Source organism: Pseudomonas sp. GW821-FHT01A09, assembly GCF_058986725.1.
Genome location: NZ_JBYSWB010000004.1, coordinates 1 through 113,522, shown reverse-complemented (window position 1 = coordinate 113,522; position 113,522 = coordinate 1). Strand labels below are relative to the sequence as shown.

General features: G+C 60.0%; 100 protein-coding genes, 7 pseudogenes and 1 riboswitch. Of the genes and pseudogenes, 41 read left to right on the top strand and 66 right to left on the bottom strand.

The window, feature by feature from the left end; genetic code table 11:
• Positions 1-42: 42 nt before the first annotated feature.
• From AC3WJP_RS06680 to cbiE, 16 genes are all read right to left on the bottom strand, one after another.
• Complete coding sequence (locus tag AC3WJP_RS06680) at positions 43-348, bottom strand: urease subunit beta (RefSeq protein WP_493720551.1); 306 nt, start codon at positions 346-348, stop codon at positions 43-45.
• A gap of 10 nt (positions 349-358) precedes the next feature.
• Positions 359-880: a GNAT family N-acetyltransferase gene (locus AC3WJP_RS06675; protein WP_493720552.1), complete on the bottom strand. Its 522-nt coding sequence runs from the start codon at positions 878-880 to the stop codon at positions 359-361.
• A gap of 4 nt (positions 881-884) precedes the next feature.
• A complete protein-coding gene (locus AC3WJP_RS06670) occupies positions 885-1,418 on the bottom strand; it encodes a GNAT family N-acetyltransferase (protein ID WP_493720553.1) in 534 nt (177 codons plus the stop codon).
• Between the two features lie 9 nt (positions 1,419-1,427).
• Positions 1,428-1,730 (bottom strand): urease subunit gamma, encoded by a 303-nt coding sequence (locus AC3WJP_RS06665; RefSeq protein ID WP_226505589.1) that lies wholly within the window; start codon positions 1,728-1,730, stop codon positions 1,428-1,430.
• Between the two features lie 169 nt (positions 1,731-1,899).
• Positions 1,900-2,739 (bottom strand): urease accessory protein UreD, encoded by an 840-nt coding sequence (locus tag AC3WJP_RS06660; RefSeq protein ID WP_493720554.1) that lies wholly within the window; start codon positions 2,737-2,739, stop codon positions 1,900-1,902.
• 60 nt (positions 2,740-2,799) lie between these two features.
• Positions 2,800-3,498, bottom strand: coding sequence for an urea ABC transporter ATP-binding subunit UrtE (gene urtE / locus AC3WJP_RS06655; protein ID WP_493720555.1), 699 nt, complete (start codon positions 3,496-3,498; stop codon positions 2,800-2,802).
• A gap of 151 nt (positions 3,499-3,649) precedes the next feature.
• Positions 3,650-4,510 (bottom strand): urea ABC transporter ATP-binding protein UrtD, encoded by an 861-nt coding sequence (urtD, locus tag AC3WJP_RS06650; RefSeq protein WP_493720556.1) that lies wholly within the window; start codon positions 4,508-4,510, stop codon positions 3,650-3,652.
• Positions 4,507-5,586 (bottom strand): urea ABC transporter permease subunit UrtC, encoded by a 1,080-nt coding sequence (gene urtC, locus AC3WJP_RS06645; RefSeq protein ID WP_493720557.1) that lies wholly within the window; start codon positions 5,584-5,586, stop codon positions 4,507-4,509. The genes urtD and urtC overlap by 4 nt, the downstream gene beginning before the upstream one ends.
• Positions 5,586-7,157: an urea ABC transporter permease subunit UrtB gene (gene urtB / locus AC3WJP_RS06640; RefSeq protein WP_493720558.1), complete on the bottom strand. Its 1,572-nt coding sequence runs from the start codon at positions 7,155-7,157 to the stop codon at positions 5,586-5,588. The genes urtC and urtB overlap by 1 nt, the downstream gene beginning before the upstream one ends.
• 142 nt (positions 7,158-7,299) lie before the next feature.
• The gene (gene urtA, locus AC3WJP_RS06635) at positions 7,300-8,565 is read right to left on the bottom strand and encodes an urea ABC transporter substrate-binding protein (protein ID WP_493720559.1); all 1,266 of its coding nucleotides are present in this window, start codon (positions 8,563-8,565) and stop codon (positions 7,300-7,302) included.
• Positions 8,566-8,823: 258 nt separating this feature from the next.
• Entirely contained in the window at positions 8,824-10,893 is a 2,070-nt protein-coding gene (locus AC3WJP_RS06630; protein ID WP_493720560.1) for a TonB-dependent copper receptor, read from the bottom strand.
• A gap of 88 nt (positions 10,894-10,981) precedes the next feature.
• The gene (locus AC3WJP_RS06625; protein WP_493720561.1) at positions 10,982-11,419 is read right to left on the bottom strand and encodes a DUF2946 domain-containing protein; all 438 of its coding nucleotides are present in this window, start codon (positions 11,417-11,419) and stop codon (positions 10,982-10,984) included.
• A gap of 3 nt (positions 11,420-11,422) precedes the next feature.
• Complete coding sequence (locus AC3WJP_RS06620; RefSeq protein WP_493720562.1) at positions 11,423-11,893, bottom strand: copper chaperone PCu(A)C; 471 nt, start codon at positions 11,891-11,893, stop codon at positions 11,423-11,425.
• 106 nt (positions 11,894-11,999) lie between these two features.
• Entirely contained in the window at positions 12,000-12,725 is a 726-nt protein-coding gene (locus AC3WJP_RS06615; protein WP_493720563.1) for a cobalt-precorrin-6A reductase, read from the bottom strand.
• Complete coding sequence (locus tag AC3WJP_RS06610; RefSeq protein WP_493720627.1) at positions 12,722-13,819, bottom strand: cobalt-precorrin-5B (C(1))-methyltransferase; 1,098 nt, start codon at positions 13,817-13,819, stop codon at positions 12,722-12,724. The genes AC3WJP_RS06615 and AC3WJP_RS06610 overlap by 4 nt, the downstream gene beginning before the upstream one ends.
• Complete coding sequence (cbiE, locus tag AC3WJP_RS06605) at positions 13,812-15,032, bottom strand: precorrin-6y C5,15-methyltransferase (decarboxylating) subunit CbiE (RefSeq protein ID WP_493720564.1); 1,221 nt, start codon at positions 15,030-15,032, stop codon at positions 13,812-13,814. The genes AC3WJP_RS06610 and cbiE overlap by 8 nt, the downstream gene beginning before the upstream one ends.
• Positions 15,033-15,148: 116 nt before the next feature.
• Between cbiE and cobG the strand changes: the two genes are divergently transcribed.
• From cobG to AC3WJP_RS06560, 9 genes are all read left to right on the top strand, one after another.
• Complete coding sequence (gene cobG, locus AC3WJP_RS06600) at positions 15,149-16,480, top strand: precorrin-3B synthase (RefSeq protein ID WP_493720565.1); 1,332 nt, start codon at positions 15,149-15,151, stop codon at positions 16,478-16,480.
• On the top strand, positions 16,473-17,099 hold the full coding sequence (locus AC3WJP_RS06595; protein WP_493720566.1) for a precorrin-8X methylmutase: 627 nt from the start codon (positions 16,473-16,475) through the stop codon (positions 17,097-17,099). The genes cobG and AC3WJP_RS06595 overlap by 8 nt, the downstream gene beginning before the upstream one ends.
• Positions 17,096-17,842 (top strand): precorrin-2 C(20)-methyltransferase, encoded by a 747-nt coding sequence (locus AC3WJP_RS06590; protein ID WP_493720567.1) that lies wholly within the window; start codon positions 17,096-17,098, stop codon positions 17,840-17,842. The genes AC3WJP_RS06595 and AC3WJP_RS06590 overlap by 4 nt, the downstream gene beginning before the upstream one ends.
• Positions 17,842-19,527, top strand: coding sequence for a precorrin-3B C(17)-methyltransferase (cobJ, locus tag AC3WJP_RS06585; RefSeq protein WP_493720568.1), 1,686 nt, complete (start codon positions 17,842-17,844; stop codon positions 19,525-19,527). Before AC3WJP_RS06590 ends, cobJ begins: the two co-directional genes overlap by 1 nt.
• A 118-nt stretch (positions 19,528-19,645) precedes the next feature.
• Entirely contained in the window at positions 19,646-20,422 is a 777-nt protein-coding gene (locus AC3WJP_RS06580; protein WP_493720569.1) for a hypothetical protein, read from the top strand.
• 64 nt (positions 20,423-20,486) lie between these two features.
• Complete coding sequence (locus tag AC3WJP_RS06575) at positions 20,487-21,140, top strand: hypothetical protein (RefSeq protein WP_493720570.1); 654 nt, start codon at positions 20,487-20,489, stop codon at positions 21,138-21,140.
• Between the two features lie 200 nt (positions 21,141-21,340).
• Complete coding sequence (locus tag AC3WJP_RS06570) at positions 21,341-22,030, top strand: hypothetical protein (protein ID WP_493720571.1); 690 nt, start codon at positions 21,341-21,343, stop codon at positions 22,028-22,030.
• Positions 22,031-22,095: 65 nt separating this feature from the next.
• Entirely contained in the window at positions 22,096-22,890 is a 795-nt protein-coding gene (locus AC3WJP_RS06565; protein ID WP_493720572.1) for a hypothetical protein, read from the top strand.
• Positions 22,887-23,657, top strand: coding sequence for a hypothetical protein (locus AC3WJP_RS06560; protein WP_493720573.1), 771 nt, complete (start codon positions 22,887-22,889; stop codon positions 23,655-23,657). The genes AC3WJP_RS06565 and AC3WJP_RS06560 overlap by 4 nt, the downstream gene beginning before the upstream one ends.
• 3 nt (positions 23,658-23,660) lie before the next feature.
• Here the strand turns inward: AC3WJP_RS06560 and AC3WJP_RS06555 are convergent, their stop codons facing one another.
• From AC3WJP_RS06555 to prmA (AC3WJP_RS06525), 7 genes are all read right to left on the bottom strand, one after another.
• On the bottom strand, positions 23,661-26,435 hold the full coding sequence (locus AC3WJP_RS06555; RefSeq protein WP_493720574.1) for a hybrid sensor histidine kinase/response regulator: 2,775 nt from the start codon (positions 26,433-26,435) through the stop codon (positions 23,661-23,663).
• A 141-nt stretch (positions 26,436-26,576) separates the two neighbouring features.
• Positions 26,577-27,872, bottom strand: a complete 1,296-nt coding sequence (gene purD, locus AC3WJP_RS06550; RefSeq protein WP_493720575.1) for a phosphoribosylamine--glycine ligase — start codon at positions 27,870-27,872, stop codon at positions 26,577-26,579.
• Between the two features lie 102 nt (positions 27,873-27,974).
• Complete coding sequence (purH, locus tag AC3WJP_RS06545) at positions 27,975-29,582, bottom strand: bifunctional phosphoribosylaminoimidazolecarboxamide formyltransferase/IMP cyclohydrolase (protein ID WP_493720576.1); 1,608 nt, start codon at positions 29,580-29,582, stop codon at positions 27,975-27,977.
• 81 nt (positions 29,583-29,663) lie between these two features.
• Positions 29,664-29,984 carry a DNA-binding transcriptional regulator Fis gene (fis, locus tag AC3WJP_RS06540; RefSeq protein WP_008368706.1) on the bottom strand — a complete coding sequence of 107 codons (321 nt, stop codon included), beginning with the start codon at positions 29,982-29,984 and terminating at the stop codon, positions 29,664-29,666.
• Positions 29,981-30,994 (bottom strand): tRNA dihydrouridine synthase DusB, encoded by a 1,014-nt coding sequence (gene dusB, locus AC3WJP_RS06535; RefSeq protein ID WP_493720577.1) that lies wholly within the window; start codon positions 30,992-30,994, stop codon positions 29,981-29,983. Before dusB ends, fis begins: the two co-directional genes overlap by 4 nt.
• Before the next feature lie 144 nt (positions 30,995-31,138).
• Positions 31,139-32,551 (bottom strand): DUF3426 domain-containing protein, encoded by a 1,413-nt coding sequence (locus AC3WJP_RS06530; protein WP_493720578.1) that lies wholly within the window; start codon positions 32,549-32,551, stop codon positions 31,139-31,141.
• Between the two features lie 58 nt (positions 32,552-32,609).
• On the bottom strand, positions 32,610-33,488 hold the full coding sequence (gene prmA / locus AC3WJP_RS06525; RefSeq protein WP_493720579.1) for a 50S ribosomal protein L11 methyltransferase: 879 nt from the start codon (positions 33,486-33,488) through the stop codon (positions 32,610-32,612).
• On the opposite strand from prmA (AC3WJP_RS06525), the gene AC3WJP_RS06520 reads away from it, so the two are divergent.
• A complete protein-coding gene (locus AC3WJP_RS06520; protein WP_493735667.1) occupies positions 33,460-34,128 on the top strand; it encodes an RHS repeat-associated core domain-containing protein in 669 nt (222 codons plus the stop codon). The genes prmA (AC3WJP_RS06525) and AC3WJP_RS06520 overlap by 29 nt on opposite strands.
• A gap of 429 nt (positions 34,129-34,557) precedes the next feature.
• Here the strand turns inward: AC3WJP_RS06520 and prmA (AC3WJP_RS06515) are convergent.
• Positions 34,558-35,319, bottom strand: a pseudogene (gene prmA, locus AC3WJP_RS06515) (50S ribosomal protein L11 methyltransferase); the annotation flags it as partial.
• A 170-nt stretch (positions 35,320-35,489) separates the two neighbouring features.
• On the opposite strand from prmA (AC3WJP_RS06515), the gene AC3WJP_RS06510 reads away from it, so the two are divergent.
• Positions 35,490-36,257, top strand: coding sequence for an RHS repeat-associated core domain-containing protein (locus AC3WJP_RS06510; protein ID WP_493720580.1), 768 nt, complete (start codon positions 35,490-35,492; stop codon positions 36,255-36,257).
• A gap of 172 nt (positions 36,258-36,429) precedes the next feature.
• Here the strand turns inward: AC3WJP_RS06510 and accC are convergent, their stop codons facing one another.
• From accC to AC3WJP_RS06490, 4 genes are all read right to left on the bottom strand, one after another.
• Positions 36,430-37,776: an acetyl-CoA carboxylase biotin carboxylase subunit gene (gene accC, locus AC3WJP_RS06505; RefSeq protein WP_493720581.1), complete on the bottom strand. Its 1,347-nt coding sequence runs from the start codon at positions 37,774-37,776 to the stop codon at positions 36,430-36,432.
• Positions 37,777-37,825: 49 nt separating this feature from the next.
• Positions 37,826-38,281, bottom strand: a complete 456-nt coding sequence (gene accB / locus AC3WJP_RS06500; RefSeq protein WP_493720582.1) for an acetyl-CoA carboxylase biotin carboxyl carrier protein — start codon at positions 38,279-38,281, stop codon at positions 37,826-37,828.
• Positions 38,282-38,767: 486 nt separating this feature from the next.
• Positions 38,768-40,555, bottom strand: a complete 1,788-nt coding sequence (locus AC3WJP_RS06495; RefSeq protein WP_493720629.1) for a protein-disulfide reductase DsbD — start codon at positions 40,553-40,555, stop codon at positions 38,768-38,770.
• 101 nt (positions 40,556-40,656) lie between these two features.
• Positions 40,657-42,270, bottom strand: coding sequence for a diguanylate cyclase (locus AC3WJP_RS06490; RefSeq protein ID WP_493720583.1), 1,614 nt, complete (start codon positions 42,268-42,270; stop codon positions 40,657-40,659).
• Between the two features lie 304 nt (positions 42,271-42,574).
• On the opposite strand from AC3WJP_RS06490, the gene AC3WJP_RS06485 reads away from it, so the two are divergent.
• From AC3WJP_RS06485 to AC3WJP_RS06465, 5 genes are all read left to right on the top strand, one after another.
• Positions 42,575-43,651, top strand: coding sequence for a DUF2333 family protein (locus AC3WJP_RS06485; RefSeq protein ID WP_493720584.1), 1,077 nt, complete (start codon positions 42,575-42,577; stop codon positions 43,649-43,651).
• Positions 43,652-43,654: 3 nt separating this feature from the next.
• Positions 43,655-44,194, top strand: coding sequence for an NUDIX hydrolase (locus tag AC3WJP_RS06480; protein WP_493720585.1), 540 nt, complete (start codon positions 43,655-43,657; stop codon positions 44,192-44,194).
• A 197-nt stretch (positions 44,195-44,391) separates the two neighbouring features.
• Entirely contained in the window at positions 44,392-44,763 is a 372-nt protein-coding gene (locus tag AC3WJP_RS06475) for a translation initiation factor Sui1 (RefSeq protein ID WP_493720586.1), read from the top strand.
• A gap of 132 nt (positions 44,764-44,895) precedes the next feature.
• Complete coding sequence (speA, locus tag AC3WJP_RS06470) at positions 44,896-46,809, top strand: arginine decarboxylase (RefSeq protein ID WP_493720587.1); 1,914 nt, start codon at positions 44,896-44,898, stop codon at positions 46,807-46,809.
• A gap of 43 nt (positions 46,810-46,852) precedes the next feature.
• A complete protein-coding gene (locus tag AC3WJP_RS06465) occupies positions 46,853-47,668 on the top strand; it encodes an alpha/beta hydrolase (protein WP_493720588.1) in 816 nt (271 codons plus the stop codon).
• A gap of 95 nt (positions 47,669-47,763) precedes the next feature.
• On the opposite strand, the gene AC3WJP_RS06460 is transcribed toward AC3WJP_RS06465, so the two are convergent.
• The 10 genes from AC3WJP_RS06460 to AC3WJP_RS06415 all read right to left on the bottom strand — a co-directional run bounded on the left by AC3WJP_RS06460 (position 47,764) and on the right by AC3WJP_RS06415 (position 55,277).
• Positions 47,764-49,101: an MATE family efflux transporter gene (locus AC3WJP_RS06460; protein ID WP_493720589.1), complete on the bottom strand. Its 1,338-nt coding sequence runs from the start codon at positions 49,099-49,101 to the stop codon at positions 47,764-47,766.
• A 140-nt stretch (positions 49,102-49,241) separates the two neighbouring features.
• A complete protein-coding gene (locus tag AC3WJP_RS06455) occupies positions 49,242-49,535 on the bottom strand; it encodes a hypothetical protein (RefSeq protein WP_493720590.1) in 294 nt (97 codons plus the stop codon).
• 128 nt (positions 49,536-49,663) lie between these two features.
• A complete protein-coding gene (locus AC3WJP_RS06450; protein ID WP_493720591.1) occupies positions 49,664-50,134 on the bottom strand; it encodes an A24 family peptidase in 471 nt (156 codons plus the stop codon).
• Between the two features lie 162 nt (positions 50,135-50,296).
• Entirely contained in the window at positions 50,297-50,857 is a 561-nt protein-coding gene (locus AC3WJP_RS06445) for a DUF4136 domain-containing protein (protein ID WP_493720592.1), read from the bottom strand.
• A 17-nt stretch (positions 50,858-50,874) separates the two neighbouring features.
• Positions 50,875-51,489, bottom strand: a complete 615-nt coding sequence (locus AC3WJP_RS06440) for a DUF4136 domain-containing protein (protein WP_493720593.1) — start codon at positions 51,487-51,489, stop codon at positions 50,875-50,877.
• Between the two features lie 13 nt (positions 51,490-51,502).
• Positions 51,503-52,258: a methyltransferase domain-containing protein gene (locus AC3WJP_RS06435; protein WP_493720594.1), complete on the bottom strand. Its 756-nt coding sequence runs from the start codon at positions 52,256-52,258 to the stop codon at positions 51,503-51,505.
• Positions 52,255-52,560 carry a MazG-like family protein gene (locus tag AC3WJP_RS06430; RefSeq protein WP_493720595.1) on the bottom strand — a complete coding sequence of 102 codons (306 nt, stop codon included), beginning with the start codon at positions 52,558-52,560 and terminating at the stop codon, positions 52,255-52,257. Before AC3WJP_RS06430 ends, AC3WJP_RS06435 begins: the two co-directional genes overlap by 4 nt.
• An 80-nt stretch (positions 52,561-52,640) precedes the next feature.
• On the bottom strand, positions 52,641-53,240 hold the full coding sequence (locus tag AC3WJP_RS06425) for a LysE family translocator (protein WP_493720596.1): 600 nt from the start codon (positions 53,238-53,240) through the stop codon (positions 52,641-52,643).
• 54 nt (positions 53,241-53,294) lie between these two features.
• Complete coding sequence (locus tag AC3WJP_RS06420) at positions 53,295-54,131, bottom strand: AraC family ligand binding domain-containing protein (RefSeq protein WP_493720597.1); 837 nt, start codon at positions 54,129-54,131, stop codon at positions 53,295-53,297.
• A gap of 117 nt (positions 54,132-54,248) precedes the next feature.
• Complete coding sequence (locus AC3WJP_RS06415) at positions 54,249-55,277, bottom strand: bile acid:sodium symporter family protein (protein WP_493720598.1); 1,029 nt, start codon at positions 55,275-55,277, stop codon at positions 54,249-54,251.
• Positions 55,278-55,363: 86 nt separating this feature from the next.
• Here AC3WJP_RS06415 and AC3WJP_RS06410 point away from each other — a divergent pair, with 86 nt between their 5' ends.
• Both AC3WJP_RS06410 and AC3WJP_RS06405 read left to right on the top strand, forming a co-directional pair.
• Positions 55,364-56,155 (top strand): AraC family transcriptional regulator, encoded by a 792-nt coding sequence (locus tag AC3WJP_RS06410; RefSeq protein WP_493720599.1) that lies wholly within the window; start codon positions 55,364-55,366, stop codon positions 56,153-56,155.
• 144 nt (positions 56,156-56,299) lie between these two features.
• Complete coding sequence (locus AC3WJP_RS06405) at positions 56,300-57,193, top strand: PA4780 family RIO1-like protein kinase (protein WP_493720600.1); 894 nt, start codon at positions 56,300-56,302, stop codon at positions 57,191-57,193.
• Positions 57,194-57,199: 6 nt separating this feature from the next.
• Here the strand turns inward: AC3WJP_RS06405 and cueR are convergent, their stop codons facing one another.
• The 3 genes from cueR to AC3WJP_RS06390 form a co-directional block, all read right to left on the bottom strand.
• Positions 57,200-57,613, bottom strand: a complete 414-nt coding sequence (gene cueR / locus AC3WJP_RS06400; protein ID WP_493720601.1) for a Cu(I)-responsive transcriptional regulator — start codon at positions 57,611-57,613, stop codon at positions 57,200-57,202.
• Positions 57,610-59,844, bottom strand: a complete 2,235-nt coding sequence (locus tag AC3WJP_RS06395) for a heavy metal translocating P-type ATPase (protein ID WP_493720602.1) — start codon at positions 59,842-59,844, stop codon at positions 57,610-57,612. Before AC3WJP_RS06395 ends, cueR begins: the two co-directional genes overlap by 4 nt.
• Before the next feature lie 70 nt (positions 59,845-59,914).
• Positions 59,915-60,304, bottom strand: a complete 390-nt coding sequence (locus tag AC3WJP_RS06390; RefSeq protein WP_493720603.1) for a hypothetical protein — start codon at positions 60,302-60,304, stop codon at positions 59,915-59,917.
• Positions 60,305-60,475: 171 nt separating this feature from the next.
• On the opposite strand from AC3WJP_RS06390, the gene AC3WJP_RS06385 reads away from it, so the two are divergent.
• From AC3WJP_RS06385 to AC3WJP_RS06375, 3 genes are all read left to right on the top strand, one after another.
• Positions 60,476-60,673 carry a heavy-metal-associated domain-containing protein gene (locus tag AC3WJP_RS06385; protein ID WP_493720604.1) on the top strand — a complete coding sequence of 66 codons (198 nt, stop codon included), beginning with the start codon at positions 60,476-60,478 and terminating at the stop codon, positions 60,671-60,673.
• A 118-nt stretch (positions 60,674-60,791) separates the two neighbouring features.
• Entirely contained in the window at positions 60,792-61,982 is a 1,191-nt protein-coding gene (locus AC3WJP_RS06380; RefSeq protein ID WP_493720605.1) for a multidrug effflux MFS transporter, read from the top strand.
• 337 nt (positions 61,983-62,319) lie between these two features.
• Positions 62,320-63,000 (top strand): ArsR/SmtB family transcription factor, encoded by a 681-nt coding sequence (locus AC3WJP_RS06375; RefSeq protein WP_493720606.1) that lies wholly within the window; start codon positions 62,320-62,322, stop codon positions 62,998-63,000.
• Between the two features lie 7 nt (positions 63,001-63,007).
• Here AC3WJP_RS06375 and AC3WJP_RS06370 read toward each other — a convergent pair whose 3' ends face one another.
• The 3 genes from AC3WJP_RS06370 to AC3WJP_RS06360 form a co-directional block, all read right to left on the bottom strand.
• Complete coding sequence (locus tag AC3WJP_RS06370) at positions 63,008-63,961, bottom strand: adenosine deaminase (RefSeq protein ID WP_493720607.1); 954 nt, start codon at positions 63,959-63,961, stop codon at positions 63,008-63,010.
• Positions 63,962-64,075: 114 nt separating this feature from the next.
• On the bottom strand, positions 64,076-65,035 hold the full coding sequence (locus tag AC3WJP_RS06365) for an isopenicillin N synthase family dioxygenase (RefSeq protein ID WP_493720608.1): 960 nt from the start codon (positions 65,033-65,035) through the stop codon (positions 64,076-64,078).
• Between the two features lie 119 nt (positions 65,036-65,154).
• Positions 65,155-66,252 (bottom strand): BMP family ABC transporter substrate-binding protein, encoded by a 1,098-nt coding sequence (locus AC3WJP_RS06360; RefSeq protein WP_493720609.1) that lies wholly within the window; start codon positions 66,250-66,252, stop codon positions 65,155-65,157.
• Between the two features lie 307 nt (positions 66,253-66,559).
• Here AC3WJP_RS06360 and AC3WJP_RS06355 point away from each other — a divergent pair.
• Positions 66,560-66,892: pseudogene (locus tag AC3WJP_RS06355) on the top strand (calcium:proton antiporter); the annotation flags it as partial.
• 292 nt (positions 66,893-67,184) lie between these two features.
• Here the strand turns inward: AC3WJP_RS06355 and AC3WJP_RS06350 are convergent.
• Complete coding sequence (locus AC3WJP_RS06350; protein ID WP_080480011.1) at positions 67,185-70,553, bottom strand: P-loop NTPase fold protein; 3,369 nt, start codon at positions 70,551-70,553, stop codon at positions 67,185-67,187.
• 301 nt (positions 70,554-70,854) lie between these two features.
• Between AC3WJP_RS06350 and AC3WJP_RS06345 the strand changes: the two genes are divergently transcribed.
• Entirely contained in the window at positions 70,855-71,775 is a 921-nt protein-coding gene (locus tag AC3WJP_RS06345) for a DUF808 domain-containing protein (protein ID WP_080480012.1), read from the top strand.
• A gap of 44 nt (positions 71,776-71,819) precedes the next feature.
• On the opposite strand, the gene AC3WJP_RS06340 is transcribed toward AC3WJP_RS06345, so the two are convergent.
• The 5 genes from AC3WJP_RS06340 to AC3WJP_RS06320 all read right to left on the bottom strand — a co-directional run bounded on the left by AC3WJP_RS06340 (position 71,820) and on the right by AC3WJP_RS06320 (position 77,171).
• Entirely contained in the window at positions 71,820-72,995 is a 1,176-nt protein-coding gene (locus tag AC3WJP_RS06340; protein ID WP_080480013.1) for a restriction endonuclease, read from the bottom strand.
• A 155-nt stretch (positions 72,996-73,150) separates the two neighbouring features.
• Positions 73,151-73,573 carry a hypothetical protein gene (locus AC3WJP_RS06335; RefSeq protein WP_080480014.1) on the bottom strand — a complete coding sequence of 141 codons (423 nt, stop codon included), beginning with the start codon at positions 73,571-73,573 and terminating at the stop codon, positions 73,151-73,153.
• Positions 73,574-74,151: 578 nt separating this feature from the next.
• A complete protein-coding gene (locus AC3WJP_RS06330) occupies positions 74,152-74,418 on the bottom strand; it encodes a hypothetical protein (protein WP_003366500.1) in 267 nt (88 codons plus the stop codon).
• A gap of 175 nt (positions 74,419-74,593) precedes the next feature.
• Positions 74,594-76,549: a DUF7380 domain-containing protein gene (locus AC3WJP_RS06325; protein ID WP_080480015.1), complete on the bottom strand. Its 1,956-nt coding sequence runs from the start codon at positions 76,547-76,549 to the stop codon at positions 74,594-74,596.
• Positions 76,550-76,694: 145 nt separating this feature from the next.
• Positions 76,695-77,171 carry a helix-turn-helix domain-containing protein gene (locus tag AC3WJP_RS06320; protein WP_493720610.1) on the bottom strand — a complete coding sequence of 159 codons (477 nt, stop codon included), beginning with the start codon at positions 77,169-77,171 and terminating at the stop codon, positions 76,695-76,697.
• 284 nt (positions 77,172-77,455) lie between these two features.
• On the opposite strand from AC3WJP_RS06320, the gene AC3WJP_RS06315 reads away from it, so the two are divergent.
• The 5 genes from AC3WJP_RS06315 to AC3WJP_RS06295 all read left to right on the top strand — a co-directional run bounded on the left by AC3WJP_RS06315 (position 77,456) and on the right by AC3WJP_RS06295 (position 80,165).
• A complete protein-coding gene (locus AC3WJP_RS06315; protein WP_168082727.1) occupies positions 77,456-78,190 on the top strand; it encodes a metallophosphoesterase in 735 nt (244 codons plus the stop codon).
• Complete coding sequence (locus AC3WJP_RS06310; RefSeq protein ID WP_003366508.1) at positions 78,187-78,477, top strand: hypothetical protein; 291 nt, start codon at positions 78,187-78,189, stop codon at positions 78,475-78,477. Before AC3WJP_RS06315 ends, AC3WJP_RS06310 begins: the two co-directional genes overlap by 4 nt.
• 301 nt (positions 78,478-78,778) lie before the next feature.
• Positions 78,779-79,195, top strand: coding sequence for a DUF6957 family protein (locus tag AC3WJP_RS06305; protein WP_229631848.1), 417 nt, complete (start codon positions 78,779-78,781; stop codon positions 79,193-79,195).
• A gap of 52 nt (positions 79,196-79,247) precedes the next feature.
• Complete coding sequence (locus tag AC3WJP_RS06300) at positions 79,248-79,877, top strand: HAD family hydrolase (protein WP_042930435.1); 630 nt, start codon at positions 79,248-79,250, stop codon at positions 79,875-79,877.
• A 114-nt stretch (positions 79,878-79,991) separates the two neighbouring features.
• Entirely contained in the window at positions 79,992-80,165 is a 174-nt protein-coding gene (locus AC3WJP_RS06295) for a hypothetical protein (protein ID WP_229631847.1), read from the top strand.
• A gap of 35 nt (positions 80,166-80,200) precedes the next feature.
• Here AC3WJP_RS06295 and AC3WJP_RS06290 read toward each other — a convergent pair.
• Positions 80,201-80,557, bottom strand: a pseudogene (locus tag AC3WJP_RS06290) (lipoyl synthase); the annotation flags it as partial.
• Between the two features lie 545 nt (positions 80,558-81,102).
• On the opposite strand from AC3WJP_RS06290, the pseudogene AC3WJP_RS06285 reads away from it, so the two are divergent.
• From AC3WJP_RS06285 to AC3WJP_RS06260, 6 genes and pseudogenes are all read left to right on the top strand, one after another.
• Positions 81,103-81,258: pseudogene (locus AC3WJP_RS06285) on the top strand (CrcB family protein); the annotation flags it as partial.
• 10 nt (positions 81,259-81,268) lie between these two features.
• Entirely contained in the window at positions 81,269-81,592 is a 324-nt protein-coding gene (locus AC3WJP_RS06280; RefSeq protein WP_003366518.1) for a DUF190 domain-containing protein, read from the top strand.
• 81 nt (positions 81,593-81,673) lie between these two features.
• Positions 81,674-81,746: riboswitch (Fluoride riboswitch) on the top strand.
• Between the two features lie 79 nt (positions 81,747-81,825).
• Positions 81,826-83,172: a voltage-gated chloride channel family protein gene (locus tag AC3WJP_RS06275; protein WP_042930421.1), complete on the top strand. Its 1,347-nt coding sequence runs from the start codon at positions 81,826-81,828 to the stop codon at positions 83,170-83,172.
• Complete coding sequence (locus tag AC3WJP_RS06270; RefSeq protein ID WP_003366524.1) at positions 83,169-83,393, top strand: hypothetical protein; 225 nt, start codon at positions 83,169-83,171, stop codon at positions 83,391-83,393. The genes AC3WJP_RS06275 and AC3WJP_RS06270 overlap by 4 nt, the downstream gene beginning before the upstream one ends.
• 83 nt (positions 83,394-83,476) lie before the next feature.
• Positions 83,477-83,628, top strand: a pseudogene (locus AC3WJP_RS06265) (inorganic diphosphatase); the annotation flags it as partial.
• Positions 83,628-84,230: a uracil-DNA glycosylase gene (locus AC3WJP_RS06260; protein WP_003366527.1), complete on the top strand. Its 603-nt coding sequence runs from the start codon at positions 83,628-83,630 to the stop codon at positions 84,228-84,230. The pseudogene AC3WJP_RS06265 and the gene AC3WJP_RS06260, both read left to right, overlap by 1 nt.
• An 8-nt stretch (positions 84,231-84,238) precedes the next feature.
• Here the strand turns inward: AC3WJP_RS06260 and AC3WJP_RS06255 are convergent, their stop codons facing one another.
• Positions 84,239-85,408, bottom strand: a complete 1,170-nt coding sequence (locus AC3WJP_RS06255) for a TDT family transporter (RefSeq protein WP_080480016.1) — start codon at positions 85,406-85,408, stop codon at positions 84,239-84,241.
• 117 nt (positions 85,409-85,525) lie between these two features.
• Between AC3WJP_RS06255 and AC3WJP_RS06250 the strand changes: the two genes are divergently transcribed.
• From AC3WJP_RS06250 to AC3WJP_RS06240, 3 genes are all read left to right on the top strand, one after another.
• Complete coding sequence (locus tag AC3WJP_RS06250) at positions 85,526-86,422, top strand: LysR family transcriptional regulator (RefSeq protein ID WP_003366532.1); 897 nt, start codon at positions 85,526-85,528, stop codon at positions 86,420-86,422.
• Positions 86,423-86,580: 158 nt separating this feature from the next.
• Complete coding sequence (locus AC3WJP_RS06245; RefSeq protein ID WP_080480017.1) at positions 86,581-87,573, top strand: beta-propeller fold lactonase family protein; 993 nt, start codon at positions 86,581-86,583, stop codon at positions 87,571-87,573.
• 327 nt (positions 87,574-87,900) lie between these two features.
• Entirely contained in the window at positions 87,901-88,281 is a 381-nt protein-coding gene (locus AC3WJP_RS06240; protein ID WP_284358074.1) for a COG4315 family predicted lipoprotein, read from the top strand.
• 468 nt (positions 88,282-88,749) lie between these two features.
• Here the strand turns inward: AC3WJP_RS06240 and AC3WJP_RS06235 are convergent.
• Together AC3WJP_RS06235 and AC3WJP_RS06230 are read right to left on the bottom strand one after the other, a co-directional pair.
• Positions 88,750-88,890: pseudogene (locus AC3WJP_RS06235) on the bottom strand (ATP-binding protein); the annotation flags it as partial.
• Between the two features lie 61 nt (positions 88,891-88,951).
• Positions 88,952-89,302 carry a metalloregulator ArsR/SmtB family transcription factor gene (locus AC3WJP_RS06230; protein ID WP_003366540.1) on the bottom strand — a complete coding sequence of 117 codons (351 nt, stop codon included), beginning with the start codon at positions 89,300-89,302 and terminating at the stop codon, positions 88,952-88,954.
• A gap of 727 nt (positions 89,303-90,029) precedes the next feature.
• On the opposite strand from AC3WJP_RS06230, the gene AC3WJP_RS06225 reads away from it, so the two are divergent.
• Positions 90,030-92,966 carry a DEAD/DEAH box helicase gene (locus AC3WJP_RS06225; RefSeq protein WP_080480018.1) on the top strand — a complete coding sequence of 979 codons (2,937 nt, stop codon included), beginning with the start codon at positions 90,030-90,032 and terminating at the stop codon, positions 92,964-92,966.
• Between the two features lie 512 nt (positions 92,967-93,478).
• Here AC3WJP_RS06225 and AC3WJP_RS06220 read toward each other — a convergent pair.
• The 4 genes from AC3WJP_RS06220 to AC3WJP_RS06205 form a co-directional block, all read right to left on the bottom strand.
• Positions 93,479-94,603 carry a site-specific integrase gene (locus tag AC3WJP_RS06220; RefSeq protein ID WP_141249913.1) on the bottom strand — a complete coding sequence of 375 codons (1,125 nt, stop codon included), beginning with the start codon at positions 94,601-94,603 and terminating at the stop codon, positions 93,479-93,481.
• A gap of 333 nt (positions 94,604-94,936) precedes the next feature.
• The gene (locus tag AC3WJP_RS06215) at positions 94,937-95,473 is read right to left on the bottom strand and encodes a hypothetical protein (RefSeq protein WP_003366544.1); all 537 of its coding nucleotides are present in this window, start codon (positions 95,471-95,473) and stop codon (positions 94,937-94,939) included.
• The gene (locus AC3WJP_RS06210) at positions 95,454-97,622 is read right to left on the bottom strand and encodes a hypothetical protein (protein WP_080480019.1); all 2,169 of its coding nucleotides are present in this window, start codon (positions 97,620-97,622) and stop codon (positions 95,454-95,456) included. Before AC3WJP_RS06210 ends, AC3WJP_RS06215 begins: the two co-directional genes overlap by 20 nt.
• A 12-nt stretch (positions 97,623-97,634) precedes the next feature.
• Entirely contained in the window at positions 97,635-99,752 is a 2,118-nt protein-coding gene (locus tag AC3WJP_RS06205) for a hypothetical protein (protein WP_080480020.1), read from the bottom strand.
• Positions 99,753-99,893: 141 nt separating this feature from the next.
• On the opposite strand from AC3WJP_RS06205, the pseudogene AC3WJP_RS06200 reads away from it, so the two are divergent.
• Positions 99,894-100,673 (top strand): annotated as a pseudogene (locus AC3WJP_RS06200) (calcium:cation antiporter); the annotation flags it as partial.
• An 89-nt stretch (positions 100,674-100,762) separates the two neighbouring features.
• Here the strand turns inward: AC3WJP_RS06200 and AC3WJP_RS06195 are convergent.
• The 8 genes from AC3WJP_RS06195 to AC3WJP_RS06160 all read right to left on the bottom strand — a co-directional run bounded on the left by AC3WJP_RS06195 (position 100,763) and on the right by AC3WJP_RS06160 (position 110,376).
• Positions 100,763-102,115: an 8-oxoguanine deaminase gene (locus tag AC3WJP_RS06195; RefSeq protein ID WP_493720611.1), complete on the bottom strand. Its 1,353-nt coding sequence runs from the start codon at positions 102,113-102,115 to the stop codon at positions 100,763-100,765.
• A gap of 309 nt (positions 102,116-102,424) precedes the next feature.
• Positions 102,425-103,351 carry an ABC transporter permease gene (locus AC3WJP_RS06190; protein ID WP_493720612.1) on the bottom strand — a complete coding sequence of 309 codons (927 nt, stop codon included), beginning with the start codon at positions 103,349-103,351 and terminating at the stop codon, positions 102,425-102,427.
• Positions 103,352-103,361: 10 nt separating this feature from the next.
• Positions 103,362-104,465, bottom strand: a complete 1,104-nt coding sequence (locus AC3WJP_RS06185) for an ABC transporter permease (RefSeq protein ID WP_493720613.1) — start codon at positions 104,463-104,465, stop codon at positions 103,362-103,364.
• 12 nt (positions 104,466-104,477) lie between these two features.
• On the bottom strand, positions 104,478-106,016 hold the full coding sequence (locus AC3WJP_RS06180; protein WP_493720614.1) for an ABC transporter ATP-binding protein: 1,539 nt from the start codon (positions 106,014-106,016) through the stop codon (positions 104,478-104,480).
• A gap of 531 nt (positions 106,017-106,547) precedes the next feature.
• Complete coding sequence (locus AC3WJP_RS06175) at positions 106,548-107,132, bottom strand: IMPACT family protein (protein WP_493720615.1); 585 nt, start codon at positions 107,130-107,132, stop codon at positions 106,548-106,550.
• 17 nt (positions 107,133-107,149) lie between these two features.
• Positions 107,150-107,815 (bottom strand): TetR/AcrR family transcriptional regulator, encoded by a 666-nt coding sequence (locus AC3WJP_RS06170; RefSeq protein WP_493720616.1) that lies wholly within the window; start codon positions 107,813-107,815, stop codon positions 107,150-107,152.
• Positions 107,816-107,903: 88 nt separating this feature from the next.
• Positions 107,904-109,307 (bottom strand): uracil-xanthine permease family protein, encoded by a 1,404-nt coding sequence (locus AC3WJP_RS06165; protein WP_493720617.1) that lies wholly within the window; start codon positions 109,305-109,307, stop codon positions 107,904-107,906.
• Positions 109,308-109,452: 145 nt separating this feature from the next.
• Positions 109,453-110,376 carry a LysR family transcriptional regulator gene (locus AC3WJP_RS06160; RefSeq protein WP_493720618.1) on the bottom strand — a complete coding sequence of 308 codons (924 nt, stop codon included), beginning with the start codon at positions 110,374-110,376 and terminating at the stop codon, positions 109,453-109,455.
• 132 nt (positions 110,377-110,508) lie between these two features.
• Between AC3WJP_RS06160 and aptA the strand changes: the two genes are divergently transcribed.
• Together aptA and AC3WJP_RS06150 are read left to right on the top strand one after the other, a co-directional pair.
• On the top strand, positions 110,509-111,855 hold the full coding sequence (gene aptA / locus AC3WJP_RS06155) for an omega-aminotransferase AptA (RefSeq protein WP_493720619.1): 1,347 nt from the start codon (positions 110,509-110,511) through the stop codon (positions 111,853-111,855).
• A gap of 18 nt (positions 111,856-111,873) precedes the next feature.
• Positions 111,874-113,367 (top strand): CoA-acylating methylmalonate-semialdehyde dehydrogenase, encoded by a 1,494-nt coding sequence (locus tag AC3WJP_RS06150; protein WP_493720620.1) that lies wholly within the window; start codon positions 111,874-111,876, stop codon positions 113,365-113,367.
• Positions 113,368-113,522 lie beyond the last annotated feature (155 nt).

Here is a 113,522-nt window from a genome sequence, read left to right as displayed (position 1 = left end):
AGATTTTTCGGGGGCAAGCCCCCTCGCTACAGGCATGCAGTGTTACAAATCACCCATGATCCGCCCGGCAAAGCCGTAGACCTTGCGCAGCCCGGCCAGGTCGACCAGCTCCACTTCGCGGCTCTGGCCCGGCTCGAAGCGTACGGCGGTGCCGGCCGAGATGTTCAGGCGCATGCCGCGGGTCGCGGCGCGGTCGAACGTCAGGGCGTCGTTGGTTTCGAAAAAGTGGTAGTGCGACCCCACCTGAATCGGCCGGTCGCCACTGTTGGCCACACTCAGGCTGAGGGTACGGCGGCCGACGTTGAGTTCGATCTCGCCGGGCTGGATCTGGTATTCGCCAGGAATCATCAGGCAATCCTTAAAGAAGTTTGAAGTAGAGAGCGGTATTGATCAGGGTGCCGTCCGGACGCCCGGCATAGTCGGGGATCTCGCCGACCCGGGTATAACCCGCTGCCTTGTAGAAGGCCTCGGCGGGGGAACGTGCTTCGGTGTCCAGAAACAGCAGGCTCAGGCCCTTGCGGCGCGCTTCGAGTTCGGCGCCATTCATCAATTGGGTGGCCAGGCCGTGGCGCTGGAAGTCCATGTGCACCAGCAGCTTCTGCACTTCGGCGCGGTGGCGGCCGTTGGCCTTTTGGCAGGGCGCCAGTTGTACGCTCGCCAGCACCTGCTCGTTGCGCACCACCACCCAGAGCAGGCGCTCGCCGCTTTCCAGCTGGCCCTTGAGTTCGCTCAGGTAGGCCACGCCCTGGGCGCGGTCGAAGTCATCCAGAAAGCCGATGGACGCGCCTTGTCGCACCGCGTCTTCGAGCAGTTCGTACAGGCCTTGCTGGTAATGAGCAAAGCCTTCAACGGTAACGCGACGCAGCTGGGCAGCATTCATGGACTTACTCCGAGGGACTCGCAGAAGGTTGAGCGCCGGGGTCGAGGATCAACTGCATGAAGGTCAGGTCCAGCCAGCGGCCGAACTTGGTACCGACCTGGGGCATCTGCCCGTTGATCGTGAAACCCAGACGTTGGTGCAAACGAATGGACGCCGTATTGCCGCTTTCGATGGCGGCGACCATCACGTGTTTGTCGCAGGCCTTGGCGCGCTCGATCAGCGCGGCCATCAATTGCGGACCCAGACCCTGGCCGCGTTGGTCGTCGCGGATGTACACCGAGTGTTCGACGGTCTGGCGAAAACCCTCGAAAGGCCGCCAATCGCCGAATGAAGCGTAGCCGACCACGCTGTTGTGGGCGTCGATGGCCACCAGGATCGGGTAGCCCTGGGCCTGGCGTGCGCTGAACCAGGCCTGGCGGTTGCCGAGGTCGACCGGTTGCTCGTTCCAGATCGCCGTGGTGTTGAGCACGGCGTCGTTGTAGATGTCGCGAATGGCCGGCAAGTCGGCGTGCACGGCGTCGCGTATCAGCACTGTCATGCGCGGGCCTCAGGCAATGGGTTGATGCACGGTGACGAGCTTGGTGCCATCCGGGAAGGTGGCTTCGACCTGGATCTCGGGGATCATCTCCGGGATGCCTTCCATCACTTGTTCACGGCTCAGCAGGGTGGTGCCGTAGTGCATGAGTTCGGCGACCGTCTGGCCATCGCGGGCGCCTTCGAGCAGCGCCGCGGAGATGAACGCCATGGCCTCCGGATAGTTGAGCTTGAGGCCGCGCGCCAGCCGCCGCTCGGCGACGAGGCCGGCGGTGAAGATGAGCATCTTGTCTTTTTCGCGGGGGGTCAGGTCCATGGGGTATCCGTTGTTGAAGTCACTTGAATATGGGGCGGCCGTGCTGGCCGCAATCCTGTAGCGAGGGGGCTTGCCCCCGAAAAGGGTCCAGCCAACGAGTATTGCACTGGCGCACGGATTTTTCGGGGGCAAGCCCCCTCGCTACAGAGGACGGGTGTAATGTCTGGCATCAGGTGCTCCAGATCCGCGGCGCCAGCGCTTCGCGGCCGAGCATGGCCGGGCGCAGCAGCGTCCATAGCGCGATCAGCCAGTCGCGGGCGTGCAGGGCCTCGCTGGCCAGGCAGCGCGCTACCAGCAGGTCAGGCAGTTGGGTCAGGTCGCCGCGCACTTTGCCGGGTAGCTCACGGCAGTGTTGCAGCAGGTCAGGGTCCAGGGTGCCGGTGATCAACAGTGTGGCAAACACCGGCTGGCCGTCGAGGCCGATGGGCGAATCGAGCAAGCCGTCATCGCCGTTCACGTGCTGGCGTTCGTGCCACAGCGCGCGGCCGTCGCGACGGATGTCCAGATGGGACTGAAAGTGGCCGCGCTCGAAACGCTCGCCCGCCGCCGGCCGACCCAGCGCGACCACGTCCCAGTACAACAGGCGGGCATCGCCCTCGAGTTCGATCACAGTTTGCAGTTCGGCCTGGGCGGCGCTGTAGACGATGGTTTCCTGAGGCATCCACTCCAGGGTCGCCCCAGCGGCCACGTTCAGGTTCAGCTGCTGATAAGCCGGGCCGGCGGCGCGATACCACTTGGCCGCGCCGGGGCTGGTCAACTGCGCCCAGGCGCCAGCACCGACGCTGGCCGTGATGTCGAGGCGATCACCGCCGGCGATGCCACCCGGCGGGTGCACGATGATGTGCTGGCACACCTCAGGGCCTTCGGCATACAGGTGCTTCTGCACTCGCAGCGGGCCCTTGTGGCGGCGCAAGACCGGCCGGGTGCCGGCGCCGAAACGGGCGTAGCCCAGCTCGAGTTCAGCGTGCCAGCTGGGGGTATAGAGGGCAGGGGCAACGGGTAAATTCATGGCGTGTCGTATAAGGGCTCTTGTTGAACGGCTTTGAGTAACAGGCTCAGGTCCCGCAGGTTAAATGGTTACCAGGCCGCGTACACCTTCGGTTTCCATGTTTTCACCACGGCCCTGCTGGACGATTTCGCCACGGGACATCACCAGGTACTGATCGGCCAGTTCGGCGGCGAAGTCGTAGAACTGCTCGACCAGCAGAATAGCCATGTCACCCTTGGCCGCAAGCTTCTTGATCACCGCGCCGATTTCCTTGATCACCGAGGGCTGGATGCCTTCGGTGGGTTCGTCGAGGATCAACAGGCGCGGGCGGCTGGCCAGGGCGCGGCCGATCGCCAACTGCTGTTGCTGGCCGCCGGACAGGTCGCCACCGCGGCGGTGCTTCATCTGCAGCAGCACGGGGAAGAGTTCGTAGATGAAGGCCGGCACTTCCTTGGCTTCGCTGCCGGGGAAGCGTGACAGGCCCATGAGCAGGTTTTCCTCGACGGTCAGGCGGCCGAAGATCTCTCGGCCTTGGGGCACGTAGGCGATGCCGGCGTGCACCCGTTGGTGCGGTTTGAAGGCGGTGATGGCCTTGCCTTCCCAGTTGACGCTGCCTTCCTTGGCCGGAATCAGGCCCATCAGGCACTTGAGCAGGGTGGTCTTGCCCACGCCGTTGCGGCCCAGCAGGCAGGTGACCTCGCCGACCTTCACCTCGAAGCTGAGGCCGCGCAGGATGTGGCTACCGCCGTAGTATTGGTGCAGGGTGTCGACTTGCAGCATGGTGGTGACTCTCCTGAATTTTTGTCCGGCTGGTCCGGCCTCTTCGCGAGCAAGCTTCGCTCCCACAGGGTTCGCCGCACCTGAGACGTAGACCTGTGGGAGCGAGGCTTGCCCGCGAAGGGGCCCTTTGCCATGCCCCATAGCATGGGGATCACCGCCCCAGATAAACCTCGATGACACGCTCGTCCGCTTGCACTTGTTCCAGCGAACCCTCGGCCAGCACGCTGCCCTGATGCAGCACGGTGACGTGGTCGGCGATCGAGCCGACGAAGCCCATGTCGTGCTCCACCACCATCAACGAGTGATGCCCGGCAAGCGTCTTGAACAGTTCGGCGGTGAATTCGGTTTCGGCATCGGTCATGCCCGCCACCGGTTCGTCGAGCAGCAACAATTGCGGGTCCTGGACCAGCAGCATGCCGATCTCCAGGAACTGCTTCTGGCCATGGGACAGCAAGCCCGCCGGGCGCTCCACCGACGCGCTGAGGCGGATGGTCTGCAGGACCTGATCGATGCGATCACGCTGCTCGCCAGTCAGCCGCGCGCGCAGGCTGGCCCACACCGATTTGTTGGTCTTCTGCGCCAGTTCGAGGTTCTCGAACACGGTGAGCGCTTCGAACACCGTCGGCTTCTGGAACTTGCGCCCGATGCCGGCCTGGGCGATCTGCACTTCGCTCATGCTGGTCAGGTCCATGGTTTCACCGAACCAGGCCTTGCCATGGGAGGGCCGGGTCTTGCCGGTGATCACGTCCATCAAGGTGGTCTTGCCGGCGCCGTTGGGGCCGATGATGCAGCGCAACTCGCCGACGCCGATGTACAGGTTGAGGTTGTTCAGCGCCTTGAAGCCATCGAAGCTGACGCTGATGTCCTCAAGGGTGAGGATGGTCCCGTGGCGGGTGTCCAGGCCCTTGCCGGCGCTGGCACCCAGGCCCAGGGAATCACGGCTGGTGCCCTCGTCGGTGTTCGGGTCGTAGGCCGGCTCGAGCATGAATTGCGTGGTCGGAGGCGTTCTCATTGCTCGCTCCTTTTCTTCAGCAGGCCGATAACGCCTTTGGGCAGGTACAGGGTGACGATGATGAACAGCGCGCCCAGAAAGAACAGCCAGTACTCGGGAAACGCCACGGTGAACCAGCTCTTCATGCCGTTGACCACGCCTGCGCCCAGCAACGGCCCGATCAGCGTGCCGCGCCCGCCCAGCGCCACCCACACGGCGGCCTCGATGGAGTTGGTCGGCGACATTTCGCTGGGGTTGATGATGCCCACCTGGGGTACATACAGCGCCCCGGCCAGGCCACACAACACCGCGCTCAGCACCCACACGAACAGTTTGAAGCCGCGCGGGTCGTAGCCGCAGAACATCAGGCGGTTCTCGGCATCGCGCAGTGCGGTCAACACCCGGCCGAACTTGCTGCGCGCCAGGCGAAAGCCCAGCCACAGGCTCACCACCAGCAGCGCCACGGTGAGCAAAAACAGCACCGCACGAGTGCCTTGTGAGGTGATATCGAAACCGAGGATGGTGTGGAAGTTGGTGAAGCCGTTGTTGCCGCCAAAGCCCGTCTCGTTGCGGAAAAACAGGAGCATGCCGGCAAAGGTCAGGGCCTGGGTCATGATCGAGAAGTACACGCCCTTGATCCGCGAGCGGAAGGCGAAAAAGCCGAACACCAGCGCCAGCACCCCCGGCGCCAGCACCACCAGGCACATGGCCCAGAGGAAGTGCTCGGTGCCGACCCAGTACCACGGCAGTTCGCTCCACGACAAAAACGTCATGAACGCCGGCAGGCCGTCGCCGGCGGCTTCGCGCATCAGGTACATGCCCATGGCGTAGCCGCCGAGGGCGAAGAACAGCCCGTGGCCCAGGGACAGCAGGCCGGCGTAGCCCCACACCAGATCCAGGGCCAGGGCGACGATGGCGTAACAGAGAATCTTGCCGATCAGGGTCAGGGTGTATGCCGACACCTGCAGGCCGTTGCTGGCCGGCAATAGCGACAACAGCGGCAAGGCCAGCAACACCAGGAGGATCACCGCGCCGATGGCGAGGGTGACCTTGGGGCCGGCTTTTTGCGCGGCGGTGAGCATCAGTGGCTGGTTCATCAGTCGATCACCCGTCCTTTGAGCGCGAAGAGGCCTTGCGGACGCTTCTGGATAAACAGAATGATCAGCGCCAGGATGAGAATCTTGCCCAGCACGGCGCCGATCTGCGGTTCGAGGATCTTGTTGGCGATGCCCAGCCCGAAGGCCGCCGAGACGCTACCGGCCAGTTGCCCGACGCCGCCCAGTACCACCACCAGGAAGGAGTCGATGATGTAGCTCTGGCCCAGGTCCGGGCCGACGTTGCCGATCTGGCTCAAGGCCACGCCGCCTAGCCCCGCGATGCCCGAGCCGAGGCCGAAGGCGAGCATGTCGACGCGGCCGGTGGGCACGCCGCAGCAGGCGGCCATGTTGCGGTTCTGGGTGACGGCGCGCACGTTGAGGCCCAGGCGGGTCTTGTTCAGCAGCAGCCAGGTCAGCACCACCACCGCCAGGGCGAAGACGATGATGACGATACGGTTGTACGGCAGCACCAGATTGGGCAACACCTGAACACCGCCGGACAGCCACTCTGGGTTGGCGACTTCGACGTTCTGCGCGCCGAATGCCAGGCGCACGGCCTGGATCAGCATCAGGCTGATGCCCCAGGTGGCGAGCAGGGTTTCCAGCGGTCGCCCGTAGAGGTGGCGGATCACCGTGCGCTCCAGCGCCATGCCGATGGCCGCGGTGACGAAGAACGCCACCGGCAGGGCGATCAACGGATAGAACTCGATGGCGCCCGGGGCAAAGCGCTGGAACAGGATCTGCACCACATAGGTGGAGTAGGCGCCAAGCATCAGCATCTCGCCGTGGGCCATGTTGATCACGCCCAGCAGGCCGAAGGTGATCGCCAGGCCCAGGGCGGCCAGCAGCAGGATCGAGCCCAGCGAGATGCCACTGAATGCCTGACCGAGCAGGTCGCCGATCATCAGTTGGCGTTTGACCTGGGTCAGGCTGGTCTCGGCGGCGGTGCGCACGCCGGCATCGGCCTCGACGCCGGGGGCGAGGATGTCTTCGAGGCGGGTCCTGGCCAGTGGGTCGCCGGTATCCCCCAGCAAGCGTACTGCCGCGAGGCGTACCGCGGGGTTGGGGTCGACCAGTTGCAGGTTGGCCAGGGCCAGGCCCAGGGCGGTCTTGACCTTGCTGTCTTTTTCACCGGCGAACTGGTGGTCGAGGATGGGTAGCTGCGCGGGTTGGGCGCTCTTCTGCAACTGCTGGGCGGCGGCCAGGCGCAGGTTGGCGTCGGTGGCGAACAGCTGGTGCGCGGCCACGGCGTTTTCCACCAGGCCGCGCAGGCGGTTGTTCAGGCGCAGTTTGCGCACGGGCTCGACGGCGGCGGCGCTGCCGTCGAGGGGCGAATAGGTGTCGTTACTGGCAACGAAAGGGTGCTTGTCGGCATCGGCGGCCACGCTGCCTGCCTGCAAGGCCAGGAGCAATTCGGTGCGCTCGGGGACCGGCTGCGCGGCCCAGGTTTCCAGTAGCCTGGCCTGGTCTGACGAGTCGGCGGCAACGAAGTCACTGGCGTCGTTGGCGTACGCGGCAAACGGCGACAACAGGGCCAGGGCGACGATGAGACGAAGGAGGGTGGTGGGCATATCGGTGTCCTGTGCAGCGATGCGCGGTTCCGGCCTGTAGCGAGGGGGCTTGCCCCCGATCCGGTGTGTCAGTCACTCAGGGGGCGCTGGCACTATTGTCGGGGGCAAGCCCCCTCGCTACACGGGTCCGAACAGGTGAGGCTTAGTTGCTCTTCACCGGATGGTCCGGCTTCTTGTCGTTGCCAGGGATGTACGGGCTCCACGGCTGGGCGCGGATCGGGTCCTTGGTCTGCCAGACCACGTTGAACTGACCGTCATCCTGGATCTCGCCGATCATCACCGGCTTGTGCAGGTGATGATTGGTCTTGTCCATGGTCAGGGTGTAGCCCGACGGCGCGGCGAACGTCTGCCCGGCCATGGCGTCACGGACCTTGTCGACGTCGAACGACTTGGCCTTCTCGGCGGCCTGGGCCCACATGTGGATGCCCACGTAGGTGGCTTCCATCGGGTCGTTGGTGACCGCCTTGTCGGCGCCCGGCAGGTTGTGCGCCTTGGCGTAGGCTTTCCAGTCGGCGACGAACTTCTTGTTGACCGGGTTCTCGACCGACTGGAAGTAGTTCCAGGCCGCCAGGTTGCCCACCAGTGGCTTGGTGTCGATGCCGCGCAGTTCTTCTTCGCCCACCGAGAAGGCCACGACCGGTACGTCGGTGGCTTTCAGGCCCTGGTTGGCCAGTTCCTTGTAGAACGGCACGTTGGAGTCGCCGTTGACGGTGGAGATCACAGCGGTCTTGCCGCCCGCGGAGAACTTCTTGATGTTGGCCACGATGGTTTGATAGTCGCTGTGGCCAAAGGGGGTGTAGACCTCTTCGATGTCGCTGTCCTTCACGCCTTTGGAGTGCAGGAAGGAGCGCAGAATCTTGTTGGTGGTGCGGGGGTAGACGTAGTCGGTGCCCAGCAGGAAGAAGCGCTTGGCCGCGCCACCGTCTTCGCTCATCAGGTATTCCACGGCGGGAATCGCCTGCTGGTTAGGCGCGGCGCCGGTGTAGAACACGTTCGGCGACATCTCTTCGCCTTCGTACTGCACAGGGTAGAACAGCAGACCGTTGAGTTCTTCGAACACCGGCAGCACCGACTTGCGCGATACCGACGTCCAGCAGCCGAACACCACGGCGACCTTGTCCTGGGTCAGCAGCTGGCGGGCTTTTTCAGCGAACAGCGGCCAGTTGGAGGCGGGGTCGACGATCACAGGTTCCAGCATCTTGCCGTTCACGCCGCCTTTGGCGTTGATCTCGGCGATGGTCATCAGCGCCATGTCCTTGAGGGACGTCTCGGAAATAGCCATGGTGCCCGACAGCGAATGCAGAATGCCGACCTTGATGGTCTCGGCGGCCTGGGCAGTCCAGGTCAACCCCATGGCGGCGATGGATGCCGTCAACGTAAAAGCCTTGATCAAGCTGCGACGCTTCATTGTGCAATCTCCATGTACGTGCGTTTTTTTAGTGGGGCAGATGGCGATTCGGTGAAACCTGTGCAGAGTGCTAGCAAAGGCTGTGCCTAACCGGTGGGAGGGCTCTGGCGTCTGGTTTTCAGGGGCGGCACCATCAGTGCGTTGCACGCTGATGGTGCCTGTTTTAACCCGTGGTGCGGCCGTGCGAACCAATAAGGTGCGTTATTTCTGATCGATCGGTCAGGAGTTGTCGCCGGCTGGGTTACAGGTCAGAAGATCTCAGAAGCTCATGTCCACCTTGGTCCACAGCGTGCGACCGGGTTCGTTGACCGCGCGGGGATCGCTGGAAGGGTAGCCAAAGTCACTGTTGCCAGCACGGTTGAGGTGCTCGGCGTAGGTCTTGCCGAGCAGGTTGTCGATGCCGGCGCTGAGCTTGAGATGGCGGTTGAGCCGATACGCGCCATTGAGCGAAAACACGGCGAAACCGGGGCTGGACGCGAAATCCTGCCCCACCACGTTGCCGGCGTTGCGGTCGATGCGCCCTTGCGCCGACACCAGCCGCCACAGCGCCCCTGCGCTCCAGTCAGCCCGGCTGTAGGTCAGGCCCAGGCGCGCCTCCAGCGGTGGCATCTGCGCCAATGGGCGATGATCGCTGCGGTTCTCGCCCCAGGCGTAGGCCAGGGTGCCGTCGACCTTCCAGCGCTCGGTCAAGCGATAGGCTGCGCCCATTTCTCCGCCCAGCATAGTGGCATCGACGTTGCGGGTCGACGAGGCCGTGCCCCGGTAGTTGAACAGAATGTAGTCATCCACCCGGCCGACATAGCCCGATGCCCAAGCGTCGAGGGTGTCGGTCTGGTACTGGATGCCGACATCCAGCTGCGTGGTTTTTTCCGGCTTGACCGAATCGAAGGCGTTGAGGGTGCCAGTCGGGGTCAGGCTGGACGAAAACAGCTCCCAATAGTCTGGGAAGCGTTCGGCATGGCCCAGGCCGACGTAGGCGGTGGCGGGCAGCCCGACCAACTCGTGCTCGTAGCGCACGAAGCCGCTGGGCAGGGTGCTGGCGCGGGTGTCACCGGCGGTGGGATTGGCACTCGCCGCCATCCCGGAGCCGGTGAGCGCGCGGTAGTCCTTGGCGCTGGCGCGGTCCAGGCGGGCGCCGCTGATCAGGCGGTCATCGGCGCTGGCGTGCCAGGTCAGTTCGGCGAACGCGCCGTACTGATCGAATTGGGCGTCCTTGTCCCGGGGCAGGGCCTGGTAGGCATCCTCGCCCATGGCCGAGCGGCGGCGATGGCTGTTGGTCTGCGCATCCAGGCCGGCGATCAATTGGCTATCGGTCCACTGCCAGGTGGCCTTGACGCGGCTGCCCAAGGTGCGGCGCTCGACATTGCTGGCCATGGCCCCGGCCATCATGCCGGTGCCCGAGGGTGTCCGCAGGCTGTAGTTGTCCATCACATGGTCGGCGTAGTTGTAGTAGACCTGCGCTTCGAGCTTGTCGAGGCTGCCGCCCAGATCGCTCTGTTCGAAACGCAGGCCCAGGCTCTGGCGCTTGAACTGGGCGCCGTCCATGCCGCGGCCGGCATAACGCGCCTCGCCATCGCCCTGGCCGGCGGTCAACTCCAGCAGGGTGTCGGCGCCGGGTGTCCAGCCGAGGGCGACGTCGCCGTTCCATTTGTCCCATTTGGAGGCCACGCGGTCGCCGTGGCCATCTTCATAGTCGCCGGCGCGGGATTGATTGCCGATGACCCGGGCATAACCTTGCGGACCGCCGGCAGCGGCGTCGACGAGCTTGTCGACGCGGCCGTTGGAGCCGATCAGGGTGCTGGCGTCCAGGCGTGTGCCAAGGTGCTCGAAGTGCTCCGGATCGCGCTCGAACAGCACCGTTCCCGCCGAACCGCCCGGGCCCCAGAGTACGCTTTGCGGGCCTTTGATCACGGTCAGGCGGTCGTAGGTCTGCGGCGCGATGTAGGAAGTGGGGGCGTCCATGCGCGAGGGGCAGGCGCCGAGCATCACGCCGCCGTTGGTGAGGATGTTCAAGCGCGAACCGAACATGCCACGCAGCACTGGGTCGCCGTTGGTACCGCCGGAGCGGATCAGGCTGAAGCCGGGGATGGTCTTCAGGTAGTCGCCGCCGTCGCTGGCCGGGACTGGCTGGCGCGGGTCCTTGGGATCGGTCACCACGGTCAGCGGCGAGCTGGGCGCGATGGCAGTAATGACGGTCGGGGCCAGGGAAGCGGGCTGGTGGTCGTGGGCCTGCTCGATCGCCGTCGCGAGGGGGCTGCACAGCAAGCCGCAAAGGGCGACCAGGGTGTGGCGAGGGGCGAGAGGGGATACAGCGTTGAATCTGGACATGGGTGTTCCACTGCATGAAGGGCACAAAGGCGCGCGCCGTTACGCGCAGGGCCTTGAGGCACTGCGTCGAACGCGCGAACGAGGACTGTCAGGCAAGCAGTGGCGGCGGTGGGGCGCGGGTCAGGGCGCCGGGGAAGATGGCCTGGCGGGCATGGCCTGCGCGGGTGAAATAGTGCTGCGCGCGGGGCTCGGGGCTGGAGGGGGCGCTCAGCAGGGTGAGGGTCTGGGGCAGCGCGGGGCAGTGCAGCATGAGGTTGCAGTAGCCGCATTTTTCCCAGATCGGGTGCAGGTCTGCGCTGGGCCGAGCCTGCGGCAGCTGGGCGACAGCGTGGGCACCGGCGTGCATGCCGCCATGGTGCATCGGCATCGGCATGTCCATGTCCATGCCCATGCGGTGATCGTTGCCCATGGGCATCGACTGGCTGATCAGCGGCCCGGCGAACACCATCAGCATCGCGAACAGGCTGATCCACAGGGCGTGACCCCGGCGCCGGGGCGGGGCGCACTGCGCCGGGCGGCGACTCATGATTTAGGGCTTGGGCGCCGTGCGGCTGACCTCGACGTCGACGGTCACGTCGCCGGCCTTTTCGAAGTGCAGGGTCAAGGGGAAATGCTCGCCCTCGGCGCGGGGGGCATCATCATGCAGATCCAGCAGCATGACGTGATAGCTCATGGGCGCGAACACCGCGTCTTCTTCGGGGTTGATCTGCAGTGAATCGAGCTGCTGCATCTTCATCATGCCGTCCTGATGCAAGTGCTGATGCAGCTCGGCGGAACCGGCGATCGGCGTATCGACGCTGACCAGACGATCTGGGAAGGTGCCGTGATTGCTGATGACGAAGTACGCCGCCACGGTGGGCGAGCTGGGCGGCAGTGCCTGGGACCAGGGGGCCTGCACGGTGATGTCGCCGACCTGATAATCCTTGGCGCTGGCCAAACCATAGGTGAACAGTAGGGCCAGGCCGATGAGCCGGGCCATCAGGCGCCAAGTGGAGGTCATTGCAAGCGTCCTTGTTCGGGGAATGGGCGCCATTTAGCCAGATGGCGCGGGGGAAGTAAAAACACCGATGCGTCTGGCTGTGTGGCGAGACTTGTCGTTGTCGATATCAACCGCTGGGCCCGCTCAGCGCCGCGATCAACTCAGCGACGCTGGCAAACTCCCGACCCACCGCTGGCAGCGGCGGCCGAGCGAGCACCAGCACGGGAATATGACGCTCCCGGGCGACCTGCAATTTAGGCTCGGTGGCGCTGCTGCCGCTGTTCTTGCTGATCAGCACATCGAAGTCATTGGCCGCGAACAGCGCGCGTTCTTCATCCAGACGAAACGGCCCGCGGGCGCCGATGATGTGGCAGCGGCTGTTGCCCGGATGATCGTCCAGCGTGCGCAGGGTCCAGAATTGCGCCTCGGGAATCTCGTGCAGGTACTGCAAAGGCTCGCGACCGAGGGTGAAGAACGGTCGCTTGAACGGCCGCAGCGCTGCGACCAATTCGCGCCAATCGGCGAAGGGCCGCCAGTCATCGCCCGCCTGTGGTTGCCAGCCGGGGCGCCGCAGTGCCCAGCACTCGATGCCCGTCATGCTCGCCGCGAGGGCCGCGTTGCTGCTCATCTGCGCCGCGTACGGGTGGGTGGCATCGATCAGCAGGGTGATGCCTTCGCTGCGGATATAGGCCGCCAACCCTTGCGCGCCACCGTAGCCGCCGACGCGCACCTGGCAGGTCAGATCGCTGGGTACGCGGCCGATGCCGGCCAGGCTGTAGACATGCAGGGGACCGAGGGTGCGGGCAATGGCGAGGGCTTCGGTGACGCCGCCGAGCAGCAGGATGCGCGTCATGCCGCGACCCCCGCAGTGCCGACGATGCCACCCTGACGATCGATGGCGAAGACCTCGACCTGCACGCTGGCGGGCACCACGCTGCAGGCGAAAGCACGGGCATGACGGCACACTTCATCACCCAGGGCGATGCCCGCGGCGCTGGCCATCGCCAGGGCCTGCTGGCTGGTGTTGGCGTCGCGAATGGCCCGTTGCAGCGCCTCGTCGGCGCCGATCGCGGCGGCCCACTGCGCCAGTTGCGGCAGGTCGATGCTCGAATGGCGGCTGTGCAGGTCCATGTGCCCGGCGGCGAGCTTGCTGATCTTGCCGAAGCCGCCGCACAGGCTCAGCCTGGCCACCGGCACCTTGCGCAGGTGCTTGAGCACGGCACCGACGAAGTCGCCCATCTCGATCAGGGCGATGTCGGGCAACTGGTAGACCCGGCGCATGGTGTCCTCGCTGGCGTTGCCGGTGCAGGCGGCGATATGCACGTAGCCGTTGGTGCTGGCGACATCGATGCCCTGATGGATCGAAGCGATGTAGGCCGCGCAGGAAAACGGTCGGACGATGCCGCTGGTGCCGAGGATCGACAGGCCGCCGAGAATGCCCAGGCGCGGGTTCATGGTTTTCAGGGCGAGGGCGGCGCCGTCCTGGACGTGGATGGTGATCTCGAAGCCGCCGCGGTAGCCGCATTCGGCGGCCAGTTGAGTCAGGTGCTGGGTCATCATTTGCCGCGGCACCGGGTTGATGGCTGGTTCGCCGACGCCCAGCACCAGGCCCGGGCGGGTCACGGTACCGACCCCGTCACCGGCGACGAAGACCACCCCAGGCGCGGCGAGCAGGCGCACGCGGCTGAACAGCAGGGCGCCGTGGGTGACGTCCGGGTCGTCGCCGGCATCCTTGATCGTGCCGGCTTCGGCGCCGGCATCGAGCAAGCGGCAGAATTCCAGACGCAGGGTCACCTGTTTGCCCTTGGGCAGGACGATATCGACGGCGTCCAATGGCTCGCCCAGCAGCAGCAAGCGTGCCGCCGCCAGACTGGTCGCGGTGGCGCAGCTGCCGGTGGTCAGGCCGCTGCGCAGCGGTGCCGGTTGCTCGGCGGTTTCGTCACGCATCATGGGCCATCATCGGCTTGCTCAGGTCGAGAACGGTAATAGGCAATGCCTGGCGCCAGGTGTCGAACTCGCCCAGCGGTTGCGCCTGAGCGATGTGCAGGCGGGTCAGGTCGCCACCGTATTGGCCGCGCCAGTGCATCAATGCCGCTTCGCTCTGCAGAGTGACGGCGTTGGCCACCAGGCGCCCGCCGGGCTTGAGTGCGGCCCAGCAGGCTTCGAACACGCCCGGGCGGGTGACGCCGCCGCCGATGAAGATCGCATCCGGCGCTTCCAGGCCGTGCAGCGCGTCGGGGGCGCGGCCGCGTATCAGTTGCAGGCCGGGCACGCCGAGGGCATCGCGGTTGTGTTCGATAAAACCCTGCCGGCCGTCGTCGGCCTCGATCGCCAAAGCGCGGCAGCTGGGATGGGCGCGCATCCATTCGATGCCGATGGAGCCACAGCCGGCACCGACGTCCCAGAGCAGCTCGCCTGGCTGCGGGGCCAGGCGCGCGAGGGTCACGGCGCGGATGTCGCGCTTGGTCAACTGGCCGTCATGGCGGAAGGCATCGTCGGGCAGCCCGGCCAGGCGCGAGCGTCGTGGCGCGGTGACGGCGGCACGGCAATCGATGGCGACGACATTGAGGTCGGCCGCCAGGTCATCGCCCCAGTCCGTCGCCAGCCCGCCGTAGCGTTTTTCCAGGTGGCCGCCGAGGTGCTCGAGCACGGTCATCCGGCTGGGGCCGAAATGGTTGTCGCGCAGCAACTGGGCAATAGCCCGCGGGCTGCTGCCATCGTTGCTCAGCACCAGCAGGCGCACGCCATTGGCCAGTTGCGCGGTGAGCGCGCTGAGCGGGCGGGCGACGATGGAGAGGACGTGCACATCCTGCAGCGGCCAGCCCAGGCGGGCGGCGGCAAGTGCGCAGGAGGAGGGCGCCGGCAGTGTCAGCATCTGCTCGGCCGGCACTTGGCGTGCAAGGCTGGCGCCGACGCCGAACAGCATCGGGTCGCCGCTGGCCAGGACGCAGACCGGCTCGCCTTTGCGGGCCAGTACCGGTTCGAGGCTGAAGGGCGACGGCCAGTCCAGGCGCTCGGCGCGCAGACAGTGGGGCAGCAGTTGCAGCTGTCGCGGTGCGCCGACGATGCGCGTGGCGCCCAGCAAAGCGCGCCGTGCCTGCTTGCCCAGGCCGGCGAAGCCGTCTTCACCGATTCCCACCACGGTCAGCCAGGGCAACATGAATATTCCTCATAGCGTTCAATTCCGACGGGCAGACTTTTCATGCTGTCGGCCAAAGCAGGCATAATACCGCGCCTTCACCCGCGAAGCGCTTTTTGACGATATTGGGTACTCCTTTGCACGCGCCATCCCCGGCCCGCCCGCCGCTGCCTGCTGTACGCCCCTCGGCTTGTCCGGGGTTGCTGCGTATCGTCCAGGCGCTGGACGGCGGCATCTGCCGTATCAAGCTGCCCGGCGGCGTGCTGACGGCGGATCAGGCCGATGCCGTGGCGCACGCCGCGCAGGTGCATGCCGGCGGTGTGATCGAAGCCACCAACCGCGCCAATCTGCAGATTCGCGGCATCGTCGGGTCGCACGAGGCGCTGGTCGAGGCGCTGTTGGCGGCCGAGCTGGGGCCACGCCAGGCGGCGGGCGATGACGTGCGCAATCTGCTGCTGAGCCCGGCTGCCGGGGTCGATCGCCAGCAGTGTCTGGATGTCCGGCCGCTGGCCGCGCAGATCCTCTCAAGCCTCGAGCAGGAGCCGCGCCTGCATGCCCTGTCGGCCAAGTTCGCGATCCAGCTCGATGGCGGCGAAGCGCTGGCGATGCTCGAGCATCATCACGATCTGTGGCTGTCGCCGTTGATCATCGACGGTGCGTGCTGGATGGCCTTCGGGCTCGCCGGTTGCCCAGCCCATGATCCGGCGGCGGGCGCAGTGCCGCTGGCCCGCGCGCATGCCTTGGTGCTGGCGGTGCTGGAGGCGTTCCTGGCGCAGGCGACGCCCGAGCAGCATCGGCTGCGTGATCTGCTCGCCGGCATCAGCGCCGCCGGGTTTGTCGCCGATCTGGCGGCTCGGCATCGCGGCCTCGGCATCCGTGCGGTGGAGTTCCACCGTGCCTCCAGCGTCGCCGCGCCGATCGGCGTGCACGCTCAGCGTCAGGCCGGACGCAGTCTGGTGGTGGCCGGCGCGCCCCTTGGCCGGCTCGACGCCGAGCAACTTCGCGGCGCCGCGACGCTGGCCCGGCGTCTGGGCGACGGCAGCCTGCGAATCACCCCGTGGCAAGGTCTGCTGCTGCCCGGGATCGCCCACGCCGATGCCGCGACGGTGCAGCAAGCGCTGGCGGCACTGGGCTGGCTGGTGGATGCGGCGCAACCGCTGGCCTCGTTGATCGCCTGCACCGGCGCCAGTGGTTGCGCCAAGGGCCTGGCCGATACCAAGGCCGATGCCCGGCGTCTGGCGGCTACCTTGCAATATCCTGCCGCCGTGCACCTGAGCGGATGTGCCCGCTCCTGTGCCGCCGCCCACGTGGCGCCGGCCACCCTGTTGGCCGTGGGCAACGGCTACTACGATCTCTATTTGCGCGATGCGACGCTGCCCGGTTTCGGCACGCTGCACGCCACCCATATCACTGTGCAGGAAGCTGGCGCCTTGCTGGATGCCCGCTCACGGAGCAATACCCATGATTGATTACATCCGCGACGGTCAGGAGATCTATCGCAATTCCTTCGCCATCATCCGCGCCGAAGCCGATCTGAGCGGCATTCCCGCCGATCTCGAAAAGCTCGCCGTGCGGGTCATCCACGCCTGCGGCATGGTCGAGGTGGTGGCGGACTTGCGCTTCTCCCCAGGTGCCGGCAAGGCCGGGCGCGACGCCATCGCCGCCGGTGCACCGATCCTGTGCGATGCGCGGATGGTCGCCGAGGGTATCACCCGGGCGCGTCTGCCAGCCAACAACGAGGTGATCTGTACCCTCAAGGACGACAGCGTGCCCGAGCTTGCCCGCGAACTGGGCAATACCCGCTCGGCGGCGGCGCTGGAGCTGTGGCGCCCGCATCTGGCCGGCAGCGTGGTGGTGATCGGCAACGCGCCGACCGCACTCTTTTACCTGCTGGAAATGATCGACGCCGGCGCCCCGAAACCGGCGCTGATTCTGGGCTTCCCGGTGGGCTTCGTCGGCGCCGCCGAATCCAAGGCGATGCTCGCCGCCGACAGCCGCGGTGTGCCGTTCGTGGTGGTCAACGGCCGCCGCGGTGGCAGCGCCATGGCGGCTGCCGCGGTCAACGCCCTGGCCACGGAGGTCGAATGATGTCGGGGGATGTCGTCAAGCGCGGTCGATTGCTGGGGCTGGGCGTCGGCCCGGGCGATCCGGAGCTGATCACGGTCAAGGCCCTGCGCCTGCTGCGTGAATCGCCGGTGATCGGCTATTTCGTCGCCAAGGGCAAAAAGGGCAACGCCTTCGGCATCATCGAAGCTCACCTGCAGGCGGCCCAGACTCTGCTGCCGCTGGTCTATCCGGTGACTACCGAGGCACTGCCGGCGCCGCTGTCCTATGAACAGGTCATCAGCGATTTCTACGACGAGGCCAGCGTTCAGGTGGCCGAGCATCTGGATGCCGGTCGCGATGTGGCGGTGATCTGCGAGGGCGATCCATTCTTCTATGGCTCCTACATGTATTTGCACGACCGCCTGGCCGAACGCTACGACGCCGAGGTGATCCCTGGAGTCTGTTCAATGCTCGGTGGCGCCTCTGTGCTGGGTGCGCCGCTGGTGTATCGCAATCAGAGCCTGTCGGTGCTCTCCGGGGTGCTGCCCCACGAGGACCTCAAGCGCCGCCTGGCCGATGCCGACGCGGCGGTGATCATGAAGCTGGGGCGCAACTTTCCCAAGGTGCGCGCGGTGCTCGCCGAGTTGGGTATGGCCGGGCGGGCGCTGTATGTCGAGCGCGCGACCATGGCCAACCAGAAGATCGTCGCGCTGGATGAGGTCGATCCGATGTTGTCGCCGTATTTCTCGCTGATCATCGTGCCCGGTGAGCGGTGGCAGGGGTGATGCGGCCGGCGATCGTCATTCTCGGCAACGGCGCGCTGGCCACGGCGCGACGTCTGCAAGGGCTTTATCCGCAGGCGCAGATCCATGGGCTGGCAGGCCGGGTCGAGGGCGCGGATGTCGTCTACAGCGATTTCGGCGCCACCTTGCGCGCGCTGTATCAAAGCGACACGCCGATCATCGCCCTGTGCGCGGCCGGGATCGTCATCCGCAGCCTGGCCAGCGTGTTGCTGGAAAAGGGCGCCGAGCCGCCGGTGCTGGCCGTCGCCGAAGACGCCAGCGCGGTGGTGCCGTTGCTGGGCGGGCTGGCCGGGGTCAACGTCATGGCGCGGAAGATGGGCGAGCACTTGCGGGTGAATGCCGCCATCACCACCAGCGGCGAATTGCGCTTCGGCACCTGCCTGCTCAATCCCCCCGAGGGCTATGCGCTGGATGATCTGGGCCAGGGCAAGCGCTTCGTCTCCGATCTGCTGGCGGGCGAGTCGGTCCGGGTCGAGGGCGCGGCGCCTTGGCTGGCCGACGCGCGGCTGCCGCTGGATGACCAGGCGCGCCTGACCATCCGCGTGGCCAGCCAATCGCGTGCAGCGGCTGCGGATGAGTTGTTGATCTACCCGCGCAACGTGCTGGTGGCGGTGAGCGCCGAGGCCGAGGATATCGTCGCGACGGTCACTCAGGCGTTGCAGATGGCCGGGTTGGCGTTGCCGGCCCTGGCCTGCCTGCTGGCCACTGACACGCAGATGGCCGCTGCGGCGTTGCATGCCGCCGCGCAGACGCTGGGCGTGCCGTTGCGTTTTGCCGCTGCGACGCGGCCGCAGCGGCTGGTCGAACGGGCCCTGGGCCTCGAGCCTGTGCAGGTCGACGAGCACTGTGCGGTGGGTGTCGCGGCGCTGCCGATCGAGGTCGACAGCCTCGGCCGGGCACGCGGGCGTCTGGCGGTCATCGGCCTGGGGCCCGGCGCCGCCGAGTTGATGGTGCCAGCGGTCAAGGCCGAGCTGGCGCGGGCCAATGACGTCCTCGGCTACGAGACGTATGTGCGCATGGCCGGCCCCTTCCGCGCCGATCAGGTGCTGCACTGCACCGATAACCGCGAAGAAATGCAGCGCGCTCGGCATGCCTTCGAACTGGCCGCGCAAGGTCGCTCGGTGGTGGTGGTGTCGTCCGGTGACCCGGGTGTGTTCGCCATGGCCGCAGCGGTGCTGGAGGCCCTGCATGAAACCGACTGCCCGCAATGGCATCAGGTCGACTTGCAGATGCTGCCCGGCGTATCGGCCTCGCTGGCGACTGCGGCGCTGGCCGGTGCGCCACTGGGGCATGACTTCTGCGTACTGTCGCTGTCGGACAACCTCAAGCCGTGGTCGATCATCGAGACACGTCTGGAGCTGGCCTGTCAGGCCGATCTGGCGCTGGCCTTCTACAACCCGATTTCCAAGGCGCGCCCGCTGCAACTGGGCAAGGCGCTGGAGATCGTCCGTCGTCATCGCGCGCCCCAGACACCGGTGACCCTGGGTCGCGATGTCGGCCGGCCGGGGCAGCGGCTGAGCATCACCACGCTGGGCGAGCTGACGGCGGATCAGGTCGACTCGCGGACCATGGTGCTGGTCGGCTCGTCGACCACCTGCACCTTCGCCAAGGCCGATGGCGGGCAGTGGGTCTACACACCGCGCTGGTATCCGCACAAGCCGGGATAGGTTGCCCGCAGGGGAAACGCTTACCGATTCATCGGTGAGGCCGCTCCCTATACCTTGAGGTTGTCGCGCTGCGAGGTGCGACGCAAGCGCCTGATCAACCTCAAGGATGTGAGTCATTATGGATATTCAAGAACGCGTACAACTGCTCTCCAACCTGGATGTCGTGGTACCGCCTGCCCCGGCAAGGGTCATGAGCCGTAGTGCTGCGGTATCGCAACCGATCACAGGGACCGGTGAGAGCGGGCTGATCGTCGGCTCGGCCATGCACGGTTGCATCGATGGCCTGACCGTCGCCAACAAATACGCCGTGGTCAACTCGCAGCTGCTGGCGGAGCGCGCCGCCAGCGCCAAGTTCGATAACGAGACCCAACCCGTCGAGTGGTTCAAGCGTTATCTGGAAGTGCTGCGCATCTGCGGCTGGACCACCCAGGGCAGTGAATTCACCTCCTACAGCAGCGCTGAACGCAGCCAGACGGTAGAGCATGCGACGCTGTCGATTCTGCGTTCGTTTGGCGGTGTCCATACCAACGCGTACCTGCGGGTCATCACCAACACCTTCGCGGCGCTGCGTGCCAATGTCCGTGTCAGCAGCCGCTTCGACAGCGAAAGCACCAGGGCCGGTTCGGCCAAGTTCCGCATTCTGCCGTGCCTGCAGACCGCAGACGAGCATGTGGTGATGGTCCTGACCTCGATGCAGGCCGCCAACAAGAGCACCCACGTCGAGAAGAATCAGCCAGGTCGCTTCTGGGAACGCACTATGGAGCAGACCGACATTCGCTACGCCGCCGCCGAGTGCATGCTCAACATGCGGGTCTACAACGGCGCCAAAGCGCAGATCGAGAAGAAGCTGGCGGGTAATACCGCAGACCTGATCGACGCGCTCGATCTGGGTTAATGAAGCGGCGCCAACTCGGTAACCCACCGGGTCCGCGCTCTTGCCAAGCCGTTTGGGGATTGCAATGTCCGAAAAATCATTTCGGGTCGAGGCCATCGCGTCGACCCTTCTGCTCACGGCGCAGGATCAGTCCTACGCTTCCCTGATCGATGTGCGTCCCGCGTTGTTGGCCGCCCAGTTAAGTGCTCACAAGCTATGCAGCGCGAATGGCAAGCCCCATCAATGGCAAAACGAATTCAGCCGTGTCATGGCTTCGTTGGGATGGCGTCAAACGCTCTGTGGGATAAACGGTGCCGAAAAGCCAAACCCTTCGGGCTGGGTCGTTCACAAGGTGCTGGCCTGGGGGCTTGCGCGCAAATGCCCTGGTGAATGGGCGGTCCCCCTGCGTCAGGCCTTGGCCCAGGTGGCCGCTGCCCCGGAGGACTCAAAGGCGGTGCAGACATTGCGCGCCTATGGCTGGTTCGGGACCGCACTTAATCTACAGGTCGCGTTCCTCGACACCGATGGCAGCCTGATCATCTACTCGATCTACTTCGATGCGCATGAGCCTGTCCCAGCCCAATGGCTGAGTCACCCGTTCCGGCCGTCGCACCGCAAGGCCATGCTTCACACCCGTGTTGTCGCGTCCAGCTTTTCATGCGAGCTCTACGCTCCGGTCGCTGACAGTTTGAAAACCCGCCTGGGGGACAGGCTCCAGACCGCCATCGCGACAGTCTAGGCGAGCTGGTGCCCGAGCCCGGGTGGCTTCAATGCGCGAGATCATGACGATCCGCGTCTTTCTACAAGGAGTTCTTTATGAAATTCCCAGCTGTTTCCGTTGCTCAGATGAAAAATCAATTGGCCCAGCTTGAAACTTATGAGCTGCCCGAATCGCCCATGACGGCTGCCGCGTCTCAGGCGCCGAGACGCAGGCGGAGCTTGAGCCCTGAGGCCCCCACCCCGGATGCGGCGGTCGTCGCCAATGGCGTGGTTTCGTTCGTCAGCGGCATGAGTGAACAGAACAAGGCGGACGTGCGCAACAGTTACCTGTACGCCAGCCTGGTCGCCACCAAGCGATTCCCGAAAGAAGCCGACGGCGAGCAGTGGTACGAGCTGTTCGCCAAGGTGATGAATGATATGGGCTGGACCTTCATCGACAAGCGTTACTCGCGCTATACCTCCCAGGACAACTCGCTGAGCATGGATCGGATAGGCCTGCAGGCCATCGGCTCGCTCGTGGCCAGCGCCGCGTTGCCCGGTGCCATCGGGCCGGCGTTGTTGAAGGCGGCAGGTGCGGCCCTGGAGGGGCTGAAAAAAGCCGACAACGACAAACCGGTCAGCCTGTTCAATCGCAATGCCAGCAAGCCAGGTGGCGGCCAGTTCACTCTGAGCGCGTGCGCCGAAGACGACGATGGTGAAGTGATCATGGCGTTCGGGGCGTTTCACTGTCAGTCCCAGGAAAGCAAGGGCAGCGTGCTGTTCGTCAATTGGAACAACGCGTCTGCGCAAATCTATACCGGTGACGCCCGCATGACGCTCAACCCTCTGGTCTACACGATGGCGCGCGACCTTGTGCTCCAGCGCCTGGGCCAGAACGTCGAGTCGGCGATCGCCAGTTACGAGATCTGACCGATTCAGCCCGGTATGCAACGGCGTGCCGGGCTGCTTCACGCATGGATGCCCGAGGAGAACCTATGCCTGATTCCAACTACCAGGCGGTCATCAACGCCGGTTGCCTGTTATGGATGCCGAAGATCGCCGAGCAGGAATATCGTGACGTCATGACGTCACTGCTATACGTGCAGTTGGCAGCCAACAAGAAACATCCGTCTTTTACCGCACCGGATCTGTGGCAGGAAGTCTTTGTCGGCGCGCTCAAGCAGTTTGGCTGGGCGCCGCTGCAGACGGGACATCGATCGCGTAGCGCGGCTGCGAACTTTCGCCTCGCCCAATGGATAAACACCGAGGACCTGCCCCTTACCCGCAGCCAACAGCAGTCGGGCGAGAGCCTTTGTGCGTATTTGGCCTCCCTGCCCGGCACTGACGAGGCCTTGCAGGTGTTGCAACGCAATATTGCGGGGTATGTGTGCATGGATGCGGCCGACGCTGGCAAGGCTGTCGAGCTGCCGGGTTTCGCGCCGTCGGGGCCGAGCGCTACAGATCGCCCGGCGTGTCCATCGCTACCGAACGAAACGCCACGCCCGAGCCCTCACACCGTGGTGGCGGCGCATTTCGGGGTGATCCTGCCAGGCCGGCGGATCGAATTGCTGACCGTGCAGTTCGCAACCCGAGAGCGCCTGGCCGAGAACCTCTTCGAGCAGCGATTCGACGTCGGCAAGCTGATGGGCGAGATCCACATCAGAACCTTTGTCGGCGAGCTTTCCGAACTGCGCTACTCATCATTTCGCGAACGCCTGGATGGCCTCGTGGGCGACCATCGGGCCAGGGAAATCGTTGAGCGGCTACCGTTTCAGGAGACCAGAACATGACACGAGCATTTCCCCCACCGCCCAGCCATGACGACACACGCGCCATGATCGCCTCGCTGGCCCCCACTCAACGCCTGACTGGCCGCTCGGCACGCCGCACGGATGACTGGGAGGCCTCGCTGCAGCGGGCGGTCGATGCACCCGATGGGGCGGTGCTGCCCAGCAGCCTGGTGTCTTTCGGCGCGCAGATCTCACGACAGGACAAGCTCGACATGCTTCTCTGTCATCAGTTGGTGCAGATACTCATGCGCGCCGCTCGCGAGCGCCAAGCTACGGACGATTGGTTCGCCTATTACAAAAGAAGGCTGGAGTTTCTGGGCTGGTACGAGCTGTACTTGCCCGATTCCGGACCGTCCTCCAGTTATCTGCCGGCCGACGACATCAGCCCGGCGACACTGCAGGCGGTCAAGGACATCGGCCTGCCCGGCACCGGGCTGCAAGCGCCTGCCCTGCAGCGGTTGGCGCAAGACCCGGCGGCGCAATGCCTCATGGAACGCAATACGGTGGTGGGGCAAAGCGCGGTCTACCGGTTTGTGCCGAGCGTGACCGGGGCCAATGGCATGGTCGAGGCGTTGTTGTATCAGCGTCAGGTCAAGGACAGTCGCACCGTATCCAAAGGCCGGCTGTTTTCCAGAATCGCGGTTGCGCAACAGGTGGAGGAGCGCTTGGCGGTGATCGCTTTTCGACCGGGTCATTTCGAGCGGCATCGTCAGCAGGTGCTCGACACCTTGCGACAACAGATCGAAACCGACATCTATCCGTTGTGAGCCTCAGCCCTGCTGGATTTCGTCCTGGCGGGTGTCGCGCTGCGCCACCCAGTGCTCGATCACTTCGCGCAGCTGGGACAGTTCCACCGGCTTGGCCATGTGACCGTCCATGCCGGCCAGGCGCGCGCGCTCCTTGTGTTCGCTGAGGATGTGCGCGGTCAGGGCCACCACGGGTGTGCGTACCCGCTGGTGGCCCATCTCCCAGGCGCGTAACTGCGCGGTCGCACTGAAGCCGTCGAGGATGGGCATCTCGCAATCCATCAGCACCAGATCGTAGCGCCGGGACTTCATCGCCTGCAGGGCTTCCTCGCCATTGCTGGCGGTATCGGGTTGCAGATTGAGCTTGCCGAGCATGCCGCGGATGACCTTGGTGGAGATGGTGTTGTCTTCGGCCACCAAGATGCGGAAGTCGTTCGGTACATCAGGCGTCGGCGCCGCTGGCAGGTAGGTCGCCAGTTCGGGTGGCGGCGCGCTGTGGCGCTGGGCCAGTTCGTCGGCCAGGGTGGTGCGCAGCGTATAGCCGGCCACCGGCTTGGCGAGAATGCGCTTGATCCCGGCGTTGCGGGCGATGATCTTGCTCGGGGCGTTGCTGATGCCGGTGAGCATGATCACCAGGATGTCGTGGTTCAGGCTTGGGTCTTCCTTGATCTTGGCGGCCAGTTGCATGCCGGTCATGCCGGGCATGTTCTGGTCCAGCAGCACCACGTCGAAGTAATCGCGCAGGTGCGCCTTGGTGCGCAGCAGGGCCAGGGCTTCCTTGCCCGAAGGCACGGCGCTGACGTTCAGGCCCCAGGCCGAGCATTGCTGCACCAGCACCTTGCGGCAGGTGTCGTTGTCGTCGACCACCAGCACCCGCGCGTCGCGCAGAGAGGCATCGAGATCGGACGGTGCCTGTTCCAGGCGCAGTGGGTCCAGCGGCAGGGTCAGCCAGAAGGTGCTGCCTTGCTGGCTGCCGGTCTTGATGCCGAACTCGCCTTGCATGAGCATGATCAACTGCCGCGCAATCACCAGCCCCAGGTGCCCGCCCAGCGGATTGCTGGCCAGCAGGTCCTGGCTGCGCAGTTCGGTGTGCAGCAGGGCCTCGCGCTCGGCATCCGGCAGCGGCTCGCCGCTGTCCTGCACGGCGATCCGCAGGCGCGGCTGGCCAGCGCGCTGATCCAGCGCCACCACCAGCAGCACTTCGCCCTGTTCGGTCTTGCGCAGCGCATTGTCGAGCAGGCTGAGCAGGGCCTGGCGCAAGCGCGTCGGGTCGCCGCTGATGACCCGCGGCACCTGCGGCTGGGTGAAGCTGATGAGCTCGACGTTCTGCTGCTCGGCCTTGGCGCGGAAGATACTCAGGCAGTCTTCGATCAGGGCGTTGAGGTCGAACTGCACGTCGTCGAGCTCGATCTGTCCGGATTCGATCTTGGAGATGTCGAGGATCTCGTTGATCAGGGTCAGCAGCTCGTTACCGGCGCTGTGAATGGTCTGCACGTAGTCGCGCTGGTTGACCGACAGCGGCGTGCCCAGGAGCAATTCGGTCATGCCCAGCACGCCATTCATCGGGGTGCGGATCTCGTGGCTGAGCGAGGCGAGGAATTCCGCCTTGGCGTTGATTTCGGCGGTGCTGGCGGCCAGTTCACGGCTGGCGCTCACGCGGTCCTCGTTGATGCTGCGCAGGCGCTCGCTCAAGGCCACGTTGAGAATGGTGCCGGCGATCACGGCGAAACCCACCAGGGTGAAGATCAGCCATTGCGTCGGGGTGCGGGTCAGGCCCAGCAGGGCGGGCACCACCACCAGGGTGGCCAGATTGACCAGCAGCATACCCAGGGTAAACAGCCGCGCCGGCCGGTAGCCGGCCTGCCAGTGCCACGCCGCGATCAGCAGCATGGTCACCGAGCCCATGCCGACGAAGCCGTAGGTCATGAGGTTCATGGGCAAGGCGTCGATGAACAGCAGCAGCAGGCTGCCGACGCCGATCAGTAGTATTTCGGCATACAGCAGCCGGGTCAGCGGCAGGTGGTTGCGCGGGCTGAAAAAGCGCTGGGTGAACATCAGCCCGGCAATCACCGCCAGCAACATGGTGACGTAGGCCGCCGGCGTTTGTGCCGGGCTCCACTTGAGCAGCACCGGCGAGATCAGATTCATCAGCAGCATGCCGGTCAGCAGCAACATCAGCTGGCTGCCGGCCAACCAGAACGAGGAACTGGAACGACCGTAACCGTAGCGAATCAGGTTGTGCAGGGCGAGCATGAACAGCGCGCCGAACAGCAGGCCGAACAACATCGGCTGGCGCTGGTCGCTGGCGGCAACCACGGCTGACTCGAGGATGATGTGGGGCCTGAGCTGATGCTCCGACACCATGCGCACGTAAACGTCGAGCGGCTTCTGGCTGATCGGCAGCGGCAAAAGGCGGTCGGTGCTGGTGGGGAAGGGGTCGCCGGCAGCATGGGTGCTGCCTGCCTGGGTCTGGCGGACTACCAGGTCGCCGTCGAGCACATAGAGATCGAGCTTGTCGAGGTCCGGTGCATAGATGCGCAGCAATTGCTGGTCGTTGCCCGGCGCCAGATGGTAGTGCAACCACAACGCCTCATCGGGCCGCGCTGCGTTCAGGTCGCGCAATTCGATAGGGCTGAATTCGTTTTGATAGCGTTGCGAACGGACATCGCCGAGCTGCAGGTTGGCCTCCCCATCGAGCAATACCGACCAGCCGCTGCTTTGTTCGGCCTGTGCCGAGCAGAGGCAGAGCAGGGCCAGCAAGCTGACGATTAGGGTGATGGCGTTCCTGGGCCTGCGCACGGCGAAATCCCTTCGTGAGTGAATGCCTTTTGTAACTATGCGCGGCGCTTCAAGCGCATGGCAAGTGCACTATAGCGCCTGTCCGGTGCCGTGGCGCAGGGCGCGAGCGGTTGAGCGCGCGCCCCGAGCCGCGTCAGGCGTCTACAGCGAATCTTCACCACGCTCGCGAGCGATTGCCCGGTAGCCGATGTCGTTGCGGTAGAAGCACCCAGTCCAATCGATTTTCCCTGCCAATTCATAGGCTTGTGCTTGAGCATCGGCGACGCTGCGGCCCAGTGCCGTGGCGCAGAGCACGCGGCCACCGGCGGTGACTACCTGGCCATCGACCAATGCGGTGCCCGCGTGGAAGACTTTGCCTTCCAGACTGGCGGCAGCGTCAAGGCCGCTGATCGCGGCGCCCTTGGCGTAATCGCCCGGGTAACCGCCGGCGGCCAGGACCACGCCCAGGCTCGGCCGCGGGTCCCACTGCGCTTCGACCTTGTCCAGCGCTTGCGCCAGCGCAGCCTCGACCAGCAACACCAGGCTCGACTGCAAGCGCAGCATCACCGGCTGGGTTTCCGGGTCGCCGAAGCGGCAGTTGAACTCGATGACCTTCGGGTTGCCAGCCTTGTCGATCATCAGGCCCGCGTACAGGAAACCGGTGTAGACATTGCCTTCATCGGCCATGCCGCGCACGGTCGGCCAGATCACCAGGTCCATCACACGCTGATGGACGTCGGCGGTGACCACGGGCGCCGGGGAGTATGCACCCATGCCGCCGGTGTTCGGGCCGCTGTCGCCATTGCCGACGCGCTTGTGGTCCTGGCTGGTGGCCATGGGCAGGACGTTCTTGCCGTCGACCATGACGATGAAGCTTGCTTCTTCGCCATCGAGGAACTCTTCGATGACCACGCGCGAACCGGCATCACCGAAGGCGTTGCCGGCGAGCATGTCGCGCACGGCGTCTTCGGCTTCGCCAAGGGTCATGGCGACGATCACGCCTTTGCCAGCGGCCAGGCCATCGGCCTTGATGACGATCGGCGCGCCCTTTTCCCGCAGATAGGCCAGTGCCGGCTCGATCTCGGTGAAGTTCTGGTAGTCGGCAGTCGGGATCTTGTGGCGCGCCAGAAAGTCCTTGGTGAAGGCTTTCGAGCCCTCCAGCTGGGCCGCGCCGGCGGTGGGGCCGAAGCAGTCCAGTCCACGGCTGCGGAACAGGTCGACGACGCCGGCCACCAAGGGCACTTCCGGACCGACGATGGTCAGTGCGACGTTCTTCTCGGCGAAGTCGGCCAGTTGTTCCAGCGCGAGCACGTCGATGGCGACGTTTTCGCATTTCGCCTCAATGGCGGTACCGGCGTTGCCGGGGGCGACGAAGACTTTCTCGACCCGTGGATCCTGAGCGACTTTCCAGGCCAGGGCGTGTTCACGTCCGCCGCTGCCGATGATCAATACGTTCATTGCAAAACCTCGATGACGCTGAATTCTATGAAAGGCCATCGGGGGCAAGCCCCCTCACTACAGGTAGCGAGGGGGCTTGCCCCCGATGACTGCACTGCCGTATCAGTGGCGGAAGTGGCGCATGCCGGTGAACACCATGGCGATGCCGGCTTCATCAGCCGCTGCAATCACCTCGGCATCACGCATCGAACCGCCAGGCTGGATCACCGCAGTGATACCCACTTTAGCCGCATTATCGATACCGTCGCGGAACGGGAAGAAGGCATCCGACGCCATGACCGCGCCCTGTACCTGCAAGCCGGCGTGTTCGGCCTTGATGGCGGCGATGCGCGCGGAGTTGACGCGGCTCATCTGGCCGGCACCGACACCGATGGTCTGACGGTTCTTGGCGTAGACGATGGCGTTGGACTTGACGTACTTGGCCACTTTCCAGGCGAAGATCAGGTCGTGGATCTCTTTCTCGGACGGCGCACGTCGAGTGACGATCTTCAGGTCATCGGCGCTGATCATGCCGATATCACGGCTCTGTACCAGCAAACCACCATTGACGCGCTTGTAGTCCCAGGCCGCGGCGCGATCCTGCGACCACTCACCGCACACCAGCAGGCGCACGTTGGCTTTGGCGGCGACCACGGCGCGGGCCGCTTCGCTGACGCTCGGGGCGATGATCACTTCGACGAACTGACGCTCGACGATGGCCTTGGCGGTCTCGGCGTCCAACTCACGGTTGAAGGCGATGATGCCGCCGAACGCAGACTCGGTGTCGGTGGCGTAGGCCAGCTCGTACGCCTGGCGGATGCCGCCCTCGGCATCCGGGCAGACTGCCACGCCGCACGGGTTGGCGTGCTTGACGATCACGCAGGCCGGCTTGACGAAGCTCTTCACGCATTCCAGCGCCGCGTCGGTATCGGCGACGTTGTTGTAGGACAATTCCTTGCCCTGCAGCTGGGTGGCGGTGGCGATGCCGACTTCGGCCGGCTTCGCTTCAACATAGAACGCCGCGCTTTGGTGCGGGTTCTCGCCGTAGCGCATTTCCTGGGCCTTGACGAACTGGCTGTTGAAGGTGCGCGGGAACTCGCTGCGGCCTTCAGTGCTCAGGGTCTCGGCGGTCTGGTTCACGGTGCCCATGTAGTTGGCGATCATGCCGTCATAGGCTGCGGTGTGTTCGAAGGCCTTGAGCATCAGGTCGAAACGCTGTGCGTAAGTCAGACCACCGGCTTTCAGGCTGCTCAGGACGTCGGCGTAGTCACTGGCGTTGACCACGATGGCCACGTCTTTGTGGTTCTTGGCCGCCGAGCGGACCATGGTCGGGCCACCGATGTCGATGTTCTCGATGGCGGTCGGCAGATCGCAGCCCGGCTTGGAGATGGTGGCTTCGAACGGGTACAGGTTGACCGCGACCAGATCGATCGGCTTGATGCCGTGCTCGCTCATGATGGCGTCGTCGGTGCCGCGGCGGCCGAGGATACCGCCGTGGATTTTCGGGTGCAGGGTCTTGACCCGGCCGTCCATCATTTCCGCGAAGCCGGTGTAGTCCGCCACTTCCACTGCGGCGACGCCGTTGTCGCGCAGCAGTTTGAAGGTGCCGCCGGTGGACAGGATCTCGACGCCGAGGCTTTCCAGTTCGCGGGCGAACTCGAGAATCCCGGTCTTGTCGGAAACGCTGATCAAGGCGCGGCGGATCGGCAGGCGGGTGGTCTGGTCGGTCATTTCAGTTTCCATTTAAAGCAGGGAAAGTCAGCAAAAAAGGCGAGCTCATCACGAGTCGCCTTTTCTGGTTTGAATGCATGCTTAAAGCAGATCGTACTGTTTGAGCTTCTTGCGCAAGGTGCCGCGATTGAGGCCGAGCATTTCGCTGGCCTTGGTCTGGTTGCCCTTGACGTAGTTCATCACGCTTTCGAGCAACGGGGCTTCGACTTCGGAGAGCACGAGGTTGTACACGTCCGTGACGGCTGCGCCTTCTAGGTGCGCGAAATAATTGTGCAGCGCCTTCTCGACACTGCCGCGAAGGGTCTGACCCTCTTCGCTAGGCGTGTTGAGGTGCTGTTTCAAATTGACGTTGTCGCTCACGGGTGTTGTTCCACTCACTAATGTCTCGGTCATCATGGTCATGCGGCCACCCCATTTCCGTCCCTTGTCGCCAGGCTCTGGTGATGCTCGCTGAAAAACGCGCGAACATTGGCCCTTTGTGCCGCCGTATCGTCCAACGTGTTGAAGTGACTACGGAACTCCCGGGCGCCTGGCAGGGTAGCCAGGTACCAGCCGACGTGCTTGCGGGCGATACGCACGCCCATCACGTCACCGTAGAACTCATGCAGCGCGGCCAGGTGCTCTAGCAGGATGCATTCCACTTCACTCAGTTGCGGCGCCGGCAGCTTTTCGCCAGTACGCAGATAGTGCTCTATTTCTCGAAAAATCCAGGGTCGCCCCTGAGCGGCCCGGCCGATCAGCACACCGTCGGCACCGGTCGCGTGCAGCACGTGGCGGGCCTTTTCAGGTGAATCGATATCGCCGTTGGCAAAGACCGGGATCGACACCGCCTGCTTGATGGCGGCGATGGTGTCGTACTCGGCTTCGCCGGTGTACAGGTCGGCACGTGTGCGGCCATGCACGGCCAGCGCGGTGATACCCGCCTGCTCGGCGATTCTGGCCACGGTGAGGCCGTTCTTGTTGTCCCGGTCCCAGCCTGTGCGAATCTTCAAGGTCACCGGTACATCCACGGCGGCAACCACGGCCTGGAGAATTTCCTCCACCAGGGCTTCGTCCTTGAGCAGCGCAGAACCTGCCGCCTTGTTGCACACCTTCTTGGCCGGGCAACCCATGTTGATATCGATGATCTGCGCACCCAGTTCGACATTGGCCCGGGCCGCCGCCGCCAGCATCTGCGCGTCGCCACCGGCGATCTGAACCGAGCGGGGCTCGGGATCGCCATCGTGGATCATGCGCAGACGCGACTTGCGGGTGTTCCACAGGCTCATGTCACTGCTGACCATTTCCGAAACCACCAGGCCCGCGCCCAGTCGTCGGCAAAGCTGACGAAAGGGCTGGTCCGTGACCCCGGCCATGGGGGCCAGGATCAAACCATTGCTGACTGTGTATGGGCCGATGCGTACCGCCGACATTGGGTCTTCCCTGTTGTGGGGCAGGATCAGGAGAGTTCGAAAAAGGGTTGGCATAATACCCGCTCTCGATGACTGGATAAAGATCGATTTGGATAAAATCTGAACAGTTATTTGCTTATGCCGAGCCGTTCGAGGGTGCGCGGGCTATTCCGGCGACTGGAAGCTCAGGCTGTAATTCACTGCCTTGCTGCCTGGATCGAGGATGTCGAGGGCAATGTGGATCGGCGTTTGCGGCGGCATGTCGGTCTGCCCGGCCAGGTCGCCGCTCAGGTATTCGCTGGGCTTGAAGCGACGACTGGCGATCAGCTTGCCGTCGAGGTCGGCAAAGCGCAGTTCCAGCAGCGGGAAGGGCTGCGAGAAAGGCGCGCGGTTGTAGATGATCGCGTCGACGATCAGCGCGCCGCTGAACTGCGGATGGCTGCGCACCACCAGATTGCTGCTCTTGATCAGGGCAATATCGACCTTGGAGGGCACCGTGCAGCCCACTACCGGGCACAATTGCTGGAACCACGGGCGATAGGCGTCCTGGCGGGCCAGCTCATCGAAGTGGTAGGCGACGTACTGGCCCGCCAGCGTCAGTGCCGCGAGCAGTGCCAGGAAGCTCCAGAGCAGGCGCTTGCCCCATGAGCTATGGGATTTCTGCCATTGCAGTTCGAGCGGGTCTTCGGACAGGTCGGGCAGGTTGGCGTCGCGCATCCGCGGTTCGGCGCGGCGGGCCTTGGCGGCGGGCTTGAGCGGGGCGGCATCGACCCGGCGCAGGCTTTCGTCGGCGGCTTCGATGGCCGAGCGGCGTTGGCGCCTGTCATGGAGCGGGGCGCGGCGGTCGATATCGTCGAATTCGTCTTCAAGACGACTGAGGGACGGTTCGGCGCGGTCCTCCTCGTCGTCTACCTGCTCGTGGATGAGCGGCGCCAGGGGCCCATCGACTAGCGGCGCCGGGGTGTGGGCCTCGCCTGGCAGGTAATGGTAGGCCGCCGGCTCCCCATCCCGCTCCGCGCGCAGCCCCTCATGTGCAAGCGGGCTTTGCTCGCGAAGCGCTTGCGCGTCGTCTTGCTGCTCGCCAAGCCGCGGCTCGGTCAGCGGATGGTCGTCATCATCGAAGTTGTTGTGGGCCGCTGACGGCTCGTCGCGGCTGGCGCTGAGCTGGTCATCGCGCCCCGATTGCTCAGGGTGGCCGGGGCGTGGTGTGAAGCGTTGCTCCAGGCGGGCCAGTTCGTTGTCGAGGTCGAGGTGTTCGAGGTCGATTTCCGCTGCAGCGGCCCAGCGGCGTTGGCTGATGGGCTCGACCCGGCGATAAGCGGGGGCTTCTGTGGCTGCGGCGGTTGTGTCGGGTGCGGTTTCAGGAGCGGGCTCTACGCTGGGCACGCTAGGCGGCACCTCGCCGAACAAGGCGGCCGCCGACTGCCCCGTGCTCTTCTCCAGCAACTGCCGCGCCGCGTTGAACACCTGCAGGCACGAACCGCAGCGCACCGCACCGCGCGCCGCGCTCAGCTGGTGATAGCTGACGCGAAAGCTGGTCTGGCAATGTGGGCACTGGGTGACGAAACTCTCGGTCATGCGCGGGTCCGGGCGGTGAGCGGTGCTCTGGCGGTGGAGAGCGGTATCTTAAGAGGTCTCAGCGGCGGCGACCACTGATGCGTACCCAGCCATCGCGGTTGGCGATCGGATCGAGGTCGAAATCCGCGGCGTAGGCGGCGGCGACTTCTTCGCCTTGTTCGGCCAGGATGCCCGACAACGCGAGGCGGCCACCGGGTTTGACCAGCGTCGACAACTGCGGCGCCAGGCTGACCAGCGGTCCGGCGAGGATGTTGGCGACCAGTACATCGGCTTGCTGCGCCGGCAGGTCTTCAGGCAGGTACAGAGGGAACGACGCCTCGGCAATGCCGTTGCGTCCGGCGTTGTCGCGGGAGGCTTCCAGCGCCTGCACGTCGATGTCGGTGCCGACCGCCTGCTTGGCGCCCAGCAGCAGCGCGGCGATGGCCAGGATGCCCGAGCCGCAGCCGAAATCCAGCACTTCGCAGTTTTGCAGCGGCTGGCCGTCGAGCCATTCAAGGCATAAGGCGGTGGTCGGATGGGTGCCGGTGCCGAACGCCAGACCCGGGTCGAGCAGCAGGTTCACCGCGTCGGGCTCGGGTGCCTCCAGCCAGCTCGGCACGATCCACAGGCGCTGGCCAAAACGTATCGGGTGGAAGTTGTCCATCCAGGTGCGTTCCCAGTCCTGATCCTCGATGACTTCAGCGTGATGCTCGGGCAACTCGGCGTCGGTCAGCAGTCGCAGGTGGGCGAACACTGCGGCGGCGTCGGTATCGGCTTCGAACAAGGCGAGCAGATGGGTGTGGGTCCACAGCGGTGTGGTGTTGAGTTCGGGCTCGAAGATCGGCTGGTCTTGCGCGTCCATGAAAGTGACCGACACCGCGCCGACTTCCAGCAGGGCATCTTCATAGGTTTCGGCTTGTTCTGGGCTGATGGCCAGACGGACTTGCAGCCAGGGCATGGCGGGTACCTTTGATCTTGAGCGAAACGGCGCAGTTTACGCGAGCGCGGGGAGTGTAGCGAGGGGGCTTGCCCCCGACAGGCATTGTCAAGCTGTCAGATCTGTGAGTATCCGGCAGTCGGGTGGCTATGCAGGATGGTTGACCTCCCGATGCCAGAGCAACATGAACATGAAATCCAGGATAGATCGGCGATATTTGCTGCAGTGTGATGGTCAGGGTTCGGTGCTTTTGTCTCGTTCGCGATCCTGGCGCTCTTATGGAGCGTTCGGTGATGCGGCGTTCATGCCTGGAGGGCTGGGATATAACGGGATTTGGCGGGAGGGCATGGCCAATGGTTATCTTCTGGGTGATGGCCATCGACTCTATATTCCGGCGCTTCGGCGATTCAGCGGTGCTGACTCGATGAGTCCATTCGGGCCAGGCGGATTGAATGGGTATATGTACTGCGCCGCCGATCCGATCAATTTCGTTGATCCAAGCGGGAAAATCAGATTGTTGTCTGTGTACTCTCTGGCAGCTGACGTTGCGGGGCTGGCGCCTACGCCAACAATTGGGAAAGGCGCCGTACGGCGGTTGTCATTTTCAAACACGCTGGGGAAGCTGCCATTTAGGCCAGGCCAGGCCAGGAGAAGGCAATAGACACTTTCAAGGTCAGGGCTCGGCAAGTGGGAAGGGGTAAATGGAAAGAACTCCGGGCAGCCTTCGAGGATGTCCAGTTGGTCATGGGCGACGGGCAGTTGACCCAGAATCAGCGACGGCTATCGTTGAGTCATCTAGATCAGAATGCCGGGCCGCAACTGAAGCGTATTTTTTCCCATAATCGACCTGCGGATGGCCGTCCATGGGGGCAGTCCTACTCTGGCGAGATTGTCGATGACGACACCTTCGCCTTGCGAGTGCTTGAGGTCGAGCGGGACAGACTGCGAACGGCTGGGGTCGACGTTCACGTGGTTCGCTATTTGTACGAAAAAAAACCGGCGCCTAAGCGCCGGTTCGTCATGCGTCGATACTAATCACTTCTCGCTAGCCAGCTTGTGTTCCAGGTATTGAATATTCACACCACCCTCACAACGCGAGGCGGCCACCGGGTTTGACCAGCGTCGACAACTGCGGCGCCAGGCTGACCAGCGGTCCGGCGAGGATGTTGGCGACCAGTACATCGGCTTGCTGCGCCGGCAGGTCTTCAGGCAGGTACAGAGGGAACGACGCCTCGGCGATGCCGTTGCGTCCGGCGTTGTCGCGGGAGGCTTCCAGCGCCTGCACGTCGATGTCGGTGCCGACCGCCTGCTTGGCGCCCAGCAGCAGCGCGGCGATGGCCAGGATGCCCGAGCCGCAGCCGAAATCCAGTACTTCGCAGTCTTGCAGCGGCTGGCCGTCGAGCCATTCCAGGCACAAGGCGGTGGTCGGATGGGTGCCGGTGCCGAACGCCAGACCCGGGTCGAGCAGCAGGTTCTCCGCGTCGGGCTCGGGTGCCTCCAGCCAGCTCGGCACGATCCACAGGCGCTGGCCAAAACGTATCGGGTGGAAGTTGTCCATCCAGGTGCGTTCCCAGTCCTGATCCTCGATGACTTCAGCGTGATGCTCGGGCAACTCGGCGTCGGTCAGCAGTCGCAGGTGGGCGAACACTGCGGCGGCGTCGGTATCGGCTTCGAACAAGGCGAGCAGATGGGTGTGGGTCCACAGCGGTGTGGTGTTGAGTTCGGGCTCGAAGATCGGCTGGTCTTGCGCGTCCATGAAGGTGACCGACACCGCGCCGACTTCCAGCAGGGCATCTTCATAGGTTTCGGCTTATTCTGGGCTGATGGCCAGACGGACTTGCAGCCAGGGCATGGCGGGTACCTTTGATCTTGAGCGAAACGGCGCAGTTTACGCGAGCGCGGGGAGTGTAGTGAGGGGGCTTGCCCCCGACAGGCATTGTCAAGCTATCAGATCTGTGAGTGTCGGCCGGTGATATGGGTGTGCAGGATGGATCATCTATTCCAGCGCCAGGTATCACGGATATGAAAACCATGATTGGTCGGCCGTATTTGTTGCAATGTGATGGTGAGCAGTCAGTGCTTTCCAGTGGTTCTGGGTTACGGCGCGCATATGTCTGCTTTGGTTGGAGTCCTTTCGGCGCAGCGCTACAGCTTGGGTTCAATGGCGTTTTGCAGGAATCGGCAGGCGGGTATCTTTTGGGGAATGGCTATCGATTATATTCGCCTGTGTTGGCGCGGTTTGTGGGGCCAGACAGCTTGAGTCCTTTCGGGGATGGCGGAATCAACAGTTATATGTACTGCGGTGCAGATCCCATTAATAAGCAAGATAAGAGCGGGCATTTTCCGGTTCCGGCAGGACGAATTCGGCGATCTAAGAGCTTGCCAAGTCTCTTCGCTAGGGCTCTGCCTGACCCCAAGGTCGTCAAGGCCACTAAGACAAGTCTTGCATCAAGCTCGCGGAAAGCGTCATCGGCGATGGCTCACCTAAATGACGTTGAGAGATGGAGTGTGCTGCGCGACTCGTTCAGGAAATTTGAAAATGTTCCAGAAAAAACGCTACAAGGCCCTTACGTTATCAGGGAATTAGTTGATGAGCGTGCCGGTATCCAGTCCGCTTTTGGTGACATGTTCCCAAATTACAACATCAGAACTGGTCTGCACAAATCAGCCACTTTTCAGATTGGGTTTGTGGGTAACGACACGTTTGCGCTGCATGTATTGCTGCAAGAAATGAATAAGGCGAAGCCTCTGAAGAGGAATATGAACTCTATCCGCAGATCATCCTTTTGAGCGGGCGTCCATGCGGCGGCTTGACGATCATGTGGATGTTGATGGCGACGCCCTTGTAGTCGATCTGAACAGCTTGAGGGCAGTGAGAGAGAGAGCGGGGGCTCACATCTTTCGAAATTTGTACGAAAAAAAACCGGCGCCTAAGCGCCGGTTCGTCATGCGTCGATACTAATCACTTCTCGCTAGCCAGCTTGTGTTCCAGGTAGTGAATATTCACACCACCCTCACAGAAGCCTTTGTCGCGAACCAGATCCCGGTGCAGCGGGATGTTGGTCTTGATGCCGTCGACCACGATTTCGTCCAGCGCATTGCGCATGCGCGCCATGGCTTCGTCACGGTCTTTGCCGTAGGTGATCAGCTTGCCGATCAACGAGTCGTAGTTGGGCGGGACCGCATAGCCACTGTACAGGTGCGAATCGACGCGAACGCCGTTGCCGCCTGGGGCGTGGAAGTGCTTGACCGTGCCTGGGCTGGGGATGAAGGTACGCGGGTCTTCGGCGTTGATCCGGCACTCTAGCGAGTGACCACGGATGACGACGTCTTCCTGGGTATACGACAGCTTGTTGCCAGCGGCGATGCTGAGCATCTCCTTGACGATGTCGATACCGGTGACCATTTCCGACACCGGGTGTTCGACCTGGACGCGGGTGTTCATTTCGATGAAATAGAACCGGCCGTTTTCGTACAGGAACTCGAAGGTGCCAGCGCCGCGGTAACCGATCTCGATGCACGCCTTGACGCAGCGGGCGAAGACTTCCTGGCGCGCGGTCTCGTCGATGCCCGGTGCCGGCGCTTCTTCGAGAACCTTCTGGTGGCGACGCTGCAGCGAGCAGTCACGGTCGCCCAGATGGATGGCGTGGCCCTGGCCGTCGGATAGCACTTGCACTTCGACGTGGCGAGGGTTGGTGAGGAATTTTTCCAGATAGACCATCGGGTTGCCGAACGCGGCACCGGCTTCGGTGCGGGTCAGCTTGGCCGAGGCGATCAGGTCTTCTTCCTTGTGCACCACGCGCATACCGCGACCACCGCCGCCGCCAGCGGCCTTGATGATCACCGGGTAGCCGACTTCACGGCCGATGCGCAGGGCGGTTTCTTCGTCTTCGGGCAATGGGCCGTCGGAACCTGGAACGGTCGGTACGCCCGCGGCGATCATGGCGTGCTTGGCCGAGACCTTGTCGCCCATCAGGCGAATGGTGTCGGCTTTCGGGCCGATGAACGCGAAGCCAGAGTTTTCCACCTGTTCGGCGAAGTCGGCGTTTTCCGCGAGGAAGCCGTAGCCTGGGTGGATCGCCGTGGCGCCGGTCACTTCGGCGGCCGCGATGATGGCCGGGATGTGCAGGTACGACAGGTTGGCAGGCGCCGGGCCGATGCACACGGACTCGTCGGCCAGGCCCAGGTGCATCAATTCCTTGTCGGCCTTGGAGTAGACGGCGACGGTCTTGATGCCCAGCTCTTTGCACGCACGCAGGATTCGCAGAGCGATCTCACCGCGGTTGGCGATCAGTACTTTTTCCAGCATTGCTGCCTTCTCCTTATGGAGCTGCGCCGTTGAGCCGCAGCGGCATGGGTCAAACGATGGTGAAGAGAGGCTGGTCGTATTCAACCGGCTGGCCGTCTTCCACGAGGATCGATTCGATCACACCGCTGGTTTCAGCTTCGATGTGGTTCATCATCTTCATCGCTTCGACGATGCACAGGGTGTCGCCTTTCTTCACGGTCTGGCCGACTTCAACGAAGGCTGGCGAGGCTGGGGAAGATTTGCGGTAGAAGGTACCGACCATTGGCGAGCGCGCCACGGTGCCATTCAGTTTTGGCGCGGCAGGAGCTTCGGCGGCGGCCGGTGCGGCAGCGGCAACCGGCGCGGCGGCAGGTGCTGGCATCGGAGCTGGGGCGTAATACTGCTGGGCTGGGGTCTTGCTGTGGCGGCTGATCCGTACGGATTCTTCGCCTTCCTTGATTTCCAGCTCGTCGATGCCGGATTCTTCCAGCAGCTCGATCAATTTTTTGACTTTACGAATATCCATTAATCATCAACTCCCAAGGGTCGGTCAGGGGCGTGGTGTGTTCTGCCTGGGCGTCCCGGCGTGCCAGCGGCTTGGGCTGGCGCCAGGGGCGCGGATCACGGTGCAGCCTGTGAAGGCCGTGGCCGTGACAGCGGAAATCGTTGTATGTGCACACGGTTGAAAAAAAGCACATCGAAGAGTGGGATGCTCAGCAATCGCGACGCGTCACGTCCCTGATTGCCGGGCAGTGAAAAAACTGCCAGTGCGCAGCGGCTCGAAGCGTCAACAACCTTGCCATTCGCTACCCCTTCTCGTGTTCGTCTGTGTGGTGCGCGGCGACTATGCCGCAAAGCACTGCCAACTGTCCAGTTAAGCACAATAGCCTGCACGTTGAGCGATGATTGCGCAAAGTGCGTGACTATATGGGTGGATTCGGTCACGTCCTTGGCTGGCGGCCCCTGTTTGAGGCGGTTGCGCGCTTTTGCAGCGCGGAGGTACGGACGGTAATCAGCGAGGCAGTTTGGCGAGAAAACTTTTCGCATCTATTTCGCCGACGATGCGCGACGTTGTCGATTCCTGACCCTGAGCATCGAAAAACAGCAGGGCGGGAGGGCCGAACAGCTTGTAGCGATCGAGGAGTGCCCGTTGTTCGGCGTTGCTGTCGGTCATGTCCAAGCGCACCCGCTGATAGGGTGCCAGGCCGGCGATGACCGCGGGATCGGTCAGCACTTCGTGTTCGATGACCTTGCAGCTGATGCACCAGTCGGCGTACCAATCCAGCACCAGCGGCCGCCCGGCGGCTTTGGCCGCAGCGAGGGCGCTGTCGAGTTCCGAGCTGCTGGTGATGGTCTGCCAATTGCTGCCGGCCGGCTGGGCCGCACCGCCGCTCGCCAGTGTCGCACCGGCACTGCCCAGTGGCTTGAATGGATCGCTCTGGCCGCTGAAGGCGCCGAACCAGCAGGCCAGGGCGTAGCTCAACAGCAACAGACCGCCCAATTGTGCGATGCGCTGGCGCGGGGTTTTGAAACCGAACTCCAGCGCGCCGAGGAACAGCCCGACTCCCGCCGCCAGCAGCCCCACCAGCAGCAGGGTGATCGGGCCTGGCAGTACGCGGCTCAGCAAGCCCACCGACACCGCCAGCAGCAGCACGCCGATGGCGTTCTTGACCGAGAGCATCCAGGCACCGCTTTTCGGCAGCCAGGCCGCGCCGCCGGTGGCCACCACCACCAGCGGCACGCCCATGCCGACCCCGAGGGCGAACAGTTTCAAGGCGCCGCCCAGCACATCGCCGCTGGCGCTGATATACACCAGTGCGCCCGCCAGCGGCACCGAGACACAGGGCGAGACCAGCAGGCTGGAGACCACGCCCAGCACGGCGGCGCCCCACAGCGATCCGCCTTGAGTGTTATCAGCGATGCGCTCCAGGCGGCTGCTCAGCGCCTGGGGCAGCTTGAGTTCGAAGGCGCCGAACATGGCGACGGCGAACACCGCGAAAATCAGCGCGAACGGCACCAGCACCCAGGCCGACTGCAGGCGCGCCTGCAGGTTGAACTGCGCGCCGAACAAGCCCATCAAGGCGCCCAGCACGGCGAAGCAGGCTGCCATCGGCAGAGCATAGGCGAGGGACAACGCGAAGCCGCGCAGGCCGCTGACCTGGTCGCGCAGGACGATGCTGGAAACGATCGGCAGCATCGGCAGCACGCAAGGGGTGAAGGTCAGGCCGATACCGGCCAGCAGATACAGCAGCAGTTCGTGCCAGCTCCAGCCTGCGGGAGCGGTCAGGCTGGCGGCGTTGCTGGCGCTGGCCGGTGGAGTGCTCACCCCGCCCTTGCCGTCGACGCTCAGACGCTGGGTTTCCGGCGGGTAGCACAGGCCCTTGTCGGCGCAGCCCTGATAGGTCACCACCAGGGTGAAGGGCCCTTGCGCGCTGGCCGGGCGGGGCAGGGTGACGTCGATGATGCCGTGGTACACCTCCACATCGCCGAAGTAGTCATCGTGCTTCTTCTCGCCGGCTGGCAGTTGCGCGGCGCCCAGGCCGATGTCCGCAGGCTCGGTGCGGAACTGAAAGCGATGCCGGTACAGGTAATAACCATCGGCGGGGATGAAGCGCAGGGTCAGGTGATCCGCCGTGCTTTCGCGCAGCTCCAGCCGAAAGGCTTCGCGCACCGGCAGAAAATCGCTGCTGTTGTTCAGCGATGAGGCACCGAGTACCGAGGTCGGGCGGCTGTCGAGCAGGCCTTCGCCCACGGCAGGCAGAGCGAAGGCGAGGAGAAGAAGGAAGAACAGGCGGCGCATGGCGGTCTCGCAAAGCAGTAGAACGCCCATCATAACCAACCCGGGATTATGTGGCTGTTAACTAAGCTTCATCGGCACGACGCTGATGTGTCGAGGACGGCTCAAACCACCCGCACCACCTGATTGCGCCCGGCGCGCTTGGCGCTGTACAGCGCCTCATCGGCCATGGCCGCCATCATCAGGCTGTCGAGGCGTTCATTGAACTGCACGACGCCGGCGCTGAAGGTGCACGAGAGGTCCTGAGGCTGCGCCGGGTAATGGATCTCGGCAAAGCGCTCGCGGATATCGTCGAGCACACCGCAAGCGGCGTCGAGATCGGTATCGGGCATCACGATGGCGAACTCTTCGCCGCCATAGCGGCCAATGAAGTCGGTCTTGCGCAAGCGCTGCTTGAGTAACAGCGCCAGGCTCTTGATCACTCGATCGCCCATGGGGTGGCCATGACCGTCGTTGACTTTCTTGAAGTGGTCGATATCGAGCATGGCGAAGCTCAAGGGCTTGCGTTCGCGCACCGCGCGGTAGCTGCAATCTTCGAGCAGCTGCAGGATATGGGTGTGGTTGTACAGCCCGGTCAGGCTGTCACGCACCATCCGCGCCTTGAGATGGCGCGCGCGGGCGGCGCGGTTGCGCACCGTGGTGATCAAGTGCCGCGAGCGGATCGGCTTGGTGAGGAAGTCGTCGCCGCCCTCGCTCATGGCGTCCAGCTGTTTGTCCAGGTCGTCTTCGGCCGACAGGTAGATGATCGGCACGCTGACGTAGCGATCGTTGTGGCGGATGACCTTGGCCAGCTCGGTGCCGGTGCAGGTGGGCATGTACATGTCGAGGATGATCAGGTCGGGCTGGAAGTCCGCCAGCTCGGCCATGGTCTGAATCGGGTCGGTCAAGGTGCGGGTGACGATGCCGGCGCCGTTGAGCAAGCGCTCGGTGTGCATGGCCTGGGCGCGGGAGTCGTCGATGACCAGCACTTTATAAGGCTCGTACTGCGCCACCGAGGTCAGGGTTTCGATTTTTTCCAGCAGGCTCGAGGCTTCCAGGGCGCCGGTCAGGAACTCCTGGCCACCGGCACGCACGGCGGCCAGGCGGGTGGGCGTGTCGGTTTCGTGCAGGCTGAAAAACAGCAATGGCAGTTTGTCCTCGAGGCCCTGCTGGACCTGCGCCGCCAACTGCAAACCGCGACCCACGCCACCGAAATCGACATCCATGACGATCGCCGACGGCAGGCGCTCGGCGATGGTCGCCAAAAATGCCGTCGGCGTCGCCAGTGCTTGGGCGCTGAGCCCGAAGAACTCCAGCTGGCGCGCCAGGCGCTCGGCGCGCTCGGCATCTTCGAGCAGCACGAACAGCGGCTTGCGCAGTGGCGGCAATGGCGTGTCGTCGAGCTGATCACCTTGGCGCAGGCCGGTGCGCGACAGCCGTTGCATCAGCCGATTGAGCTCGCTGATCAACTCGCTGCTGAGCCGGCCGCCATTCGCCTCGACCGCTTGCAGGCAGTTGCAGATACCTGCGGCAAGCACCACGTGCTCCGGTTGCTCGAAGCGCTCGCCAAAGCGCTGCAGGCGCAGGCTGGCGTCGTACAGTTCGAGTTGGCCGCTGCTTGACCATTCGCCCAGCTGCAGGCGCTGCCAGATCTCGAGGATCTGGCGTGCCTGGTGGATGACTCGCTGAGCAAAATGCTGCCTGAGTCGATCGCGATTGGGTTCGACGGGTTCTTTCATGGCCGATTAGGTATCTGGATGATCGAACGACTTGGGATGGTGGCTCTATGCTAGCACTTCTTTCTTGGGCATTCCGTGTCACACGTCACTTTGTAACCTGATTTTAATTATTCAATCCATGACCAGTCAGTCGGGTATGTCCGATGGTCCGCTTGATTTATAGTGCACGACTGCTGTGGTACGGCTGTCGCGCCTGCATGGCTTGCGCGTCGCAGTGGGGGCAACAATGTTCGCTGCGCTAAGGCACCCTGCGGGTACATGGCGGTCGAACCCCATGAACTCGGCGATTGAAAGGATAAAAACGATGCTGGACTGGAAAAACCGCACGGACAAGGGCGAGGCGCGCACTAGCGCCAGCACACCAGGCACCTCTCGCGGCGGGTACTGGAAGACCCTGTTTCTGAGTCGTGCCCTGCTGTCGCTGGTGGCGGTGTACCTGATCGTCACCGGCCTGCTTGGCTGGTACTGGAGCCAGGAGCCCGCGCTGTTCCCGGTCCAGCAGGATGCTCAGGCTGCCGCCCAGCGCGACGGCCGGCAGATGGTGGTGGGCTACACCACGGTCGAAACCCTCAAGGAAGTCGCCGGCACCTTGCTTGACAAGCCGGGCGGTTACCTGTCCAACGATCGCTTCCCGCCGGGTGTATGGCTCGACAATATCCCGAGCTGGGAATTTGGCGTACTGGTCCAGGTGCGCGACATGAGCCGGGCGCTGCGCAAGGATTTCGCGCGCTCGCAGTCGCAGTCGGCAGAAGATGCGGATCTGGCCCAGGCCGAGCCGCGCTTCAACTTCGACAACCGCAGCTGGATGTGGCCATCCAGCGAGTCCGAATTCCAGCAGGGCATCAACTCCCTGAGCCGCTATCAGGCGCGGCTGTCCGATCCGGCGCAGAAGAACGCCCTGTTCTATGCCCGTGCCGACAACCTCAACAACTGGCTGGGTGATGTCGGTACGCGCCTGGGCTCGTTGTCCCAGCGCCTGTCGGCCAGTGTCGGCCGGGTCAAGCTCAACCGTCCGTTGCAGACCGATGTGCAACTGGCGCCGGGCGAAGTGCCGCAGGTCGACGAGTCGGTGGAAGAAACCCCATGGCTGCAGATCGACAACGTGTTTTATGAAGCGCGCGGTCAGGCCTGGGCGCTGTCCCACCTGCTGCGTGCGGTCGAGGTCGACTTCGCCGACGTACTGGCCAAGAAGAACGCCACGGTCAGCGTGCGCCAGATCATTCGCGAGCTGGAGGCCTCCCAGGAGCCAGTCTGGAGCCCGATGATCCTCAATGGCAGCGGCTTCGGCATCCTCGCCAACCACTCGCTGGTCATGGCCAACTACATTTCCCGCGCCAACGCCGCAGTCATCGACTTGCGCCAACTGCTGTCGCAGGGCTGACCGGTGGCCTGCGAGCGGGAGGCCGCCCACCGGGCCGCCTCCGACGCCGAACTGGTCGCCTGGGTCGACGAGAACGACCAGCTGCAAGGCGAGCTCGAGCGCGCCCAGTTGCGCGAGCGAGGCTTGATCGGCCGTGGCACCTTTATCCTGCTGTTCAATTCCGCTGGCGAGTTGTGCGTGCATCGGCGCACTTTGAGCAAGGCGATCTACCCCGGTTATTGGGACGTGGCGGCGGGCGGCATGGTCCAGGGCGACGAGAGCTACGCCGAGTCGGCGGCCCGGGAGCTTGAAGAGGAACTGGGCGTCAGCGGCGTGCCGCTCACGGCTCACGATCGCTTCCTGTTCGATCAGCGCGGCAATCGGCTCTGGTGCGCGGTATTTTCGGCGGTGTGGGATGGGCCACTGCGCTTGCAGCCCGAAGAGGTGCTGGAGGCCAGGTTCATGCCAGTGCAGCAGGCGTTGGCCGAGAGCGAGGTCATGGATTACTGTCCGGACTCGATCGCCGCCTTGCACCGAGTGCTGGCCGAGCGCGCACTTCTGTAGCGAGGGGGCTTGCCCCCGAAAAATCCACCATCCACATCGATGTGCCAGACTCGGGCCTGTTTCGGGGGCAAGCCCCCCCGCTACAGGGAGGAGCAAGGTCGCATTTTGCCCCGACGATGGCGCATCAGCGCACTTAGCAGCGCCGACATTTGCCGTTACACTAGCGCGCCATGGTTCACCTCAGCAGAGGGGTCATTTTGGCCAAGAAAGCTTCATCCTTCGCCGCACTCGGCGGCCTGGTGTTTTCCACCGACAGCGGCCGGCATTGCCCCGACTGCCGCCAGCCCGTCGACGCCTGCACCTGCAAGCAGACCGCTATCCCCGAGGGGGATGGCATCGCCCGCGTGCGCCGCGAAAGCAAAGGCCGCGGCGGCAAGACGGTGACCACCGTGACCGGTGTGCCCCTGGCGTCGGACGCGCTCAAGGAGCTGGCGTCGACTCTCAAGCGTCGCTGCGGCACCGGCGGGGCCCTCAAGGACGGCGTGATCGAGATTCAGGGCGAACATGTCGAGCTGCTGCTGGCCGAGCTGACCAAGCTGGGCTTCAAGGCGAAGAAGTCAGGCGGCTGAGGTCGCACTTTCTAAACTTGGCGGGTGAGCCAGGGTCTACCCTGCAACGCGTCAACAATCGTCATCTTTATTTTCTACGCTGAGCGGCCCGCTGGCCGGGCAGTGATATCCGACTTCTCACAGGGGACCTAGATGTCCGTACGACGCACACGCAAAGACGATGGCAGCCAATGGACCGTGGCCGACAGCCGCAGTGTTTACGGGATTCGCCATTGGGGCGCGGGCTATTTCGCCATCAGCGAGAACGGCCGTGTCGAAGTTCGTCCCAATGGGCCGGACAGCACGCCTATCGATCTCTACGAGCAGGTTCAAGAGCTGCGTAAAAGCGGTCTTTCGCTGCCGTTGCTGGTGCGCTTCCCCGACATCCTGCAAGACCGCGTGCGCCAGCTGACTGGTGCCTTCGACGCCAACATCGCGCGTCTCGAATACCAGTCCCAGTACACCGCGCTGTACCCGATCAAGGTCAACCAGCAGGAAGCGGTGGTCGAAAACATCATCGCCACGCAGAACGTCTCGATCGGCCTCGAGGCTGGCTCCAAGCCAGAGCTGCTGGCGGTGCTGGCGCTGGCGCCCAAGGGCGGGACCATCGTCTGCAACGGTTACAAGGACCGCGAGTTCATCCGCCTGGCGCTGATCGGCCAGAAACTGGGACACAACGTGTTCATCGTGATCGAGAAGGAATCCGAGGTCGCGCTGGTGATCGAAGAGGCTGCCGAGCTCAAGGTCAAACCGCAGATCGGCTTGCGCGTGCGGCTGTCGTCCCTGGCGTCGAGCAAGTGGGCCGATACCGGCGGCGAAAAATCCAAGTTCGGTCTGTCCGCTGCGCAGTTGCTGTCGGTGGTCGAGCGTTTCCGCGCCGCCGATCTGGACCAGGGCATCCGCCTGCTGCACTTCCACATGGGCTCGCAGATCGCCAACCTGGCGGACTACCAGCACGGTTTCAAGGAAGCCATCCGTTATTACGGCGAACTGCGCTCGCTGGGCCTGCCGGTCGATCACATCGACGTCGGTGGCGGCCTGGGCGTCGACTACGACGGTACCCACTCGCGCAACGCCAGTTCGATCAACTACGACATGGACGACTACGCCGGTGTCGTGGTGGGCATGCTCAAGGAATTCTGCGATGCGCAGGGCATGCCGCATCCGCATATCTTCTCCGAAAGCGGCCGCTCGCTGACCGCGCACCACGCCATGCTGGTCGTACAGGTGACCGACGTCGAACGCCATAACGACGAAGTCCCGGTCATCGAAGACAAGGCCAGCCTGCCGGAAACCCTACAGTGGCTGGTGGACCTGCTGGGCCCGACCGATATCGAAATGGTCACCGAAAACTACTGGCGCGCCACGCACTACATCAGCGATATCGCCACCCAGTACGCCGACGGCAAGGTCACCCTGGCGCAGAAGGCCTTGGCCGAGCAGTGCTACTTCGCCGTCTGCCGGCGCCTGCACAACTCGCTCAAGGCTCGCCAGCGTTCGCACCGCCAAGTGCTCGACGAGCTCAACGACAAGCTCGCCGACAAGTACATCTGCAACTTCTCGGTGTTCCAGAGCCTACCTGACACCTGGGCCATCGGCCAGGTGCTGCCGATCCTGCCGCTGCATCGCCTCGATGAAGAGCCAATGCGCCGCGCCGTGCTGCAAGACCTGACCTGCGACTCCGATGGCAAGATCAAGCAGTACGTCGACGAGCAGAGCATAGAGACCAGCCTGCCGGTGCACGCGGTCAACGAGGGTGAGGATTACCTGCTGGGTATCTTCCTGGTGGGCGCCTATCAGGAGATCCTCGGCGATATGCACAACCTGTTCGGTGACACCGACTCGGTGAACATCTACCAGACGCCTAACGGCAGCGTGTACCACGCCGGTATCGAGACCCACGACACCATCGAGGACATGCTGCGCTACGTGCACCTGTCGCCCGAGGAGTTGATGACTCACTACCGCGACAAGGTCGCCAGCGCGCGCATCACCCCGCGCGAGCGTACCCAGTATCTGGACGCGCTGCGTCTGGGCCTGACTCGCTCCTCGTACCTGTCGTCGTAAGCCGATGCTCAGGGTCCTCGGCGTAGCGATGATGGCAATCGTCATGGCTGCGCTGAGCGGCTGTTCTGGCCTGCAACTGCTGGACAGCATCACGCCGTCCAGCGGCTACACCCGCACCGCGGACATCGCCTACGGCAACGATCCACGCCAGCGTCTGGATGTCTACCGTCCGCTGCAGGCCGCCGAAGGACGACCGGTGGTGGTGTTCTTTTACGGCGGCAGTTGGAACAGCGGCGCCCGTGGGCAATATCGCTACGTGGCGCGCGCCTTGGCCAAACGCGGAATCACCGTGGTAGTCGCCGACTATCGCCTGTACCCACAGGTGCGCTACCCCGCCTTTCTGGAAGACAACGCCCAGGCCGTCGGCTGGACCCATCAGCACATCGGCGAATATGGCGGCAATGCTCAGCGTTTGTTCCTGATGGGGCACAGTTCCGGGGCCTATAACGCCGCGATGCTGGCGCTCGATCCGCGCTGGTTGCACGCGGTGGGCATGCAGCCGAGGGATCTGCAGGGCTGGATCGGTCTGGCCGGGCCCTACGACTTCTTGCCGATCGAGAACCCGGAGGTGAAGCCGGTGTTTTTCTTTCCGGATTCACCGCCTGATTCCCAGCCGATTCACGTCAGCGCCGGTGCTGCGCCGGCTTTGCTGATCGCCGCCAACTCGGACAGCTACGTCGATCCGCAACGCAATACCGCGGGCCTGGCCGCGCGGCTGCGTGCTGACGGGGTGCCGGTGCAAGAGCGTTATTACGCTCGGGTCAATCACATGACCCTGGTGGGCGCCTTTGCCTGGCCGCTGGCCTGGATGGCCCCGGTCACCGCTGAAGTGGTGCGCTTTGTCGAGACGCCCCGGTAGCGAGGGGGCTCGCCCCCGAAAACCCATCAGGCACCTCGAAGTGCCTGACTGGCCATTAGTCGGGGGCAAGCCACCTCGCTACAGGTATGAAGGCGTCAGTCGAACCAGGCGTGCCGTTGCTGCAAGCGCCAGGCGATGATGCCTTGGGTGATCGCCCGCAGTGCCATGAACAGCAGAAAGCTGAGCCACAGCCCGTGATTGCCTAGCCCTTGGGTGAGCCAGCCGACCGGCAGCACCAACAGCAGGCTGATGACCATGCCGTTGCGCATCTCCCGGGCGCGAGTGGCACCGATGAACAGCCCGTCCAGCAGGTAGCTCCACACCGCGATCAGCGGCAACAGCGCCAGATAGGCAAGGTAGTGGTCCGCGGTCTCGCGCACCGCGAGGATATCGGTCTGCAGGGCAATGAACAAATCCCCGCCGAGCAGGAAAAATACCGCGAACACCAGGCTGGCGAGCAATGACCAGCCACCGGCCACCACCATCGAGCGCCTCAGCGCCAGGCGATCACGGGCTCCGATCGCGTGGCCGCACAAGGCTTCTACCGCATGGGCCAGGCCGTCCAGCGCCTGGGCGGTCAGCAACAGGCCATTGAGCAACAAGGCGTTGGCGGCCACCGTGGCATCGCCCAGACGCGCGCCCTGTACGGTGATCAGGTAGAACACCGCCTGCAACGCCATGCTGCGGATGAAGATATCGCGGTTGACCGTCAGCAGCGGCTGCCAGCTGCGCCACAGCTTCAGTGCGGCCCAGGCCATGTGCCCTGGATAGGCACGCAATGCCGGGCGCGTGAGCCACAAGCCGATCAGCACCGCGACCCACTCGGAAATCACCGACGCCTGGGCGCAGCCCACCACACCCCAGTCCAGCCCGAGCACGAACCACAGGTTGAGGACGATATTCAGGCAATTGGTGGTTAGCACCATGATCAGCGGTGCGCGAGCGTTCTGGGTGCCGAGGAACCAGCCAACCAGTGCATAGCTCGCCAGGGCGGCGGGCAGGCCGAGCAGCCGGGTATGGAAGAAGTCGAGGGTGCTTTGCAGCAGTTCCGGCGACGGGTGCATCAGCTCCAGCGATGCGTGCACGAACGGCCCGGCGCAGATGGCCAGCACTGCGGTGAGCAGCAGTGCGAGCAACAACCCTTGTACCAGCACCTGGCGCAGGCCGCCGCCGTCATCGCGTCCGGCGGCCTGGGCGGCGAAACCGGTGGCGCCCATGCGCAGGAAACCCATGGACCACGCCAGCAGGCCGTACAGGCTGCCTCCTACCGCCACGGCGCCCAGTTGATGGGCGTGGGGCAGGTGGCCGATCACGGTGCTGTCGACCAGGGTGACCAGGGGGCCGGAAAGATTGGACAGGATCATCGGCGCTGCCAACGCCCAGACCCGGCGGTGGGTCGGGCGATCGCGCCAGTCATTGAGTAGTTGGGACATGCAGGCTCCTCACGGGCCCGCATTGTAGCGAGGTGTCAGGCGGTTGTGGATGAATCCAAAGGGGCTGGATTCGTCCTCCTGTGGGAGCAGGGCTTGCCCGCGAAAGCGTCAGCCCAGGCACCAGCTATTTCAATGCACGTTCAATGCACGATCCAGCTCAACAACCACAGCCCCAGCACTGCCCAGATAATCCCGCTGATGATGGCGGCGCGCATGAACGCGCGAACCGCCGAATACAGAAACACCAGGCCGACGATCAGCGCAGCGATGCTGATCAGTGACGTGTCCATCCCCAACGTACGCGCCAGGCCGTCGACGAAGTTGCCACCGGCATGCCCGAGCATGTTGAAGAACCAGCCGAAGGTATCGATGATGAATTTGATCACTGCGCCGAATGCCTGACCCAGCCATTCGAAAAAGCTTTCTACATACATGGAGAGTGTCGTCCTGATGAAAGTGCCGGAGTGTGCGCCGGATCTCAGCCTTGGGCCATCTGATGGCACCGCGAGTTCCCCGACTGCCCTGGCACATTACCAGCTAGGCACTATGGACGGCTCCCGCCTCAATGCACCCACGCCAGCGCCGCCAGGAACCCGGCCAGCAGGAAGGGCGCCACGGGCAGGGTGGTCTGCGCCTCGGGGCCGAGATTGGCCAGGCGCAAGCGCCACTTTTTGTTGAACAGCTTCCACAGCTTCGGCATCACCAGCATCCAGGCGGCGGCGAGCACCCCGGCGCCCACCAGCGTGCCGATCAGGTGCAGTTCATCGGTGGCAAGGGCCAGGGTGCCGAGCAATTTGACGTCTGCGGCGGCCAGGCGGCCCATGAGGTGGGCGGGCAGGGTCAGGGCCATGCTCAGCGCCAGGGCGAAAGCCCCTTCCGGCACGCTGGCGCCCATCCAGGTGTGGCCCGTGGTGAACAGATACAGGAGTGCACAGAGGCCACCTCCCAACGTCAGCCCATCGGCGATCTGCCGCAGGCGAATGTCCTGTTCAGCACACAGGGTGAACCAGATCAACAAGACGAGGCTTTGCATCGGGTAATACACGTCCCTGGGCAAGCGTTGGATCGGAAAGCTCTGGATCAAAAAGCCGGGCTTTGCCTGGCGGTGTTTCAAACACCCCCCTTATCGATTTAGTACGCAAATGTTGCCCGGTCAAGCCCGCCACTCAAATCCTCGTCATGAAGGTCAGCTTCATTACCGCGGCGGGTAGTTGGACATGATCAAGCCCACGCTCTTGGCAATGCTCGCACTGCGCTCCGCCGGGCCTTGTGGCGCATCACTGAGCACGCTGTCGCGGCTGCCGCGCCATACCAGCTTGCCGTCGCGGGCGTCGAGCAGGTCGACCTGCAAGGTGGCGACGCGGTAGTCCACGGTGCGGGTCTCGTTATAGAAACCTGCGCCCCACGGCCCTCCCCAGGGACCACCCCAGGGTCCGCCATAGGGTGTGCTGATCTGCTGCTGACGAACGTCGACGATGTAATACGCCTGCACCAGAACATCAGGTTTGGCGTTCGGCTGCGCGGCACGCAAACCGCGCTGTTCGAGCTGATCGCCGACCGATTGGCGAATGCGTTGCTCGGTGAGGTCGCTCTTGATGCGCGGGTCATCCGGCCGATACTGCAGCGCCGGGGACTTCCACGCCCAGCTGCGATAGGCGCCGAAGTCACGGCTGGCATCGAAGTCGAGGTTGGCTTGCTGGGTCTGGCAGGCCGTCAACAGCAGCGCAAAGGCCAATAACGCAATACGACTGAACATGGTGTGTCTCCACGAACTCAACTGGGAGGATAGGCCATCAGGGCTTTTTCCACGGCTTGGCGCAATGCGTCGGCGCGCTGGCTCTCACTGCCCTGGGTGCCGGTCTCGGCGCTGGCACTCCACAGGGGTTGGCCGCTGGTGCCATCGTACAACTGGATGCTGACGACCAGTACCTGCACTTCATAAGTGCGTGTTACTGGTGGTGGCCCATAGGCTCCATAACCATAGGGGCCGCGCGGACCATAGCCTGGGCCATAACCGCCACCATAGCCGTAATCCTCGGTCACTTGTTGCAAGCGACGTTCGACGTGCAGGTTGGCCGCCACGCGCAGATCCGGGATGCCGCTGCGGGCCGGGCGCAGGCCGCGTTGGTCGAGGCCGTTGCTGACCGCCTCGGCGATCTGCGCCGGATCGGCGAAGTTGCTGCCGGTGGGCAACTGGTTGTTGACCCAGGCCCAATTGCGATAGCGCCCGTAATCGCGCGGCGCGGCAGGATAGGCGCTGGCATCGAAGGTCTGCGCAGCCTGCGGCGGCGCAGGAGGCAGCGGATTAGAGCTGGCGACGTAGGGATTGGGGCTTTGGCATGCGGCCAGGCCCAGGCACAGCAACGCGACAGCGAAACGGCGTGGCATCAGGGTTCTCCCGTCAATCGGCGAGCGGCCGACAGATCCAGTGCAGATAACGCCCCAGCCCGGCGAAGGCCGGATGTCGGCGGTGAGCCAGTTCCATATCCAGTAGGTCGGCTAGCGCTGCCTTATCCTGGAAGTCCCTGGGCATGTAATCGTGAAAAACCCGCACGCCGCTGGTGGATTCGACCCGCCAGGCGCTGGCGAGTTGCGTGGCCAGTTCGCGCGGGTCCAGAGGCATCTGCGGGGTCAGGCTTTGTTTCATGCCGGCCAGGCTGTCGCCGCGCAATTTGCGGAAGTGCCCTTTGAGTAGATTGCGATAGACCAGCGCGTCGCGGTTGTAGAACGCCAGCGACAGCCAGCCATTAGCGGCGGTGAAGTGCTGCAGCACCGGCAGAATGGCATGAGGTTCGGCGAGCCACTCGAGCACGGCGTGGCAGATCACCAGGTCATAGCGCGCGTCCAACAGGTCGGGCAGTTCCTGCCAGGGCGCATGGACGAAAGTGGCCTCGAGCCCAGCGTCGGCGAAGCGCTGACGTGCGCCCTCGAGCATGGGCGCCGCAGGTTCGGCGAGCGTCACCGCGTGCCCTTGCTGCGCCAGCCACAGCGACATATGGCCCAGGCCGGCACCGATATCGAGCACCCGCAGCGGCCGTGCGGGCAGTGCTTCGCGCAGATCGGCCTGGAGCACCGCCAGGCGAATCGCGCCTTTGGCACCGCCATAGATCTTTTCGGCGAAGCGCGTCGCCAGTTCATCGAAGTGACGGTCTTTCATTTGGCGAAGCGCCGTTCGCTGTCGGCGAGCTTGCTGCGCACCACGGCGTCCATGTCCAGCCCCAGTTCGCTGCACAACAGCAACAGGTAGAGGACGATATCGCCCACTTCCTGGCCAGCGTGAGCCAGTTGCTCGGGGGCCAGGCTGCGCGATTGGTCTTCGCTGAGCCACTGGAAGATTTCCACCAGCTCGGACATTTCCACGCTGGCGGCCATGGCCAGGTTTTTCGGGCTGTGGAATGGGCGCCAGTCGTTGTTATCGCGGATGCGATGCAGGCGTTCGGTGAGTTCGACGAGGTTCATGGGGCAGGCTCCTGAAGGTGCATAGCTTCAGGGGGAAACGGCGCCGAATCAAGCGCGCTCGCTCAGCCTTCATGGCGAATTTATGCGAGCAGGCTGCTCCACGCGGAAATCAACAGGACCACCGCCAGGATCTTGTTCAAGCGGCCAAGGGCAGCGGGGGATTTGAGCCAGCGCGCGGAGCCGGCGCCGAGCAAGGCCCAACTGCCCATGCACGGGATGGCCACGAGGAAAAACGCCAGAGACAGCCACGCCACTTCGCGGCCCTGATCCGTCGCGCTGGTGGTGAACACGCTGATCACCGCCAGGGCCATCATCCAGGTTTTCGGATTGACCAGTTGCAAGCTCGCGGCGTCGACCAGACCGAACTTGCGCGAGGTGTCCTTGGCGGCCAGCGCCTCGGTGGGGCTGGAGTAGATCTTCCAGGCCAGCCAGGTCAGCCACAGCAGGCCGACGACGGTCATGGCCAGATGCACGCCCGGTAGTTTGAGCAACGACTCGCCCAGCCCGGTGCCCACCGCCAGGACCAGCAAGGCCGCCCCGCCGCAAGCGCCCAGCACACTTGGCAGTGACGCCAGCAGGCCATACCGGGCGGCGTTGCTGAGCACCAGAATGTTGGTGGGGCCCGGTGTGATCGAGGAGACGAAGGCAAACAACAGGAACGGCAGCAAGGTAGCGGGCATGGCGGTCAGGCTCTGTGGCGTGATGAAGGCGCCATGGTGCCCGGGAGGACGCGCTCAGTCTGGAAGGTTTGAGCAGCGCTTGCGGTAGGCCGCCGGGCTGATGCCATAGGCGCGCACGAACCAGCGGCCGAGGTGGCTCTGATCGGCGAAGCCGAGGTCGCTGGCTACTTGCGCGGGGAAGTCGCCGTTGGCCAACTGGCGACGCGCCTTGGCCAGGCGCAGTTGCACCAGGTAGGCGTGGGGCGGCAGGCCGAAGGCGGCCTTGAACGCCCGGGTCAGGCGGAAACGGTCGATGTTGCAGGCCTGCGCCAGTTCGTCGAGACCGACATCCTGGTGGACGTTGGCCTGCAGGTAATCCCGGGCACGCAGGGCCACCAGTGGCAGGCGCGGGTCCGGATTCTGTCGCTGGCGCCAGTGCAGATGGCTGGTCAGCTGTTCCAGCAGGCGATCGAGCGCACTTTGCCGCACGATCAGCAGTTCCTGACCGTGCAGGGCGGCGAAAGCGTCAGCGATGGCCTGACTCAGGCGCGGGTCGCGGGTGAGGTTCTGCGCGAACGTCAGCACCTGTTGCGCAGGCGCGTCCTCGAACAGCTGGCTCAGCTCGCGCTCGAACCACTGCGGCTCGAGGTAGAGCATGCGATAGGTGAAGCCATCCTCGGTGGGTGCATCGCCATCGTGAATCTCTCCCGGCTCCAGCAGGAATATCTGCCCTGGCGTGCTGGCGTACTTCTGCCGTCGGCAATGAAACTGCTGCACGCCTTGCTCGGTAAAGCCCACCAGGTAGCTGTCATGCCAGTGTGGATCGTAGGCATGACCCTTGAAATGCGCGCGCAAGGTCTCGATCCCGGTGCTCCGGTCCTGGCTGAGATCGATCCAGTTGTGTGCGTTCATGGGCTTGAAGGGGCGGTGATGGCGGTAAATAGTTATCGAGGGATACGGTGCGCCAGTCTAGAAGTTTTGTGCAAGTCCAGGGCGACCAGATGGCAGGCGCCATCTGGTCGGTGGCCGTCAAGCCGGGCTGGTAGCCTCTTCATCGCCGCTCAAGACCCCGGACTTCAACCGGTTCGAGTAGTTTTCCGCCATGATCGAGCAGACGATCAGCTGCAGCGGGTGGTAGATCATGATCGGCAGCAGGATCAGGCCCAGGCCGGGATTGTTGCCGAAAATCAGCGCGGCCATTGGCGCACCGGCGGCCAGCGACTTCTTGCTCGCGCAGAACACCGCCGCCACTTCATCGGCGTGCTTGAATTTCAGCAGTTTGGCGGTCCGGGTGGTCAGCGTGAGGATCAACGCCAGCAGGATCGCTACGCCGACAAAGGCGGTGAGAATCACCGAAGTGCCTTGCTGGTGCCACATGCCCGAGGTCATCGAACCGCAGAACGCCGAGTACACCAGCAGCAGGATCACCACCTTGTCGATGATGTTGGTGTAGCGCTTGTGGCGGGCGAAGAACTTGCCGAACCACGGCCGCACCAGTTGCCCCAACACCAGCGGCAGCAGGAGCATGGCGCAGAGGTCGACCAGCGTCGAGCCAAGGTCGATGCCACCCGCGCCGGAGCCGAGCACCAGGCTCACCAGCCATGGGGTGATGAAAATGCCCAGGACGCTGGAGGCGCTGGCATTGAGAATAGCCGCCGGTACGTTGCCGCCCGCGCTGCCGGTCAGGGCCACGGAGGAGGAGATGGTGGATGGCAGTGCGCACAGATAGAGGAAGCCGAGCATCAGCAGCGCCGGTATCTGCGTGCCCAAGGTGACTTTGCATAGCAGCCACAGCAGCGGGAACACCACGAAGGTGAAGCCTTGCACCATGATGTGCAGGCGCCAGTTCTTCAGGCCATGGCCAATCTGCTCGCTGGACAGGTTGACCCCGTGCAGGAAGAACACCAGGAACACGCCGACATTGATCACCACGTCGGCATGCATGGCGCCGCCCTTGCTGCCGAAGGTCGGGAACAGATAGGCCAGCAGGGTGGCGATCAACATGCCGCAGAGGAACCAGTCGGTTACCACGCGTTTGAAATGACGAAAGATATGCATGACAGGACCTGAAGCGGATTTGTAATTGAGGTGCAGCGAGCATAACGTGGCAGCACATCCACCGTCTTGCGACATAAGGCCAATCGATGCCGACTAACGGACATCTTGGCGAGGCCCGCAGCGTCCCCGCCCTCAACTGCCTGCCCCGTCCACTCTACGCCCGCGCCGAGAGTCTGCGGGCCGGTTCGTGGACGCCACGGCATCGGCATGCCTGGGTGCAGTTTTCCTACGCCATCAGCGGCGTGTTGGGTGTGCACACCGACGAGGGCAGCTTTTATGCCCCGCCCCAATGGGGCGTCTGGATCCCTGGCGGCCTGGAGCACGAGGTCACTACCTCGACCCGCGCCGAGATGCGCAGCCTGTACGTCGGCATCGAGCACTCCCGTTGGGCACCGTCGCGCTGCCGCGTGCTGGAAGTCACGCCATTGGCCCGAGAGATGATCAAGACCTTCTGCGAGCTACCCGTGGAATATCCTCAGGGCGATACCGCAGAGTCGCGGCTGGTGGCGGTGCTGCTGGATCAACTGGCGGGCTTGCCTGAAGTGCAGTTCTCGGTGCCATTGCCCCAGCACCCGCGGTTGCTGTCGGTGTGCAACGCGTTGATCGAACACCCGGACAATGCCTTGACTCTGGGCGATTGGGCGACGCGCATGGGCACTTCGGAAAAAACCTTGATGCGCTGGTTCCAGAAGGAAACCGGGTTGAGCTTTCGCGCCTGGCGCCAGCGCATGCGCCTGTTGTCGTCGCTCAACATTCTCGAGGATGGTGCAAACGTTACCCGCGCAGCGCTGTCCAGTGGATATGAGTCGCCGTCGGCCTTCATCGCGGCATTCAAAGGCCTGTTCGGCGCCACCCCAGGTGAGCTGTTCAAGCCGTGAGTTGCGGATTTTCAACGAAATTGGCCGATGCTTTGCATTCTGTAATCACGGTAAGGTCGGAATCCTTGTCGGGCTGTGAGAGGATGGCTCGTCAATCGAGAGCATTTCGCGTGTTTGGCCACAAAGGACCCAGAATAAAAGCTGATGAAGACTCCAAAACGCATTGAACCCCTGGTCGAGGACGGCCTGGTCGACGAAGTGCTGCGTCCACTCATGAGTGGTAAGGAAGCAGCGGTCTATGTAGTGCGCTGTGGTAAAGAACTGCGCTGCGCCAAGGTCTATAAGGAGGCCAACAAACGAAGTTTTCGCCAGGCGGCCGAGTATCAGGAAGGCCGCAAGGTGCGCAACAGTCGCCAGGCGCGGGCCATGGCGAAGGGCACCAAGTACGGGCGCAAGGAAACCGAAGACGCCTGGCAGAATGCCGAGGTAGCGGCGCTGTTCCGGTTGGCCAACGCGGGCGTGCGGGTGCCCAAGCCATTCGATTTCCTCGATGGCGTGTTGCTGATGGAACTGGTGGCCGACGAATACGGGGATGCCGCGCCGCGGCTGAACGATGTGGTGCTGGAGCCTGATCAGGCCCGTGAATACCACGAGTTCCTGATCCGTCAGATCGTGTTGATGCTCTGCACCGGTCTGGTGCATGGCGACCTCTCCGAGTTCAACGTGCTGGTCGGTCCGTCGGGGCCGGTGATCATCGACTTGCCCCAGGCGGTGGATGCCGCCGGCAACAACCACGCGTTCAGCATGCTGGAGCGCGATGTCGGCAACATGGCCAGTTACTTCGGGCGCTTTGCGCCGGAGCTCAAGCAGACTCGCTATGCCAAGGAAATGTGGGCGTTGTACGAAGCCGGCTCGTTGCACCCCGGCAGTGTGCTCACCGGCGAGTTCGCCGAAGAGGATATCGAGGCGGATGTCGGTGGCGTGATGCGCGAAATCGAAGCCGCGCGGCTCGATGAGGCTCGCCGTCAGGCCATTCGGGCGGCCGACGACAAGCCGGCCGACAAGTCCGAAGAACCGCCGCCGCCCTGGATGCAGTAAGGCGGATCAGCCTCTTGCCGCGGTATGACAGCCGCTCGATGCCAGGTCCGTCAGGATCGGGCAGTCCGGGCGGTCGTCGCCCTGGCAGTGGCTGACCAGATTCTGCAAGGTGTCCCGCAGGCCGAGCAATTCGTCGATACGCCGGTTAAGGGTATCGATGTGCCGCCCGGCCAGCGCCTTGACGTCGGCGCTGGCGCGACCACGGTCTCGCCACAGCATCAACAGACGGCCAATTTCCTCAAGCGAAAATCCCAGATCCCGCGAGCGTTTGATGAACGCCAGCGTATGCAGGTCTTCGGCCTGATAGATGCGGTAGCCGCTGTCGGTACGGTGGGCGGCCTTGAGCAGGCCGGTCGCCTCGTAATGACGGATCATCTTGGCGCTGAGGCCACTTTCGCGCGCCGCCTGACCAATGTTCACTCGCGCTCTCCTGCGTCGGGGTCGGCGTCATTGTGCCGCTGCGGCTTCCAGGTATTCAACAACAGCGCGTTGCAGACCACGCTCACGCTCGACAGCGCCATGGCCGCGCCCGCCAGCATCGGATTGAGTACGCCAAAGGCCGCCAACGGGATGCCGACCAGGTTATAGATAAAGGCCCAGAACAGATTCTGCCGAATTTTTGCGCAGGTCCGCCGGCTGATGTCCAACGCCGCCACCACCCACTGCGGATCGTCACGCATCAAGGTGATACCCGCCGCCTGGATGGCGACATCGGTGCCGCTGCCCATGGCGATGCCGACGTCGGCGCTGGCCAGTGCGGGCGCGTCGTTGATGCCATCGCCGACCATCGCCACCCGCTGTGACTGCCGAAGATTCTGGATGACCTGCGCCTTGTCGGCCGGCAGTACCTGGGCATGCACCCTGTCGGTATCGATCGCCAGGACGCTGGCGACGGCCTGAGCGCTGCCGCGATTGTCGCCGGTGAGCAGGTGCACCTGCATGCCCCGCTGGCGCAGACGCTCCACGGCTGCCGGAGCCCCCGGCTTGAGCGCGTCACCGAACGCCAGCAAACCCAGTACCTGTGGCTGTTGGCCCTGCTCGATCAACCATGACAGGGTGCGGCCCTGGCTTTCCCATCTCTGCGCGATGTCCTGCAACGGGCCGGCGGATAGCCCGCAGTCGTCCAGCAAGCGCTGATTGCCGAGCAGCAACTGGCGGCCGCCCAGTGTGCCGCGAATCCCGCGTCCGGCGAGGGTTTCGCTCGCTTGCGCGGCCTCCGGCAGCGTCTGGCAGCGCGCCAGAACCGCCTTGGCCAAGGGGTGTTCGCTGCCGCGCTGCAGCGCGGCGGCTTCGCGCAACAGACGCTGCAGATCATAACCGTCGACGGCCGCCACGCTCATATCGACCAGTTCGGGGTGCCCGGACGTCAAGGTGCCGGTCTTGTCGAAGACCACGCAGTCGATTTTGCTGGCGTGCTCGAGCGCTTCCGCGTCCTTGATCAGAATGCCATGGCGCGCCGCCGCGCCAGTGCCCGCCATGATCGCCGTGGGCGTGGCCAGCCCCAAGGCACAGGGGCAGGCGATCACCAGCACGCTGACGGCATGCAGGATGGCGAGTTGCAGCCCGGCACCGTTGAGCCACCAGCCCACCAAGGTCAGCAGCGCCAGCAGCAGGATCACCGGGACGAACACCTGGCTGATCTTGTCCACCAGCTTCTGGATCGGGGCCTTGGCACTTTGCGCGTCCTCGACCAGCTGGATGATCTTCGCCAGCAGCGTCTGGGCGCCGATCGCCTGTGTTTCGATTCGCAGTTGACCTTCCCCATTGATGGCACCGGCGCTGACCGAATCGCCGGCCTGCTTGCTGACGGGCAGACTTTCGCCGCTGATCAGGGCCTCGTCGGCATGGCTGCGGCCATCGATCACCACACCGTCGACGGCGAAGCGTTCGCCGGGTTTGACCAGTATCTGATCACCAAGGCGCAACGCGTCGATGGCCACAGGCTCCTCGCGATCGCCAACCACCCGCACCGCGAACCTCGGCCGTAGCGCCTGCAACGCACGCAGGGCATCGGCGGTGCGCCGCTTGGCATGGCTTTCCATGTACTTGCCGACCAGCACCAGGGCAATCACCACCGCCGAGGCCTCGAAATACAGGTGGGGCGCCTGCCCCGGCGCAGGGTGCAGCCATTGGTAGAGACTCAAGCCATAGCCGGCGCTGGTGCCGATGGCGACCAGCAGGTCCATGTTGCCCGCACGGGCACGCACCGCCTTGTAGGCCGAGGTGTAAAAGCGTGCGCCGATGATGAATTGCACCGGTGTCGCCAGGCTGAACTGCAGCCACGCCGGCAGCATGAAATGCACGCCCAGGGGCTGCAGTATCATCGGCAGCAGCAACGGCGCGGCGAGGAGGATGGCAGCGATCATCATCCAGCGCTCGTGGCGCAGGTGGCGCTGGTGATTGGCTTCTTCGGCCTGGGCGCTGATCGGCAGGTGCGCGGCATAGCCCGCATGCGCCACCGCATCGATCAGGGTGGCGGCGGGGAGCGGGCGCTGCAGCTGCACATGGGCGCGCTCGCTGGCCAGGTTGACGCTGACCTCGCTGACGCCATCGACCTTGCGCAGTGCGCGCTCGACCCGACCGGCGCAACTGGCGCAGGTCATGCCGTCGATCGACAGGTCGAAGGTGGTGGGGGGGATGGGGCTGGCCATTGCGATCATCCTCTTGGCAGATGACCGACAGCATCAACCTTGCCACATGGGCAAGGTCAAGCTCTGGCTGTCAGTACTCGATCGAGGCAGGCTTCAAGGTCAGCCCGTAGGGCCCCGGTGCGATGGAATACTTGAGGATATCGCCGGCATGCAGGTCGATGACGGTGGCTTTGGTCGGGGTGATACCCGATGATTCGCAGCCCGGCGTCTGGCCCGGCAGGCGCCGCAGACGTATCGAGACTTTGCCCGGTGGCAGGTTCAGCGAGGTGTCATCTTCCTGAAACAGCCGGGTCACCAGCTGATCGCCGACATAGACACCGACCTCGCACGAGGTCGACACCTGAATGGTTTGCCGGGAAATGATCACGATCCCATAGCCATTAGGGCCCTCGGCCAAGGCGACGGGAACCATCGAAGGAATAGCGAGAATGCCGAGCAGGGCGAGTACTGACCAGCGCATGGCTGAACTCCTGTTGTCACGAATACGGATACGAATAACCTGGACTGTCGCCCAACGTGCAGCTTGGCTGAGCGCGCAGATGTTTTCCACCCCGGCCGATCGCAGAGAAACTTGACCTTGACCCGATGGCAAGCTTCACACTGCCACCGAATCTACCACGGAGGCGTTCCCATGCAGCATTTCGACGTAAAAGGCATGACCTGCCAGCATTGTGTACGTGCGGTCACCCAGGCCGTACAAGACCAGGATCCGGCCGCCAAGGTCGAGGTCGATCTGCAAACCGGCCAGGTGACAGTGGACAGCACTCTGGCAGCCGATGTGATCATCGGCCTGATCGGTACCGAAGGATATGCCGCCAAAGCCGTGTGATGGCGCCGTTGAGCGGTCTGGCAGCTTGCGGCGAGGCTAACTGTCGGGCGCACCGTTAGTGTTGCGAGACGTTGCGCAGGTAAACTAGGGGGCTGCTTCACTTCTTTGCGGACCCCTGATGAACCTCAAGACCATTCTTATCCTCGGTGCGCTGAGCGCCTTTGGCCCCTTGGCCATTGATTTCTATCTGCCAGGCTTTCCCGCCATGGCGCTGGCTTTCGGCACCGATGAAAAGCACGTACAGACCACGCTGGCGGCCTATTTTCTGGGGCTGTCCATTGGCCAACTGATCTACGGCCCCATCGCCGATCGTTTCGGTCGACGGGTGCCGCTGTTGGTGGGTGTCGTGCTCTTTACGCTGTCTTCCCTGGCCTGTGCCTTTGCCCCGACCCTTGACTGGTTGATCGCTGCCCGGTTCATCCAGGCGCTGGGGGGCTGTGCCGGAATGGTGCTGTCGCGCGCCATCGTCAGCGACAAGTGCGATGCCGTGGGCTCCGCCAAGGTGTTCTCGCAACTGATGCTGGTGATGGGCCTGGCGCCGATCCTCGCGCCGATGCTGGGCGGCTTTCTGGTCAGCCATTACAGCTGGCAGTGGATCTTCATCATCCTCACGCTGTTCAGCGCGCTTGCCACCCTCGCCGTAGCGCTGGGCCTGCCGGAGAGCATGCCGGCGGACCGGCCGCGCCAGCCATTGGCCGGTGGCCTGCGCCAGTACGGCCGGTTGCTGAGCGATCGGCGCTTTTTGGGCTACGCCCTGAGCGGCGGTATCGCCATGGCGGGCATGTTTGCCTACATCGCCGGTTCGCCTTTCGTCTTCATCAAGCTGTATGGCGTTCCGGCACAGCATTACGCCTGGCTGTTCGGCAGCAATGCTGCGGGTTTCATCATCATGGCGCAGGTCAATGCGCGGTTGCTGTCCAGGCATACACCGGGCGCCTTGCTGGCGCGGATGATCTGGGTCTATCTGGGGGCCGGCCTGGCGCTGCTGGCGATCGCCGCGGCGCATACGCAGTACCTGTGGCCGCTGCTGCTGCCGTTGTTCGTCTGTATTGCCAGCCTGGGGTGCATCATTCCCAATGCTTCCGCGTGTGCCATGAGCGGCCAGGGCGCACGCGCGGGCAGTGCATCGGCTTTGCTCGGTTGCCTGCAGTTCAGCGTCGCGGCGGGTGCATCGGCGCTGGTGGGCCTGTTGCACGATGGCACTGCCGTGCCGATGGCGATGGTCATCAGCCTTTGCGGGGTGGTGGCGGTCGTCGTCACGGTGCTGACGGGGCGCCCGGCATCGGCAGCGGACATCAGCGCTGGGTAAAGCTGCATAGAAGACAGCGGTTGTAAGTTTTCAGGCGCGGCCCTGTAGGTTTTTACGCTGCTTTAGCTGAGGAGATTTTTCCTCGCAGGGATGGATACCCCCGGCTTTGCGACGTGCGATGCCTTGTACGGATCAGTACCCATCTGGACCAGGTTGAATGCTGTTGTACGAGGGGGTATTTACCCACTGCATTCCAGGCGTTTTTGCCCGTGCCGACCAATATTTCCACTGCTTTTTCCGTGCTTATAATGCGCGCCACAGCCTGCCGAACCGTGTGGCGCGGTTGTCAGACAAGGGATTTGCAGGTTTCGAAGAATGTCGGGACAGGGAGTGAACCATGGAATATGCACCTTGCATCAGTCGCATCGCTACGTTGCTGGCGGACCCAAAGCGCAGTGCAATGTTATGGGCGCTCATCGACGGCCACACGCGAGGCGCCGAAGAGTTGGCCAATCTGGTGGGAGTCACGACTTCTTCCGCGAGTGCTCACCTTGCTCGATTATCGTCGGCCGGGCTGCTCAAGTTCGAAGCCCGCGGACGCAAACGGTTTTTCAAGCTGGCGGCGCCGGAAGTCGGCGCGGCGGTCGAGGCGCTGGTCAGCGTTTCCCGGGTCCGCCCCGGGCCTGGCCAGCGGGAGCCGTTACCGCGTCCTCCTGCGTCGATGCGTCTGGCCTGCCGCTGTGGCGAGCACTTGGGCGGCGATCTGGCCGCCGAGGTCTATCGGCGGATGCTGGCGGCGCAGTGGTTGATGCCCCGTGGCGAGTATCTCGACATCACCCAGAAAGGCACCGTCCAGCTGGCGAACATAGGCATTTATCCCCAGGCATTCGCGACCCGTGACGGGCATTCGGTATGTTCCGGCTGGGATGGAGAGCGCGCGCATATCGGCGGAGCCCTCGGCGCCAGCCTGATGAAGCTGTTCATGCAATCAGGCTGGCTGCGCGAGCGCGAGGAGTCCAGGGCGCTGCTGGTCACCGAGGCAGGGATGCTGCGGATTCGCAGCATCGCCGGTCAGTGAGTGAGGGTCAGGGCTTGACCAGGCGGGCATCCAGGCTGTTCTGCGCCAGTCGCTTGGCCTGATCCTGCGTCATTCCCAGGTGGGTATGCAGGGCGTAGAAATTCTCCGTCACATAGCCGCCAAAGTAGGCTGGATCGTCGGAGTTGACCGTGACCTTCACGCCACGCTCGAGCATATCGAGGATGTTGTGCTGGGCCATGTCATCGAACACGCACAGTTTGGTATTGGACAGCGGGCACACTGTCAGCGGGATCTGCTCGTTGATGATGCGCTGCATCAGGCGTTCATCTTCGATGGCCCGTACGCCATGGTCGATGCGCTGGATCTTGAGCAGGTCGAGAGCTTCCCAGATGTACTCGGGCGGGCCTTCTTCACCGGCGTGGGCGACGGTCAGGAAGCCTTCGCTGCGGGCCCGGTCGAACACGCGCTGGAACTTGCTCGGCGGGTGACCCTGCTCGGAGCTGTCCAGGCCGACGGCAACGAAGGCATCGCGGAAGGGCAACGCCTGGTCGAGGGTCCGCTGGGCTTCGTCTTCGCTGAGGTGACGCAGGAAGCTGAGGATCAAGCCGCTGCCGATACCCAGTTGCTGCTTGCCATCCTTGAGCGCCTGGCTGATGCCGTTGAGCACCACTTCAAAGGCGATGCCGCGGTCGGTATGGGTTTGCGGGTCGAAGAACGGCTCGGTATGGATGACGTTCTGCGCCTTGCAGCGTTGCAGGTAGGCCCAGGTCAGGTCGTAGAAGTCCTGCTCGGTGCGCAGTACATCGGCGCCCTGATAGTAGAGGTCGAGAAATTCCTGCAGGTTGTTGAACGCGTAGGCGCTGCGCAGTGTTTCGACGTCCTGCCAGGGCAGGGCAATCTTGTTGCGCTCGGCCAGGGCAAACAGCAACTCCGGCTCCAGGGAGCCCTCGAGGTGCATATGGAGTTCGGCCTTGGGTAACGCGTTAAGCCAGTCGTACATGGTGTTTTTCTCATCAGGTGCAGAGTTGGGGATTCTACAGGGCTGAGGGCCGGTGGGCGAAAAAGCCTGACTTGTGGTTCAGGTTTTTGCTGCGGGTAAGTCAACTGCCACGCGCTACTTGAGCTCCCGGCGGTAAGCATAGGTGTCGGCGAAGCGCGACAGCAGGAAATCGGCACAGGTGGTCACCGGGTATTTCGGCGGATGCTCGGCATCCTGACAGCCAGGCAGGCATTCGATCAGGGTATCGGGATGAGGCTCGGCGAAAAACGGCATCGAGTAGCGGTCGACCCCCATCGGGCTGAGCACCCGGTGTGGCGTGGACAGGTAACGGTCATTGCTCCAGCGCGCCATCATGTCGCCGAGGTTGACCACGAAGGTGCCGTCGATGGGCGGTGCGTCGATCCAATTGCCTTTCACGTCGCGTACCTGCAGGCCACCGGCGTCATCCTGATACAGCAGAGTGACGCAGCCGTAATCGGTATGGGCGCCGGCGCCTTGCTGGTCGGCCGAGGTGGCCGTCTGGCGTGGCGGATAGTGGATGAAACGCAACACGCTGACGGGCTGCTCGAAGCGCTGGTCGAAAAAGTCCCGGGGCACATCCAGCGCCAGCGTCATCGCGCGCAACAGTGTCTGTGCCAGCGCTTGCATGTCCTGGTAATGGGCCTCCATCAGCTCGGCCCAGCCGGCGATATCCGGATGGCGATTAGGGCCACGCAGTGGCTTGCCGGCCAGCACCTCGGGATGTTCGGCAGGCAGGTGCAGGCCCATGTCGAAGGTTTCCTTGAGGTCGCTGGGCAGGTTGGGGTCCAGTTGTTCGGTGGCGACGGCGCCATAGCCGCGGTGATGACGGCTGGCGGTGATGTCGATCTGCAGTTTTTCGCTGGCCGGACGGGCGAAAAAGGCGCGGGCCTGTTGTTGTACGGCGTCGATGCGCGCGGCGCTGATGGGGTGGCCCTTGATATAAAAGAAGCCCCATTCGCGGCAGGCCAGGTCGATGGCCTGGGCAACATGCGCCCAGCCTTGCTGCTCGGGAAGATAAAGAGGGCTGATGTCGATGATGGGGAGTTGTGGCATGGCTGTCTCCGCAGCTTGAGGAATATCCAGGTAGCGAGGGGGCTTGCCCCCGAAAGTCAGGTCAGGCACCGCGAAGTGTCAGACGTACCGAATCGGGGGCAAGCCCCCTCGCTACAGTGTTATTTCGGCATCTGCGCCGTCATGCCTTCGATGTAGTAGTTCATCGAGGCCAGTTCGGCATTGCTGGCGGTAGCACCCTCGGCAATCTTCACAGCGCCGCTCTGGTCTTTGATCGGGCCGGTGAAGGGGTGGAATTCACCGCTCTTGATGCTGGCGATGATTTGCTCGGCTTCGGCTTTCACCGGTGCAGGCACTATATCGCTGATCGGCAGCTGCACGGTGCCTTCTTTCAGCCCGCCCCAGTAGTCCTGCGGCTTCCAGGTATGGTCGATGACGGCCTGGGTCGCCTGGATATAGTGCGGGCCCCAGTTATTGACGATCGAGGTCAGCACCGCTTTCGGCCCGAAGTGAGCCATGTCGGAGGCGTAACCGACGGCATAGACGCCACGACGTTCGGCGGTCTGGATCGGTGCCGGGCTGTCGGTGTGCTGGAAGATCACATCAGCGCCCTGATCGATCAGGGCATTGGTGGCATCGGCCTCTTTGCCCGGATCGAACCAGGAGTTGACCCATACCACTTTCATTTCAGTGCCAGGGTTGTACTTGTTCAGTGCCAGCTGGATGGCGTTGATATCGCGGATCACTTCCGGGATCGGGAAGGACGCCACGTAGCCGACCTTTTTGGTCTTGGTCATCTTCGCTGCCAGGAACCCGCCCACATAGCGGCCTTCATAGGTCCGCGCCAGGTAGGTGCCCATGTTCTTGTCCTGCTTGTAACCCGTGGCGTGCTCGAAGATCACCTTGGGGAACTGCTTGGCGACCTTGAGCGTCGGGTTCATGTAGCCGAACGAGGTAGTGAAGATCAGGTCGTAGTTTTCCTTGGCCATGTTGCGGATTACCCGCTCGGCATCGGCGCCTTCAGCGACGTTCTCCACGTAGCTGGTCTTGACCTTGTCACCCAGTTGTTCCTGCAACGCCTGGCGACCGACTTCGTGCTGGTAGGTCCAGCCGTGGTCGCCGATCGGGCCGATATAGACGAAGCCGACTTTCAGCGGGTCGGCGGCGCTGGCCATCAGGCTGGTGCCGAGGCCGATCACAGCCGTCATGGCGCACAACAGCTTTTTCAGGGAATAGCGTTTTTGCGTGGAAGACTGCATGCAGAGAAGCTCCTTATGATCTTGTGGGCGTTGCGGAAAATGCGGCCCGCAGAGCAATGCAAAAAGCTGACCAAGAGGACAATTAATAGCCCGCTGCCCACTTTGATCGGAACGTGCCGCAGCGCGGCGGTGCGTCTCGGTGCAGCAGGCCTTGGGAACGCCGCTAACTGGTGCAGCGTGGTCGTTGCTGGGGAGGCGCTGGATCGCTTATGAAACCTTTACTCGACTCGGGCACTCTCAACGGCGGGAGCGAACACTGCTCAATCATTTTGTCGTGGCTACAGGCCGCACCGCTCAAGGACGCTCCATGAACACCATTCTGGTTCAGCTCAAGCAGGAAAAATTCCTCCTGCTGGCCATCATCGCCGCCTGTGTCGCCTATCCCCTGGAACACATGATGCTCAGCCACGGGCACGGCGTGGCGTTGGCCGCCGGCCTGGCGCTGATCGCGGCGATCATCTGCGCCTCGCTGAGGGTGGCGCACCATGCCGAGTTGCTGGCGCATAAGGTCGGCGATCCTTACGGCACCATGATCCTGACGCTGGCCGCCGTGCTGGTGGAGGTGGTGATCCTCGGGATCATGATGAGCAACGAGCCGTCGCCAACGCTGGTGCGGGACACCATCTACAGTGCGGTGATTTTCTAGACATACAGGCTTTTGGTGTCAAAGCCCATAAGGCTTTGACTGCCCTTGCCCTTGCCCTTGCCCTTGCCCTTGCCCTTGCCCTTGCTTAGCTGTTGCTTTTGATTCCAAAGCCCACAAGGCTTTGGTGCTCCTGCTCCTGCTGGGAAAGCTTAAGTATTTCTCTTGACTGGGAGTGCTTCTGGCTCGATCTTGCTGATTCACCCAATCTAAGCCATACCCCGGACGCCCGAAGGATTTGAAGTGATCAATGGCGGTCGACTCCGTAGATCACCTTCTGGGGCTAGCTTCAATCCTCGGTATCAGTTGGCCGGGCCAGCAAAGCTTTGGCGAACTTTTTCATCCGCGCCTTGAAGCCTGTTTTGTTCGAAAGGTCTGCATGAACGTTGGGTAACCTGTCTTTAAGCTTTGTTACATAGGAGGCGTAGGTATCCTTGTGATCCTGGGAAGTCGACCAATCCGCGAGCTGCTCCCACCGACGATCCAAGAAGTCTGAGACTCGGGATGTAGACTCTGGGTTGCGATGGATGAACAAAAGTATTTGAAGTAAGCGGTCTTCTTCAACTGCGTTTCGAGGGGTGATACTTGGAAGGAGAAAGTTGAGTTCAGACAAAATGAAAATGCAGGACTCAACAGGAGCTGCAGCATCATAAACGCAGGCCCGGAGCTCAGTTCCGATGACAAAAAGAGTATCCTTGTCGAAAAGCTCTAGCACGTTCTTGATGTTATCCAATACCGGAGCGGGCGGGGCTATAAAAGGTGATTTTTTTGTCAAGGTAGATATGTAAGTGGAAAATGCAGGGTGAGCATTTTTTTCACCTTTGAAATCCAGCTTGCCTTCCACCATGCGATCCAGTGCATTTGCTACCCTAGGGTTCGGGCTGTTAAAAATATCGAGCCAGCCGCTTGCATCAACATCGGAGCCAAAGTCTCTATCCAGGATTCGAGCTCTGAGCGGTAGCAGTTTGTCATCTGATCCGGTAAAGATTACGTCTAAGAAGTCTGGGTCTATCTTGTCTAGCGTCGGTAGATGTTCAGCGATTTGAGTGAATGAGAGAATCCATATTAGAAATTCGCTTTCCGCTAGGTCTGCTTCCTCTAAAGTTTCGCGCAGCTCCGTGTATTGTTGGAATAGGTGATGTACAAATATCGTGGCTACATGCCGCTCTTTAATTACATGGGCAAGGAGCGGAGTTACGATCGCTTTTGACTCAGGTTGGAGGGCCAGAGAGAAAAGATTACCACTAGTAAGCAAAGGCCCAACTAGAGAATTTAGAAACTCGGACTCTTGACTAAACACAGATTCGATTTCTGGTATTTCAGCAAGCTCTGTACCCATTTCTTGCCGCATATATGCGACTGCCATCGCGATTTTTATGCGGTTCGATTTTGTAGTGGGTAGATGGCTTTTGATAAGCGCGGGCACGGTACTTGCGTATTTTTCAAAAAATGCCAGACCTAGCCAAGATCTCTCTTCTGTAGGATTTGTGTTTATTGCAGTTGTGATTGCGGTCGCTAGCTCATCGCCCAGATGATACTCACGCTTCGCGTTGGACATCCTAATACTTCCGAAGTATTGGTATAGGCAGTGCACCCACTCCTCTTGCGGTAGCGGGGTCATGTCGAATGCAACCGTATCATTCGAGACAAGCTGTCTCACAGCATCTATGCGTCCTTTCTGGCTAAGCGTGATGCGGTTCACGTCGACTACGAAGAGATCAGGATCCGGAACTAAGGTATGAAAGAGAATCTCTGAGCTATCCATCGCGATCTCTGGGAATGGCTCATCCAATGCGTGGAGATAGCTGTCATACATGTTCACCGTTTTTAGATAGGTGTCCGTGGCGTCTGGCTCATATGCTTGCCTATTCATCTGCAAAAATGCTTCTCGCGCAGCTTTAAGCTCTCCTTCGAATATGGTTTTACTAAGCCCTAAGCTAATCAGCTCTTTTATCGCTTCAAAAAAACCGGTTTCTGGAACGTGACTCGTCAGTAATTGATTTTCTGTAAATTTCTTATTGATATGAGGGATTAATATAGCAATGTCGCAATTCTCCGAGGTTGCGGCCTCGTGAAGTGTTAGGAAAAGATTGTTAGGTGATACTTCTCCTTCGAGCTCTCTCAGGAACGAATCAGTGAATCCAAAATACCCTGCTAGTGAAGCTAGTTTTTTTCCGTCTTGGGATTCAATGGCAGTAGCCAAGGGTTGATCTATCAACTCTGCTATGGCGATATCTGGAGATGTTTGGAAGTGTATCTGAAGGACTTGAATGGGCCAGCCCTGATTCATGTCCTCGCCCAACAATGTTTGAAGAGTACGTTTTGTCCTTGCTAAGTCTGCGCTGTTCTTTTCACTCTGTATTTTCTGGTCGGGGTTCTTACTAGGAGCGGTATCTTCGGCTGAAGGGGCAGTGGGGTCTTTTAGCAGAGATTCAATAGAGTTATTATTGTATTTGCAAATTGCGATGTAAGCTGCGATGCAGACCACGCTAGGTTTTCCGGCAGTAACTAACATTGTCGTCGCGATGTCATTGATAAATCTTTTTTGTAGTCGAGGGGTAACCAAGCCTGCTGCCATGGGGCTGTGGCGTTGCAAGATAACGCTACAGGTATCTGCGTCGCTCTGGCTTCCAAGGCCGAAAGTTTCTGCCCAAAGTGCCCTGAATGCGTCTTTCCACCCAGAGGTGATGATTGGTGGGGTACGAAATACCACGGGAAACTTCTTCGCGATAAAGTCCTTTGAGTCGTAGCTTTGCTCAGAGTCTCCGTTAAGATACTGTGAAACCTTTGTTGAGCAGAAAGGAACAATTACGCTTAAATTCTCGGTTCCCGTTACTGATGTGAAAATTTCAAGATCACTCCAGACCGAACGTAGGACGTCCCGAGGTAACCGGTCGAGGTTGTCGATGACAATTATGAAGTGATGATCTTTGACAGCGTGAAGGTGGTTCCTCAGTGCCCTTTTCAAGTCTAAAGGGCTGACTTCTTTGCTGATCTCGATCGTTTCAGTGATCTGATCATCCGAGCTGCCCTTCAAAAGGCTGCTGATATTCCACCGTTTCTTACCGACTTGCTCCTTTCCATTGAAAAAGTAAGCAAGCGTCAGGATGATTAGCGGTGCAAGACTTGTACCTAGATAAAATAGATGTTGCCACCAAGGTAATTCCAAGCTCCCCCGAAGCTGAGGCAGGTAGTCCCGAATAAAGGTAGGGCTCAGCACGCCACTTGCGATAAGCAATACAGCCCATACACTTATGTGACTTCTCGTGTCCTTCGTATAGCTGAAGTGTCGCCCTAGGGCAATGTCTCGGGTTTTGAGGGCCTCGGGGATCGCAGCTTTGTCTCCAGTCTTTGTGAGAAGAGAAGTAATCTGATCGGTAAATAGCTCGATAAAATTGCTCTTTATAGAGCCCTGGTAATTTTGCTCGCAATCAAATATCCACAGCACGGACTTCGAACCTTTGTCCTTGATCTTTCGTTCGAGCATCTGAAGTATGGAACTTTTTCCCGAGCCAAACTCACCATCAAGACCAATTACACGGTGGTTTTTTCCGCTACTAATGTAGTCATGGATGGCTTGTGCGACTCTATCGTGGCTCTCGCCCTTGAAGGCATCACGTTCAGACGGGTTTTCGCTTTGAAAATTTAAGATGTTCATCAGTCCTTTGCACCTTCCCAGGCCTTACGACGTGGCCGATAGGTGAGAGAATACTGGTTTTGATAGCCAAGTGCCTGATTGCTTTCTGAGAAATTGAGTCCAGCGTTTCAGTGGCTGATTTTTCGAAGGAATGCCTGAGACCGACGGTGTCCATCGAGTGACAAGTCCCCGAACGGTGCCTCTCTTTGGTGGTCTAGAGTGCAGCTGTGCTGCACGCTGACCAGGCCATCGTTGGAGAGGGGGATTCGCCGCGATGGGCAATCAGCTCTCTAATTCTCGAACGACGCTAAGGAACTTTGTAATGGCCGGTAGTAGCTTTTTTGCACTCTTGGACGACATCGCTACGTTGCTGGATGACATTTCGCTCATGAGCAAAGTGGCGGCCAAGAAGTCGGCAAGCGTTCTCAGTGATGACTTGGCGGTGAACGCGGAGCAAGTCACTGGGATGAAAGCTGACCGTGAGCTTCCCGTGGTGTGGGCAGTATTCAAAGGTTCGCTTAAAAACAAAGCGATCCTCGTGCCATGCGCGTTGATACTCAACGCCCTATTGCCTGCCGCTGTTGGGTGGCTACTGATGGCGGGGGGAGCGTACCTATGCTACGAAGGGTTTGAGGCTATCAAGGACAAGCTGAGCCGCACTGATGTTGCGGACAAAGGAGCTCCCAAGAAGGTTAAGCCCAAATCGCCTGACGAGCTCGCGGCCTATGAGAAACGGAAAATTTCTGGCGCTGTCCGCACCGATTTTATCTTGAGCGCAGAGATTATCGTGATAACACTAAATATTGTGGCTGAGGCTCCAATGTTCCAACAGATCGCCACGCTTGTACTCATCGCCGTGATCATGACCGTTGGCGTGTATGGGTTGGTCGCAGGCATCGTGCGAATGGATGATGCGGGTTTAATTCTTGTTGATTCTTCCTCCACAGGCACGTGGGGCACCTTCGTTCGTGCACTAGGCCGAGGACTCCTCGCAGCAGCACCGCTACTGATGAAAACCTTGTCATGGGTGGGCACGATAGCCATGTTCTTGGTAGGAGGTGCTTTTGTCGCAGACGGGGTCGAGCCTTTAAAACATTATGTCGAGGCGCTAGTCAGTGGCAGTGGGTTTTGGGAGTCCGCTGCCACTTTGGGGCTTCACTGTGCGATAGGGGTCGTTGTCGGAATGGCTGCCGCTTTGGTAGTAAATGGTGTGACCACACTCCGAGGTAAGCTGGCCAAGTAAGGGATGCGACTTACACCTTACATAATGCCGCCGGCCTCTGGAGCCTAGAGAGCCTGCTCTTCTTCTACCTCAGCCTGGAAAACCTCAATCAGCTTCTGATTGTAATCGTCGAGATAGCTCTGCAGTCCTTCCCGATCAACGAGCCTCACACCTGCTGAGGTGGCGAGCTCTTTGGCCGACTTGGTGTAGTACGAATTGGTGACCACCATCGCTTCGTCGCAACCATAGAAGGCCTTTGCCGAGATCGCCTGCTGCACTGCAGCGTTCCCCACAGATCCCGTGTAGTTCTTCGCCTGGATGACCATGTTTTTACCGAACCGACTCACAAACAGATCAGCACCTTGGTCGGCGGTCTTCTTGGTTTCTTTTACGTCGAAACCAATGGTTTGGAAGATCTCGACCAGGAACGCCTCGAACTGAAAACCGTCCATCGCGTCCACGAGGTACATGGTGATAAACCGATTCGGATTGAAGTGCTCAAGCTGGCTACCGAGACGTTCAACCAATATGTCGAAGTAGATGGCCTCGCACAGGCTGAGCCCGCTGCGAAATGCTGGCAGGGTCATCAGTGCAGCGCCTGCCGACGCGTTCGCCTGGGGATTGAATTGCATGCCTGGATAGGAAATATCGTTCTCCCACAGGTAGTAGTAGAAGAGGGCCAGGTCTGAGCGAAATGTCGTTCCTGCCTCGTCGATCCACGACCGAAGGGTTTCATTGAGGTCGGCCCTGATGTGTCGGCTGAGCTCTCTTGAGAAGCCTGCATAAGTCGAGTTGAATGCGGTTGTCAGCAGCAGCTTATCCAGCAGCGATGGCAAGCCCTCAAGCTCATCAAAGCCTTTACGGATCAGCACTTCTCGAAACAGCTCACGCTCTGTGTACGCACCATCCATCCTCGGGCCAGGCACGCCGACATCTGTAGCTCCAGACGTGGCTTCTCGGGTCGTATGGATAAAGTTTGTGAAGTACGGTTGCTTGAGCTGCGCGTATTTCCTCAGCACGTTGTTGAGCAGGTCATTCAGCTGAGCCTGCTCCTTTTTCTTGCCCAAAAAGTCCTTGATGAGTCCTTTGGACTGGTACTGGAAGTCGGGGTAGAAGGATGGGTCAAGAGGCGTCAGATGCTGAGCTCGCAGTTCTGACGAGGGGGACAACTGAGAGCTGTTGCACCACGGGCAGGCGGTTTCAAATGTGGTTCTGTTGCATCCGTTGCATTGATAAATCATGGGAGTCCGTTCTGAGCAGAGTGCGATATGAAAACGAAGGGAAGGGCAGTCCTGATGAGCTATCGCCAGCCCGTGAACAGCCCGATGCCTAGATCGTGCGATGCTGAAAGATAGCTCAGTGCTATGCCGGCGTCCACGCTGCCTTTTCGCGATGCTCACTCATCGAGAAACCCCTTCTCGACGAATCTTTGATGGTGCATCTCGCAAATCGCGATGGCCGATTTGTATGATTCCAGTTGATCAGCCCCATTGTCGTGCGGGTAGTCTTCAGGACGCATTTCCCTGAGCTGCAGAAGCTCATCCCGGTTGGCTTCGGCCTGGCGAACCCATCTAGCTTGGATGGTCTCAGCAAGCTCTTCAAAGCCATCGGACGTTCGACCATGTTCCCAGAACCACTGCTTCATATCCTGGTACATCTGAAAGTGTCGGCTGTCGAATCCCCCTCGATGGTTATCAATTTCGAACGAGTACCTAGAAGCATCGTATTGATGGAGGATGAACTGTTGGAGCAGATAGGCGGTGCCGTACTTGCCTTCGAGTAGGGTCTCGCGATGGGTAACGTACGGTGACTCGGTCATTTCGTCGTCCTGTCTGAAGTCAAAGAACTCAGTCTAGCTAGCCTCCGGCCAAACACATCAACAAGCGATTCACTCGGTCACGAAGTAGCATCGCGCGGCATTTTGACGTGTCGCATCAAGCAAGGCCTAGGCGCACGCTCCTACCGGGACAGTCAAAAAACTTGCCGTACGGTTCATGATTTCAAGCGGCTTCTGCAACTGCGCGCCGGCTTGGGCGCCAAAGTTGTTACGGGTATCGCGGGCCGCCCCGGCGAAGGCACAGCCGAGAGGGCACGATCCTCGGTCTACCGCTTGAGGACGGAATTGCGGCTCCACATCAGATTGCTATTAGCATAACTTCGGGTGCGAGTCGGTGAGATAGGTGCTCGATCCTTCCACGCGCGGATTGCGCCCGGTGCCCTGATTGTCCGAGCCCGCAGAGTGAGGTATTCAGGAGGGCTCAAGAGCGCTCTCAACCTTCAGTTGCAGTGTTAAAACTGCCCCAGTGCGGAAGCGCGGCTTGGCTTCCATTGTCCTAGGGGACGGATCAAAACTGCAAAGGCAACCTCCCTTGGGTGTGCCAGACGCCCCGAAGCTCATCAACGCTGATGTATAGCCTTGTCAACGACAACCCAGCATTTAGCACCGTTATAGTCATCGCCGCCTTCTGCGATAAATACGTTACCCGCTTCGTCAATCGCGTGCACGCCTGGTCGCTCATGTCCTGCGTCCCGCAGGGAGTCCTTCCAAGCGTACGCCTCGCCATCCCAAAACAGTACAACGCCGCCCAGGCATTCTTTGTGACGCTCTTTCCATTGGGTGGCGATCGTAAGTAGCTCCTCAAACGATGGATTCATAAGCTGCATTTTCTCCGTTGCTGACTCCGGCTGCACAACTCTAGTAGCTAAAGTCCTCCAGCGGCCTGGCATATCAGAGTCTGCCGATGGAGGTCGATTCCTCCAGATGTAGAGTAGCTATCTGACGGAGCTTGGCATCGCTTGTAAATTCCAGGCACATCCAGCAGTGCTTTTGCAGGAAGGTTCAGAGCGCTATCTCCTCCAGCTGTGGTGCGACATGGGTTCTCCAATGTGCGAGTAGTGGCAGGCAAGCAAGGTAGTACATCAACCAGCATGCGTAGATACTCGAATGATGGTAGCAGTTGCCAGAGGCCAACTTTCCATGCGCCAGTTCGTGGCGCAGGCATGGCCCGCCCTTGAAATTGAAGAGGAGATCAATGGTGTAGATCAGATCCACACCAAAAACCGACTCCAGCTCATCGCGTCGATTCTTCAACAGCCCACTGATCGACCTGTCTTCTTGCAGCATCTCTTCATCGAGTTTCGACGTATCGAAACCTGAGTCGCTAAGCACGTGGCGCAGAGAGTTTTCCAGCTGAGGGAATAGCAGGTGACACGCAGACATCATGTCGCCTTGGAGAAAGCGCGCGAGCCCCAAGGCATAGATGTGTTCAAAACCTGGGCAAACAAAATGGCTGGCCGTGGTGATCACCATCAGATGGCGATCGTCGACAGCGAAATTTGTCAGCAATGTCTGAGCAGCAGGTTTAATTCGGCTTTCGACTGCCATTTGGTAGTGGATATCCAGAGGGATCAGGCTTTCATGCGCATACCACTCGGGCGGAGGCGTCTCGTTTAGGTTAACGACAGGCGCTTGGTTGACCACGCGACCTAAGACATCCGTGTATATACGCCCACTGAACAGGTCGGACAGGAACGAATCGCTGCGATCTTTGATGATGTCTGTATGCAACGCCATTTTCTGCGGCACACTGCAAACATGGGCAAGCCTGTAAAAGAAGTTTGGAAGCGTCAGGTTGCGGAAGATATCGATGGTTCCCTGGCGCTCTTCGCTCAGATCCATGGGTGTTAGAAATGATGAAAACTCATGAGCGGCCTGTGCTTGCTGCTCCAGCAGATCGGCCTTCAGGGTTTCCAGCTCTTTTTGCATTCCCGGGATTGACCGAAGCTCCCGGATGGCATCCCGCGTCCAGCTCGCTTTGGCCAGGAAGCTGTTCACTCCTTCTCCCATTTTAAGGGTCTGTCCTATCGACTTGAGCTTGCAGCGTTTGAAGCCCTCTTGATCTTTGGACAGCTGGTGGGCCTGCGCGGCTAGATCCCATAGCACTTTGACCGCCATCGCATAGTCATTTGCTTCTGAGTTGTTTGCCGACCTCTCCGCGTCCTGTGCCACCCGCGTCCATTCAATAAGGCTGAAGGCCTGCCCTAGGCGAGCAAGTCGATCGAACGACGAGTAGCATTGCAGCTCATCCGCTTGGGCGTACAAGCGCTTCCATAAGGCCACAGCAATTTCAGGTGGAGTTCTCCGCTTTCCGGTGCTGGAGATAATATGAAAAACGCGGTGGAGCAGATCTACGATTTTGGAAGACAAGCCGGAGGGCGGCTCGTAGCTGAACGAGAGCTTATCGTCGAGATAAAACTCGATTGCCTGGCAATACGCCTCGATGGATAAGCTGGCGCATTTGTGGAGGCTCTTGTGGTTGTACCACGCTATATCAGCAACCCGCGCTCGTATGAGTGGATGATCGATATTCTCCGCAATAGCGGCGAGCACGTGGCTTTGCTCACCGGCGATGTCTGCGGGAACAGGAGTGCGCATTCCGTCCCTGGTCAACCTCGGCCCGAAAGCATCCTGGCGATCAACGGAAAAATGGTATGAGCACACCACCATCAGCACTCGATAAGCCCGATACGCTCCACGCTGATCTTCGGCAAGGGCCTGCTTGGATAGAACACTGAACTGGGTGTCGAGCGAGTAAAATTCGAGCGTATCGATGGTTTCCAGCAGGTGGGTGATTTTCGTTTGCTGAAAGTCCTCGATCGACGCCCGTTCCAATTCAAAGCGATTAGGCGCGCTGTCGCCAGCTGCGTCAGGCTCTGCAGCTGTCTCTTGCAATTGTGGGTCGTTGATTCCGGGGTCAGCTTGATGAGTCGTACTTGGTTGGTCTGTGGCCTTCACTCTTATTTACTCCTACCTTATGTGCCTCAGACACACGGCTCTGCTATGACGAAAGGCGGGGCAGGTTTGAGCAATCCCTGACCGAACTGAGGATTGGTAATATACGGATTACCTAGGTGGGGATAGGTGATACAGGCACAGCGGATCATTCATTGACGCGCGTCCAGAGCTTATTGACGGTCTGCTTGCTGATCCCCAAAGTTTCAGCGGTCATTTTCTGAGACATCCCTTGGGCTTTGCACTTGAGGACGTTCTCCAGCCTTTGCGAGTCCATCTGCCTACCGGGGAGCCGCGCGACCAGCTCACCGTCTTTGACCTGATTGGCGATCTCGTCCAGCCCACCGTCGGCCTCGAATTTTTCCAGTTCGGTGCGCGCTTGGCGCAGAAGGCTGTCGGTCGTTGCTCCCTTACTAGTCGCCACGGCGAGAGTCAAAAATGTAAGGGGACTGATCCCGAAGGTCTCGCTTATGAGCTCAAGCTTCTCGACGGTAATACCTGATTTTCCGTGTTCCAATCTTGCAAGGTAGGTGTGGCTGCTGGCCTCGGCGAGGCTCTCCAGGGTTCGCTTTTCTTTACTGCGAAGCGTGCGAAGTACTGCGCCGATCGCGAGCCTAAGGTTCATGGAGCTTCCCCAAAGCCAACGATAAAGCCATGTTGCCTAGTCCCCTTCCACTGTATATAGTTGCTTCTAGGGGACTGGCATTGTGGATCGGCCTGCCATGGCACAGGCGCGCGTTCCTTTCCAATAGGTGGAGCAAACGCGAAAACCTTGTGTGGGTAGTGTGCGGAGCGTCTTTGCGGTCAGTTCAATATACCGATAAACCGATCATTGGTGGCTGTCCCTGCTCTGATCACCAAGCGTTGCTCAGCGCCACAAAAAGCTATGCAGCACACCCGTGAGTTGTCATGAAAATTCTGGTTTTATCTGATTTGCACAATGAGTTCGCACCGTTTCCGAAACCCAACGACGTGGTCGACCTGGTTGTGCTCGCTGGAGACATTGATCTGCAGGCCCGAGGTGTGCTCTGGGCGAATGAGACGTTCACTTGTCCGGTCATCTATTGCTGCGGTAATCACGAGCTTTACCGAGGCCACCTTGATCGCACCTTGAGCAAGATGAAGGCTGCAGCAGCGCCTCATGTTCATGTGTTGGAGAACGAATCGTGGGTTCATGGCAATGTCAGGTTTTTGGTCGGTACGGCGTGGACGGATTTCACGTCTACGGGCGATGTGGTCGCAGCATCGATGACGTGCGCGAGTGTAATGAACGACTTCAAAATGATCAGGGCGGATAGCAATTATCGCCGCCTTCGCCCTGCTGACGTCATCGCAAAAAATCGGGCGACTCGTGAGTTTTTTTACCGTGAGCTCAGCATTCCTTTCGAGGGGACAACGATCGTAGTGAGTCATCACTGCCCGATACCAGAAGCCGCCGGCGATGAGCATGATGGTCATGTCAGCGCGGCCTATTTCAATCGCTGGCATTCCTTGGTGGAAAAAGCCAACGTGTGGATTTTCGGCCATACGCATCGATCCATCGATGCCATGTTTGGCGAATGTCGGGTGATTTCAAATCAAAGGGGGTATCCCGACGAAGAAACGGGTTTCGACCCGCACAAGATTGTGGAGATCACTTCATGACCAATAAGCAGATTATCCGCTTGGCTCAGCCTCCGGCGGTTCCTCCGTTGGTGTTAGTGGCCAGTAACATTGACTGGGGTGTCAGCGTAGACGCATACCTTTGTAGCGCAGCGCGAATAGGCAATCGGTACGCTGCCGAGGCGTTCCTAGACCGCTCAGGCGTCATCAACGATGGCATGACGGTTGCCACCCCGCCTGTTACCGTTTTGATGCATAAGAACGGATTCATGCTGGTGCGCAGTCAATGCCTCAAGGATCACTACGTGATAGTCACAGAGCATTCCTAGAGGCTGATTCAATGGCATCAAATGAGCGTGTGCCGATTGAGGTATCAGACGCCTCCCTGATCAATTTTGGCCGTGCGATTACGGCTTTTCTGCACCAGCCTGAAATTGAGGGATTTAGCCTGGTCGGCAGAGTTTATTTTGACAATAAGGATAGGTTTCGAAATGGTCGCTTGATACGAACGTCCGATGTCTTGGAGTTTGTCGAGATAGCCGATCACCTTGTGGCAATAACTCTCACAGGCAGTGCGTACGTACTGATTGCGCCGGCGTGCAACCTACTGACGCTGCCTGGAGAATGACCATGGAGCTATTACCGTTCTTTGAAATGATCTCTCTAGAAGGTCACTCCATGGCAGGCGCTTCTTCATTAGCCGCCTCGACGATCGAGAAAAAGCTCCAGGTTTCAGGTAAGCCTTGGTGCGCGGTTTCAGGCTGGATACTGTTTGATGTAGTCAGCGCAGATGGAGTTGTGCCGCTTCCAAAGCCGATGCTTCCAATGATCATGTATGCCCATCACGTCAAGATAGATAGCAGCCATCGGCTTCGCAGTGGGGACAGCGTCATGTCTGGGTTCGCAGTGTCCTACAACCAGGATGGAGTATTCGAAACCGCCGGTACCATTTACATACTCATGGGCCGAGGTTTCAGGAAGGCGGCGGACGCTACCGTGGTGAGCGCGGCCCAGTTGCGCTTTGGTGGTCTCACGCAAACTTCCTGAGGTCTGGTTTCTGAGTGGCCCGATCTCCTGCCTCGAAACAAGGTGACGGATGATGAGATACAAGGCCGTGCTTCTGGATGCTTTCGGGACGATTTTGCAAATCAATCCTGGCAAACATCCGTACAGACAGCTTTTGAAAGAGGGGCTTAAGAACGGACGTCGTTCGAGCCCCGACGATGTAAAAAACTTGATGAGGTTTAACGGTGGGTTGTCCGAAGCGGCTGATCACTTGGGCATCAGCGTTCATCCTTCTCGGTTGGCTGAAATCGAGAAAATTCTTGAGGATGAAGTCAGCTCCATCGAGGCATTCCCTGATGCCCTAGAGGCCGTCGCATTGCTGCAGGAGCGCAGTCGCCTGGTTGCAGTCTGCAGCAACCTTGCGTACCCATACGGTCGCGCTGTCAAAACGTTATTTCCGACCATGGATGCATTCGGGTTTAGCTATGAAATTGGCCTGGTTAAACCAGACCCACGGATGTATCAGGCAACCTGCGAAATGATCGGCGTCGAATCCGACAATGGATTTGGTGAGAACAGAGTCATCATGGTGGGTGATTCGCTGCGCTGCGATTGTCACGGCCCGCGCGAGGTAGGTATCACCGGAATACATCTCGACAGATCGAAGGATGAGGGCATCAATGATTTGATGGTTTTTGCCGGGCATGTGCTTTGCGAATCGTAGCAGCGTTGGACACATTCAGGTTTAGGAGCCACTTGGCGCTCTGACTTATCCGGAATGCCGCCACTGAAGAGGTCAGAGACCGTGACTAGTGAAAGCGTGTACTGCGATATTCAGATGACTATCGAAGAAGCTGTCGAGATGCTCGAAGTCCTTCGAGCCTTGCGCGAGGCTGGTGGCTATCCGGCGCTTGAAGACAAATTTCGCGACATGCAGACCCAGCTCACCGACTCCATCAGCTACGCAGCGTCAGACAGAATCGGATTGCTACAATCCAAGCCCAAACATTAGCACCATGGAATCGCGGAGCTACTTGCGGGAGCAGACTAGCAAGGTGAGTTGCGGGGACGCTTACTGCCTGCCTGCAAATCCGCGTGGTAGGAAGATCGAACCGACGGGCCGGATGCCACATTCTGAAATCCCATCTTTCTACCGATTAGGGCAAACCTGGAGAACTGATCCGGATGCACAAAACGCTGAGCAGGGAGGTGGTTTCGTGACGGTCGAAGGTATTGGCCTAACGTTAGCATATCGACGTTATGCTCTCTTGGGCGGTGCATAACTTCGATGACCTCATCATCCGTCTCACCTAATCCCAACATTAGCCCTGATTTGGTGGGGACGTGAGGGACACGCATTTTGAATCCCTCCAGGTCTAGAGACCACTCGAAGTCAGAGGCTGGTGCTTACGCCATTCAATCGCCCGATGCGACGGAATAAGGGCTATTACCTGGTCAGGCCTAGAAGCCTCTCAAGCCATCGTTACGCGCAACAGTTTAGGGAATGGATTTTGAAAGCTGAGGTAGAGCAGCGAAGTCGAGTGAAAGGAGCAAGTTACTGCCCAGTCGACTGCCCCTGGCTTCACGCTGCTGAAAGGTAAGATGCAGAGGTAAGGGCGGAGTCTGGAAACGTTGTTTGCTCTCAGCGTTTTGGCACCCACGGTGTCGTTGCCATCACTCAACGAATTGGATGTATTTTTGCTTCAAACGCAATGGTGGCAGCGGGCATGTCCGCAGTTTTTTTCAACCGGAGTTGATTCAGCATCCACTCTTCGGCCTCGTGGCACCCCTGCTGTGTAATTGCATTCACTTGACCACCCGTTTGCATTCGACTTGACCAGTCGTTTGCATCCGACTTGACCAGTGCACATGATGCGTACGTGAACCTTGGACAGGGTGCGTAGGTGTATTAGCTTCATGTCCCCAATCCAGGACAGGATTATGATTGGTTAACTACCTTTTTTACGTTTTCGGCAGAAACCGTTGTCCTAATCCAGAAAGGCAGGCTGTTCTGGGTGCTCGGCTCAGTTTCACTACACGTCGTGGGTTCGCTGGCAATGACGGCTGCCGGGCTTCTGTCCTATCAAATATTCGACACGCGCTGAGGAGATGAACATGAAAGGTTTCCTGGTGACTTTCTTTACCCAACAGAACCGTCGCTATCAGGGAAAGATGCTCGGCGACTGGATCGTTGATTTGGCGAAAGAAATGGGACTGCGAGGTGCGACCCTATCCACAGATATTGAAGGCTTTGGGCATACCGGTCGGCTGCATTCCTCGCATTTTTTTGAAATGGCGGATCAGCCTACCGAAATTCGTATGGCCATCACCGAGGACGAATCGGAAAAGTTGTTCAAGCGATTGGAGCTTGAGGATATCTCGTTGTTTTACATAAAGACCCCAATTGAGATGGGCTTCGTCGGAAAAGATGCCACCTAGTTTGGCCTGCTTTCATAAGCTGTGACTTGACGACGCCTTCCCGTAACACGATTTTACATTTTGGACAGGGCTAGCTAAGATCGGCGCATTGGAGATGGCATTCCTCCATTAACCAACCGCTGCGCCCGTAGCAGCTGATGATGCCTACAGAAACCTGATCAAACCAGGTCTGTAGGCGTTCGCGCTCAGAATCCCTTTTTGGTCAGGCCTACTTACTTTTTGTGGCTGGCCAAATGTCTAAATTTCGACGACCTGAACAACTCGACTTACTGCCCTATATTGCGAAATGGCTTGCGCTTGCTGGTCTTGTAGCTCTTTTGGCAGGCTCTGCCTCTGCGTTATTCCTTCTTTCTTTGGATCATGCCACCCAATGGCGAGAAGCCCATCCCTGGGTGCTCTGGCTCCTGCCAGTTGCTGGCTTCGCCGTGGGACTTGCGTATCACTTGATAGGCAAACCCGTTGATGCCGGAAACAACCTGATCATCGATGAGATCCATGATCCTAAGAAGATCGTGCCTGTGCGCATTGTGCCGATGGTGCTAATCGGAACCGTGGTTTCCCACCTCTTCGGTGCATCTGTGGGACGTGAGGGAACGGCGGTGCAGATGGGCGGGGCTCTTGCTGATCAACTGACGCATGTCTTTCGGCTACGCCGCGAAGATCGCCGGGTGATTCTCATGGCCGGTATCAGTGCTGGCTTTGCGTCCGTCTTCGGCACCCCTCTTGCCGGGGCTTTGTTCGGACTTGAAGTGTTGGCCATCGGACGAATGCGTTACGACGCTCTTTTCCCTTGCGTGGTTGCGGCAATCGTTGCTGACCAAGTGGGGCAAGCCTGGGGAGTGGTTCATACGCATTACGTCATTGGCGAAGTGGTTCCCGTGCAGCTCTGGAGCGTCATGGCTGTGGTAGCTGCAGGGATTATCTTCGGCCTCACTGGCCTTCTATTCGCGACGGCCACCCATAAGCTCGGGGCTTTCGTTAAACGACTTATCTCCTATTCGCCATTACGCCCCTTCGCCGGAGGCCTGCTGATCGCAGTCGCCGTGTGGGCGCTCAGTGGTAACCATTATATCGACGTCGATAAATACATCGGACTGGGCATTCCGAGCATCGTCCAATCCTTTCACATGCCAATGGATCCTTGGGACTGGCTTGGAAAGATGTTGTTCACCGTTGTCTCCCTGGGGACTGGATTCAAGGGCGGCGAAGTCACTCCGCTGTTTTACATTGGAGCCACCTTGGGGAACGCGCTAGCGCCCCTATTACATCTCCCCTTCGGCATGCTGGCTGGTATCGGTTTTGTCGCCGTCTTCGCTGGCGCAGCTAATACGCCACTGGCAACCATTGTCATGGCCATGGAGCTCTTCGGCCCTGAAATTGCTCCGCTTGCAGCCATTGCCTGTATCTCAAGTTACCTCGTATCCGGGCATACCGGGATCTATCACGCCCAGCGCGTGGGTCACAGCAAACATCACCGTCCTCTGCCGGAGGAAATCCGGCTCTCAGATATCAAGCAATTTCATGCTCAAAGTGAATCTGCCAGCGAGCGGAAAGTGGCTCCTATCAGGGAAGAGAAATGACCGGACATCGCCAAGATCGCCTGACAGTTTTGCAGCTCTATGTCACTGGCGCTAGCCGGGCTCGAGTTACAAATTTCTGGCACCACCTGAGTGTGCCCGGGCTTGCCCAACACCTTCTTAAAGTCGCCCAAAAAGATAAGATTGAGCAGATGATGCTCAAGCTGATTCTGCAGGCTATTTACCGGGCCAAGCATTTCCCATCATTACCCGGAGCTCGGTGATATGCGTCATCACGATGAAACGCTGCGCACCTTTGCGCAACCACGCTGACGAGTTGCGCAAGGTGCGAGCTCCCGCGCTATGACTCGCTCAGATTCAGCATTTTTTGAAAACTGCAAGGGATTGGAGCGAGGTAAATGGTTGAAGATGGGGCGTTGGGGGAACGCAGATGAGGTGCGGGAAGAGATTCGTAAATCGGTAGCGGCGTACAACCTGCAGAAGGAGGCTTCCAAGTAGTGTTACTCAATCAGAAGAGCGCAGATCAGGAAATTTCTCTGAAGGAAAGAAAAGACTTTTTGCTGCTGCCGAAAATTGCTGAATTGACGCGCTGGGTAACGGCCCAGTCAACGGGCGAAAGAACATTACCGTATTTCGATCCGCTGGATGGCGGCGTCTTCGCAAGGGTATTGATTTTGTTGGAATCGCCCGCTCGAACGATCAGTCTTCCACGGTACGTCTCAAGAGACAATGCGGGGCCTGCACAACGCAACCTCAAAGGTTTCATTGAGCAGGTTGGACTGGCACGTCACGAAACCGTCCTTTGGAATTTGTACCCTTGGCTACCAGATCTCGAAAAGCCCAAGGGTGCGCTCCGCAGAGCGCAAATCGACGAAGGTATCGAGATGCTGATCACGCTACTGACGCTTTTTCCTGATCTCGTCACTATCGTATTTGCCGGACGTGTTGCCCAGAAAGCCATACCGCGTGTTCGGCTCGCCTTCCCTGACTTTTCATTGCTGAAAATGCCACACCCCAGTCCCCTTTCTGTTTGCACTCACCCGAATGTTAGGCAGCGCATTTTGTCCACATTGCATCACGCCAAACAGTCGATCGAGTAGCCAAAGGCTCAGGTTTTGCCCGCCTTGTTCAGTGAGGCAATACACGGCGAGACGAACAAGTTGCCGCGATAGGCACCCGCCAGGGTTTTGGCCGCGACGATCATCCACATGACGGTGAGCATCAACACCAGTGCCACGCCAAAGAAGCTAAAGAACGTGAGGTGCAGCATAGAGCCCAATTTGAGGGTTGTTACGGCGTACACTCCCAGCGGAAAGGTGAAGCCCCACCAGCCGAGGTTGAAGGGGATGCCCTCCCTGAAGTAGCGCCCGGTAATTAGCAGCGCCAATACCATCCACCACAATCCCAGCCCCCAGAACAGCACACCACCGATCAAGCCAATGCCCTCGGCTACGACGCCGATGCTTGCCATTCCATGAGCAGCAAAGATCGCTGGAGCATCGTTGCCCAGCACCAACATCCCCAAAGCTCCGGTACCGATCGGCCCTAAAGACAGCCAGCTCGATGCTGCCATGCTTTCATGAGGTAGTTTGTGCAGCGCCATGCGCAGTAACAGGATCACCAGGATGCTCAAGGCGACGGGCACCGAGTAGGCCCACAGCACGTAGCTGGTGATGAGCATGGTGAACTGTGCGCTAGCGTCAGCGAGGTGCGGAGCCAATAGACCGCCACTCGCGGCAGCCACCTCAGCCGCAACTACTGGCAGCAACCATACCGCTGTCATCTGATCGATGCTGTGCTGCTGACGGGTAAACATCATGTAAGGGATCAGCACCCCGCAGGCCAATGCCATGGCGACATCGATCCACCACAACACTTCCGCTAAAGCGACTACCCCATCCCCCCAGCGTGGCAAACCATAAAGGAGAAAACCGTTGATGATGGTCGCCAATCCCATGGGGATGGTTCCAAAAAACATCGATACAGTGGAGTGGCCGAAGATCTGTTTGGCCTCATCGAAGAACAACACCCATCGGCTCGCGTACATCAGCGTAAACAGGCAAAACAGCACGATATTAAAAAACCACAAAGCTTCCCCTAACGCTTTGGGCCACTGCGCAGCAAAAGGCAGTTGGCCCAGAGCCAGAGCCAGAATCCCGGTGCCCATCGTGGCGGCGAACCAGTTGGGTGTGAACTGCCGGATCGCTTCTCGTGGATTGGACAAGGCCGCCAGGGGATGGCTGCCGCCCATGATAGCTGCGAGTCGTGTATCACTCATTTTCGCGCTCCCGCTTCAGTGTGCCTTCAATATGACATGGTTGAAGTATAGCTTGATGGGGATAGCGGTAAAAACGGATAGTATAGGTTTACATTACCTATTAAGAAGGTAGATTTCTTGAAGCTAAGCCTACGTCAGCTACAAATTTTCTGCGCCGTCGCGCAGCACGGTAGCACCACCAGCGCAGCCATTTCGGTGTCACTGTCCCAATCTGCAACCAGCGCCGCACTGAACGAGTTGGAAAGTGCCTTGGATACCAGGCTGTTCGACCGTGTCGGCAAGCGTTTAGTGCTGAACGATAACGGCCATGCCTTACTGCCTCAAGCCAGAAGGATGCTTGAGAATGCACAACAGATAGAGGCCAGTTTCTTACCAGGCCATGCCGGGCTGAAAACACGCTTGCGGGTAGGATGCAGTACCACGATAGGCAATTATGTTCTGCCATTGATTCTCGGTGAGCTGCGTCGATCAGCATCACATTTGAGGGTCGATGTCGACATGGCCAATAGCATGGCGGTCGCAAGACGAGTCGCCGATTTCGAGATTGATATGGGCCTGATCGAGGGGCCTTGCCACCTCCCCGAACTCAGTGCCGAGCCTTGGCTTGTTGATGAGCTGCTTATTGTCGCAGGCCAACGGCACCCCTTGGCAATAAAGCAGCAGGTCACACTTGACGACCTTCGTACTGCTGAATGGCTACTGCGCGAGCCAGGTTCTGGTACCCGCGAAGAAGTCGAACAACTGCTGCTGCGTCATCTGCACGATCTCGCCGAAACGCGCCAGATCGGCAGTTCAGAGGCCATCAAGCATACCCTCGCACAAGGCATCGGCATCAGTTGCCTGTCCCGCTGGGTCGTTCGGGATCTACTGGCCTCTGAAGCCCTGGTTCAACTGCCGCACTCCCTGCCTGCACTGACACGACGGTTTTTTCTGATCCGCCACCGGGACAAATACATCTCGCCTGGGCTTGAGCGATTCTGGGAACATTGCAGTCAATTCGTGAGCCAGAGGTAGCCAGACCTATTTATAAAACAGGTAAGAGCTACCAAAACAAGTTGTTTCCGGAATTTATCAAAGACGCATAAGGTCAACTCATTGCCCTGCAGCGATGAACGAGTTGTCTTTGCCAAGGCGCGACTGGATGCCTTGCTTACCCTTATGAGGAAACTCTGATGAATGTGATAAAGAAAACCGTCACAGCCCTGACGTTGGGTGTTGCGTTGGCCACAACGATGAGCGCGTGGGCCGCGGAAGATCGCTGGACGTTTGACGGCGATATTCACAACAACTCGCTGGCCGTCAGCCCTGATGAAACGACGGCGGTGGTCTCTTACAGTCAGCGTCCAGATGTAGTGGTTTATGATTTGAAAACCGGTAAGGTTCGCCAGGTTCTCACCGGCTACGTCACGCCGCGAAATATTGTGTTTTCGCCAACTGGCGATGTGTTCTACCTCTCCGACAGCAGTTTGGGGGTCGTGCGCAAGATTGACACCAAGACTTTGAAAGTGATCGCAGATATTCCGTTGGGCGCAGGTGCTTTTGGTACCACACTTAGCAAGGACGGAAGCCTGCTCTACGTCAACAATGAAGCGGCCAGCACGCTGTCGGTCATTGACCTTGATCACCAGCGGCCAGTAGCTGTGGTACCTGGCTTCTCCCAACCGCGCCAAGGTATCCGGGTAAGCCCTGACGGCAAAACCGTCTATGTCACCAACTTTCTTGGGGACAAGATTACCTTGGTCGACAGCAAGACCAATACCATCGAAGGTGAGATCACTGGCTTCAACAAGCTGCGCGCCATCTCCCTATCGGCGGACGGCAATACGCTGTACGCGGCTAACAGCGGCAGTAACAGCATCGCCGTTGTCGACACTCAAAAACGCGCCATCACAACCACCGTCATGGTGGGCAAAGACCCCTACGGCGCAGCCCTGACTCCAGACGGGCTGCACGTCTACTCGGGTAACCTCGGTGACAACAGCCTTTCAGTGATCGACACCAAAACCCTGAAAGTGACGACCACTGTGACCGGTTTGAAGGCACCCCGCCAGGCCATTGTCTTCACCAAAGACAAGTCGAAGGCTTATGTCCTCAACGAGGACTTGAGTATCTCCACAGTCGATCTCGCCAGCAACAAGGTGGTGTCGACGCTCAAGGCCGACTGATTGAACAGCGCAGGCCTTCATGGGGGCCTGCTGATACTCCACGACCAAGTGAATAATAATGAGTGAAAGTGATGAGTTCTGGATGATGAATCGCCGTCGCTCATTGAGCTGAGCTAGTGATGCTTGACCGTGAGCGTCGCTTTGCTCAATTGAGGAAGGCACAGGGTCGGGGGGGGGAGCCCAGTATTCCAGCAAAAAAATGATATCGGGACGTTTTTTCTATGGAATCGAATTAACCTGTTTGTGGCTCGTCTACTGTCTGATCGCCTGCTGTTTCAAATAGCAGGTGGGTCTTCTAAAAATTAAAAATGACCAAAGGAAATACATATGTTCAAAAAAATGATTCTCACCGTCGCTGTTGCCGCCTGCTGCATGTCGGGTTTGGCGGTCGCCGATGCGCCAGTCAAGCTGGCTGAAACGGACAAGGGAAAAGTACTCGTAGACGCGAAAGGAATGACTCTTTATACCTTCGGCAAGGACACCTCGGGCAAGTCGGTCTGCAATGGGCCATGCGCTGCAAACTGGCCACCTTTACCGGTATCCGCAGACGTGAAAGCGGGTCATGATTACTCTGTCGTCACTCGAGACGATGGCACAAAACAATGGGCATACAAAGGCATGCCACTTTACAGCTGGGTCAAAGATACCAAGCCAGGGGATACAACCGGTGACGGCGTCAATCAGGTCTGGCACGTTGCCAAGCCGTAACATCACATAATTAACTGGCTGGCTTGCGCCACTGGCTTTGTCAGTGGCGCAAGCCAGAAAAGTACACACCTGATATTTTCGCCAACATACAGCCGCCGCGCCTCATAAAGCTTTGATGGATCATGTCAAAGAAAAATGGGGCCGAGGCACCGTACACCCTGGACGTATTCCCGTAACGCCACACTGGGGTATGAAGCATCCAGATACTAAGCCCCATCTACACAGCCCATCTGGATCACCTCTGGACTGTTAAACTTCAATAGGGGCTAGCAGCGGGACTGGGATTTATTACGGTTTCAACCCACAGATCTGATTAGGGTAGGATGATACAAGGAACATAGCAAAAAGTTTAATTCCGCTAGGGACAAATTACTTAAAAAAGCTGATTGCGTTGTATTTTCCCATCTGTTTGCATTCAACTTGACCACTTGCATTCGTATTGCCCACCTGGGCAAGCGTCAGATGCTCTTACGACCGTTTTCGATTTTTGATCCTTCGCATTGATTCGCCTTTCAGTTCGATGATGTGGGACTTGTGAACGATACGGTCAAGAATTGCATCGGCAATCGTGGAGTCAGAGAACAGGTCTTACCATTTTTCTTTAACAAAGACGAGCGTAACTACGAAAATCGATGCTGCGATGAGCATGGGTATGTTCCAGGTCAGGAGGTCAGCAGCAGGAGGCTTGGCGCACGGGTCTGTCTTCCATGGAGGCCAGCCGTCCTTGATGATCGTTAACCCAGCACTGGTGTGCCTGCATAGTGACGTTCAGAACATCCAGTGCCCACTGTTCAAGCTCGGGGTGCAGGCGGTAGTAAACCCACTGACCTTGCCTTCGATCCGCGAGTAACCCGCAGGCACGCAGTTGGGCCAAGTGCCGCGAAACCTTCGACTGGTTATCGTCCAGTGCCCAGATCAACTCGCACACGCAAAGCTCACCTTCAGCCGAAAGCATGAGCATGATCCGGGCGCGGGTTTCGTCTCCAAGGCATTTGAAGAATGTGTGTGGTGCGAGGCTCATAAGCAATTGCCCTTTATATGTGGATAACCGAATATACAAATGTAAACACAATCAGTCTGCTTGTACAAACGCCTCGTGACGGAAATTTACGATCCGGGGATCAATGCTCACAGGTAGTCCACGGGGCAACGACACGGAGGGATTAGCCTCAGCACGCAAGCGGAGGTTTGATGTTCGAATGAATGCTCGCTGAACGCGATTTTGGATTCAGTACGCCAAGCGTAATGACAGGCTAGCTGGTCAGGTCGAATGCAATTGAGTGGTCAGTGCGAATGCAATCAACTGGTCAGCAGCTATGGAATTGGGTGGTCAGATACTAGGTAATTTTCCACCTGCATCATTGCATCGAATTCCGCATGCGTAAGAGGGAGTGGCACGTTCGCGCAAGTCTTCGAATCAGCTTTGGCGTTCGAGGATGTCCCCCTGAATTTTACGGTCATTTAGCTGCCCTGTATTCGCTCAATGTTTGGCCACCTTCGGTTGCCAATACCGAGGCTATGCGTCTAGCCGCCAGTATCCTTTGTCCACCGCCGCATTGGATCTCAGCGGCCACTCACGACGGCATTCACGATTTGAGACCGCTTGCACCAGTCCGTGACCTTGGAAACGTAAGACCTGCTTAGTCCTTAACAACGCGTCACAAACGGCTATGCACCCTAAGTATCGATGCACTGATACTATCTGGCCACTAAAGGCGGTATCCATCCATCTCCATAGGGTTAGCGCAATGACCGAAGCGGCAGGGAAGTACACCGAGGTCTACCAAAGCTGGCATCAGCATCTCTTCAATTTCAATCAGGCTGTCCGAGAAACCAATACCTTGGGCCTGCGCAAACCACAGCTCGCGGCGCTATACGCCTCGCTGGGGCATCTTGTGATGTCACCTAATACGACCGCTACAGTGGTAATGCCAACGGGTACTGGAAAAACGGACACCATGCTTGCGCTGCTGATCGCGGGCAGGTTGCCCAGGACGTTGGTGCTAGTCCCGTCTGATGCTTTACGTTCGCAGCTCGTGAAGAAATGCGATCTCAAAAAGCTTCGTGAAATCGGCGCCGTTTCTGAGACAGCGCTCAACCCTGTCGTCATGGCCGTCAGTTCAGGAATGTCGGTCGAAGAGGTACAGCAGCTCGCAGGCGCGAATGTCATTGTGGCGACGCCGCAAGCGCTGCAGCGCTTCGTCCCAGATGCGCTTCAGGCCCTCGCCGATCTCTGCAGCCACCTGATGATTGACGAAGCCCACCACGTAGCCGCCATGACATGGGGAAGGGTCAAGACGGCGTTTAAACAGAAACCCCGCCTGCAATTCACCGCCACGCCGTTCCGAGAAGACAACCAGGCGCTGGAAGGGACGATCATCTACAACTACCCGTTGAAGGATGCGCAGACGGACGGGTACTTCAAGGCCATCGAATTTCACCCTGTGCGAGAGTACAACCTGGAAATTGCTGACCAAGCGGTTGCGGACAAGGCGGTAGAATTACTGAGAAGCGATCAGGCTCAGGGTTTCAAGCACCTTTTGATGGTACGGGCGCGATCCCAAAAGCGCGCTGAAATGCTGTTCGAGCTGTACAAAAAGCATGACGATCTATCGCCTGTCCTCATCCACAGCAAGGTGAAGAATCGGGCAAATCTGATGGGCGATATTGTCGCAAAGAAACATCAGATTATTGTCTGCGTGGATATGCTGGGTGAAGGTTTTGACCTCCCGGAATTGAAGATTGCGGCCATTCATGACCAGCATCGAAGTCCAGCTGTTACGCTTCAGTTCATCGGTCGGCTTACCCGCGTCGACCCGACTCTGGGGGATGCGAAATTCGTTTCGAACATTGCGAATCAGAAGACGGATTATCAAATGGCCGCGCTGTACAAGGAGAGCGCTGACTGGAGTGCAGTGATTCGAGATGTCAGTAATGACAAGATCAGCCGCGAGATCGAAAAGGAGGAGTTCAGCGATCAGTTTTCAAACGATCCCGATTCCGAAGAAATCTTGGGCCTTAATCCAAACCCAAAAATCAGTGCGGTCGCCTACCATGTTGACCGTGATAAATGGCGGCCTGATGCCGCCGAGCATTTCTCTCAGAAGAGGGAGCAGCTGCAGTATCTCTCGATCAACGATGAGCAAGACACCGTCATCATGGTCACCCGCCGTGAGACGCCAGTGGGATGGGCGAACACTTCTGCTATTTCAGATACCAACTGGCTTCTTTATCTTGCTTACTACCACGCGCGGGACAAAACCCTGTTCATCCACTCATCGGGGGACGAGACGCAGACAGCACGGTTTCTCGGACTGATTGCCAAAGACTCCCGGCGAATCAGCGGCGAGCCGACATTCCGGACTTTGCACGACATCAAGCTGATGAAGCTTCAGAACGTGGGGCTGTCCAGGGCTCGTAAGGATCTGAGATTCACCATGCACGTCGGTCGAGACATCAATGCTGTCATCAACGAGATTCAGAACGGCACGGCGAAGAAGTCCAACATTTTTGCCACGGGATTCGAAGGTGGGCAGCGCACCACCGTAGGCTGCTCTCACAAGGGAAAGATATGGGAGATGAATTCGGAGTCCATTACGTACTGGATCGAGTGGTGCAAGCGCGCGTCCCTCAAGCTGAACGACGCCACGATCAAGTCCTCTGATGTGCTTAAAGATGTCATGCGTTCGGATAAGATTGAAGATGCCTGGCCGATGGGGCTTTTCTACGCCGATTGGCCAGAATCTATTGCGATCGAAAATGAGCAAAAAATTTCGCTGGTTTCCAATGGTGAGGTTTTCAATCTACTCGACGTTCGCCTGGATAAGCCGCAGCGCACCGATGACCTCACGTTGAGCGTGTCTGTCTTTGCCGCAGTCCCAGACGGTGAGCGGCAGCTTCCGGACATTACCATTCGGCTACTGCACGATGGCTACAAGGTCAGTTGCCCTGGCGTGAAAATCACCTTCGCCGATGAGCGCTTGTTAGAGGACTATCTCGATGCTAACCCTCTCGTGCTGCTCGCCGTAGATGGTTCGATGGTGGAGGGTAACTATCGCGCGTATAGCCCCAACAGCTTGGATCTCAAGCTGCCTGGGGATTTGATCGAACCTTGGAACTGGGGAGCGACTCCGCTCCACATCGAGTCCATGAGGGCGGCGCGTGACCTCGACACGGTGCAGGGTTTTACCTTCAGTCAAATTCAGAACGACTATTCCTTCATTTTTAACGATGACGGCAATGGTGAAATCGCAGACCTGGTGGCCATCCGGGAAACCAAAGACGCTATCCTGGTCGACCTCTATCACTGCAAGTACTGCCCGGCTAAGAAGGGGCAGGCGGCAAAACCTCGTGCCCAGGTGGAGGATGTTTATGAGGTGTGCGGTCAGGCGTCACGATCAGTCAAATGGCTATACACCCACGAAAAATTCTTTGATCGGTTGATGTACCGATATCAACAATCGTTACCCAAAGGGTTCGATAGAATTTTGAAGGGTGACCCCAAGGACTTGGAGCTGCTGCGCAACAAGTGCCATGACCACGAGATGGTCTTCAAATTCGTGATCGTACAGCCTGCTATCTCGGCAGCGAAAATTTCGGCTGATCAGCTAGCGGTGCTTGGCACCAGCTACTCATACATCAAGAGCGTATCGGCGGCAGATGTGAAGGTTGTCACCAGCCCGTAATCTGCACACAAAATGCTTGGGATCGGCCTGGTCGCTAGGCCGTACCTAACAGTGCAATTACGATTCAGGAGGGGAGGCGCTCTCAAGTGAGCCCCCCGCTGAGATTTGGATATTTGGAACCATTGATCCAGCGGCTCGCGTCTGCCGGTCGGAGCTTTGGCAAGCATGGCGCGACGCGAACACCTGTATGTCCTATTCGAGGCATCTCGGCTTTAAGTGTTTGTAAACTGTAAGGCGCAGTACGGTGGTGATGAAGTCGAGGCTTGGGTTACACATTGATTGGCTGAGCTGTCGTGTAAAGCCGCTAAAATGCAGCTTTTTGTTGAGGGAGGGGGAAGGCGTGCCAGCGCTCAGCAATTTCCTGGAGGCAGTCGCCGGGCCTTTTCGTTGGGAAGCCGAGTGACCCTCCAAGCCCGACCTCTTGAGCCTGCCAGCGGACTCTCTCCTTAGCTTCTTGAATCGCTTTTCGCCAAATCGATGACCGTCTTACCGAAGTCATTACGCCTGCGGCTTTACCCGAAAATCTTTGCATATAGTCGGTCGATGTTAGATTGAATCTTGCTAATCTCGTCTGCCATGGAGTTTGAAGGAGTTAATTGGTTTTGAAATTTAAGATCTATCAGGGCATCTTGAGATTCGTCTAGTATCTCAACGTTTTTTCGCATCAGCACTTCTTCTGGATCCTTGGTTAGGAGACGATATTCTTCATGAAAATAGACATGAAGAGATGCAGGATGTTTGTGGCCAGTTTTCTGAGCTACGATGAAGCAGATATCATCCCGTAATGCAGCAGTCCAGGCGATTTGAAGATCAGGATGCTTCTCGAAACGCTCTATCAGCAAAATGTGAATTTCTCTAGTGACAAAACGATGGCGAAACATTGACAAGCATGCCCTGACGTCTCCGAGTCCAGCAGATATGCAGAGTCGGTCAAAGTCCTTTGTCATGCTAGACTTCTTGAGAGGTGAACCCTGCACGGTTAAGAGTAAGGAATCTGGTATCGACTTGATACTCCCTCGTTCAACGAGCGCCCTGAGAAAATCTTTACGCTGCGTGATATATCGATCAAAGTCCATTGCTGCTCGACTATTGACTCGAAATTTTCTGATGGGAGCCGGATACTCTCGCTTTTTCGTCGGTATGGAGATATATAGTTTAGTTAGGACTTCAAGGTTCAATGAAAGTGGAATATCTATGAGCTCCTCAGGCCGTAGTCCTGTGAGCTTCATCATCCGGATCATGAACATTCGACGTTCATATATATATGTATTTAGTATATGAAAAAAACTTGGATCGTGCTTGAGTTTTGTGAGTGCGCGGGCCGGAAGTTCTTGAATGTTGTGATGGCGGAAAATGGCGTCTTGAACTGATTGAATGGCTTTCTCTGTGATTACTCCTTTATCGTCAATTGGAGGGGCTGGTGAAACTAGGTCGCTATGATATATCTCTAAATGTCCAGTGTGAGGGTTTCTCTTGAAAGTAATAGTGATTTGAGGGCTGCAGCCTGACTCACCTATCAGCGGTTGAACACTCAGGAAGGAAAAGTTTTCCGAGATCCATAGCAAGAAATAGAGGCATCGCAATTGTATGGTTCGGATGTGAGTTCGGCCCCGCTTGGGCTCGCGTACGCCATCCACGAGTATTTGCTCTTGCAGCAGCGCATTAGTGAAGTCATAAAAAAGATCGTCAGTAAAATCCCATAACTCAACATTTATCAGGCTGCAATAACGTAAGAGATGTGAGATTAGGCTCGCGTACACCCTCGGCGTTTCTTTGGCGGTCGTCTTGGAACAGACCGAGTGGAGCCAGTGATTCGCAAGGTGGCACGGTCGCCCGTCCGGCCAGGTCGCAAGAACGAAATTGCTGTACTTTCGCGACCGTACTCTGTATTTGTTAAAACCGATCGGAGCCACACTTGCAGGCACCAAGGCATTTTCTATTTCGACATACAGCTGACTGCACATATTAAATTACCTATCGACAAGCTTTAAAATTGAACCAGTTTTGCTCTGTGCTCCACTGTAGGATGCAATCGTTTTGAATTTTTCTCTGCTGATAATCAGTTGATTCTTTATTGACGTAGTGGCAAGTGTAGACATTTCCTCAGGCTGAGAGACAAGCCTTTCGAGGAACTGATAGATTTCTAGGTAAGCCATGGAACAAATGTGAGCGTATAATAGAGCCTGGGAATCTTTATCCTTCGATGCGACCTTTGATTCTTTATGTTCCAATTCAACTACTTTGAACGTCTCGAAGCATCTTTGACGCAATTCAACTAGATAGGCCCAATTTTGATATCCCTGCGCGGGCTCGTTGAGATTCATCGTAGCATTTCTGAGTGTATTATAAGCGATTGATGAGAACCTGCCTGCAATAGCAAGGGCACAGAACGACCTCATAGTCTTGAGCGAAAGAGTAACGCGCTCGTTGATGGTGATCTTCTTATTCAGAACGGCTTCCAGCCATTCCAGCCGGTTTCGGACATTTTCACTGCTTGAATTTCTCATCTTTAATTTCTCCGAATTTAATCGCGACTCCCAGTGATATCACTTCACTACTATAACCTTTCAGCTTTACTATATATGTCGATATTTCATATCGGCCAGTCAGGCGCATCTGACTCAGAAGTCCGATGAGTTGGTCATATTTCATCCCCGAAATGCTTGATACTCCAAAGTGCTCGCATGCATAATGATAGAGCGCAAAAAGTCCCTGATTGCTCTCCTTGTTGACCTGGTGTTTACTCAGTGCAACCAAGCGGTCTTCAACGCATTCGGATGTGAAACGAACCACGTCGTAGTCTACATCTTCTTCCGCGATGTAACTGTAAATATGCTTTCTATCTGAATGTCCAGCCGCCCGCCTCAATATCTCTGTGATTTTATCTCCTTCGTGTCTATGCATGACGAAAAGGAAGAACTTTCTCATCTCATGAACACGTATATACCACCGTCGCCCAAATTCATCTTTAGGGGTTTCGATTATGTCGCAGAATTTGTCTAAGCACATGTTTACTTTGTACGACATTGACTTGTTCGAGGGTACTCCATATCCTTTGCTTGGATAGTAGAACAAAAGCGTCGAGCCCTCTGAATTGTCGTCAAATATTTCTGCCAACTGTCCGCCCATAAGCTGGAGTAATTGGATGGCTCTGGCGGTGATGCTGGGGATCGCCTGTGAAATTTGGGGATTTATACCCAGGGCGCCTGCTTTTAATTGCTCATGCTGTAGTAACACACCTCCACTTGTATCCTCTTTGTCCAGGCAGTCTCGGCGCAAGTTATGGAGCTCGGTGTCTCGGATTGGCTTTAGTATTGATATGACAAGAGCACAAGCCCCCACAAACGCCTCGATAATACTTTTGAAGTCATTAGCGGATACGTCATTTTTTCGGCCCGAATGATAAGGTAATTTTTTCATGTCAATTGCATCTTTCAAACTGGCTGTTTGTTGCGTCTTGGGGTCTACGCAAAAAATTGATTTGTTGAGTGATAAAAAGTGTCTGGTGAGTTTGGCTCCTCGGTGTTTGGGCGAAGAGTTTTTTTTGAGCTCAGTACTTTTTTTAGCGAGCTCTACAGTCATCTGGATAATCGCAGGGCCGAAGTGCAATATCCATTTGACTGCTTGATTGAGAGCATCAAGGCCTATGCTCAATGGGATTAGATTGGTGTGTCCAGAGAGCTGGATGTTGTCGGAAAACTCAGAATACAATTCGCGTTCAGATATCTCAATCTGAGGAAATAACTCTGGTAAAACCTTGTGCCCTTGAAGCACGCATTTAAGCATGGTGGTGGTGGCATTAAAGTGTTTTGCTCCAATACTTTCGTGCTTCAGTTCGTGTGTAAGCGGCTGGTTCTGGGAAGGGTGCTGCCTATGCTTATTAGCAGGGGTGGTTTTAGACCGGGGAGTTGGTTCGAATTGATTGATAAAGGCCGCAAGGCTATCGGATACCCCAGTTTGCGGAATGTTAAAAGTAGAGTTCAAGAAAACCCGAGAGATCGTATGGCTTGTTTTACCTTTTAACGTTGTCGTAATAATAAGGCCGTTTCGCTGAAACCAATCCTTAGCGTCATCGACGAACGACTGATCCAGATTGTGAGGGTCATTGAGCAATATATTAAGAGGGAGAGTGCACTTGAGTTTCGAATGTAAGTAAGATATGAGACGTTCCTTATGCTCCAAAGCGGACGTCCATCCACCCTCGCTGAAATCTTTCATGAATTCGATACAGTCATTTTTGGTCAGGAGCATGAATCCATTATCTTTGGTCTGGAAATGACTTTCATTGAGCAAAAGCCTGTTCAGTAAGCTCACGGAAAAATTGATGTAGTGTTGCCATCTTTTTGGAGCGATTGGGCGAGTTGTAAGTTTTCCCATTCTAATATGGTAAGCCAGCTTTTGTATGCTTACTAAGCTCAAAAAGTTTTCAGGGTCGCCGAGCTTGCTTCCGTCAATGAGTGAGACGTCGAAATTGATTGTTCGCTTCTTTGAATTCCCAGGGTCTGTAGTCTCCCACACCTTGCTGCCAATCCCACCAGACGTTAACCAGCTGCACTTATATGATTCATCTGATTTGAGGGTGATAGAGCGCTGTGCTTGCGCTAAAAGCAAACTGATATGCTGTTCATCGTTGAGCGTAGCTTTGGAATATGGCATTTTAATAAGCTCTCAGATGTCAGTAAGTGATAAGCCATGCTTATTGCTTAATAAATCCTTTTGTTGGGCAGCTACGATTAGGGCCTTCTTATGCACGTGCCTGAACTCGGCAATCGAATCACCAGTGAGCTTGTCAATAATTGCAGATTCCACCATGGACAGTTCACTATTGATAAGCTCGGCTGCAGAAGTTAGCAAGCACGTAATCTGTCGAATTTTAGAATCACTCATGATTAAAACTTCATCATGCGTATCTGCTAGGTTTTCTTGAGGTGGATTTGGATAGAGATTTATATAAGTATACATTGCGGCAATAGATCGCTCATCTATCCCTATTACGAGCTCTGTTTCAGGGTGAGGGGTTTCGTGATTAGAATCTTTGGGTAGGTACTTCCCTAATCGTTTGTTGACCATTTCACTAAAGGCGTCGCCATTTTTTATGTCTCTAAGCATTTTTGAAATGAAAGATCGGAGGGCGGTTGCAGTTAGAAAGTCTGATGCTTCGAGCTGCCATGGCTCTCCCTCTGTTGCAACGATGATAAGCTTCTGCTGCATGATGCGGATAGCTCTCGTTGCCCATCTTATTATCAGCCAGTCCGGGATATATCGGGCTCTTACAACCTGTACCGAATTATTTAACGTGTCTGCAACTTTCCGAAGGCTACCATACTCTAAGAAAGTGAGTATTCCCTGCGTGGTTCGCAGTGTGCTCAAGTTAAATTCTCGGTCTTTTATTCCGGCTGAAATTAACTCCGGCTTTAAGACGGAATATAATGTGATACCTGTGTTGAAAGCCATAACCTTCGCTATGGCGCGTCCCGTGCATCCAATCTGTGATTCATTCGCGACTAAAAAAAGCTTACGCCAATTCGTTTTTTTTCTGCCCTTCAAATTAGCTCTGGGAATCTCAGTGCATTCAATCAGGTCAGTAATGATTTCAGCGCTCAGTTTTGGGAGCAGTGAAGTTTTTCGCTTACCTGCCCGTGGCTTATCTACACTGAAGATGAGACTCTTTCCTCCGCTTCTGGCCCTCAGGTAGAATTTTCCCGCCTGAGTGTAGAGGCTGGATGTGATTAGCGAGTAAGGTGGGAATGACGGATTTTCTGAGATGAGTATGCAGCAAGCGGCTGCACAATCCCTACTCGATAGAAGGCCCAGTAGGCGACATAAAGTTTCTGTGATTGTGCATTTGGGAATGTCATTGTTACCTGCAATCTCTCTTATTTTTTTTAGCCATAGTTTTCGAGTCCTGTTGTTATAAATAATTGGCCGAAAAAAAGGTATTTCCATAAGCTGCACTGAGCTGATAGCGGACAATATAGTCGTGTTTTTGATATAGTATTTTAAAACTGCAAGAAACCAGTTGATTCCCAGGGGTTGGGATGGATGAGCAAGATGCACGCCGTTTACGATATATGCTTTGTTTCTAAGCATTGTTGTTATTTCTGGTTCGGATATTTTATTAGTTAGCTCTTTTCCGATTTGGTGGCACTGTCGCATCTTTTTCCAGTAAGCTGCGCAAGCGGCTACAACCGCATCTGCACCGGTTTTTAGCTTGTTTTTCAGACCCTCAATGTAAGTGTCGTCGTCAAGCTCCAGCCCTGATTCCACTAGCTCCCATTTGGGTAATAGTTCATTCAGGGATGACGGTACGGTTAGATGGATTGTTTCATGCCCAAGCGGTTGCTCTGCGCTATCGTGACACCCCCCATGTATCGAAGCACTAGGTATAAGTGAAGTTGTCGGGATAAAACCGCGTCTCTGAACCTCGACATATATGTCCTTTATTTTATGCCATTCGGCAATGCGTACAGAGTATTGAGTGCTGGGGTCTTCAAGATGGGATGAAAAATGCTCGTAAAGGTAAGCGTCCCAGTCATGAGGTGGGTATTGATCTTCGCTACGATCAATATTCTTGAGGATTCTATTCAGTGCTTGGACATATCCAGCAGCTGACTGCTCAGATAGCCTTGAAGCGCGCCTGACTACTGCGTCCGACAGTGTTTTTAGATCGCGGTCTTGTAGCCCTTCAGGGATCTCGAAGTTCCGAGTAGTGAAACCTTTTCGCGTATGAGCGTCGGGCCAACTGAACGTTAGCTTTTTTGTCCCGGTGATTTGGTACGCGAGCATACGCTAGCCCATGAATTTGATTATCAATTCAACCTAGCTCCAATTAGCTAGGTGTCAAATAGCATTTTCATTAAATCTCCTAAGATACTGATATTTATGATTAAAACCATGACATTAGATTTGCTTGTCTAGAAAACGACCATGCTCGACATCAACGGCATCCTCGGCCTGGCCGCGCTGATGGGGGGCCTCAAGCACGGCGAGCAGCAGTACAACGATGACTCGGCGCGTAGCTACAGCGTGATGATCCTCACCGCCATGGGCGTCTCGATGGTGGTGCCCGAGTTCATTCCCGAGCCGGACTGGAAGCTCTATTCGGGTTTCACCATTGGCGCGATGCTGCTGCTTTACGGCTTGTTTCTGCGCATGCAGGTGGGCCCGCACAGCTACTTTTTCAGCTACAGCTACCCGGAGAAGAAGCGCCGCCGCCCTGCTCCCGAGGACCTGGCCGAGGAAGAGCCGCCCGCCAGCCTGGGCCTGTCCATCGGCCTGCTGGTGTTTGGCGTGGTGGTGATCGGCGCGCTGGCCGAAGTGATGTCCAAGGCCATGGATCTCGGCCTGGAAGGTAGCGGTGCGCCGCCGGTGGTGACGGCGATTCTGGTGGCGGCGATCTCGGCGGCGCCCGAAATTCTCACGGCGTTGCGCGCCGCCCTGGCCAACCGCATGCAGTCGGTGGTCAACATTGCGCTGGGGGCATCGTTGTCGACGGTGATCCTCACGGTGCCGGTCATGGAGGGGTTGGCGCTCTACAGCGGTCAGCCGTTCCAGATGGCGATGACGCCGGTGCAGACGGTGATGATCTTCATCACCCTGCTGGTGTCGGCCATCAACCTCAATGACGGCGAAACCAACGCCATCGAGGGCATGACCCACTTCGTGCTGTTCGCGACCTTCATCATGCTGTCGCTGCTCGGTCTGTAGCGAGGGGGCTTGCCCCCGAAAAATGACCGGCATCACGGTGGCGTGCGATACATTTTTTCGGGGGCAAGCCCCCTCGCTACATAGTCCGCTTAACCCACCAATTCCCGTGCCGCTTCGCGGTGATGGGCGATCAGCTGCGCGATGTCGAGCCCCGGAACCTGCCCGTCGATCACCCGCCACTGGCCGCCGATCATCACCCGATCCGCCCGATCGGCACCACACAGCAGCAGCGCGCTCAACGGATCATGGCTGCCGGAAAAACGCAGTTCGTCCAGCTTGAACAGCGCCAGGTCGGCCTGCTTGCCCGGCGCCAGTTCACCGATGTCCGTGCGCCCCAGCAACTGCGCCGAGCCGCGGGTCGCCCAGCCCAGCACCCGCTGCGGAGTAATGGCCGCGGCGCCGTAACGCAGGCGCTGCAGATACAGGGCCTGGCGCGCTTCGAGGATCATGTTCGAGGCATCGTTGGACGCCGAGCCATCCACCCCCAGCCCCAGTGGTGCCCCGGCATCGGTCAACTCCAGCGTCGGGCAGATCCCGGAGGCCAGGCGCATGTTCGAGCTCGGGCAATGACATACACCGGTACCTGCCGCGCCGAGCCGGGCGATTTCGTCCGGGTTGAAGTGAATGCCATGGGCCAGCCAGGTGCGTGGCCCCAGCCAGCCGACACTGTCGAGGTAATCGACGGTGCGCAGGCCGAAGCGCTGCAGGCAGAAGTCTTCTTCGTCCAGAGTCTCGGCCAGATGGGTATGCAGACGTACGTCCAGGCGTTCGGCCATCTCGGCGCTGGCGCGCATGATTTCGGTGGTCACCGAAAAGGGCGAGCAGGGCGCCAGGGCGATCTGGATCTGCGCACCGTCGCCGCGCTGGTGATAACGCTCGACCAGGCGCTGGCTGTCGGCCAGGATCACTTCACCCTGCTGCACCGTCTGCTGTGGCGGCAGGCCGCCGTCGGCTTCGCCCAGGCTCATGGAACCGCGGGTGAGCATGGCGCGCATGCCCAGGTCGCGCACCACCCCGACCTGTACGTCGATGGCGTCTTCCAGGCCCTGGGGAAACAGATAGTGATGATCGGCCGCCGTGGTGCAGCCTGACAGCAGCAACTCGGTGAGGGCGACCTTGCTGGCCAGCGCGAGTTTTTCCGGGGTCAGGCGCGCCCAGACCGGGTAGAGCGTCTTGAGCCAGGGGAACAGCGGCTGGTTGACCACCGGCGCCCAGGCGCGGGTGAGGGTCTGATAGAAGTGATGGTGGGTGTTGATCAGGCCCGGCAGCAGCACGTGCTCGCGGGCATCGAAGACTTCGTCGCAGGGGCGTGCAGGCTGAGCGCCTGCGGCCAGCACTTCGTCGATGACGCCGTTTGCCAGCACCAGGCCGCCACGGGCGTCGAGGCCGTTGGCAGTGAAAATCGCAAGAGGGTTTTTCAACCAGATACGGGGCGCGGACATAAGCCGACTCCTCTGAAAAGTGTGTTCAGGTAAGCCAGCTCAGTTTTGCCCTGTCTGCTGATCCAGGTGGCGCGCATTGTATCGAGCTGATCGAGGTTTGTCCGCAAGCCGTTGCGACCCTCGCGTCGTACACCTGAGGAAGCAGGGTTTGCCCCTTAGTCGTACACCTGTGGGAGATTCTATGGTCTTGCGCAAACCGTGCCGGCCCCTTCGCCAGCAAGCTGTGCTCCCACAGGTGTAAGGCTCAGACCCGGTTTGCACTGTGGGAGCAAGGCTTGCCCGCGAAGAGGCCAGTTGCGTCTCCCTAGATCAATGCCCAGGCTGCCAAGGCTGCCCCAACGACACCGGCGCATACAGCCGCGTGCGAATCGCGTCCCGGGACAGCAGCACCAGCACCACGATAGTCGCCACATACGGCAGCATCGCCAGCAGATTGGACGGGATCGCCAGCCCCAGGCCTTGAGCCACCAGATACAGAATGCTGGCAAAGCCAAACAGGTACGCGCCCAGCAGCAAGCGCCAGACCCGCCAGCTGGCGAACACCACCAGCGCCAAAGCGATCCAGCCGCGGCCGGCGCTCATGTTTTCGGCCCACATCGGCGTATAGGCCAGCGACAGATAGGCGCCCGCCAAGCCGGCCATGGCGCCCCCGAACAGCACGGCCAGGGTGCGCACCCGCAGCACCGGCAGACCCATGGCGCTGGCGGCGTCGGGGTTCTCGCCTACGGCCTGGACGATCAGGCCGACGCGGCTCTTGAGGATCACCCAGGCGATCGCCGCGAACAGCGCGAATGACAGGTACACCAGGGCGTCCTGCCCGAATAGTGCGCGCCCCACCAGCGGCAGGCCGCTGAGCAGCGGGATGGCCAGCGGCTCGAAGCCCGCCAGCGGCTTGCCCACCCAGGCCGCGCCGACGAAGGTCGACAGCCCGACACCGAATATCGTCAACGCCAGGCCAGTAGCCACCTGATTGGCATTGAAACTCAGGGCCACCAGCGCGAACAGCGACGACAGCAGCATCCCGGCCGCCATCGCCAGCAGGACGCCGAGCCACAAGCTGCCGGTGCTGAAGGCGACGATAAAACCCACCACCGCGCCGAACAGCATCATGCCTTCCTGGCCCAGGTTGAGCACGCCGCTCTTTTCACACACCAGTTCGCCCAGTGCCACCAGCAGCAGCGGCGTACCGCAGCGCACGGTGGCAAACAGAATGTTGCTGATCAGGTCCATATCCATGTCGGTTTCCTCAGCCCAGGGCCGGTGTCGAAGTGAGCGCGCCGCGCCGTACCCAGCGGCCCTTGAGGCGCGGGCGATAGAGGATCAAAACGTCGCTGGCCAGCAGGAAGAACAGCATCATGCCCTGGAACAGTTGGGTGATCGCCTGGGGCAGATTGAGATTCATCTGCGCGTTCTCGCCGCCCAGATACAGCAGCGCCATCAACAGGCTGGAAAACACGATGCCGATGGGGTTGAGGCGGCCGAGAAAGGCCACGGTAATGGCGGCATAGCCATAGCCCGGCGACACCGCCGGCACCAGTTGCCCGATCGGCCCCGCCACTTCACCCACGCCGGCCAGCCCGGCCAATGCGCCGCTGATCAACAGCGCGAACCACACCAGGGATTTTTCCCTGAAGCCGACAAAGCCGGCCGCGCGCTTGTCCAGCCCGAGCACCTTGATCTGAAAGCCCACGAAGCTCCTCTGCAACAACACCCACACCGCCACCAGTGCCAGCAGGGCGAAGTACAACCCGGCGTGCAGGCGGCCGTCGGCGAACACCAGCGGCAAGCGGCTGGCATCGCCAAACATCGCCGACTCGGGGAAGTTGAAACCGGCCGGGTCCTTGAGCGGACCATGGACGAAATACAGCAGCAGGTTGAGCGCTATGTAATTGAGCATGATGCTGGTGAGGATTTCGTTGGCATTGAACTGCGTGCGCAGCCAGGCGGTGAGTCCGGCCCAGGCCGCGCCAGCGAGAGTACCGGCGCTGAGCACCATGACCAGCGCCCAGCGGCTTTCCATGTCGATGATATTGACTGCCACCGCGCTGCCGGCCAGGGCGCCGATGAGCAGTTGCCCCTCGGCGCCGATGTTCCAGATGCGCGCCTGATACGCCACCGCCAGCCCCAGCGCGCAGAGCAGAATCGGCAGCGCCTTGACCAGCAACTCACCGACACCGTAGAGATCCTTGACCGGGTCGATCAGCAAGGTATGCAGGGTCAGCAACGGGTCCAGCCCCAGCGCCATGAACAACAGCGAGCCACAGCCCAGCGTGAGCACGGCCGCGAGCAGCGGTGAGCACCAGAGCATGGCGCGCGATTGCTGGCCGCGGGGTTCGAGTGAAAGCAACATGACAGGCTCCGATTAGCTGAGGGCGGCAGTGTGGTCGAAGCGGCCGGCCATCCAGCCGCCGATCTCTACCGCTGTGGTGTCCGGGGTCGGTTTCAGGTGGCTGAGGCGGCCACTGCTGAGGGCGCCCAGGCGGTCGCTGATTTGAAACAGTTCGTCGAGATCCTCGGAGATCACCAGGATCGCCGCGCCCGCATCGCGCAGGGCGATCAAGGCACGGTGAATGGTGGCCGCGGCGCCTACGTCGACACCCCAGGTCGGGTGTGCGGCGATCAGCAAGCGCGGTTGCTGGAGGATTTCCCGGCCGAGAATGAATTTCTGCAGATTGCCACCGGACAGGCTGCGCGCCGGGGCCTGTTCGCCGGCGGCCTTGACCCCGAAGCGGCTGATGATTTCCTTGGCCAGGGCCACCACCTTGTGGCGGCGGATCAGGCCGTTTTCCACCAGACCCTGCTGAAAAGCCGTGAGCAAGGCGTTGTCGCTCAGGCTCATGTCCGGCACCGCGCCGTGGCCCAGGCGTTCGGCCGGCACGAATGCCAGGCCCAGGCGCCGGCGCGCATCCGGGCGCAGATGGCCGACCTTCGCCCCGGCGAAGCGCAAAGTCGCGGCCTGCGCGGAAGGCAGGGTGATTTCGCCACTGAGCAACGCCAGCAGCTCGTCCTGGCCGTTGCCGGCGACCCCGGCGATGCCGACGATTTCGCCACTGCGCACTTGCAGGTCGAGGTCGCTGAGCGAGCAGCCGAAGGGATCGGGGTTGTGCCAGGACAGCTTGTCGATCTGCAAGAATTCCGCGCCACCGCTGATCTTCGGGTAGTGAGCGCTCAAGCCCTCGGCCTCGCCGACCATCAACTGCGCCAGCTCAAGGTCCGAGCATTGCGCGGGCAGACAGTGCCCAGAGACCTGGCCGCCACGCAGCACGGTGGCGCTGTGGCAGAGCGCGCGCACTTCGGCCAGCTTGTGGCTGATAAAGAGGATGCTGCAGCCTTCACTGGCGAGGCGCCGCAGGGTCACGAACAGGTCGTCGGCTTCTTGCGGGGTGAGCACCGAGGTGGGCTCGTCGAGAATCAGCAGGCGGATGTTCTGCATCAGACAACGGACGATCTCCACCCGCTGGCGCTCACCGATCGACAGGCTGTGCACCAGACGCTGCGGCTCCAGCGGCATGCCATAGCGCTGCGACACCTCGCGGATGCTGGCCTCCAGTTGCGCCGGGGTTTGCCCGTTGTCCATCGCCAGGGCAATGTTCTGCGCCACGGTGAGGGTCTCGAATACCGAAAAGTGCTGAAACACCATGCCCACGCCCAGGCCACGCGCCTGGGCCGGATTGCGCATCTTGACCGCTTCGCCCTGCCAGTAGATCTGCCCGGCGTCCGGTTGGGTAACGCCGTAGATGATCTTCATCAAGGTGCTTTTGCCGGCGCCGTTCTCGCCCAGCAGCGCGTGGATCTCGCCGGGGGCGATGCTCAGATCGATACGATCGTTGGCCAGGCAGCCGGGGTAGCGCTTGCTGATGGCGGACAACTGCAATCGTGGGACAGTGGCTGAGTTGGACATGACCTGCTCGACTCGAATGACGACCGCTCGGATAAAGCAAAAAGCTGGCCACCTAGTCAGCTTTGCTCGTTTGCCACTCTGTAGCGAGGGGGCTTGCCCCCGATAGCCTTAATCAGGGCCTGCAAGGGTGACTGAACTGACACTTTCGGGGGCAAGCCCCCTCCCTACAGGGCACCGATTGGGTGCGCAATTCTCCGTAGCGCCCTGATTCGAGCTGATCAAAAAACAACCAATCGACTTGAAACGACTTCCAGCCTGCACCCGATGCAGCTTTGCACGGTTTATCCACAGGTTGGTCCACAGGAACTGTGCGCAACGTGAAACGCGGTGCATAACGCTCGCCATTCTCGCTATATCACCGACAATTTATCGCTAAGCATATGATTGAAAGGGAATTGATCCGGCCAGAGCGCCATTCGATCAAAAAATGATCATGAGGCTGGAAGCCACGTCCCATCTGGCTTCGGCGCGTTTGCCAAGAGCTTATCCACAAGCGGGTACACAGTAGATGTGGGCAATTGCCCATCGCGGTCAACCTGGGTTGAGTACCAGGCGGCCACGGCTGATATCGGCGAGTTGCCGGGTCAGTGTCTCAACGGACGAAGGCACCAGCGCCAATTGCAGTTCGACGCCGTTGGCCGTGTAGTTTTCGTTATCGATCAGCCCGTGCGCCTCGGCGACGCGCAGCTTGACCAGTGCCAGCTCGCTGAAGGTGCACTCGCAGGCATAGGGCGTGCGGCTGACCAGCGGTTTTTTCTCGGCTTGTTGCAGGCACTTGTTGGCACTACCGCCGTAGGCGCGAGCCAGACCACCAGTGCCCAGTTGAATGCCGCCGTACCAGCGAATCACCAGCACCACCACGCGATCGCAATCCTGCGCCTCGATAGCGGCCAGGATCGGGCGCCCGGCCGTGCCGCCGGGTTCGCCATCGTCGCTGGAGCGGTACTGATCGCCCAGTTTCCATGCCCAGCAGTTGTGCGAGGCCGCCAGATCACTGAACTGGTCGATAAAGGCCTGGGCCGCAACGGCGCTGTCGATAGGGGCGGCGAGGGCAATAAAGCGGCTCTTGCGAATATCTTCACGATATTCACAAGGGCCGAGCAGGGTTGAAGGCATTGCAGGAATCCGGCAGGTCAGTCGATCGGGGGCGTGAGGCCACAGCCCTTGAGAATGATGCGGATCAGATTATCGCTCGCTTCGGTGAAGTCCTGCTTGGTCAGGCGCGTCTTGCCGCTGACGCGACAGATCTGCGTGGCGAAATCAGCGTAATGCTGAGTGCTGCCCCACAGCAGGAAGATCAGGTGCACCGGGTCGACCGGGTCCATCTTGCCGGCGGCGACCCAGTGCCGGAATACATCGGCACGGCCCTGGAACCAGGCGCGGTAATCGTGGCTGAAATATTCGCTCAGGCACTCGCCGCCGCTGATGATCTCCATGGCGAAGATGCGCGACGCCTGCGGGTGGCGGCGGGAGAACTCCATCTTGGCGCGAATGTAGCGGGTCAGTGCCAGGGCCGGATCGTCTTCGACGGTCAGGTTGTTGAAAGTGCTGTCCCAGAGTTCGATGATGTTGCTCAGCACGGCGATATAAAGACCGAGCTTGTTGTTGAAGTAGTAATGCAAGTTGGCCTTGGGCAACCCGGCATTCAACGCGATGGTGTTCATGCTGGTGCCTTTGAAGCCATGGCGAGCGAACTCGTCTTCGGCGGCGATGAGGATCGCTTCTTCGTTTTTCTGCCGGATGCGGCTGGCGGGCTTGCCGTTGCTGTGGGCGCTGTGCGCAGGAACTTCAAGGGTCATGGACGGTTCCGAACAAATCGTGTGGGTGCGACTGATGCGTTGATAGCGCACCCACACATATCAAGACAAGCGCCGTGTAATAAAACTCTCAAACCTCTGTTTTAATTCCGTGTTCTGCGAGTTCCGGCGCTGCGGCGGCGTCGCTGGCCTGGGCCTTGGGCTCGGGCAAAATCACGCACAGCACCAGAGCGGTGATGCCACCGCTGGTGATGGCCGAGTCAAACAGGTTCTGCACCAGCTTGGGCATCAGGTGCAGCAGCTCCGGTACGGCGGCAATGCCCAGGCCGACACCGAACGAGGTGGCGATGATCAGCATGTTGCGGCGATCCAGCGCCGACTGCGCAAGGATGCGCACACCCGCCGCAGCCACGCTGCCGAACATCACCAGAGTGGCGCCGCCGAGCACCGGCTTGGGAATCTGCTGCAACACCGCACCGATGCTCGGCACCAGACCGAGCAGAAACAGCACCGCACCGATGTACAGGCCGACATAGCGGCTGGCCACGCCAGTCAGCTGGATCACGCCGTTGTTCTGGGCGAAGGTGGTGTTGGGGAACGCGCTGAAGGTGGCGGCGATCATGCAGCTGGCGCCGTCACCCAGGACCCCGCCCTTAAGGCGCTGGATGTAGCTCGCGCCGGTGATGGGCTGGCGCGATAGCATGCAGTTGGCGGTCAGGTCGCCGACGGTTTCGATACTGCTGATCAGGTAGATCAGGGCAATCGGGAAGAACGCCGTCCAGTCGAAGGCGAAGCCGAACTTGAACGGCACCGGCACGCTGATCAGCGGCAGGTCGGGCAGGGCATGGGGCACCAGTTTGCCGGAAAACCACGCGGCGATGCTGCCCACCACCAGGCCGATGATGATCGACGACAGGCGTATCCATGGCGTGTTGGAGCGGTTGAGCAAAATGATCACCACCAGCACCAGGCCACCGAGGGCAAGGTTGCCTGGGGCGCCGAAGTCGGGCGCGTTGAAGCCGCCTCCCAGATCGGTGATGCCGACCTTGATCAGGCTGATGCCGATCAGGGTGATGACGATACCGGTCACCAGCGGGGTGATCACCCGCCGCAGTTGGCCGATGAAGCGGCTGAGGACGATCTGCACCACAGCACCGAAAAAGCACACACCGAAGATCATCGCCATGATGTCTTCCGGGCTGCCGCCGCGTTGCTTGACCATGAAACCGGCCGATAGCACGGCACCCAGGAAGGCGAAGCTGGTGCCTTGCAGGCAGATCATCCCGGCGCCGATGCCGAACGGCCGGCGCGCCTGGATAAAGGTACCGACCCCGGACACCATCAATGCCATGCTGATGAGATAGGGCATGTGTGCGCCCAGGCCCAGGGTCGAGCCGATGATCAGCGGCGGAGTGATGATGCCCACGAAGCTGGCCAGCACATGCTGCAGGGCGGCGAGAAACGCGGGCACGGGTTTCGGGCGATCGTTGAGGCCGTAGATCAGGTCTTGGGTAATGGGCGCTTCTGGTGGCATGGTGAATTCTCGGCACGAGTGTGTGGCGTAGTGTGTCGATGCCTTTGCAAAAAGCTGTCCAAGTGTTCAGGAATGGTCTGACCTTTTGTTTATTAGTTGATATTTATCAATGAGATAAATATTTACCTGGCGATTTTATATGCACCTATCGTGTGGCCGTCAGACTCTCCAGAAAGCTTTCAAGCACCAAATGAGGGCGACGTCCCTTGCGCGTGACCCATGACAGGCTCAAATCATAAAAGCGCTCGCTGGGTTTCAACGCCCGCAAGCGCCCTTGCTGCACCCAGAAGCTGGCGTAGTGATCCGGGAGATAACCAATATAGCGCCCTGTCAGAATCAGAAACGCCATGCCCTCGCGATCCGAGGCGCTGGCGGTGCAGTGCAAAGCCTGATAATGGGCCTGAACATCAGCGGGCAGGCGGAAGGTCGGAGCGATCGCGTCCTGCTGGTTGAGGCGCTCGTCATCCAGCGCCTCGTCGGCCGCATAGAACAGTGGATGGCCCACGGCGCAGTACAGCAGCGAACGCTCGCTGTACAAAGGCTGGTATTCCAGCCCTGAAAGCGGGCTGGCCTGAGGCACCACGCCGACATGCAGGCTGCCGTCGAGCACGCCTTGTTCGACCTCGCTGGGAGCGATCATGCGGATCTGGATGCGCACGTCCGGCCCGCGGTCCTTGAGTTGCGCCAAGGCGTGGGTGATGCGCATGTGCGGCAGGGTCACCAGGTTGTCGGTGAGGCCGATGTTGAGTTCGCCGCGCAGGTGTTGATGCAGGCCGTTGACTTCGGTGCGAAAGCTTTCCAGGGCGCCGAGCAACTGCAACGCCGACTGATACACCTCGCGGCCTTCCTCGGTCAGCGAGAACCCCGCGCGCCCGCGCTGACAGAGGCGCAGGCCCAGGCGCTGTTCGAGGTCGCTCATCTGCTGACTGATCGCCGAGCGGCCGATGCCCAGCACGTTCTCGGCGGCGGAAAAACCACCGCACTCGACCACGCTGCGGTAGATCTTCAACAAGCGGATATCGAAATCGCTGACTTGCGCGAGCGGGGCGGGACGTCGGCTGATGGCCATAGTTTAGTGAGCGCCTGACTGAAGATCTGAAAAGCAGGATTTTCCAGACTTTATCCCCGTGACAAGTTACGGGCAAGACTGACGCGGCATCTACGCTTGTTACCTACGACTTTCATTGAAGAGGGGATGATCATGAACTTGCCCGAGAATGCGCCCGCTGGCATCACCAGCCAGCTGAAGCTGGATGCGCACTGGATGCCGTACACGGCCAACCGCAGTTTTCAGCGTGATCCGCGCATCATCGTGGCCGCCGAAGGCAGCTGGTTGACGGACGACAAGGGCCGCAGGATCTACGACAGTCTGTCGGGTCTGTGGACCTGTGGCGCCGGGCACACTCGCAAGGAGATCCAGGAAGCGGTCGCCAAACAGCTGGGCGTGCTCGATTACTCGCCGGCGTTCCAGTACGGCCATCCGCTGTCCTTCCAGCTGGCGGAGAAAATCACCGAGCTGACACCGGGCACGCTCAACCACGTGTTCTATACCAACTCCGGTTCCGAGTGCGCCGATACTGCGGTGAAAATGGTCCGTGCCTACTGGCGCCTCAAGGGCCAGGCCACCAAGACCAAACTGATCGGCCGCGCCCGTGGCTACCACGGGGTGAATATCGCCGGTACCAGCCTGGGCGGCGTCAACGGTAACCGCAAGATGTTCGGGCCGTTGCTGGATGTCGATCACCTGCCGCATACCGTGCTGCCGGAGAACGCGTTCTCCAAGGGCGAGCCTGAGCAGGGCGGCGTGGCACTGGCCAACGAGATGCTCAAGCTGATCGAGCTGCACGACGCTTCCAACATCGCCGCGGTGATCGTCGAGCCGATGGCCGGGTCGGCGGGTGTGTTGCCGCCGCCCAAGGGCTATCTGAAGCGCCTGCGGGAAATCTGCGACCAGCACAACATCCTGTTGATCTTCGACGAGGTGATTACCGGCTTCGGTCGTACCGGTGCGATGTTCGGGGCCGAGAGCTTTGGCGTCACTCCGGATCTGATGTGCATCGCCAAGCAGGTCACCAACGGTGCCATTCCCATGGGCGCGGTGGTGGCCAGCAGCGAGATCTATCAGACCTTCATGAACCAGGCCACACCTGACTATGCCGTCGAGTTCGCCCACGGCTACACCTACTCGGCGCATCCGGTAGCTTGCGCGGCGGGCCTGGCAGCCCTCGACCTGCTGCAAAAGGAGAATCTGGTGCAGAGCTCGGCCGAGCTGGCCCCGCATTTCGAGAAGGTGCTGCACGGCATCAAGGGCGCGAACAATATCGTCGATATCCGCAACTACGGGCTGGCCGGCGCAATCCAGCTGGCGCCAAGGGACGGCGATGCCATCGTGCGCCCCTATGAGGCCTCGATGAAGCTCTGGCAGGCCGGCTTCTATGTGCGTTACGGCGGCGACACGCTGCAGTTCGGCCCGACCTTCAACGCCAAACCACACGACCTCGATCGCCTGTTCGATGCCGTGGGCGTCGCACTCAACCAGATCGACTGATTATCCAGGGAGCTTTACATGAGCACTATCCAACACCTGATCAATGGCGATCTGGTTTCCGGCGGCGAACGTTTTGCCGATGTCTTCAACCCGTCCACCGGCGCCGCCATCCACAAGGTGCCGCTGGCCTCGCGCGAAACCGTGCAGCAGGCGATCGATGCGGCCAAGGCGGCGTTCCCGGCCTGGCGCAATACGCCGGCGGGCAAGCGCGCCCAGGTGATGTTTCGTTTCAAGCAATTGCTGCAGGACAACGAAGCGAAAATCGCCCAGTTGATCAGCGAAGAGCACGGCAAGACCCTGGAAGACGCGGCCGGTGAATTGAAGCGCGGTATCGAAAACGTCGAGTACGCCGCCGCGGCGCCTGAGATTCTCAAAGGCGAGTACAGCCGTAACGTCGGGCCGAATATCGATGCCTGGTCCGATTTCCAGCCGTTGGGTGTGGTGGCCGGTATCACTCCGTTCAACTTCCCGGCGATGGTGCCGCTGTGGATGTACCCGCTGGCGATCGCCTGTGGCAACTGCTTCATCCTCAAGCCATCGGAGCGCGACCCGAGCTCTACGCTGCTGATTGCGCAGTTGCTGCTCGAGGCCGGGCTGCCGGCAGGTGTGCTCAACGTCGTGCATGGCGACAAGACTGCTGTGGATGCGCTGATCGAGGCTCCAGAAGTCAAGGCGCTGAGTTTCGTGGGTTCGACGCCTATCGCCGAGTACATCTATAAAGAAGCGACGGCACGTGGCAAGCGCGTGCAGGCCTTGGGTGGTGCCAAGAACCATGCGGTGCTGATGCCCGATGCGGATCTGGATAACGCGGTCAATGCGTTGATGGGCGCGGCCTACGGTTCCTGTGGCGAGCGCTGCATGGCGATTTCGGTGGCAGTGTGCGTGGGTGATCAGGTGGCGGATGCGCTGGTGGCCAAGCTGGTGCCGCAGATCAAGGCGCTGAAGATCGGTGCCGGTACCTCTTGTGGCCTGGACATGGGGCCGCTGGTGACCGGACAGCATCGCGACAAGGTGACCGGCTATGTCGATGACGGCGTGCAGGCTGGCGCGCAGCTGGTAGTGGACGGTCGCGGTTTCTCGGTACCGGGTAATGAACAGGGCTTCTTCCTGGGTGGCTGCCTGTTCGACCACGTCACTCCTGAAATGCGCATCTATAAAGAGGAGATCTTCGGGCCAGTGCTGTGCATCGTGCGCGTCAACAGCCTGGAGGCGGCCATGCAGTTGATCAATGATCACGAATACGGCAACGGCACCTGCATCTTCACCCGTGATGGCGAAGCCGCGCGGCTGTTCTGTGACGAGATCGAAGTCGGCATGGTGGGGGTCAACGTGCCGCTGCCGGTGCCGGTGGCTTACCACAGCTTCGGTGGCTGGAAGCGTTCGCTGTTTGGCGACCTGCATGCCTACGGCCCGGATGGGGTGCGCTTCTATACGCGGCGCAAGGCGATCACTCAGCGTTGGCCGCAGCGTGCCAGCCATGAGGCGTCACAGTTTGCGTTTCCCAGCTTGTAGATATGTCGGGTGAAAGGGCGGGCCGCAAGGCCCGCCCTTTTTGCTTTTTGAATGATATGACAGTTTTTTGAAATTAACGGTTGACGCGGGTTTGAATCTCTCTATAATTCGCCCCACTTCCGGCGCAGTCGGAACTTGAAACTCCTTGTTAATCA

What these genes read in the sequence shown, in the direction of transcription:
- AC3WJP_RS06625 (WP_493720561.1), bottom strand. Translation starts at nt 11,419, where the DNA reads ATGAGTCGCCGCCCGGCGCAGTGCGCCCCGCCCCGGCGCCGGGGTCAC.
- AC3WJP_RS06255 (WP_080480016.1), bottom strand. Translation starts at nt 85,408, where the DNA reads ATGAGTGATACACGACTCGCAGCTATCATGGGCGGCAGCCATCCCCTG.
- AC3WJP_RS06565 (WP_493720572.1), top strand. Translation starts at nt 22,096, where the DNA reads ATGCCTGATTCCAACTACCAGGCGGTCATCAACGCCGGTTGCCTGTTA.
- AC3WJP_RS06195 (WP_493720611.1), bottom strand. Translation starts at nt 102,115, where the DNA reads ATGTCCGCGCCCCGTATCTGGTTGAAAAACCCTCTTGCGATTTTCACT.
- AC3WJP_RS06580 (WP_493720569.1), top strand. Translation starts at nt 19,646, where the DNA reads ATGGATATTCAAGAACGCGTACAACTGCTCTCCAACCTGGATGTCGTG.
- AC3WJP_RS06410 (WP_493720599.1), top strand. Translation starts at nt 55,364, where the DNA reads ATGCCGACTAACGGACATCTTGGCGAGGCCCGCAGCGTCCCCGCCCTC.
- cobJ (WP_493720568.1), top strand. Translation starts at nt 17,842, where the DNA reads ATGCGGCCGGCGATCGTCATTCTCGGCAACGGCGCGCTGGCCACGGCG.
- AC3WJP_RS06245 (WP_080480017.1), top strand. Translation starts at nt 86,581, where the DNA reads ATGAATGTGATAAAGAAAACCGTCACAGCCCTGACGTTGGGTGTTGCG.
- purH (WP_493720576.1), bottom strand. Translation starts at nt 29,582, where the DNA reads ATGACCGACCAGACCACCCGCCTGCCGATCCGCCGCGCCTTGATCAGC.
- AC3WJP_RS06430 (WP_493720595.1), bottom strand. Translation starts at nt 52,560, where the DNA reads ATGAACCTCGTCGAACTCACCGAACGCCTGCATCGCATCCGCGATAAC.
- AC3WJP_RS06455 (WP_493720590.1), bottom strand. Translation starts at nt 49,535, where the DNA reads ATGTATGTAGAAAGCTTTTTCGAATGGCTGGGTCAGGCATTCGGCGCA.
- AC3WJP_RS06385 (WP_493720604.1), top strand. Translation starts at nt 60,476, where the DNA reads ATGCAGCATTTCGACGTAAAAGGCATGACCTGCCAGCATTGTGTACGT.
- AC3WJP_RS06460 (WP_493720589.1), bottom strand. Translation starts at nt 49,101, where the DNA reads ATGTCCCAACTACTCAATGACTGGCGCGATCGCCCGACCCACCGCCGG.
- AC3WJP_RS06445 (WP_493720592.1), bottom strand. Translation starts at nt 50,857, where the DNA reads ATGTTCAGTCGTATTGCGTTATTGGCCTTTGCGCTGCTGTTGACGGCC.
- speA (WP_493720587.1), top strand. Translation starts at nt 44,896, where the DNA reads ATGTCCGTACGACGCACACGCAAAGACGATGGCAGCCAATGGACCGTG.
- AC3WJP_RS06485 (WP_493720584.1), top strand. Translation starts at nt 42,575, where the DNA reads ATGCTGGACTGGAAAAACCGCACGGACAAGGGCGAGGCGCGCACTAGC.
- AC3WJP_RS06420 (WP_493720597.1), bottom strand. Translation starts at nt 54,131, where the DNA reads ATGAACGCACACAACTGGATCGATCTCAGCCAGGACCGGAGCACCGGG.
- urtB (WP_493720558.1), bottom strand. Translation starts at nt 7,157, where the DNA reads ATGCCCACCACCCTCCTTCGTCTCATCGTCGCCCTGGCCCTGTTGTCG.
- prmA (WP_493720579.1), bottom strand. Translation starts at nt 33,488, where the DNA reads ATGCCCTGGCTGCAAGTCCGTCTGGCCATCAGCCCAGAACAAGCCGAA.
- AC3WJP_RS06670 (WP_493720553.1), bottom strand. Translation starts at nt 1,418, where the DNA reads ATGACAGTGCTGATACGCGACGCCGTGCACGCCGACTTGCCGGCCATT.
- AC3WJP_RS06610 (WP_493720627.1), bottom strand. Translation starts at nt 13,819, where the DNA reads ATGCGTGACGAAACCGCCGAGCAACCGGCACCGCTGCGCAGCGGCCTG.
- AC3WJP_RS06335 (WP_080480014.1), bottom strand. Translation starts at nt 73,573, where the DNA reads ATGACCGAGTCACCGTACGTTACCCATCGCGAGACCCTACTCGAAGGC.
- accB (WP_493720582.1), bottom strand. Translation starts at nt 38,281, where the DNA reads ATGGATATTCGTAAAGTCAAAAAATTGATCGAGCTGCTGGAAGAATCC.
- AC3WJP_RS06530 (WP_493720578.1), bottom strand. Translation starts at nt 32,551, where the DNA reads ATGACCGAGAGTTTCGTCACCCAGTGCCCACATTGCCAGACCAGCTTT.
- AC3WJP_RS06680 (WP_493720551.1), bottom strand. Translation starts at nt 348, where the DNA reads ATGATTCCTGGCGAATACCAGATCCAGCCCGGCGAGATCGAACTCAAC.
- AC3WJP_RS06360 (WP_493720609.1), bottom strand. Translation starts at nt 66,252, where the DNA reads ATGCAGTCTTCCACGCAAAAACGCTATTCCCTGAAAAAGCTGTTGTGC.
- AC3WJP_RS06310 (WP_003366508.1), top strand. Translation starts at nt 78,187, where the DNA reads ATGACCAATAAGCAGATTATCCGCTTGGCTCAGCCTCCGGCGGTTCCT.
- AC3WJP_RS06225 (WP_080480018.1), top strand. Translation starts at nt 90,030, where the DNA reads ATGACCGAAGCGGCAGGGAAGTACACCGAGGTCTACCAAAGCTGGCAT.
- AC3WJP_RS06425 (WP_493720596.1), bottom strand. Translation starts at nt 53,240, where the DNA reads ATGCCCGCTACCTTGCTGCCGTTCCTGTTGTTTGCCTTCGTCTCCTCG.
- AC3WJP_RS06405 (WP_493720600.1), top strand. Translation starts at nt 56,300, where the DNA reads ATGAAGACTCCAAAACGCATTGAACCCCTGGTCGAGGACGGCCTGGTC.
- urtA (WP_493720559.1), bottom strand. Translation starts at nt 8,565, where the DNA reads ATGAAGCGTCGCAGCTTGATCAAGGCTTTTACGTTGACGGCATCCATC.
- AC3WJP_RS06375 (WP_493720606.1), top strand. Translation starts at nt 62,320, where the DNA reads ATGGAATATGCACCTTGCATCAGTCGCATCGCTACGTTGCTGGCGGAC.
- AC3WJP_RS06170 (WP_493720616.1), bottom strand. Translation starts at nt 107,815, where the DNA reads ATGACCCTTGAAGTTCCTGCGCACAGCGCCCACAGCAACGGCAAGCCC.
- AC3WJP_RS06205 (WP_080480020.1), bottom strand. Translation starts at nt 99,752, where the DNA reads ATGCTCGCGTACCAAATCACCGGGACAAAAAAGCTAACGTTCAGTTGG.
- AC3WJP_RS06590 (WP_493720567.1), top strand. Translation starts at nt 17,096, where the DNA reads ATGATGTCGGGGGATGTCGTCAAGCGCGGTCGATTGCTGGGGCTGGGC.
- AC3WJP_RS06210 (WP_080480019.1), bottom strand. Translation starts at nt 97,622, where the DNA reads ATGCCATATTCCAAAGCTACGCTCAACGATGAACAGCATATCAGTTTG.
- AC3WJP_RS06150 (WP_493720620.1), top strand. Translation starts at nt 111,874, where the DNA reads ATGAGCACTATCCAACACCTGATCAATGGCGATCTGGTTTCCGGCGGC.
- AC3WJP_RS06340 (WP_080480013.1), bottom strand. Translation starts at nt 72,995, where the DNA reads ATGATTTATCAATGCAACGGATGCAACAGAACCACATTTGAAACCGCC.
- AC3WJP_RS06305 (WP_229631848.1), top strand. Translation starts at nt 78,779, where the DNA reads ATGGAGCTATTACCGTTCTTTGAAATGATCTCTCTAGAAGGTCACTCC.
- AC3WJP_RS06675 (WP_493720552.1), bottom strand. Translation starts at nt 880, where the DNA reads ATGAATGCTGCCCAGCTGCGTCGCGTTACCGTTGAAGGCTTTGCTCAT.
- AC3WJP_RS06350 (WP_080480011.1), bottom strand. Translation starts at nt 70,553, where the DNA reads ATGAACATCTTAAATTTTCAAAGCGAAAACCCGTCTGAACGTGATGCC.
- dusB (WP_493720577.1), bottom strand. Translation starts at nt 30,994, where the DNA reads ATGTCGGCGGTACGCATCGGCCCATACACAGTCAGCAATGGTTTGATC.
- AC3WJP_RS06365 (WP_493720608.1), bottom strand. Translation starts at nt 65,035, where the DNA reads ATGCCACAACTCCCCATCATCGACATCAGCCCTCTTTATCTTCCCGAG.
- AC3WJP_RS06190 (WP_493720612.1), bottom strand. Translation starts at nt 103,351, where the DNA reads ATGGATATGGACCTGATCAGCAACATTCTGTTTGCCACCGTGCGCTGC.
- AC3WJP_RS06275 (WP_042930421.1), top strand. Translation starts at nt 81,826, where the DNA reads ATGTCTAAATTTCGACGACCTGAACAACTCGACTTACTGCCCTATATT.
- AC3WJP_RS06370 (WP_493720607.1), bottom strand. Translation starts at nt 63,961, where the DNA reads ATGTACGACTGGCTTAACGCGTTACCCAAGGCCGAACTCCATATGCAC.
- cbiE (WP_493720564.1), bottom strand. Translation starts at nt 15,032, where the DNA reads ATGTTGCCCTGGCTGACCGTGGTGGGAATCGGTGAAGACGGCTTCGCC.
- AC3WJP_RS06415 (WP_493720598.1), bottom strand. Translation starts at nt 55,277, where the DNA reads ATGCATATCTTTCGTCATTTCAAACGCGTGGTAACCGACTGGTTCCTC.
- AC3WJP_RS06320 (WP_493720610.1), bottom strand. Translation starts at nt 77,171, where the DNA reads ATGAACCTTAGGCTCGCGATCGGCGCAGTACTTCGCACGCTTCGCAGT.
- AC3WJP_RS06390 (WP_493720603.1), bottom strand. Translation starts at nt 60,304, where the DNA reads ATGCGCTGGTCAGTACTCGCCCTGCTCGGCATTCTCGCTATTCCTTCG.
- AC3WJP_RS06165 (WP_493720617.1), bottom strand. Translation starts at nt 109,307, where the DNA reads ATGCCACCAGAAGCGCCCATTACCCAAGACCTGATCTACGGCCTCAAC.
- fis (WP_008368706.1), bottom strand. Translation starts at nt 29,984, where the DNA reads ATGACCATGATGACCGAGACATTAGTGAGTGGAACAACACCCGTGAGC.
- AC3WJP_RS06665 (WP_226505589.1), bottom strand. Translation starts at nt 1,730, where the DNA reads ATGGACCTGACCCCCCGCGAAAAAGACAAGATGCTCATCTTCACCGCC.
- AC3WJP_RS06380 (WP_493720605.1), top strand. Translation starts at nt 60,792, where the DNA reads ATGAACCTCAAGACCATTCTTATCCTCGGTGCGCTGAGCGCCTTTGGC.
- AC3WJP_RS06175 (WP_493720615.1), bottom strand. Translation starts at nt 107,132, where the DNA reads ATGCCTTCAACCCTGCTCGGCCCTTGTGAATATCGTGAAGATATTCGC.
- AC3WJP_RS06495 (WP_493720629.1), bottom strand. Translation starts at nt 40,555, where the DNA reads ATGCGCCGCCTGTTCTTCCTTCTTCTCCTCGCCTTCGCTCTGCCTGCC.
- AC3WJP_RS06395 (WP_493720602.1), bottom strand. Translation starts at nt 59,844, where the DNA reads ATGGCCAGCCCCATCCCCCCCACCACCTTCGACCTGTCGATCGACGGC.
- accC (WP_493720581.1), bottom strand. Translation starts at nt 37,776, where the DNA reads ATGCTGGAAAAAGTACTGATCGCCAACCGCGGTGAGATCGCTCTGCGA.
- AC3WJP_RS06560 (WP_493720573.1), top strand. Translation starts at nt 22,887, where the DNA reads ATGACACGAGCATTTCCCCCACCGCCCAGCCATGACGACACACGCGCC.
- AC3WJP_RS06315 (WP_168082727.1), top strand. Translation starts at nt 77,456, where the DNA reads ATGAAAATTCTGGTTTTATCTGATTTGCACAATGAGTTCGCACCGTTT.
- AC3WJP_RS06280 (WP_003366518.1), top strand. Translation starts at nt 81,269, where the DNA reads ATGAAAGGTTTCCTGGTGACTTTCTTTACCCAACAGAACCGTCGCTAT.
- AC3WJP_RS06185 (WP_493720613.1), bottom strand. Translation starts at nt 104,465, where the DNA reads ATGTTGCTTTCACTCGAACCCCGCGGCCAGCAATCGCGCGCCATGCTC.
- AC3WJP_RS06345 (WP_080480012.1), top strand. Translation starts at nt 70,855, where the DNA reads ATGGCCGGTAGTAGCTTTTTTGCACTCTTGGACGACATCGCTACGTTG.
- aptA (WP_493720619.1), top strand. Translation starts at nt 110,509, where the DNA reads ATGAACTTGCCCGAGAATGCGCCCGCTGGCATCACCAGCCAGCTGAAG.
- AC3WJP_RS06300 (WP_042930435.1), top strand. Translation starts at nt 79,248, where the DNA reads ATGAGATACAAGGCCGTGCTTCTGGATGCTTTCGGGACGATTTTGCAA.
- urtD (WP_493720556.1), bottom strand. Translation starts at nt 4,510, where the DNA reads ATGAGAACGCCTCCGACCACGCAATTCATGCTCGAGCCGGCCTACGAC.
- AC3WJP_RS06620 (WP_493720562.1), bottom strand. Translation starts at nt 11,893, where the DNA reads ATGACCTCCACTTGGCGCCTGATGGCCCGGCTCATCGGCCTGGCCCTA.
- AC3WJP_RS06595 (WP_493720566.1), top strand. Translation starts at nt 16,473, where the DNA reads ATGATTGATTACATCCGCGACGGTCAGGAGATCTATCGCAATTCCTTC.
- AC3WJP_RS06630 (WP_493720560.1), bottom strand. Translation starts at nt 10,893, where the DNA reads ATGTCCAGATTCAACGCTGTATCCCCTCTCGCCCCTCGCCACACCCTG.
- urtE (WP_493720555.1), bottom strand. Translation starts at nt 3,498, where the DNA reads ATGCTGCAAGTCGACACCCTGCACCAATACTACGGCGGTAGCCACATC.
- AC3WJP_RS06240 (WP_284358074.1), top strand. Translation starts at nt 87,901, where the DNA reads ATGTTCAAAAAAATGATTCTCACCGTCGCTGTTGCCGCCTGCTGCATG.
- AC3WJP_RS06490 (WP_493720583.1), bottom strand. Translation starts at nt 42,270, where the DNA reads ATGAAAGAACCCGTCGAACCCAATCGCGATCGACTCAGGCAGCATTTT.
- AC3WJP_RS06270 (WP_003366524.1), top strand. Translation starts at nt 83,169, where the DNA reads ATGACCGGACATCGCCAAGATCGCCTGACAGTTTTGCAGCTCTATGTC.
- AC3WJP_RS06440 (WP_493720593.1), bottom strand. Translation starts at nt 51,489, where the DNA reads ATGCCACGCCGTTTCGCTGTCGCGTTGCTGTGCCTGGGCCTGGCCGCA.
- AC3WJP_RS06230 (WP_003366540.1), bottom strand. Translation starts at nt 89,302, where the DNA reads ATGAGCCTCGCACCACACACATTCTTCAAATGCCTTGGAGACGAAACC.
- AC3WJP_RS06465 (WP_493720588.1), top strand. Translation starts at nt 46,853, where the DNA reads ATGGCTGCGCTGAGCGGCTGTTCTGGCCTGCAACTGCTGGACAGCATC.
- AC3WJP_RS06520 (WP_493735667.1), top strand. Translation starts at nt 33,460, where the DNA reads ATGGCCAGACGGACTTGCAGCCAGGGCATGGCGGGTACCTTTGATCTT.
- AC3WJP_RS06160 (WP_493720618.1), bottom strand. Translation starts at nt 110,376, where the DNA reads ATGGCCATCAGCCGACGTCCCGCCCCGCTCGCGCAAGTCAGCGATTTC.
- AC3WJP_RS06510 (WP_493720580.1), top strand. Translation starts at nt 35,490, where the DNA reads ATGAAAACCATGATTGGTCGGCCGTATTTGTTGCAATGTGATGGTGAG.
- AC3WJP_RS06450 (WP_493720591.1), bottom strand. Translation starts at nt 50,134, where the DNA reads ATGCAAAGCCTCGTCTTGTTGATCTGGTTCACCCTGTGTGCTGAACAG.
- AC3WJP_RS06660 (WP_493720554.1), bottom strand. Translation starts at nt 2,739, where the DNA reads ATGAATTTACCCGTTGCCCCTGCCCTCTATACCCCCAGCTGGCACGCT.
- AC3WJP_RS06435 (WP_493720594.1), bottom strand. Translation starts at nt 52,258, where the DNA reads ATGAAAGACCGTCACTTCGATGAACTGGCGACGCGCTTCGCCGAAAAG.
- AC3WJP_RS06575 (WP_493720570.1), top strand. Translation starts at nt 20,487, where the DNA reads ATGTCCGAAAAATCATTTCGGGTCGAGGCCATCGCGTCGACCCTTCTG.
- AC3WJP_RS06295 (WP_229631847.1), top strand. Translation starts at nt 79,992, where the DNA reads ATGACTATCGAAGAAGCTGTCGAGATGCTCGAAGTCCTTCGAGCCTTG.
- AC3WJP_RS06215 (WP_003366544.1), bottom strand. Translation starts at nt 95,473, where the DNA reads ATGAGAAATTCAAGCAGTGAAAATGTCCGAAACCGGCTGGAATGGCTG.
- urtC (WP_493720557.1), bottom strand. Translation starts at nt 5,586, where the DNA reads ATGAACCAGCCACTGATGCTCACCGCCGCGCAAAAAGCCGGCCCCAAG.
- purD (WP_493720575.1), bottom strand. Translation starts at nt 27,872, where the DNA reads ATGAACGTATTGATCATCGGCAGCGGCGGACGTGAACACGCCCTGGCC.
- AC3WJP_RS06615 (WP_493720563.1), bottom strand. Translation starts at nt 12,725, where the DNA reads ATGACGCGCATCCTGCTGCTCGGCGGCGTCACCGAAGCCCTCGCCATT.
- AC3WJP_RS06180 (WP_493720614.1), bottom strand. Translation starts at nt 106,016, where the DNA reads ATGTCCAACTCAGCCACTGTCCCACGATTGCAGTTGTCCGCCATCAGC.
- AC3WJP_RS06330 (WP_003366500.1), bottom strand. Translation starts at nt 74,418, where the DNA reads ATGCAGCTTATGAATCCATCGTTTGAGGAGCTACTTACGATCGCCACC.